Here is an 86,846-nt window from a genome sequence, read left to right as displayed (position 1 = left end):
ATTAGAAACTGGGAACCGATAAAAGACGTTTATCTTAACCCGGAAAAGCCAGCGGTCGTGGACGAGAAAAACAAGGCGGCATAAATCAATCTGAGGCGACAACTACCTTGAAAAACGCCGCTGTAGTAACGACTGAAGAAGGTCACCAGCGCATCGTAGACTTCGCCCTCTTCCCGAGCTAAGTCGAAGTTGTCTTTGAGCTGCGCCTGAATCGCTTTAACCTTCGGTGACTCGTCCGGGTTAAAGCCTGCATCAGCAGCACCCTTTTTGGCTTGTTCCAGCGCCTGCTCTAACTGCGTTTTATCTAAGCTCGCAAACTCGCTAAAGGCTTCTCTGGCGATGTTCGGCAGATCTTGTTCAATGAAGCGGTTAATGGCGTCCTTGCGTGCATGCATGATCCGGTAAAGCCCAAAGTCCAACTCTGGCTGATCGAGCTGAAACATCTCTCGCAGCAGCCCGGCAAACTTGTCGCGACGTTGTGCGGCTTTAAGTTCTTGTGTGTTGTTGCTCATGCTGTGTCCTGTTGTTTCTATTGGTGATGGCAGCCTTGCTATCGCCGTTATTAATATTGGTGGTAAATGTCAGAGCTATGACGCTGAGTCTAAGTTAAACGCATTACGAACCATCGCCTCAGCTTCAGCCACCTCGGCGTCGGTCATCCAACTAAAGTGGCTATGCTGCTTGGTCTTGGATAACTGACCGCCATTCTGGTGTACGACTCTTACAAATAGCTCTAGGCTGTGATCAGGCCAATCGAGAAGCTGATTAAGCGTCTGGCATGCTTGATCGAAGCCAAGTAAAAAATCGATCTCGTGCTGTAAGTCCTGCTCTACTGTTCGCTCAAGAGCTTCATACAAGAACTCGGCTTGCTCAGTCGCATCGAAGTAACGGAAGTACACCGCATCATTGCCCGTAGCTGCTAGCTCTGGTGAATCTGGCGAGTATTGGGTGCGCGCTCGAACTCGTTTAGAAAACGCCTCCAGCACCTCAATGTATTTATCGAGGTTAGCGAGAATGACCGCCGACACCGGCAGCACGATGCCTTTGGGGGTAAACTCCGCGTTCGCCAACACCTCGTGAATCAGGTAGCGGTGGATTCGACCGTTGCCGTCCATAAAGGGGTGAATAAACACAAAGCCAAAAGCGACAGTGGCGGCATAAACAACGGGGTCACACTTTAGTTTCATGGTTTCATGATCAGCAGGCGATAACACCGCGCTTCCAACCTCACCCTGCACCATGTTCAATAGCCGCGCTCGCGCCGCGGTGTCTTGCAAACCAGTCATTAAAGCGGGTACGTCTTCTGGCCGCGGCGGCACGAAATCAACCTGCTGGCGATAACCTAGATCTCTACCTACCCAGTTCTGTTGGTGGCGCCATGTAAACTCGTGAAACCGTGGATCAAGAACCGCCTGTTGTAATTCGACAAGGCGGTCTTCCGTTAATGCCTGACTAGTATCAGCATCTCGCAGCAAGTCTGCAAAGCGCTGCGTTCTATCTGCCGAAGGCTTCTCGCGCTCCACCTCAAAGGAAGACTGAGTTTCCTTCAGATACAAGAATGCCGCTGCTCGCCGCAAGAGATCTTTGTCGTAGCGCTCAAGGGTTTCTCTGGTGCGCTGCCGCAAGTCCTTTTGAACCATGGCGGTCAGGAAGTCGGTTCTACGCACCGTTGGGCAAAAGTCCGGAGTGCCAAGTAGATTGTTCATTACCCGGTAACGTGTGTCTCGCTGGGCAACGCCAGAGCCGAACTGCTGCGCGGTATCTACTACGTCAACATAGCTGGCTTTTGAAGGAACTGGTTGCTCGATCGATAGCTGTTCTCGGCGGAGCCATTCATATAGAAAGCAAGCTCGCCGGGCATAGACAGAATTTGGACTATCACTAATCCAGTGAATAAGTGGCTGTGGATCGACCTGCTCGAATAGCAGCGCGAGTAACTGTAAATTCAAGCCCTCGTAACGCAGGGCGAATTGCAGATGCCCGACCAAACTCTCTTCTGGCTGGTAACGGCCCTCAAAGAGCTGGACATTGTGGGTGCCGAGATCTTGCTCTTTCCGGCCACGCGTAGCACTGTCGATATAGCACTGCTGCCAATGATCGATAACCGGCAGTGCATAGTGCTCAATTAGCCAGCTGTAACCTACAAGCGTTCTCATTGCGTGTGTATGAACCCCACCCTTTTATCTGAAGCGCGTCCGCAGATTCTGAAATATTGCCGCAAAAATATTTATTATCCGATTTTCGTCCGCAAGAAGGCGTCTTGCAATCGTTTTTCAGAAGATCTTCCAAAATGCCGACGAGATTATGCGCGCTGCGCACGTTTTTCGGAAGTCTCGCGCCCCTTATTATTGCTAAACCACCCGCCAGCGAATTCTAAATAGCTGGTGGCTAGAACTCTGCCTGTGCATTTGCTGCTCTAGGGCATCGATTAAGCTGTCCCGGCGGGCTTCGATCTCGTCTTCTGCATCAAAGATCTGCTGACGCTCACGGCGCTGCTGTCGCTCCAATTGTTTGATACTTTCTTGCGCGACCTTTTGCGCCTCAACCGTACTGGCAAGTCGAGCTTGGCGCTTGGTTTCCTTCAGCTTAGCCCGAGTATCCTCTAGCTTGCCCTCAACGCTTAGTAGCTGGTCGGCGGCCCATGCATCAAGCTTGTCACGCTCACGCTGAAAGTACTCACCATTCTCATCAAGTGCGCGACTCAAACTGGCATCGAGCTGACGCTTGGCGGTATCCGCTAAGTAGTCCAGTGTCACTGTAGCGTCAACGCTTTCAAGTTCAGTGCTACTGGCTTCAAGCTGAAAGAGTTGTTCACACAGCTCCTGATCAACAAGAACATGTTCATCTGTAACCGCCGTAAACACGAGGTGCTCTTCACGCTGAAAGCTGTCTAGCTCAAGCTGGTTTAACTCTAGCCAACCAGACTTGCCTACATAACCTTCGAGTGCCGACATTTTTGTTTTATGCTCGCTGAGATGGAAACGCAGCTCTCGTACCGGTGTTACCAACCGGCGACCGGTGTCCAGCACGTACTCGCCAAGAGGATGGCTTAAACGATAAAGGTGGCAATGCTCCGGTACTGGCTTACCCTTCTGGATAAGCGCATAGCTACCACCGGCTACGCTCTTAAGTGGCGGCGCCGGTAATTCAAATCGCAAACGGTCATCGTCAAAGCTCGCCACGTCGACCAGCTGATGTCGAGTTAAGCGCCAGAACAGTCTACCTATCCGATCCAGCTGCTGTTCAGCACGCTGATGCTGCACCTTTAGCAGGTCATGGATTTGACTATCGAAGTGCTCCAACAACTTCTCTTGGGTCTCGTGCATCTTCTGCTGAATGCTAGCTTCGAGTTCCTTTTGCAGGGCATCAAAGGCTTGTTCGATTTCTTCTAAACTACGACAGCTGTTGTAGATACTGGCAATACGCTTTTCAAAGTCTACACCGGACTCAATCCGACCAAGCACTTCGTCCGAGGCTCCGAACAAGCCATCGAATAAATGAAACTTCTCGGTGAGTAATTCGAGCACCCGGCGATCAGCATCATTGCGCTTATTCAAGAAGTTAATGACAACAACATCAAAGCGCTGGCCGTAACGATGACAGCGACCTATGCGCTGTTCTATACGCTGAGGGTTCCATGGCAAGTCGTAGTTGATAACCAAGCTACAGAACTGCAGGTTCACACCTTCGGCCGCGGCCTCCGTTGCAATGAGGATCTCGGCGTCTTCCCTGAAGTAATCAATCAACGCTGTACGGCGGTCAACTGCCGGACTGCCGGTGACTTGATCTGAGTCAGCATTGGCTAATAGCCAGCGCTGGTATATCGCTGTAGATGCCGCATCGTTATTGCTGCCACTAAAGCTAACCGTCTTACTGAGAAAGCCACGAGCTTCAAGATACTGGCGCAGATAGATCTGTGTTCGTCGACTCTCCGTAAAGATGACTGCTTTACGCTCCGCCCCCATCTTACTCATGTGCTCAAAGCCCTGCTCCAAAGCAGAGAGCAAGGCGGCTGATTTGACGTCTTCTGTAATACGAAGGGCTAACTCTAGGTATTGCTCAAGCTCAGCAATTTCACTGCGCAGCTTGTCGAGTACTATAGGCGCTGTCGCAACACCCTCTGGCTCTGCCTCGTATTCAGGCGCGGCATCCCCCACCTCTTCAAACACTTCGTCTTCAAGGTCGTCATCACTGATTAGATCCTCAAGCCAGTTGTCGTCAGCATCTTGCTCCTGCTCTAGCGTTTTCAGGCGCTTAATCATGGTTTCAAGGGTATTGATAATTGCGCTGGTTGAGGACGCAAGTAACTTCCGGACTACGAGAGTCACTAGGTGGCGTTGTTGTCGGGGAACACCGTAGCTTCCCTCACGCTGTAAGTACCCAGAAACCAAGTGATACAGCCGCTGTTCGTCATCTGAAGGCGTAAACGGAATGGTCAAGGCACGGCGTTCGGTATAGCGGATATATTCCAGCACCTGCCGTCGCAAGGTGCGCTTAGTGAACTCTTTGATCCGTTCCCGCAAGCCCTCTATATCTTCACCACCGCGCATGTATTGGCGCCGAAAGCTAGTAGCATCGCCAAAGAGCTGTTCATCTATTACCGTGGATAAACCATACAACTCCATCAGTGAGTTCTGTAGTGGCGTAGCAGTCAGTAGCAATTTGCGTGTGCTGCCAAAGGCCTGTCTCATCGCCTGCCCAGTGCGATGGTTCTCCCGATGAGCATTGCGCAGCTTGTGGGCCTCGTCAAAGACCACCAAATCCCACGGAATAGTGCGTAACTTGTCGGCCATGCGTGTCGCGAAGTTATACGACACTATCGTAACCAGCTGCTGATTGAATGGATCAGCCACGCCCTCCTTGCGCAGCATCTTCCATGTTTTATCATCGAGTACTTGTGACTGAAGATGGAATTTTTCGGATAGCTCATTGGCCCACTGTTTACGGAGCGCCGCCGGGCAAACAACAATAAGACGACGACGGCGTTCAGCCCAGTATTGCGCCAAGACCAACGCGGCCTCAATGGTTTTACCCAAACCAACTTCATCTGCAAGCACCACGCCCTTAACAAGCGGGTTCTGCAATGCGAACAAGGCAGCGTCTATTTGGTGTGGATTTAGATCGACGGAGGCATCAAACAGCGATTGACCAATACGGTCAACAGCATCACCCCGCCGTTGGCGAGTTAGGTCATAGGCGAAGTACTTGGCGTGATAATCCGTTATTTGCATCAACTCATCCTTGGGGCAATCGCATAACATAGTGCCTGAATGGAAATCAGAGCATGGTCACACACTATAGCTAAATAACCGCCACTGACAACTACAGCCACTTCAAGCCATACCCTAGAGGCTGCCAGAAGGACTGTGCACGAGCACACTCTGAGCACACTTAGTAACTAAAACACCCAAAAACCGCCTCATCCACACTCATTGCAACTCATTGAAAATAAAGCTATTCTCACTCGTGCAGATCAACTTAGTCAGGCTGTTAATCATTGGGTCGCTGGTTCGAGCCCAGCAGGCGGAGCCAAATTTAAAAGGGCTTATGCGCAAACATAAGCCCTTTTTTATTGCGAAAAATTCCTTAACTCGCCCCCCAATCAAGCCGCACCCTACAAAGACTGCGCTATACTCATCGGGTGAATTGATTTCTCCAATTACGAGACCTTTTTGATGCTCGCTGTAAAAGTACAGGCCCTCACCTTTTCCATCGGTTGCTGCGCATTACTTGGCAGCAGTGCCCTGCACGCCCAATCTAAAGACTTCAGTAACGCCCACAAAAAAATAGAGCGAGCCATTGAAAGTGCAGCAAATAAGAATCCTGTAGACGCAATGTGGGTTCGACACGATGCTTTGCTAATTGCCGTAAACAAAGACGAAACGAATGCAAAAAGTTATGCGAAAGGTGTTTGTGAGTTTTTAACCCAGAATGGCTTTGCCTTACAGCACACCACCATCGTAATTGCCGACCAAGCCGCGCTGCGCTTGCACAACCGGGTCATGCAACTCGCTGAACGGCGCTGCGACTAAGCACTGCTTTGGTGTGGCCATTTTTAAAACGGCCACACCAAAGGCACAATGACTATTGTCGTGATGCCAACCAAAACTGTGAGCGGTATACCAATTTTAAAGAAATCACTAAAGCGATAATCACCAGGGCCGTAGACCATAAGATTGGTTTGATAGCCAATGGGGGTCGCAAAGCTCGCTGACGCCGCCATCATCAGAGTGACAGCAAAGGGCAGCATACTGACCTCAAGCTGCTGACTTGCGGCCAAGGCGATAGGAAATACAATAACTGCTGCCGCTAAATTCGAAATCACTGCCGAGAACAAGGTCGTCACCACAAAGATAGCAACCAAGGTAGCCATCGGCGAGCCCGCAGCCACGCCAATTATCTCTCCAGCAATAATCGAAGCCGCGCCTGTAGACTCAAGAGAGCCCCCCAGCGCAATAGAGGCAGCTATAACCAGCAAAATTTGCCAATCCACACTTCGACGTGCATCAGCTGCGCGAATACAGCGTGTCGCCACCATCAATCCCGCAGCAAGGAATGCAGCCTTGAGCATCGACAACCACCCCGCCGCAACAACGACCACCATCGCAAGCATGATGACACCTGCGCGCAATCGATGCTCGTGACGCACAGGCCGAGAATTTTCAATTTCGCTCACCAACAGAAAGTCTCGTGAATAACGCTGGTTCGGAACAAAATCCTCATAGGCCTCCAGCAGCAGAGTATCGCCGGGCTCTAACTCAACATCACCTATCCGACCCTTTAATTGTTCGCCATTACGAGAAATGGCGATTATCGCCGCCCCGTAATTGTTCCTGAACTTCATGTCGCGAACCATACGCCCCAAATGGGGAAAGTTCGGTGATATCACCACCTCGGCCAAGCAGCGTGATAAATTATTCGAACCTAATTTAAATGCTTGATCCTCAGCTAAACGCAGGCCATGAAAGTTCTTAAGATCCACCACTGAACGGACATCGCCTGCAAAAATTAAGCGGTCACCTGCCATCAGTATTTCTTTAGGGGATACGACCGTCATTAAGCGCTCATCGCGCACAATCTCGATAAGGAACATCGCCGGCAACTGCCGCAATCCCGCTTCTTCTATGGACTGGCCGATCATTGGACTCGTATCTTCCACCATCATCTCGACAATATATTGCCGAGTATCACCAAAACGCTCCGCCTTTCCTCGATTAGAAGGGAGCAGAAATCGGCTGCTTAAGATCGTAAAGCCGATGACCAAGACAATACAGGGCAAGCCTACCCAGGCCAAATCAAACATGCCTAGCGCCTGCTCAGGTACCGAGTGCAACAGCATGCCGTTAACCACCAAATTGGTGCTGGTGCCGATTAATGTGCAGGTACCACCGACAATGGCTGCGTAACTCAGAGGGATCATCAACTGGGAAACCGGTAAATTATTGCGTTTTGCCCAGTCACGCACTGCGGGAATCATCATCGCCACAACCGGCGTGTTATTGAGAATACTGCTGAAAACAGCTACCGGCGTCATTAAGCGTAACTGAGCGATTCGCGCCGATTTCGGCCGCCCCAACATACTGTGTGAAATCCAGCTCACCACGCCGGTTTCCGAGAGGGCTTGCGCAACAATAAACAGCACGCCTACCGTAACCATACCCTCGTTAGACATACCTGCCAGCGCCTCCTTTGGCGTTAACACGCCAAGTACCAGCAATACCACTACGCCGCCACACAGAATCATATCCGGCGGTCTACGGCTAAAAATCAAAGCCAATAAACAGCCCGCAATAACGGCTAGGGCAATCCACGCATCAACGGTAAACATCATTAAATTACATGTTTCCGTAAAATTGTTGGAAGCGATCTATAAAATTGGCAAGGCTGGTCATTGGCAAATCGTTAATGCCCGCCGCTGCTGCGCGGCCACCACCAGAGGGGAACTGACGGCAAAATTCATCGGCACCACGCTTGTTATTTAGGGGCGCACGGATACTAACCAAGTAATTGCCGTCTTGCTTCTCAGTGAGCACGGCGTGAGCGCGATCAGGACTGTCATTCGCTAGGTCGTTGCTATACACACCACTCACGCGGCGCGCCCAGCGCTCATCCGGCAGTATAAATACCGCTGTAGCGTTGTCGCTGTGGGCGGCTGGCAGCTCACTGGCCGCGCGCATATCGTTCTTATAGCCTTCTTCAAGCTGCGAAAAAGTGTCTTTCGCTTCTGCCATAAAAGCGCGCGGACTGGCGAAAGGCGCGATATTCCGGTAAAGCGCCTCTGGATCAAAGTGCAGGTCTTCGATACTGGCGCCATAGCCGTTGTAATTAAGATAGATCCCCAAGCTCTCAAGCTTCTCTAATTCTGCCGCACTGAGGTTTAGGGGTTTGGCCACAGCTAGCGCGCTATTGCGCAAATTATCACCAAAGGCGCCAACCACCGCCCACTCCGCAAACTGGCCTTTTAAAATACCGTTTACTAGCAAACTGGTGCAGACGTCCGACGCGGTATTAATATGTGCAGTTAAATTGGGGTGCTGGGGAATGTCACCAGCAAAATGATGATCGACATACGTCACCTCGGCGCCAGCCGCTAACGCGGCTTCCAAACCAACACGGTTTTTATCCAGAGACACATCCAACACTGTGAGCTGATCGCCCTCAGCTGCGGTCACTTGATCTAATAAATTAATATCGCGCTTTACGCCGGTAACCAGACGACTCTCTACAGGCTTAGCATTGCGCAATTGCACCAGCGAACACAAACCATCGGCATCACCATTAAACACATCAATATAATTCACATTAACTTCCTTATCGTTAAAACGGCTACTTAACTGAGCTTATGTCACTCAATAGCCCAATGATTGATTAATAATTTTTAGGGCCGCCAAAGGATCTGCACTTCGTGTAACGGGGCGACCTATTACTAAATAGTTACTACCCATGGTCATGGCCTCTAGTGGTGTAGCTACCCGCTGCTGATCACCAAGATCGCTACCCGCAGGGCGTATACCTGGCGTAACCAGCAAAAAGTCATCTGAACTCTGAGCCCGCAGTATTGGGGTTTCCTGCGCGGAGCACACCACACCGTCTAAACCACAATCAGCGGTCAAAGCCGCGAGCCGCGCAACTTGGCTCTGCGCATTACCTGCCACGCCAATCGCAGCCAAATCGTCGCTGTGCATAGAGGTCAAAACGGTGACCGCGATTAACAGCGGCGCATCTTTGCCATAGACCAACAAGGCGCTTTTAGCGGCAGACATCATTTTTGCACCGCCGCTGGCGTGTACATTGACCATCCACACGCCGAGTTCGGCTGCGGCGGCAACTGCAGCTGCCGTGGTATTTGGAATATCATGAAATTTTAAATCGAGAAAAATCTCAAAGCCACGCTGCTGGAGGCTTTTCACAACCTCAGGACCATATAAGGTAAAAAGCTCCTTACCGACCTTGAGGCGGCACTGACTGGGATCCAATTGATCTACCAAAGCATCAAGCTCGGCTCGCACAGCAAAATCTAAAGCGATAATAACGGGGGAAAGCGGTGTTGTTGGCGTCATCGTAGTTGTTTAATCACCCTGGGTGCCTCGAATGGGCGTTATGGTACCCCACTGCTCACAACTGGGACACAACCAGTGCAATTTTCGGCCAGAAAATCCGCATTGCCGACACCGGTAGGATGGCCGTTCAGCGCGTAATTTAAGCACTATGTCATGCACTAATTCCAGTGCAGGCCCCGTCCCAGCTTCAGGCTGATCAAGAACAGTACTCACCAAGCCCAATGTCGGGCGCTGGCGGGTTGCCGTCAACAGATATTGAAGCGCTGAATTAGCGTCACCCTTGGCGCGCATTAATTCCGCTGCCTCAATAAAAAAAGCTGAGCTTTCAGTCATTTTAGCAATTCGCTGTAAAGCATCTAAATAAGCCTCACGCCCACCAAAGCTATCAAAAGCCTCGCGAAACAGCGGCAGCACTTCGGAACTAAAGACCGCCTGCCGATCAACCACGGTATGCAACAAATCTAAGGCGAGCTCCGGCTTGTGCTGTTTAAGCGCAATTGTGGCCGACAGCATATAAGCGCGAACGTTGTCGCGATCATACTGGCGAGCGCTTTGCAGCACAGTATTGGCGTCCTTAAAATTATGCTCGGCCAGAAATTTCTGGGCTTTTTCACAATAGAAATGGCTCAGTGCACACTCTATACGGCGATCACCACGGCCAGCCGGCGCTTTTTTCAGCCAATTGCGGGGCGGTAATCGTCGCAGCGCAACCGCAATAGCCTGCTCCCACTCACGCTCGCTTTGATAGATATGCTGCAAATGCTCAAGGGCGTCACCGCGCAAAACCTCAGATTCGTCGACAACATCTTTTAATAAGCGCTCCGCACGGTCGAGCACCCCTGCGGAGATATAATCTCGGGCCAACTCAAGATGGACCTGATGAAGCTTGCCCCTAGGCAAACTAGGCCGCGACAACAAGTTTTGATGGATGCGGATCGCACCGTCGACCTCACCCTTAGTACGCATCAAATTACCGAGCGCCAAATGGGTGGGCAGGGTTTCTAAATTAACAGGCAGCTCGTTAATAACCGTCATCACCGCAGCATCAGGCTGCTCGCTCAGCAAGTAATTAAGGCCCTTATAGTAGGAACTACTAGCGTCAGCGTCCTTGTTTTCCGTGCGGGGACGATACCAATAGCCAGCTAACCACCCCGCCGACACTGCGACCAGAAAAAGCACAAACTGCAGGAGTTCATTGCTCATTTAAACTCAAACACCCGTGCCGCGACTCTCCACCAAGCCCTTGCTTGGCTTAGCAGCAAGTTGACGACGCAGGCTTAAACGAGACGCTTGCAAGCGCAGAATGGCAATCGATGCGGCAAGTAATCCACATATGCCACCACAGAAGAAGGCAAGAATAATCCAGGTAGACAGGCGCTGCGCCGGCAGCTCAGTCACCAGGACATTAAGCGGCACAAGCACATCGTTTTCTAGGGTAAAAAGCAGCCCCAAGCCCAACACCACGAGCAACAACACAATTACCAATATTGAACTGATTAGACGCATCAAGTTTTATCCACACAAAAAAAAACGATATAGTCAAAGACCATACCGTTTCTTAAAAAATAACGCTAGCAGATACCGCCCCTAAGAGCCTGATTGAATACTCAGATTTACCCGCTCACGCAATTCTTTACCAGGTTTGAAATGAGGAACATATTTACCAGGCAGCTCCACTGTATCACCGGTTTTAGGATTCCTCCCCATGCGGGGCTCCCGATAATGCAGCGAAAAACTACCAAAACCGCGTATTTCAATGCGATCGCCCGTCGCCAAAACCTGAGACATATGCTCAATCATGGTCTTTACCGCCAGCTCTATGTCCTTGTGAGACAACTGGGGCTGGTGCTCTGCGATCAGCTCTATTAACTCGGACTTGGTCATTGCTTGTTCCCGTTGCTACCAACATTCAAGCCTAGCTTAGCATTTTTTTGCATATAAGCCAGATAGTTACGCACACTTATCGAGATAAGTGTGCGTAACAGACGCAGACCTTAGTCTTTGTTTTCCATCTGCGCTTTGATCAAGTCACCAATAGTGGTTGCCGGAGCAGCCGTTTCGGTGTCTTTCTCACGCAGTGACTTAACTGCTTCTTTCTCGTCGTCAACGTCCTTGGCTTTAATAGACAAGGTCATTGCGCGGTTCTTGCGGTCAACACTGATAATCTTAACTTCAACGGTCTCGCCCACTTTCAGGACGTTACGCGCATCTTCAACTTTATCACGGCTGATTTCTGAAGCTTTCAGTACGCCTTCCACTTCTTCGCTCAACACGATGATAGCGGCTTTAGCATCTACTTCTTTAACAACACCATTTACAATGGCGCCTTTGTCATTTTCAGCAACATAGTTAGAGAACGGGTCGTCTTCAAGCTGCTTAATGCCCAAAGAGATACGCTCGCGCTCAGGATCGATAGACAGGATTACCGTCTCGATCTCGTCGCCTTTCTTGAACTTACGCACGGCTTCTTCGCCAGTTTCGTTCCAAGAAATGTCTGACAAGTGAACCAGACCGTCGATGTTGCCGTCTAGACCAATGAAGATACCGAAGTCAGTGATCGACTTGATAGCGCCCTTGATCTTGTCGCCTTTAGTGAACTGGCCACCGAAAGCATCCCATGGGTTCTGCTGGCACTGTTTGATACCAAGAGAAATACGACGACGCTCTTCGTCGATATCCAAGATCATTACTTCTACTTCGTCGCCAACATTAACCACTTTAGAGGGGTGAATGTTTTTGTTGGTCCAATCCATTTCTGAAACGTGAACCAAACCTTCAACGCCTTCTTCGATTTCAGCGAAGCAGCCGTAGTCAGTCAGATTAGTAACCTTGGCTTTAACGCGTGAATTCTCTGGGTAACGGCCTTTGATAGCCACCCATGGATCTTCGCCAAGCTGCTTCAGACCCAATGAAACGCGGTTGCGCTCACGGTCGAATTTAAGAATACGAACGTCAATTTCGTCGCCAACATTCACGATCTCGCTTGGGTGCTTAATACGCTTCCAAGCCATATCGGTGATGTGCAACAGACCGTCAATACCGCCCAGATCTACGAATGCGCCGTAGTCGGTCAAGTTCTTAACGATGCCTTTAACAACCATACCTTCTTGCAGAGATTCGAGCAGCGCTTCGCGCTCTTCGCTGTTTACGCTCTCAAGAACGGCGCGACGAGAAACAACAACGTTGTTGCGTTTCTGGTCCAGTTTAATGACTTTGAATTCGAGTTCTTTGCCTTCGAGGTGCGCAGTATCGCGAACCGGACGAACGTCAACCAAGGAACCGGGCAGGAAGGCACGGATGCTGTTGATGTCGACAGTAAAACCACCTTTAACCTTGCCGTTGATGATACCGATAACGGTTTCTTCAGCTTCATAGGCCGCTTCAAGGGTAGTCCATGCTTCAGCGCGCTTGGCTTTTTCACGTGACAGTTTAGTTTCACCAAAGCCGTCTTCTACAGACTCTAGAGCAACTTGAACTTCGTCGCCGATCGCCAGAATGAACTCACCGCTTTCGCTCAGAAACTGCTCACGAGGAATAACACCCTCAGATTTCAGTCCAGCGTGAACGGTAACCCAATCACTGTCGATATCAATAACAACGCCGGTCACGATTGAACCGGGTTTCATATCAATGGTTTTTAAACTTTCTTCAAATAGATCAGCAAAGCTCTCGCTCATTAGTCATTACCTGAGTATTAATAGTGGCAACGCCACCGTATCGCCGTGTATCCAGCTTACACGGGTCAATTCATATTGCCCCAAAACAACGCCAGCTGGTATTTGCGCTGTTTGCGACGGTTTTTAGCCGACTTTTACAAGCCAAGCAGACGAATCTTGGCTTCTGCCAACACCCGTTCGAACACTTCTTCTATACCTAAACCGCTGCTATCAAGCTGTATCGCGTCTGCTGCGGGCTTTAAGGGAGCCAGTTCGCGCTCAGAATCTCGCTTATCTCGAGCCTGAATCTCCCCTAAAAGGGTCGCGAGATTAACATCATCGCCCTTTGATTTCAACTGCTTGTAGCGCCGCTGCGCGCGTTCCTCAGCGCTGGCGGTTAAAAATATCTTGAGGGGCGCGTCGGTAAACACCACGGTACCCATGTCGCGACCGTCGGCCACCAAGCCCGGTGCCTGCGCAAAATCCCGCTGACGCTGCAATAAAGCGCTGCGCACGGCGCCCAAAACCGCCACTTTCGAAGCTAACAAACCAGTTTTTTCGGTGCGCAGCTCGCCGCTCACATCGTCGCCTTCCAGCAAAACTGAGGTAGGCTCGCCTGATTCACCAGGAACAAACTGCACATCTAAATTTTTCGCCAACTCTGCCACTGCCAGCTCATCGTCCAGCGCTACGCCGTGGCGATCGGCAGCCATACCCGTCAAACGGTACAAGGCGCCGCTGTCTAATAAGTGCCAGCCAAAATGGCGCGCCAAAGTTTGGCACAAGGTACCTTTACCTGAGCCGCTGGGGCCGTCGATAGCGATAACAGGAACCACTAAATCACTCATGAGGCTTTCTCAGCGTCCAGCTGTTGAATTTGCATGCCTAAGCCAGCAGCCAATTCAACGAAATTAGGAAAGGAGGTCGCGACATTATCACAATCCTGTATCCGAATTGTTTCAGTCGCGCGCAGCGAGGCCACCGCAAAGGACATGGCAATACGGTGATCGTGGTGGCTATTAACTGTTGCACCGGTGATTTGACCGCCTTCAATCACAATACCGTCTTCAGTCGGTACAGCCGAAATACCCATGGCCTGCAGACCGTCTGCCATTACCTGAATTCGATCGCTCTCTTTAACCCGTAACTCTTCGGCGCCGGTCAGTACCGTGCGGCCTTCCGCGCAAGCGGCTGCCACAAACAGCACGGGAAATTCATCAATTGCTAAAGGCACCTGATCTTCAGGAATATTGATACCCTTAAGCTTGGCATGGCGAATACGAATATCTGCCACTGGCTCGCCACCCACTTCGCGTTCGTTAAAGACGGTGATATCACCACCCATAGCGCGAAGAATATTGATGACACCAACGCGGGTGGGGTTAATGCCAACGTGTTCAAGGGTTAAATCGGCATTGGGGCAAATACTCGCCGCCACCATAAAGAAGGCCGCCGAAGAGATATCTGCAGGCACATCAATATGCACCGCTGACAAACGACCGCCACCCCCAAGCGTGGCCACGGGGCCTGCGACCTGAACGTCGTAGCCAAAACCACGCAACATGCGCTCGCTGTGATCTCGAGTGGGCGCTGGTTCAGTGGTGCGGGTTTGACCTTCCGCGTACAAGCCAGCCAGCAACACGCAGGATTTGACCTGAGCACTGGCCATAGGCAGCACGTAATCAATACCCTGTAATTTACTACCGCCGCGTAAGGTTAAGGGTGGACGTCCACCTTCACCGGTTTCAACCACCGCGCCCATTGCACGCAGCGGCGCGGCTACCCGCTCCATAGGCCGCTTACTCAGCGATACGTCGCCAGTCATGGTGACATCAAAATTCTGACCCGCCAGCAAACCCGCCAGCAGGCGCATCGAGGTGCCGGAATTACCCACATATAAATCCCCAGCAGGCGCTTTCAATCCATCGCGACCAACGCCGTGAATCACTACCCGGCCATTTTCTGGGCCGTCGATTTGCACACCCATGGCCTGAAAGGCTTTCAGCGTCGACAGCGCATCTTCACCTTCAAGAAAACCATCAACGGTGGTGGTGCCGTCAGCAATGGCGCCGAGCATAATGGAGCGGTGGGAAATAGATTTATCGCCGGGAACACGGGCTGTACCGCGCATCTGACCACCGGGCTGCAATAGGAATTCCACGATTAGAGTCTCTTTAATAAGCTAATTAAGATGAGGGCGATTTCTTTTGCCGACTGAGATACTGCCCTAGAAAGTGTTCGTCACGAGCGCGCTTAGCACGATCAAAGGTCGCGTAAAGACTGTCACCGTCGCCGCTGGCAATGGCCGCGCGCACTTTGTCTAAATGGGCACTGAAATCATCGATACCCTGTAATATCGCGTCCTGATTGGCAAGGGCAATATCGTGCCACATCGTCGGGTCACTCGAGGCAATACGAGTAAAGTCACGGAAGCCACCGGCGGCAAAACGGAAAATATCCGCGGCAGAACCATTCTGAGCGAGGGCATCAACCAGTGTATACGCTAGCACATGAGGCAAATGACTTGTCGCCGCCAGCACCGAATCGTGCTCAGCCACATCCATGCACACTACTTCGGCGCCGCAAGCTTCCCACATGGTCTGTATCAGCGCTGTTGCAGCTTCGGCAGTCGTGGCTAAAGGCGTCAGAATCACACGGTGATCTAAAAACAAATCGGCGGTGGCAGCTTCTACACCACTCTGTTCGGAACCGGCAATGGGGTGACCCATCACAAAATTTGCAGGCACTTCACCAAACACCCGTTCGGCAGCGCGCAGCATATTGCCTTTTACACTGGCAACATCGGTGACAACCATCGACGGCGTCATTAACGGTGCCAGCTCAGCCAGTACTTTTTCAGCAATCAAGGTCGGCGTGGCAATGACCACCACATCGGCATTAGCGACAGCCTCTTTCATATCAAGAGTCCACGCGTCGATCACACCCAGCGCTAAACCTCTTTCTAAGGAGGCTGCGCGGCGTCCCGTGGCAACCACCTCACCTACCTCACCCTGCGCTTTTAGTGCACGAGCCAGTGAGCCACCCATCAGTCCAAGACCGATAATGGCGAGTTTATTGATATAAAACTTAGGCACTCAACACCTTTTCCAGCGCAGCAAGAAAGCGCTGATTTTCGTGTTTAAGGCCAATCGACACCCGCAAGTGTTTGGGCATTTGATACACGCCAACCGGCCGCACAATGACGCCTTCACGTAACAGCGCTTGATAAACCGGCATCGCATCACCAGCCAACTCAATAGCGACAAAATTACCCAACGAGGGAATATAAGCCAGACCTAGCGTATCCAAACCCTGACATAGCTGCTGCATACCGTCGCGATTGACCTGCTGGCTGCGCTGCAAATAATCGTCGTCGTCAAGCACCGCTAGCGCTGCCGCTAAGGCGGGAACACTGACGTTAAAAGGCGCTCGCACACGGTTTAGTAAATCGGCGGTTTCAGGGGTGCTTATACCATAGCCAATACGCAAACCAGCTAGGCCATAGGCCTTAGAAAAAGTGCGAGTAACAATAATATTGGGGTAGGTCTTTAAAAAATCGAGGCCATCCGGAAAGTCATCGGCGCCGGCAAATTCAATATAAGCCTCATCAAGCACCACCATCACATGGTCTGGAACTTTGGCGAGAAACGCTGACAATTCTTTGCGATTTAAGTAATTGCCAGTGGGGTTATTAGGGTTGGCAATAAACACCACACGAGTATCAGCTTCAATTGCCGCCGCCATGGCATCAAGGTCGTGACCCCAGTTTTTCGCAGGCGTTACTATCGCACGGGCACCCACCGCCTGCACGGCGATGGGGTACACAATAAAAGCGTGCTGGGAAAAAACGGCTGAGCAGCCTGGCCCGAGAAACGTGCGCGCAACAAGGTCAAGCACATCATTCGAACCATTGCCGAGAGTAAATTGCAGCTCAGTCACACCTAATTTTGCTGCCAATTTTTTCTTAAGCTCAAAACCGCTGGCATCGGGGTATAAATGCAAATGTTTTAATGCACGCTCAGCTGCGGCCAAAGCCAGTGGCGACGGGCCTAGCGGATTTTCATTACTCGCCAGCTTGACCACATCACTCAGGCCTAGCTCGCGCTGCAATTCCTCAATCGGCTTGCCAGGCTGGTAGGGCTGTAAACCACGCACACCAGCATTGGCCAGCGCAAACACATCGCAACTCACTATTCAGCTACCTTCCGCATTAGGGCTAAGGGCTAAGGTCAAACACATAACTAAAGTGCCGCCTTAGGGTAAGAACCCAAGACTTTAAACATAATGGAGTGCTGCTCAATGGTATTGAGAATATCGATAATTTTGGGGTCTTCGCGATGACCTTCAAATTCGATAAAGAACACATAGGTCCAGGTTTCACTTCGCGAGGGCCGCGTATCAATACGGGTCAGCATCACATCGGCTTTTTGGAATGGCTCAAGCAATTTAAACAAAGCGCCTGGACGATTGCGAGCAGAAACCACCAAGGACGTTTTATCATGGCCGCTTGGCGAAACATTCTCGCGACCAATAATGAGAAAGCGGGTGGTATTGTCGGGCTGATCTTCGATATTACCCGCCAAGCGCTGCAAGCCGTATTGGGTTTCGGCCAAATCCCCAGCAATCGCAGCGACGCCCTCCTCCTCTGCCGCAATTCTCGCGGCTTCGCCATTACTACTCACTGCCGAGCGCTCAACACCTGGAAAATTGGCATCTAACCAGCGCCGACTTTGCGCCAAGGCTTGCTGATGAGCGCAGATCCGTTTGATTTCTTTACCTGCAGTTTTAGCGCTGACCAAAAGATGCAAGCGAATACGCAGCTCAACTTCACCGCAAATTTTCAAAGACGAATTAATAAAAGCATCTAAGGTGTGAGAAACCATTCCCTCGGTAGAGTTCTCTACTGGCACCACACCGTAGTGACACTGCCCAGACTCCACCTTAGCAAACACACCATCAATGGACGCCAGGGGCAGACTGATTACTGCGTGACCAAAGTGCTTCAATGCCGCCGCTTGGGTAAAGGTGCCGCCGGGGCCGAGATAAGCCACTTCCATCGGCTTTTCCAGCGCCAAACACGCCGACATAATTTCGCGAAAGATAAACGCGACAGTGTCGTCAGCCAAGGGGCCCTTATTGGCCGCCTTCACCCGCTCTAAGACCTGAGCCTCACGCTCTGGACGATAAAACAATAATTGCTGGGAGCTATTGCTGTCGCCACTGGACTCAAACTGCTGGGCCGCCGCGAATTCAGCCAACTTAACTTCAGCCACTTGCTGGGCACAGCGGGCGCGTCTATTCAATAACTCGTGTATCTGGGTATCGATACTATCGATATCCTGACGCAGGGTATTGAGATCTACTGGCGACGTTTTGCTTTCACTCATAGTCTTAGCTGTTCTGCTCGGCGAAGGTTTTCATGTAAGCGATTAATGCATCTACTGCTTCTTCTGGTACCGCATTGTAAACACTGGCGCGCATACCACCCACAGAGCGGTGGCCTTTCAAATTCAGCAGTCCCGCTTCTTCAGCACCGGCAAGGAAAGCTTTGTCCAAGCTTGCGTCTGCCAAAACAAAGGGAATATTCATCAGCGAGCGGCTCGCCACTTCAACGGGGTTGCTGTAAAAACCGCTGGCATCAATATAGCTATACAGTTTTTCTGCTTTGCGGCGGTTAAGCACTTCCATCGCTTCCAGCCCACCTTGGGCCTTCAGCCATTTAAATACCAAGCCCGCCAAATACCACGCCAAGGTTGGCGGAGTATTGTACATAGAGTCATTATCGGCAGCCGTCTTGTAATCCATCATCGTTGGCGTCATCGCGTTGGCTTTACCCAACAGATCTTTGCGCACAATAACGATGGTCAAACCGGCAGGGCCGATGTTTTTCTGGGCCCCGGCGTAGATCAAGCCAAATTTATTCACATCCACCGGACGCGACAAAATAGTCGACGACATATCGGCGACTAAGGGCACCTTGCTTTCTGGTGTCCAGAAAAACTCCAAACCGCCAATCGTTTCATTTGGCGTGTAATGCAAATACGCCGCATCTTCGCTCAGCTTCCAGCTATCAAAAGCAGGAATTGTGGTGAAGTTAGTGTCTTCTGAACTGGCGACCACATTCACTTTGGCATAGCGCTTGGCTTCTTTAATAGCCTTTTTAGACCACTCACCAGTATTCACATAGTCAACAACCTTGCCTTCACCCATCAGATTTAAAGGCACGGCAGAAAATTGGCTGCTAGCGCCGCCTTGCAAGAACAGCACGGCGTAGTCGTCGGAAATCCCCATCAACTCGCGCAGATCCGCCTCAGCCTCATTGGCGATACCAACCATCTCATCGGAGCGGTGGCTCATTTCCATCACTGACAAACCGCGCCCTTGCCAATCCAGCATTTGCTCGGCGGCTTCAGTTAATACGGCTTCAGGAATAGAAGCTGGGCCTGCACAAAAATTAAAACGACGTGCCATTTACGTTGCCACTCCAAAGATTAAAAATTAAATAGCGGCAGAGCGTTAAGCCCGCCGCCTTTACTTAGCTAAAAAATTTGCGAATAAACAGCTTACTCGTCAACCGCAGGCGCATCGTCAGCGGCGCTATCATCTGGCTCAGCGGCAATCACATCCGCTTCGCTCGCAACAATTGGCTCGCCGTCTTCATCCAATGGCAATGCTTCGTCCTCTTCGTCTACCCGTTGCACGCCGACCAAATGCTCGTCTTCTTTAAGACGAATAACTCGAACACCTTGGGTATTACGACTCAGAATCGACACTTCATCGGTGCGGGTACGCACCAAGGTGCCCTGATCACTGATCAGCATCAGATCGTCGCCTTCAAAGACTTGCACGGCACCAACCAACGGGCCATTGCGCTCACTCATGGCCATGGCGATAACACCACGGTTACCGCGCCCCTTCGCAGGGAAGTCTTCAACCAAAGTACGCTTACCGTAGCCATTTTCAGACACAGTCAGTACGCAGCCGCCCTCTTGGGGAATAATCATGGCGATAGCGCGCTGACCTTCGTCCATCCGAATACCACGCACACCGCGCGCGGTACGGCCCATGGCGCGCACGTCTTGCTCAGCAAAACGCGCCGCTTTTCCGGCGCTGGTCAATAGCAGAATATCGTTCTCGCCATTGGTGATTGCGGTGCCGATTAGCACATCGCCCTCGTCCAGTTCTATTGCGCGCAAACCGACGCTACGCTGGCGTGAAAAGGCCTCTAGCGGGGTCTTTTTAACAGTACCCAAACCGGTGGCCATAAAGATAAAGTAGCCTTCGGTGTATTCATTCACCGGCAGTATTGAGGTAATTCGCTCGTCTTCACCCAATGGCAATAAATTCACCATTGGTCGGCCCCGGGAGTTGCGGCCTGCGACTGGAATTTGGTAAACCTTCAACCAGTAAACCTTACCAATATTGCTGAAACACAAAATAGTGGTATGAGTGTTCACCACCAACAAATGCTCAACAAAATCTTCGTCTTTAACCGAGGTCGCCGACTTGCCCATGCCACCGCGACGCTGGGCTTGGTAGGTGTCTAAGGGCTGCGACTTGGCGTAACCGCCATTGGAGATAGTCACAACGCGGTCTTCTTCGGGGATTAAGTCTTCGTGATTCAAATCCAAATGCGACGCAACAATCTCACTGCGGCGCTCATCACCATAGTCGGCAACAACCTGCTCAAGCTCACCGCGAATAACCGCAATTAACACATCTGGATTAGCCAAAATATTCAGATATTCAGCAATTTCCAACAAGCGTTCCTGATACTCGCCCAGCAGCTTTTCGTGCTCAAGACCGGTCAGCTTTTGCAGACGCAAATCCAGGATTGCCTGCACCTGAACTGGCGACAGAAAATACTGGCCGTCACGCATGCCGTACATGTCTTCTAGATCATCTGGGCGGCAGGCATTTTCGCCAGCGCGCTCAAGCATTCCAGCAACATCACCCAGCTGCCAAGGCCGAGAAATCAAAGCTTCCTTTGCTTCCTGAGTCGTTGCCGAGGCTTTGATGGTGGTAATAATTTCATCGATATTGGAAATCGCAATCGCGAGACCTTCCAATACATGGCCGCGCTCCCGCGCCTTGCGCAGCAGGTACACTGTACGACGAGTGACCACTTCGCGACGGTGACGAATAAAGTATTCAATAAGCTGTTTTAAATTAAGGATGCGCGGCTGCTTGTCGACTAGCGCAACAATATTAATACCAAACACATTCTGCAGCTGGGTCTGGGCGTAAAGATTATTCAAGACCACTTCGCCGCTTTCGCCGCGTTTCATCTCAATAACCACGCGTAAACCGTCTTTATCAGACTCATCGCGCAGCTCAGAAATGCCTTCTATTTTCTTCTCTTTAACCAGCTCAGCGATTTTCTCAATCAAACGCGCTTTGTTTACCTGATACGGCAGCTCGTGGATAAGAATCGTTTCACGGTGAGTCTTTTCATCGATAATAACTTCGGCGCGGGCGCGGATGTATATACGGCCACGGCCGGTTTTATAAGCTTCGACGATACCTGCGCGGCCGTTAATGATTGCGGCCGTTGGAAAGTCTGGGCCAGGAATATGCTCCATCAACTCTTCAACGGTGATATCGGGGTTATCAAGGGTTGCCAAGCAACCATTAATCACTTCCGTTAAGTTGTGGGGCGGAATATTGGTCGCCATGCCCACCGCAATACCTGATGAGCCGTTAATCAGCAGCGCAGGAATCTTAGTTGGCATTACCTCTGGAATTTGCTCGGTGCCATCGTAGTTAGGCACCCAATCCACGGTCTCCTTGTCGAGATCGGCGAGGATTTCATGGGCAATTTTGCGCATGCGAATTTCGGTGTATCGCATCGCCGCTGCATTATCACCGTCGATCGAACCAAAGTTACCTTGGCCGTCGACCAGCATATAGCGCAGCGAGAAGGGCTGCGCCATCCGAACGATGGTGTCGTAAACAGCAGAATCGCCATGGGGATGGTATTTACCAATAACATCACCAACAACACGGGCCGACTTCTTATAGCCCTTATTCCAGTCGTTATTAAGTTCGCTCATCGCGAACAGCACCCGGCGGTGAACCGGTTTCAAACCATCCCGGACGTCGGGCAGTGCACGACCCACAATTACGCTCATTGCATAATCGAGGTAGGACTGCTTTAGCTCATCCTCAATATTGACCGGCAAAATCTCTTTAGCTATATCAGCCATGAACGGGGTAATTCCTTATTATGGATACTCGCTTCGCAGCATTGGCGCTGAGAAATCGGCCGCATCCGGTATTTAAGCCAGTACTGACGCCATCACCGCAAGCGACGCAACAGCTCGAAGCAGAAAATAAAAGGGCAATGATAGCATAATTCCAACGCTCGTAGACAGTTCAAAATCGCCGCAAATCAATATGCTATCGCCACAAATCAGCCCACAGCCGCGCACTTTGCGGGTATACTTGCGACTTTGCTCAACAGGATCCGGACAGCCCTATGCCCGCCCCCATTATCAATCGCGCCGACACCCTGATTTTTGCCCGCTGGATCATCCCAATTGCCCCCAGCTCAGCCCCCTTGGCCAATTACGCCATTGCCATTAGCAACGGTAAAATTAGCGCCATTCTGCCCGCCGCCGAGGCGCAGTCGATTACCGCCACCAAAACCCTCCAACTCAAACACCACGCGGTAATGCCGGGGCTAATCAATGCCCACGGCCACGCCGCCATGACGTTGTTTCGCGGGATGGCCGACGACAAAGCCCTGCACACCTGGCTTAACGACCACATCTGGCCCGCCGAAGGACAATGGGTAAATGCCGATTTTGTGCGCGACGGCAGCGAGCTGGCCATTGCCGAAATGCTCCGCAGCGGCACCACCACGTTTAGCGATATGTATTTCTTCCCCGAGGCCACCGCCGAGGTGGTCCGCAAGGCGGGCATTCGCGCCCAGCTCAGCTTTCCCATATTCGACTTTCCCTGCGCCTGGGGCAGCGGCCCCGACGACTATCTGCGCAAAGGCTTAGCCCTGCTCGACGAACACAAACACAGCGAACTAATCAATATCGCCTTTGGCCCTCACGCTCCCTATACCGTGGGCGACGATGCCATGCAGCGAATAGTCACACTGGCCGCCGAGCTCGACGCCCCCATTCAAATCCACCTCCATGAAACCCAGCAAGAAGTGGATGACGCAGTAACGCAAACTGGCAAACGACCCATCGCGCGCCTTGCGGAACTTGGCTTACTCGGCCCCAAAACCCAGTGCGTGCACTTAACAGCCCTCAACGACGAGGATATTACCACCCTCGCCAGTCATGGCTGTCACGCAGTGCACTGCCCTGAATCCAATTTAAAATTGGCCAGCGGCTTTTCACCTGTTGAAAAAATGCGCAAGGCGGGCATTAATGTCGCCATTGGCACCGACGGCGCCGCCAGCAATAACGATCTGGATCTATTTGGCGAGATGCGCACCGCTGCCCTACTCGGCAAAGCCGTAGCCGGTGACGCCAGCGCCCTGCCCGACAGCTACGCGCTAGAAATGGCAACGTTGAACGGCGCCAAAGCATTAGGTATCGACCACTTGGTCGGCAGCCTAGAAGTAGGTAAGCAAGCCGACATTATCGCCATTGATCTATCGGCACTAGAACAACAGCCTATATACAGCCCCGTATCGCAAATTGCTTACACTAATATCAGCCACCGAGTTCGCTATAGCTGGATCATGGGCCGCAAGGTGCTGGATAATGGCGAACTGACCACGCTAGACAGCCGGGACATCATTGCCCGTGCCGAGCTCTGGCGCAAAAAAATTAGCGGAGAATAAAATGCAGCAGGCTCAATCAAACAGCGCAGGCAATAATGTCGACCCCGCGGAAATCGCCAAATTTGAAGAACTCGCCCACCGCTGGTGGGACCGCAACAGCGAATTCAAACCCCTGCACGACATCAACCCACTGCGAGTTAACTATATTGACGAGCGCTCACCGCTGGCCGAGCGCAAGGTTGTCGATATCGGCTGCGGCGGCGGCATACTGTCTGAATCCATGGCCCAGCGCGGTGCCACAGTAAAAGGCATCGACATGGGCGAGACGCCCCTCAGCGTTGCCCGCATGCACCAGCTGGAGTCAGGCACCAAGGTTGAGTATTTACAAATTACCGCCGAAGAACTCGCCGAAGCAGAAGCCGGCAGCTACGACGTGGTCACCTGCCTGGAAATGCTGGAGCACGTACCCGACCCATCCTCGGTAATTCGCGCCTGCGCCAAACTCTGCAAACCCGGTGGCGATATTTATTTTTCTACCATCAACCGCAATCCCAAAGCCTTTATGTTCGCCATTGTCGGCGCTGAATATTTATTAAAAATGCTACCCCGTGGCACTCATGACTTCAGCCGCTTTATTCGCCCCGCCGAGCTGGCTAACTGGGTGCGCCAAGCTGACTTGCAACTACAGCATATGACGGGTTTAACCTATAACCCAATACTGCGCACCTACCGCCTGAACGACAACGATGTTGATGTGAATTATATGATTCACGTTAAGAAGCCACTGTAATGTTAAAGGCTGTATTATTTGACCTAGATGGCACCCTGCTTGATACCGCAGTGGATTTTACCGCGGTATTAAACGCCATGCTCAGCGAGCGCGAATTAGCGCCGCAGAGTTATGACAAGGTGCGCAAACGAGTGTCCGATGGTGCCCGCGCGGTGGTCAGCCTCGGCTTTGAACAGCAAGAAGGCGATGCGGGTTTCCAAGCCCTACTTGATGAATTTCTCGACCGCTACTTGGCCCAGCTCGCGGTTAGCACCACGCTCTTCCCCGGCATGAGCGAAGTTTTGACGCACATAGAATCACTCGGCATGAAATGGGGCATCGTCACCAATAAGCCCGCCCGCTTCACTGAGCCACTGCTCGCCGCGATGGGCCTAGACCAGCGCTGCGCCACCGCGATTTGCCCAGACCACGTCACAAATCGCAAGCCGCACCCAGAACCGATCTACTTGGCCTGCAAAGAAATCGACTGCCTGCCCGCGCACACCATTTATGTAGGCGACCACCGCCGCGACATCGACGCCGGCCGCAATGCCAGCATGCGCACCGTGGCCTGCGCTTACGGCTATGTTTCAGCCGGTGACAGCGCCGAAAGCTGGGCCGCAGATTACCTTGTTGCCCAAGCCCTAGATTTAATTCCCTTAATTAACCAACTGCATACGTCTTAATCCGAGGATATTCCGTGCCCTTAAGCCTGCCCAGCGATTTCAACGCCACCCCCGAATGCCTTGCCGGTAAAACTATTCTCGTCACCGGTGCCGGCGACGGTATTGGTCGCGCCGCCGCACTGACTTATGCCAAACACGGCGCCACCGTCATTTTACTGGGCCGCACCGTCGAAAAACTGGAAGCGGTCTACGACGAGATCGAAGCCGCCGGCTACCCGCAAGCGGCTATTTACCCAGTGCATTTGCGCGGCGCGGTGATGAAAGATTACGAAGAACTGGCCAATACCATTGAGCGGGAATTTGGTCGCCTTGACGGCCTGCTTCACAACGCCGGCATACTCGGCCAACGCCGTACTTTGGCACAAACAACGATCGACAGCTGGGACGACGTATTGCACGTCAATATCACCGCAGCCTTTATGATGACCCAAGCCCTACTGCCCATGCTGGCCGCAGCCGACTCTGCCTCCGTCGTGCTAACCTCATCCAGCGTCGGTCGCAAAGGCCGCGCTTTTTGGGGCGCCTACGCGGTATCTAAATTCGCCACCGAAGGTTTTATGCAGGTCTTAGCCGACGAAGAGTTTGAGCTAAACAACACTCGAGTAAACACTATCAACCCCGGCGCCACCCAAACTGTAATGCGCCGCACCGCCTATCCAGGTGAGAACCCACAGGACAATCCACTACCCGAGGCCATTATGCCGCTGTATTTGTATTTAATGAGCGATGCCAGCGCCAAGGTAAACGGCCAGCAGTTTGACGCACAGCCAAAAGACTAAGACATTACAAGGCAAGTCTTTTGGCAAAGCAGTCACAAAAGGATATAAAAAGAGGGAAAACGCGCTGCTAGGTGAAGCGATCACCTTGCAGCGCAGTACAGCTCACTAGTCGCGAAGCAAACCCTGCATCAATTCGATTTGCTGCTGATAGGCTTCGTCGCCCTCGCCCGGAATAACCGGCAGCCCCAAGCGTGCAAATGCACTGACTTCTGTCCAATCAACTTCTGCTAGAGGATGCTCGGTTCCTACATAGGTTTGAAGTCTCGCCACGGTAACGATATCGGCATAATCCGCCACTTTAATGTCACGCTTAAAGTCAGCGCAGCCTTCAGGTACTGCAATCAACTCCTCAGCAAAGCCCCACACCTCTAAAATTCGACGCCCGACCTCTGGACTCAAACTTAATAGCGCCTGATCCAATAACTCGGGATGATCGCGCAAAAAGCCACGACCAACGGCATAAGACAAAATTGGTAGCGCGCCAATCTGATGGATAATACCCGCAAGGGTGGCCAACTCAGGCTTGAGGTGAACCTGGGATTTTGCCAAGGTATTGGATATTGCCGCCACATCGGTACTTTGCACCCAAATACTGCGCATGCGCTGATTCAGCGACTCTTTGGTAGACAGAAAGATTTGCTGCATGGCCAAGGTCGTCACCAAGGTACTGGTATAACCCAAGCCAATCCGACCAATTGCGCCTTTCACATCATTGATCGGCTGCAAGCCGCGGAGTAGAGAGCTATTTGCAACCCGTAAAATCCTTGCCGCAATTGAGCTATCGTTCTCAATAATCGTCGCAAGCATGCCAATATTGACCTCGGGGTCGCTGGCCGCCTCACGAATTTCTAGGGCGACCTCCGGCAGGGTCGGCAGCACCACTGAATCATTTTCGATCGCCTGTAGCAAATCGCTGCGAATCTGCTCTATCAAGGGATTCCTTTCACTCACATCTACACTCACATCAAAGCACTCATCAACAAAGACAACTGAAGATTAGCAGATAATTCGCCTCTGCACGGAATTCTATAAACACTAAATTTAGACCAGCATCGCATCCGCAGCAGCAAGTGCCGCCTGAGCGTCACACTCATAGCCCTGCGCCTGCATCGCGGCGGCCAATGCCGATAGCAGCAAGCGAATATTTTCAGGTTTTGCGCTGTAACCCATCAAGCCGATACGCCAAACCTTACCCGCGAGATCTCCCAAGCCAGCACCAATTTCAAGACTGTGGTTAGCAAGCAAATACTGACGTGTTGTGGCGTCGTCTACACCCGCCGGAATATAGACACTATTGAGCTGCGGCAAACGTTGCTCAGCCGCCACCACGAACTCGACTCCCAAGCTTTCTAGGCCCGCGGCTAAGGCTCGGTGCATAGTCGCATGACGTTGCCAAGCATTCTCCAGCCCCTCTTCCTGCAGCATAACCAGCGACTCATGCAAGCCGTATAAGGCATTGACCGGCGCAGTGTGATGATAAGCGCGCTTGCCGCCCTCACCCCAGTAACCAAGAATCAAATTCATGTCTAAAAACCAGCTCTGCACTGGGTGCTTACGCGCTTTTATCGCCGCTACCGCTGCGGGGCTAAAGGTCACTGGCGACAAACCTGGTGTGCAAGACAAGCACTTTTGGCTGCCGGAGTAGACTGCATCAGCTTGCCACTGATCAACCAGCAACGGCACTCCGCCCATAGAGGTAACTGCATCGACAATGCTCAGGCAGCCGTACTGCTTAGCTAGGCCACACAGCGCCTCTGCATCACTCAATGCACCGGTCGAAGTTTCGGCGTGGACAAAGGCCAGCAGCTTAATATCACTATGTTCTTTTAAGGCCGCTTCTACTGCTGCAGGGTCTACTGCTGTGCCCCAAGCAAAATCTAAACGAATAGCAGTGGCGCCACAGCGAGTAACATTCTCAATCATACGATTGCCGAACACGCCGTTCACACACACCAAAGCTTTATCACCAGGCTCTAGCAAATTAACAAAACACGCCTCCATACCTGCAGACCCAGGCGCAGAAATTGGCAAGGTCAATTCATTGCTAGTTTGGAAGGCGTATTTCAACAACTCTTTGGTTTCATCCATCATGCCAACAAACAAGGGGTCAAGATGCCCCAATGTTGGCCGCCCCAGCGCCTCAAGAATACGTGGGTGTACGTCTGAAGGACCAGGGCCCATCAAGGTGCGAAGTGGAGGATGAAACGAAGAAATAGCCATAAAAAATCTCACTGATCGGCTGCTACGCTGTATACGCAAGCGGCTGTTTTAATTAGAACGACGATGTTGACGGCGATTATACCCCAATAGCACGCAAGGGTAGAGACCGAGTTCACTTGGCACTCTGCTCAGTAAATTGCGATAGCGGCAACCACCACAATTCATTCCGAAAAGCCCGCAATAGGCGGTAATGTTCATATTGCAATTCTTTAGGCTGCTTGCAGCGCAAACTCGCAGCCGCCAAACTCAGCGGCGTAGCACTATCGCCAAATTCCAATAACTGCGTCAATTTCGCATCCCAAATAAAACTGCCGTAATGTCGCCAGTCATCCACCAAATGCCATTCGCTATTACCTGCTGCATTCTGCTCATAAATCAACACCGGCTCGGTAAACGGCCACGGCTCATACAAATAACCCGTCAGCGCAGCTTTTACAGCCGCTATTGCTTGCATGCCACCACCGTCGTTGGCGCCAATATCTGAGACGCAGGCACCGCACTCACATTCTTCACAATCAGCAATTACACCCAAGCGCCGCGGGCATAATTGATGCTCTACCGCCAACTCCGCAATACGGGACTTAGCGTGTTTGCGGTCGCGAAACAGCGCAAGGACCTCGCCGGTTTCCGCTATATTCGCCGGCAGGCCCGACCGCAGACGCAGCTGTACATCGCCGTTTGCGGCGCTAATAAAACGCGCGCAGCAGGCTCTCCCCAAGGCTTTAGCGCGGCGCTGCATCAACGGCTTTTCAAAGCGCAGCGCAGAACTATAATGCAGCCCCACAGACAAATTTCCTGCTAAGGCCTGCCACTCAACTCTATAAATCCGCCGCGCTAGTTTTACAGCTTTGCTGTCTCCGGCGGAGTTTTCAAAGTGCCTGAGCACCTGTGTCTGAAGCGAGCTAGCACTGCCCAAATACAATAACTCTCCTGCCTCGCCCCGCAATCGATAAATACCAGGCAGACAGGGAATCGCGTCCACCTCCTCCTGACTAATCGACGGCGGTAACACCGGTAAGCCAACCAGTAAACCCACTTCAAAATTAAACACCGCCTCCCCTTTGTCGGCGCGGGCGTAATCGAGAAAGGCCTTCATCGCATCCACATCCGCCATGGCGCGGTGATGAACCTCAGAATAAAAGCCTATGCGTTCGCAAATGGCCTCTAAGCCATGACGTGGCCACTCAGGGTAAAGCGTTCGAGCCAGTTTTAAAGTACACAAAACGCGGGGCTGATAGTCGCGACCAACACGCGCAAAATTAGCGCGCAAAAATCCCGCGTCAAAGCGGGCGTTATGGGCCACCAAGATAGCCTCATCCAAATACGACCACAGGGTCTCCTCCACCTGGGAAAAACTCGGCTTACCTCTAACCATACTGCTATGGATACCGGTTAGCCCCTGAATAAAGCTCGGCACCGCGCAGCCGGGATCAAGCAGCGACTGCCATTCGAGTTCACGCTCGCCATCTATTAAGCGAACCGCCGCCTCCATAATCTGATCGTGATCTGCTTGTCCGCCGGTAGTCTCTAGATCGACCAGGGCGAAGCGGTAATTTGCTAGCACTCCACACCCCGCATCGCGAACGCGACGCGCAGCACTGTGAGCAACAAAGTACGGTGGCAAGCCAATCTCATGGTTATCAACCTAAAGTGAATACATTTCAGCAATGATAAACCACCTAACGATATGCTACCCAATTTGTTTTACTTTAAGCCAAATGGTGCCAGCTAAATCAATGAGAAAAGAATTGCAAAGCCTCTGCTATTACAAACCGCAATAACAGAGGCTGAGGAGGATGTTTACTAATCAGTTACAGCTAACTTCAACAGTTTTCGGGTACCAGACTGGCAACACAAAGTTCACAAAGCCACTAGCAAATGCATTTAAAAAGCTAAGTTCAGTCTCTACAGAAGACCAAGTACTAGAGCCGCATTCCTCACTAAGATTAACCGGGTCACTCACCTCTACCAAAGCCAAAATAGCATTGTGATGCCACTGCTCAGTAACAATTTTAGCTTCGTTTGGCGTGCCATTATCAAAGTGTATAGTGGTACAACCAGCGCTTGCTAGCAACAACGCAAAAACAGCAATACGTTTCAAATACATAACCTTTTCTTCCCTATTCACCGAGGATTAATTACACCAAACTTTAACGCTATGTGGAGCGTAAATACCCAAAGTAACAGCACCTAAAAGGCCATCAACAAAGGTTTGCTGAGACTGCATTTGCGCTACATTCTGCTGAGCACAAACAGCTGTAACATCAACGCGATGCTCACCAGCCAAACCCCAAAAGAAAAAATTCTTCCGCTGCTGATAGCTTGGCTCAGAAGAAAGCTTTGCCGAAGAACTGGGATTAATCGTCACCGTAGAACAGGCCCCCAGAGACAGCGCCAGAAACACTGTTGTAAATTGTTTTTTCATGAATATCCTTGTTACAAATCATATTAGACGTAGACGGCGCATTACCGAATGCCAAGCCTGAAAGCCGAAGTAACTGAGAGACATCGCAGACACCAGCCAAAAATACCTAAAAAGATATTCATCGCTGTCATCATGGACTGAAATAAATAGATAAACCGAAAGGAGTATCGCCAATTCCCTAGCATCAACCGCTCACATACCTGTGCCGCGCAAGAATAGCGACAATAGCCTTTACCCCGCAAGCGCTAAATGTGATTTAATACTACTTCGCATGCGTACCAAAGCTAACCAAAATAACGCCAAAAGATGAGTGACCAGCATGAGCAAGCTAATCAAGCCTTTTAAAATAGATATACCACAGACCCAACTCGACGACCTCAAAGCTCGACTGGCCAATACCCGCTGGCCAAACAAAGAGCCGGTCGACGACTGGAGCCAAGGCGCGCCCTTAAACGCAGTACAATCACTTTGCGACTACTGGCAAAACCAGTACGACTGGCGCCGCTGCGAACGCGAAATCAATGCCCACCCCCAGTTCACTACCGAGATCGACGGTCTAGAAATACACTTTTTGCACATTCGCTCGCCGCACGAAAACGCCATGCCCATGATCATGACCCACGGCTGGCCCGGTTCAATACTCGAATTTATGAAGGTTATTGGTCCGCTAACCAACCCCACCGCCCACGGCGGCAAAGCGGAAGACGCCTTTCACTTAGTCATTCCCTCACTGCCCGGCTACGGTTTTTCAGGCAAGCCAAGCTGCACCGGCTGGGGACTAGAGCGTATTGCCAAGGCGTGGATCAGCCTCATGGCCCGCCTAGAATATGCGGAATTTGTTGCCCAGGGCGGTGACTGGGGCTCTGGCGTAACCAGCGCTATAGGCCATATACACCCGCCACAATGCCTAGCGATCCACATCAACATGGCACTAGCACAACCCTCAGAAGAGGACTTAGCCTCCCTTAGCGAACGCGATCAAAAAGCATTGGCAGATATTCAATACTATTTCGACTCCGACTCTGGCTACGCCATGATTCAAAAGTCACGGCCACAATCAGTCGGCTATGGTTTAGCCGACTCCCCCGCAGCACAAGCGGCGTGGATATACGAAAAATTCCATCGTTGGACCGACAATAACGGCCGCCCAGAAGACGCACTCACGACCGATCAAATGCTCGACGACATCAGCATCTACTGGCTAACTAACAGCGGCGCCTCATCAGCCCGCTTATACTGGGAAAGTTTCGAAAGCATTTTTGCCGAGCCAATGACCATGCCCTGCGGCATCACAATTTTCCCAAAAGAGCTGTTCCGCCCTGCACGCAAATGGGCCGAGCGCATTCACCAAAATCTAATCCACTGGAACGAAGTAGAAAAAGGCGGACACTTTGCCGCTTTTGAACAACCCGAAATTTTTGTTAATGAGGTACGAAGCTGCTTTGCGAAAATTAGGTAGTTGATAGTACAGGGTTTGTGAAAAGCCCTGTACTTAATTCCGGCTCTAACTAGAAGATCAAATTCATTTTTAGAGCCTCGGTAACTCGTCGACCGTAGCCCCGCTCCACATCCATTCCAACACCTCTTCAGCGGGAACGCATTTCATAGATACCAAGGCTGGCAGAGTCTCTTGCCTATGCTGTGCGGCCAGTCCTTACTGAGCGACAAGCCCCTTAAGCGCCTCCTTTTTTCTAAGCTGCCTGTGCGGCAGTGAACAATTTGAGGAGTGCAAGTGTCTTACTCAACAGTTTCTAAGCTGCCTGTGCGGCAGTGAACAGTGTAGTTTGACACTTGCAAGCACGGCTATATTTCTAAGCTGCCTGTGCGGCAGTGAACCTTTTGCGGGGCGGGCAGACATTTCAATGCGTTTTCTAAGCTGCCTGTGCGGCAGTGAACCCCTCATCTTCGACAAACCAACATCCACACTATTTCTAAGCTGCCTGTGCGGCAGTGAACCGTCACAATCACAATCGGCAACAACGCCGCATTTTCTAAGCTGCCTGTGCGGCAGTGAACTTCTAGGGCGGTGCCGGCCAGCATTTTTAATTTTTCTAAGCTGCCTGTGCGGCAGTGAACCATGAGCGTGATGTTGCTTAGTCCATTTTAGATTTCTAAGCTGCCTGTGCGGCAGTGAACAATGCGTGCGCTCTCTTTGGTGCTGTGGCCTAGTTTCTAAGCTGCCTGTGCGGCAGTGAACCACTGGTGTGGCTGTTAATGCGGTTGTTCGGTTTTCTAAGCTGCCTGTGCGGCAGTGAACAGCCCAGCGAATCCGCGTGATCTCCTCTTGGCTTTCTAAGCTGCCTGTGCGGCAGTGAACGACCACCCATGGCACTCACTGTCATTTCTACTTTTCTAAGCTGCCTGTGCGGCAGTGAACGCATTTTTAATTCGCCGCGGTTATTGCGCTGCTTTCTAAGCTGCCTGTGCGGCAGTGAACGTGCACCCAAGAACCTGCGCCCCTTTCAGAAATTTCTAAGCTGCCTGTGCGGCAGTGAACTCCCAAAAGCTTGCAGCGGTTACCGAGGCAATTTTCTAAGCTGCCTGTGCGGCAGTGAACATCAATAGCCGGAACGCCAGCAGCGCCGCAGTTTTCTAAGCTGCCTGTGCGGCAGTGAACCTGATATTTATATGTTTTTGGTCGGAACGGCATTTCTAAGCTGCCTGTGCGGCAGTGAACCGCAGCCTTGTCAGCCGACACAACCAGTTCGCTTTCTAAGCTGCCTGTGCGGCAGTGAACGACGCCTAACAGACCTAAGCCGCGAAGAGTACTTTCTAAGCTGCCTGTGCGGCAGTGAACACAAGATTTTCGAGACTACCGCAAACCATAGTTTTCTAAGCTGCCTGTGCGGCAGTGAACAAGAACGAATATTGGTTGTGCGTTCCGGTTATTTTCTAAGCTGCCTGTGCGGCAGTGAACGCTAACTGCTGTCTGTTTTTTTGTGCGTAAGTTTTCTAAGCTGCCTGTGCGGCAGTGAACCCGCACTGTTGTGAATCCGCACCCAATCATCATTTCTAAGCTGCCTGTGCGGCAGTGAACCTCGCCTGCGAATGTACTCACCACCTCAGTGCTTTCTAAGCTGCCTGTGCGGCAGTGAACTGTTCTACGATACTCAATTTGGCATAGTTGTTTTTCTAAGCTGCCTGTGCGGCAGTGAACATCGCGGCAATGCTGTATCAGCACGATTTCGATTTCTAAGCTGCCTGTGCGGCAGTGAACATGGATGACGAAATGCTGCACGTCGCTGAGACTTTCTAAGCTGCCTGTGCGGCAGTGAACCTTTATGTATGTATTATCGCTGTCGCACTTTGTTTCTAAGCTGCCTGTGCGGCAGTGAACGATCCCAACCAACATCCCTAATAGTGCTGTCTTTTCTAAGCTGCCTGTGCGGCAGTGAACTTATGAGCGTGTTTGAACTTGAATTTGAAACATTTCTAAGCTGCCTGTGCGGCAGTGAACGCCTGGCACTATCTCCTCGCGACGGCTGAACATTTCTAAGCTGCCTGTGCGGCAGTGAACCTTACATCAAGCTGGCGCTCTGCGCTTTCTTTTTTCTAAGCTGCCTGTGCGGCAGTGAACGGGGCGCTATACGAACTGTGCCTAGACCCGCTTTTCTAAGCTGCCTGTGCGGCAGTGAACCGAAGTCGATTACGAATACCCGCGCGGCCTGTTTTCTAAGCTGCCTGTGCGGCAGTGAACCTCCCCTGGGTATCCCCTGTGGATAGACAAGTTTTCTAAGCTGCCTGTGCGGCAGTGAACGCAGCGGCGGTGTAGTCGCCCTGGGCTTTTAGTTTCTAAGCTGCCTGTGCGGCAGTGAACGCTTAACTGGTGGCGCAATAGCGTTTGTGCAATTTCTAAGCTGCCTGTGCGGCAGTGAACTGTTCGATTTGCGGCTATTGCCCGAGCTATCATTTCTAAGCTGCCTGTGCGGCAGTGAACGGGCGGCAGTTGGATTACTGGTGCGACTTACTTTTCTAAGCTGCCTGTGCGGCAGTGAACAATTCCAGAGTTTGTCTAAGATTTTATCCATCTTTCTAAGCTGCCTGTGCGGCAGTGAACAGTTGCTGTCTTTGCCGCCATGGCCAACCTTGTTTCTAAGCTGCCTGTGCGGCAGTGAACTCTAGCTCTAAATCCCAATACATGGTTAGTGTTTTCTAAGCTGCCTGTGCGGCAGTGAACGGCGCAAAACAAGTGGTCGTTTAAATCTAATATTTCTAAGCTGCCTGTGCGGCAGTGAACATCTTCTGGCAATCCTTGGTGTCGTTGTTTTATTTCTAAGCTGCCTGTGCGGCAGTGAACGCGAAGGCGAACAAAGCGGCAGCAATAGCCAATTTCTAAGCTGCCTGTGCGGCAGTGAACTCGGTCTATACCGGCCTTTGTGATATTTCTGATTTCTAAGCTGCCTGTGCGGCAGTGAACAACGTCTTCCATCATTGTCACGCCATCGAGCGTTTCTAAGCTGCCTGTGCGGCAGTGAACTGAATTTTACAGCACAAAAAAATAGCTGCAACAGGTACTTAGGTAAGTTTGCGTGCAAATACCCTAGCATTTCACCTAAACTACAACTAGTTGAATTTTATAGATTTTTAAAGAGCGGAAAAAATTTTGGTATTTACTCAGTTAAATAGTCCATCAATAGACCATCTGCCCATTGAGGAAGTGGCTATTGTATAGCTGTAACTAGACCGTCACCAAGCACGGCAATTTGCTTGAATGGGTTATCTGAACGAGAGTTGTCGAGCAAGTAAATACCATCGCATAAGGGCAACACTTGTCTGATGTTTTTCAAGGTACGCGGAATCCATTCGCGAACTTTGTTTCTGGAACAGAATGTCCACCTTCTTCCGCACCTGATATACGCTACCAGAGGAGTTGTAGCAGATTGCTACAACTCCTCTTACTCGTATCAAAACCAAGGGACTGTGGCAGTTTTGGAAATGCCGTAGCCATTAAATACCCCTTCTATTGGCTGCCCAGCCATACGCCTATTTAAAAAAAGTAGAAAATTTTCGCCGGTACTAGCACTTTTTAAGCTGACATGTGGTAAATGAAGTGGTTGCTTCATCTTGTCTAATGCAGCGACTTCTAACTCGCTTGTCCAAGTACCTCTTTGCAAATGCCGTTTCTTTAAACGCTCAAAACGGCTTTTCCCTTTGGCGTGTACTCGTGTGAAAAAGACGTGTTTTGTGACCGACAAAGGTATTACATTTACTTGTGTAATTAGCCCATAATCTTTAACAGCAGCCATATCACTTAGCTGCTGAAAAATTTGCTCTACATCACTTTTAACACCAAGCACCCGAATAATTCCGCCTAAGGTTCTTTGCTGCCCGTAGGCGGGAAACGACAAGCCAATTCGTCCACAGTATTGCGGCAGCACCCTATGCAGTTTTTGCATCAAATGTGCAATAACTGCTGATTGCAGAATTTCAGCATTGGGTAGTGCTTTAATATCGAAATAGCTATCCATGCTCTACTCCTTGCCACTTGCACCAAATACGCCACCACGAATTAAGACAGCCATCACGTAATGCTGGTTAGCAATATCAGGTTTTTCACCTTTTAATACCCATTTATCGAACAGGCTGTAAAAATCCAGCTTTTGTTTTGGTTGTCTAAAAGCAGTGCCCAAAGTGGTTACTGCGCCATAAGGTTCAATTGCAATGGGAAATTGAGCGTCTTCGCTGTACCACATATCTATGGTACGAATGGCATTGCTAATTTTTTGAGAATGCATGCCTGCCTGCTTGCTCACTTCGTTATTAACATAAAGCACCTTACTTTTGGTACTACCTGTATCAAGAATCAATTCTTGTGATGGAAACACCTCTTGTCCATAACCTACCATTGCCTCGCCTTTCACATACAACAAAACGAACAACTCGCCTTTCAAGCCCTGCTCAATCAATTCGGCCAACTGGTTAAGTTCAGTTGATTCCGTAGAAAAATCATTAAGTGAAAATACTTTGGCGTCATCAAAGATAATTGTGTGCTTGGTATCAGCCACAGTGCATTCAACCGTAACTTTTACTGATTCTGATCCTAAGCGGTTGCGCCATAACCAGCGAGCATTGGCCATATTCATAGCGTAATGTTTTGCTAGGGTTGATACGCCTTGTTCTTGTAAATAACCTTTTACCACTTGCTCTAAAGCAACTTTATAAGCTGGATCGTTACATACACTAGGGCTTCCGGTGAATGGTAATACCTTGCAACTCCATTTAACCACCAAGGTATCCTTGCCCACCTCTAGGGAAGCAACATCTACGCGTTGCAAATTGGCCTTTTCAATTTCAGCATCAAGTTTTACGGGGTCGCTGGCTATCGCATTTTTTAAACGGTTAGAAATTGTACCGCGCACCGATTTTTCTTTAACCGTTACAGGTGTAGGTAAAGCCCCATCACCTGCACTGTCACGCTGCCAAAAGAAAGCGTCTGAAATATCCAAGTTACGTTCAAAAGCCAACACGCTAGCAGTTTTTAAATCACTCATAAATTTCTTCCTTAAAGTTTATCGTTGGTTTGTGTTACTAAATAAAGATTGTTTTGTGGTTGGCTATAACGCCAAAAGCAGGCACTTAAATCATTCAAGCGATAGGGAAACACCCACTTACCCAAGCTATAAACACACTCAACATATTGGCTGGGGTATTCTGGGTTGCGGCTATTGGCAAGCTGGCTCGGTGCAATTAATGGTGCAATGCCCTGAAAACCTATGGGAATAGGCACTAGCCAACCACGCCCTGTTTTTACACTGGTCGCTCGCCACTCGGTTTCTTTTTGCTCTGTGTCAGGCGGAATATGATGCATGGTTTCAACATCAATCAAAGCATCCAAGGCTGTTGCTTGTGGCTGATTTTTCCGTATTTCCTCCGTAATTTCAGCAAGATCATTTTGTGCATCCATCAATACAAAAGCAGGCAATAAAGCGCGTTGTAAGTCTCTACTGGTAGATTCAAACCATTTAATAGACCGCATATTGAACACGCTGCCACCGGCTATACGCTGCTGCATAATTAGCTGCTTAATCGTTTGTTCAAACTCATCGGCGCTTTCTCTTAAAGCCTTGTGGGCTTGGCGGTCAATATTGACTTCAATAACCAAGCTGACCGTTAAATTAACCTTACCTTCTTCAACAATAGCTGCTGTCTTGCCGTCCTTTTTAATCGGGTTTCGGGTTTGGTTAAAGGTGTAATCCGCGTAGCTATGGGGGCGATATTGCTGAACACTGCATTGATGCGAAGCAATCAACACACCACCTAAACTAATGCCGTTTTCTGCTGGGAGCCTTCTACCCAGCGCGTGTATTGCACCAACAAAACCTGTAATAGCCGGAAAGCCATACGTCAGTGGGCTAGAGATTGTATTTGCAGCCTGTATCTCTAGGCGATCTAACAATAAGTAGCTGGTATGCGTCATATAAATACTCCTTGCCCTGCACGTTGGCTGGCTTTTATAGCGTCACGCATTTCTCGTACCCATTCGGTGTATTCGGCATCGGCAAATTCATATTTCTTACTGGGGAATTTTCGTTTTAAAATATCGTTTAGCCAAAGTGAAAAATTTTGTTCAATGGTTCTAGCCCAATCCTCGCTCTCTCTGCGCTCAGCAAAAACCTCCTCTCCCTCTATGTCGGCTCGCTGTGGGTCTAGCCAATATTTTTCGGCCATATCAAGCTGATAGTCCTTACTCCAGCCCGCGACATATTGGCGCTGAACTTTGTCGGCCAAAACTAAAATTTCGGCCAAAATAACATCTATTGCTTCCTTGCGCTGATCTCGCCATTCCACGGTATTTTTAACCGATCTCACAACAATAAAAAGCTGCTGCAAACCTAAGTAACACTGATAACGCAGGCTGTTGTTAAAAATGGTGGCCTGGTTTTTACTCAAGCTAAATTCACGCTGCGGTTTTAGCTCTGGTGGCAATGAGGGTAGCAAATAGCTCCGCCCACCCTGCCCACTGGTTAACTGGCTTATATTTTGGGGTTTTGTGCCCCCAAGTTTCTTTACTGCTAAATCACTAATAGACACATAAGCAGCCTGTTCTGCCGTTTTCTTTTTGCGATTGTCTCGCGCTTCTTTATTGGCTTCGCTATAGCGAATATCATTCAACTTTTGGAATACCGCATGGGTTAGCGCCGAAGGATGGAGAGGTACCAAGGTGGTATATTCATTCGTTTGCGCTGCATTTTCAGTGCTGGGCCAAAGTAATTGCTTATTGCGCTCATCTGTTGAGGGTTGGCTTTGCTCATTACTCAAGGCCGCTTTAAATTTAGCTTGGTATGCCTTTGAGTTTTCTGGCGTAGTTGAAAATGCACCCGCTAAAGCGGCGTGATTTTGCAAAATTAAATCACGTAAAGTAAGGCCTGATTTTTCATCGACAAGCACATTGAAAAATGACGCCAAGGGTAAAGATGCAGCATTACCATTGGCATCTAGCGCTAAGCTGCCTAGAGTTTGAGACCCAATCAACCCTATAGGCAATTCACGCTCATCACGAAAATTAACATTATCGCCTTTAGAATCAGGATGAACGCCCTTGGCGATATGCGTACCAAAATTTAGCTCCGCTGCCATTTTGTTAGCAGCGTTAGCCATCCAATTGTCCAGCGCATACTTTTGCCGTAACTTTGAGATAGCCTCCTTAACATCCTGAATCGCATCAATGTCATTGTCTTTTTCAGCTTTATCCAGCCGCTTTAGCTCTGGCTCCAGCTTTTTATTCTGTTGGGTCTGCAAGAATTCAGCGATAGCGTCCCTAACTTGATTTGAGCTTATTCCACTCATATACACTCCTCGTTAACATTAAGCTGAAAGTAGAACATCCTTATCCAGCAATATCTCTATTCAATAATCATTTAAATCATCGCCTTTTAACCATTCATCTCTATTTTCCAAACGCACCGTTCTATTTAATCCGCGCCACATAAGCTAATTCCCCGCCCAAAATCCAAGCAAAGGATGAAACGCCCACCCTTTCGCCTTTTCGTCTAAACACACGGTGGCATAACGCAGCGCCACTGGCTTTAACTCGTCTTCGCCCAGTTGTTGGGCTAATGCGTTTAACGCACCACCTAATGACTCACCCAGCCACGGCTTTACCACCGTACTGCATGGCTGAATATCAGTAAATCGAAGCCAGCTGTTCACTGTGGCCGCATCACTACCACTAGCCCATGCCAATTCAGACGCATAAAAACTAAAGCCACTTTCAGCGTTATCATCAGGCAAGCACACGTAGTCATCTTGCTTTTGTGCCTGCTCTCTAAAGGGGCTAATACGCTGTAAATGTACGCAGGCTTGGCTGGCACTGTCTGGCTGCCAATAGGCGTTTACCACGTTTCGTTTGGGGTTGGTGAACAGGCTGGCCATTACCGCGTGCTCTAAATCGGCCAATTGCGTTTTGGGTTGTAGCTCATTGGGTTTGGTTATTCTTGAAATGGCCGTTATGGGCCGCAATTGCTCTTCACTAATCAGCTTTTCCACGTTATGGGTGCTTAGTAAAAACGGCGTTTTGGCCTCTTCAAAACCTGGCCGCGTGAACACAGCGTCACCTACGCCTAGATTATTTCCTAACTTTAAGGCGGCAATATTGGCGGCCATTATTTTTATGTTTGGTGTTTGCGCTTGCTTTTCTGGCCGATGCCGCCAAACCCGACCTGCCAATTGAATAATTGAGCGCATTGATGATGGCTCAACAATTGCCCAATCGTAGTCGTGGTCTCTACCCACTTCGGCTACCGGTGTGGCTAGCACGATAAAAACATGGTGTTTTTGGGGGCTGGTATTTACCGCCAATGGTCAAACAAGTTGGCGGCGTTTGATCTATCAAGAATGCGGTCTAGCTTTGTTTCCAGGCTATTTCTTAATACTAATAGTTGCCTTGCGTGGTAACAGCATAAATGGACTTCGGTATCTTCAAGTGTTTCTGAAAACTGATACAGCTCCTGCGCTATTCGCACCATGGGGGCAATATTTGCGCAGCGAATTAAACCAACACTGGCCGTTTTTTCTGTGCTTTTATCTATGTTGTGGTACTGGTGGTGTAGATTGTTAGCCTCTGCCAATAGCAGCTCCGCCAATGCACCAAAATTTATTCTGTCGTTTTCTTCAACTGGCGGCGGCAAGTTAATTGGCAGTATTTCGCCTATTCGGCGTGGCGGCTCTTTCGCTAATTTGGCCGCTCGTTTTGTTACGAACTCGCCTTGCTGGGCTATAAATTGATCTGCCTGAGAGCACTCTGAATGGCTTTGGCCATTTTCGTCAAACCATGCACAAACCACCTTAGATTTGACCAAGCCTGTTTGTGCATTCCAAATGTCGCGCCCTGCTTGATAAGCTGCAAATAATCCGGCGGTTAAATCTGGCGTTAAGGTGGCGGACGACAATAAAACACGACTGCCAAACATACCCGCCAAATGGACTAAGCGCGACAGGGCTGGTAGGTCTGATTGCCCAAAGTCGTCTGGCTCGTCCAAGATTAAATCACTGCTTAGTAAGCGTAAAATTGGGGCAATATGTTTTCCGCCACGGATGTTTTCGCTGGCATTTATTATGTGATCTATGGTGCAACTAACGACGGGGGCGAACAATAAATCGCGTGCTTTTGGGTTTTCTATCACTGTGCCCAATATTGAGCTATCAATGCCGCTGTCGCCAAATTTTACGGTTTCATCCACTAATTCTGCCAGTGATTCACTACCCACGCTTGCAAACTCATCGGCATCTTCATCAGCAGATTGATTATTTAATTCAAATAATTTTCGGCTTGCGGCACTGCCTACCAAAATTGCAAGGTTGCTTTCGTCTAAATCTAATCTTTTGCGCAGCGCCAAGCCTGTTTGTAGTGTTAACACTCTTAGGCCCAAGGCGATGGTAAAACGTGTGCCTCGCTTAGGGTCTGCCAAGGCGTGCATGATGCGGGCGTTTGCCAAGGTTTTACCGCAGCCGGTTGATGCCATATTGACACCAAAAAACCCTTGTTTTTGGGTGGTTGCTTGCAGCTTTGTGGCGAGATCAAACGAACGATTTTGCCACTGAAAGCGTGACGCACTGGTACGCTGGTTAAACGCCTTGGCTTTTAATTTATCTATGGGCGGTAAATGTAAAGCAAGCTGGGGCAACATCCTCGCAAACTGAGCAGAGAACCGCGCCACGCCTAAAAGATGCTGATCTAAGGCCTGTTTCGGCAGACCGGTCTTTCTATCGGTATTCGCCAGCAACTCATCTTTTAGCGCTTTATCACCTTTTACTTGCTGGCTTTGCTCTAGGCTCAGGCTTGAAAAGTTATGGTCGCCTATCATTAAACATAAGCGGGCCAAGTGCATAATGAACGGCTCGCTAATCGGCTTTTCAGCTAACTGAATCAACGGTGCATGGTTTAATGCTTTATTCGCCCAACGGGCTAGGGCGGTTTGCCACACATTGCTGTTTACTATAGGCGCTTTAAGCTGCCAAAAATCGGCATTATCTGAGCGACCTTCAATGCTTTTAGGATTTTTAACCCAGTAGTCAACGGCTTTTAACTGCTCATAAAAGTCTGTAATTGTGTTGTCGAGCAAAAAGGTATTCGCTCTAAGAGCTTTACGGTTTTCTGGGCTAAAGTAATTTTCGTCGTAAAACGGCAAGCGATGATGGGTCACAATTAGCCAGCCCAGTAATTTCGCTAACGGTGGCGCAGATTCAAGCCTTGGCTTTTCCTTTTCTTCGCCTAATGAGCTGAGCCAGTCTGGTGTGCCTGCTATATAGCTAGAAAAGTTCACCAACCTTTTAAGCCATGCTTCATCATCGCCACAACCGTTAATCATTGCCAAAAATATATGTAATGAAATCCATTCGTGCCGATAAGGGTCGCCTTTATTTACACCGAACTTTGCATGAAGCTTCTTCTGAAAACCTACTGTGGCTTTACCAAGGTCATGTAGCAAAGCGGCCAAAGCAGCAAGAACTTGAATACTGTAGGCATGGTGCCATTGATTCTCCCAATCGGAGTGTAATAAATCATTTACAGTGCTATTTACCGGCACTCGCCCCAATTCATTAAATTTTGTCCTATTCCCAACCACCCAAATCAGCTCACTCCTTGCCCTATTCCGAATCCAATGGCAACTCACCGCCGTATTCTTTGTTGCCGTTTTGCGCAGTAACTTCTTAACCGCCAGCAAACCCTCTTGGGTGATCACGGTTTGCCATGTGTTGTCGCCAATACGGTCGGCAAAGGCATCTAAGACCCGCCTGCTGCGGGCAATGGCCTTTTTATCGCATTGGGAAACAAAGGTGACCATCATTTAGCAGTATCCCCGCCAACTGGCGTCGTCATTACTTTGGACATAAAATAAGATTTCTTTTGATATCTGCGGAGTGACGCCATGCGTATTACGCCCAATATCGATGATGCCTTGTATATCAAAGCAGCGAGGTTAAACCGTATTGAAGATAAATCGGCATTACTTAATGAAGGCCTTACCGCCTTGATTGGCGGGGAAAGTGCCCGTAGCTTGGCCGTTTCAGGCAGTTCTGAGCCTGACTTGCAGCCTATTCCTTGTCGCCAAACTGACCTCGCAAAGTAATGGCTCTGCTTTTGAGCTGATTGATTGTTAATCACTGATTAGCCCCTTTCAAAGCCGCACTTTTTACTTGTTCAAACATAAAATCCAAGGCCTTGTGCTGGGTAAAGGCTTGCAGGCATTGTTGACGAAATTCTTGTTCGGTGGCCTTTTCTTTGGCGCAGATAAAGGCCCACGGCAGAATAATGGCGTCTTTGATTAGATCGGCAATATCAAACACCAAGGCGCCGCGGCGGGTTTTACCGTGCATAACGGCAAAACCGTGGGGAATACCGAGCACCCAAAGCGTTGTGGCCGCTAGGCCGTAAGCGAGATAGTTGCCGTGATTGAGAAAGGCGTTGGCGGTGTCTACGGCTTCGCGCTCACGCACGAAGTCGCCGTATTGACTGCGATTGGCGGCTATTTTGTAGAGCTGCTTGGTGAGTTGTGCTTCGGTTTGTAGTAGTTCGCTGACTTTGGCGGCTTTTTCGGTTTTGCTAAGGAAGATTTCAAGGGCCTGCGCGATGTCTGCGTCGTTGGCATTAAAACCTTCTAATTTTAGGTCTTTGTCTCGGGCCCAAACACTCTGCAAAAATTCGATTCTGGCCCTTTGCAATTGACGGGCAACCAGTAAGCGCTTGGCGTCATCGAACCAGAATTGCATCCATCCCTGAATATATTCGGTGGGACGATATTCGCTTTGCGGGCTTAGCCATTCAATTTCCGTGGCCATTAACAGCGGTGTGTCGCCACCGCCACAAAACCCTACCATTACTCCAGCCTGCGCTAACATGCGCATTGCTGCTTGGGTGAGCGAGGTGCCTGTACCCAGCAACAGACAGGTAGTATTGGCGATGGGGATATTCCAATACTGGTTTTCGTTTTTGGCTTCGGTTAAATACAGCACGCGACCGTCTTTTTGCATGACGCGGCATTTTTCTAGGTAGTAAATATTCGCCCGTTTGGAATGCAGTATCGCTTTTAGGTCAGTGAGCTGTTCCATTCCCTCTCCTACGCACATCATCCCTGTTAAATTATGATCTATTCGCTGCTGCGCATGCCCGCTATTTCACAACTAGATCACACCTTAGCACCCTTACCGGTCAAAACCTGTCCTGGCGATATATCCAGTGCTTTTGATCGCCAGTTATAAGCCTAAAAATTGCGCGCACTCCCGTCACGAATCACTTATACAACTGAATGGCTTGTTTAAGCCGATTATGTACTGCTTGGCGAAGTTCGCTTGGTTGCTCAACTGTAACGTCGGGGCCGTAGCGCAGAATATCTTGAATAAGTTCTCGCTCATCACTGTATGGCAGGCTTAACAGGTAATCACGCCCATCCCATTTTCCTATTTGTTCTGGGTGCCATTGTTGCATGGCAATTTCGTGGGCGAGCGCCGGTCCAAAGCGTAATGTTGCGGTGTATTTGCCTGCGCCAGAAAAAATGCCGTAGCCTTTGGTAAAGTGCGCCGTTAGTTGTTCGCCTGTTATTGGCAATGCGCTGTTATCGAGAATATTGAGCTTTTCTATTCTGGCTAAAGAGAAGGTACGCAGGTCATTACGAAGATGGCACCACGCGTCGAGGTACCAGTTTTCGCGGTAATACACCAAGGTTTGCGGGCTTATCTCGCGCTGGGACGCTTGTTGCTGGTAGTTGCGGTAGTTAATAATCAAACGTCGTTTTTTTAATACGGCCTCACACACTTGGGCAAACATTTGACTAGCAAGGTAACGGTTACTCAGCGGTAGCACCTTAATGTGTTGATCAAACGCGCTGCGTTCAATACCCCGCGAGGCCAATAATTTGGTAATAGACTGCTCGATAACAGATAGCTCTTGATTTAGCAGGCCGTTGCCAAAACTGTTTAGTAGTTGTAAAAGCAGGGCCAGCGATTGCAGCTCGGCACTGGTTAGCCACAAGCCGGGCAGTTCGTAATGGCCTAGCGCTTGTGGCGCGTATGCCCAGCCTTTTGCTTCGGGGATGTATTCTATGGGGGCGTCTAAGTAATCGCGCATATTGTCGATAGCGCGCTTTACGGTTTTTTCTGAACACTCTAGCAATATGGCAAGCCGAGCAATTGGTATTGGTTTGCGATGCTGACTAAACTGCCGATGCAGAAGCTGAAAACGATCGAATTTATCCAAAAACGATGCCCATCCATGAGTCGCTTACTTTGGGTGATAAGGCTAGCCACCTGTGCACATAAAATACACCGCGAAGGTACTGTAGGTGATCTAAACGTATCTGTTATTGGTATATAGTATTACCTTAACGGGGTTTGAGTATATCCCTACACCACGACTAGACCAATTCACCTAAGGTGATTGTATGCACGCCACAAAACGCCGGTTTAGCGCACTACTGTTGCTTGTCGGATTACTCGGCATTAACCACGGCGCACTCGCTTGGCAATGCCCTCAGAACCTAAAACAATCCCTCCCTACACTTGAAGCGGGAAGCCTCAATCTTTGCGATACCGTACTCAGTGCCAAAGCAGTGTTGGTGGTCAATACGGCGAGCATGTGCGGATTTACGCCGCAATTCGAGGGCCTAGAAAAGCTATACAAGGAATTTAAAAATCAGGGCCTAATCGTACTCGGCGTACCCACGGCCGACTTCGGCGGCCAGGAGTATGACAATGCTGAAAAAACAGCCAAGGTTTGCCACGCTAATTATGGCGTGAGCTTCCCGATGTTTCGCAAAGCCTGTATTCGCTGCGACCAGCCAGACCCCTTACTCCGTTTGGTAGCCGAGGCCAGCGACACCATGCCAAAGTGGAATTTCTATAAATACGTTTTCGACCCAAATACAGGAACAGCGCGCGGCTTTAATTCAAGAACCAAGCCGGAGGATGCCGCTTTGCGCAAAGCAATAACGGATCTCTTAGCTCTCCCGTGAACCAGGCCCTCAAATACTGCTACCTTGTGTTCGCAGTGCTGCTCGCTAGCACAATCGCTGCTTGCACCGACAACAGCCCGCTAGCGACACAATGGCAAGACTACCAAAGCCGACTAGCGCGGGTACTGCAACGCCAAGCCGAACCGCACCGCGACATTGCCTTTCCGCACATGCCCAAGCCCAGAGAACTGCCCCTTGAGTTTAGCGACAGTGGTATCGATTTACTGGACTTTTTACGAATGCGGCGCTGTGCGCTGCGCGACACCATTGCCCAACGCAATAGTATTCTCGGCCGCCACGGCGATGCCGCCGCCCGTCTCATTTTTGATTTGCGCTTTATAAGCCAAGCCGCCACGTGCCAGAAAATACTGGAGGACGACGGTTTAATTGCGCTAGCAGCACAATTGAAAACCGCAACGCAAACAAAACAGCGGGAGTTACCTGCACGTATTTTTGCTGCAAGTTTGACTGGGCCGGAGTTTCGGCAGTTTTGGCAGATGCCCGTTGATTTAAATGTTTATCCACTCAAGGGCAAAGACCCCAGCCTTGCCGCGCTGGCTCGCTGGCGGCAATGGCAAACTGAGTGGCTCAGCGAGCCCCAGGTAACGGCTGCTTGGTCGTCGATAGAGTGGCAGCAATTTAGCGACACACTGCTAAATACCTTAGGCGAAATTCGTTTGGGTGCAGGTGGCAGTATGCTCGCCGCGCAGCAGCTTAATGTAAACGGATTAATTGGCGCCAGCAGTATTATTGCCCAGCGTGTTAATGGCCGGCCGCTCTGCCTTAAGCCGCAGCCGATTCCCGCGGCGGAGCATTTTCGCGGTGCTTTAAGCAGCGTATTTATTAGCCAGCTACAAGCCCAAGCCAGCAGAATTAATCAACACCAATTTGCGGTAATGGCGGTGATAGGCAGCATTGAACATGATGTGCTCGCCGCCATGACAAAAAATAACTTAGCGATTCCATCTGCCTTTATTGAATGGCAAACCCAGCGCGACAGTTTACTCTTCGTCACAACTGAAGCTCAGCGCCACCATGTAACGCTGGCTAGCGCCTTGCTTAGCCAGTGTGGCCTATCGCCAGGGAATTAATCTCTGTAGTGGCGGCGCATTAACGCCGACGTTTTTCCATGCGGCGTAAAAATACTTCCATGACCGAATCGTATAGGCCGTCACCAAGAAATAGGTCTTCTACACCGGAGTCGATACTGGGGTTATCGTTAACTTCAATAATCACTACGCGGTTGTCAGACTGCTTTACATCCACACCATAAAAACCATCGCCAATTAATTTGCAGGCTTTTACGGCAACATCAATCACCTTTTTGGGGGCCTCGTATGTCGGCATGGTGTCGAAGCCGCCCGACTGGCTTTTACTGCTGCTGTGTTTATAAATTTGCCAGTGATTGCGCACCATATAATACCGGCAGGCAAACAGCGGTTTGCCGTCGAGTACACCAATGCGCCAATCGTAGTCGGTGTACATAAATTCTTGAGCCAGCAGTAAAGCGGATTTGTCGAGTAGACGTTTGCTCTCACTCACCAAGCTGTCCCAGTCCTCAACCTTAACCACACCCCGCGAAAACGCCCCGTCGGGTACTTTAAGCACAATCGGGTAGCCCAGCGTATCGGCAATACGGTGTAACTCTTCGGTGTTATCGCGCCGCAAAATTTCTGTGCGCGGCGTTGGCACTTTGTGGCTCTTGAGTAAGTCGGCCAAGTAAATTTTATTGGTGCAGCGCAAGATGGAGGTTGGATCGTCCATCACCACCAAGCCCTCTGCCGCCGCCTTTTTGGCAAAGCGGTAGGTGTGGTGATCTACCGAAGTGGTTTCGCGAATAAACAAGCCATCGTATTCCGGTAGGCGCAAGTAATCCTTCTTGGTAATTAGCTCGGCAGAAATCCCCAAATTTGCCGCCGCCTTGGTAAATTTGCGCAGTGCGCCTTTGTCGCTGGGCGGCAGTTTTTCTTCGGGGTCAACCAAAATCGCCAAATCGTAGCGGAAGGTTTTTCTGGCCTTGGGCTTGCGCCACATTTTGCTGCTAAAGCGCTCAAAGGTCGAGGCAAAGGCCTCTTGTTCACTGCCGGCTTTCAAGGATTTTAAGGCTACCAAGTGCAGCTTCTTAATCTGCCAACGAGTCTTATTAAATTCGAGGGTAATCTCAATCAACGGCGACGGAAAACGCTCAAAAACCGCTTTCGCAATTGCCGCGTACTCGGGCTCTAGGCATTCGCCAAACCAACTCCGAAAGCTAATGCTATCGCCCAGCTTGGCCGCAGGTAATTTAGCTAACAGCGGCTCCACACCTTCCAGCAAAATATCTGAGAGTGACTTGCGCGCCAGTTCACTCAAGGTGTTTACCGAGGGCAGTACATTATGACTGCGAGCCTCGGCAAGCAGTGAGCAGTAATAGCCCGTGCCCAAATAGCGGTAGCTACGCGCCAAGTTGATTACCCGCACCCGCTCGCCGCTGCTCTGACCAACGCGCTCTAAGTAGTCGTCGAAGGTGATGACATCCTGGCTAGGGTAATAGGGCGACCAATCCTTTAGATCGTCAACAACAACAAAAAAACGTGACATTAGCCATCTCTCAATAGGGCAAACGATGAGCCGCATTCTGCGACCAATTTTTGCTATTAACAATATGCCGTTAAAGAATCTAGCGGGTAAATATTACGCAGAATAAACTCACCGCCAACTGAACTTTGACGCCAGCCCGCACCACCATTTAAGGTCTTATTATCGCTGTGATTTTGATTGGCTTTTGGCGCGCCAGCGCCCACAATTCACCAGAGTAAGATCACCCTAAATAGGTTGTTGTAATGAGTTCTATCCGCGCGGCCACCGAGGGCGATTTAAACGCCCTGGAAGCTTTGGAAAACCGCTGCTTTAGCGGCGACAAATTGTCGCGCCGCAGTTTTAAAAGCCTAATCAAGCCCGGCGCCCACTCGGTATCGGTAATCTTAGTGAACGACCACATTGCCGGTTATAGCATAGTACTTTTTCGCACCGGCACCAGCTTAGCTAGGCTTTACTCGATTGCCCTCGACCCCGATTTTCGGGGCCGTGGCTTGGCGCAAGCGCTGTTGGCCGACGCCGAGCACCAAGCCCGCACTCGCCACTGTTTGTTTGTTCGCCTAGAGGTGCGCAACGACAATCCCGCGGCCATCGCCCTTTATAAAAAGCTCGACTACCACGTTTTTGATGACATCGACGACTACTACGAAGACGGCTGCACCGCCCTGCGCTTTGAGAAACGCCTACACCCAGAAACCAGCCCAATCGTCGGCAAGGCGCCGGCCTACTACCGGCAAACCACCGAATTTAGCTGTGGGCCAGCGGCGTTGATGATGGCCATGGCCAATATCAATACCGACTACGCAATGACTCGCCGCGAGGAATTGCAGCTCTGGCGCGAGGCCACCACCATATTTATGACCACCGGCCACGGCGGCTGCTCGCCCCACGGTTTAGCCCTGTCTGCGCTGCGCCGCGGCTTTGGCGTAAATCTGTATATCAACCGCAGCGGCACCCCGTTCATCGACAGTGTGCGCAGCACGGAAAAACGCGAGGTTATTGAACTGGTTCATCAAGACTTTACCGAGCAATTAAGTCACTTTCCGGCCAACATCGAAATTAACCCTTTGGGCCCCAATCAATTCCGTGAGATTCTGGAGCGACACGACAATGTGCTCGCCCTAATCAGCACTTGGGCACTCAACCGCAATCGCGCGCCCCACTGGGTGTATGTGAGTAAAACCGACGAACATTTTGTGTATATCAGCGACCCCGACACCAACGACAGCCGCTGGCAGAGCGAAACCGATTTTATGCACGTGCCCATTAGTATTGAGGCGTTTACCGCCATGGCTAGCTTTGGCCGCAACCGTCTGCGCTGCCTTATCGCCATTCACCCCGCTAGCACGGAGTAACCCTGCCTATGCCTAGCCCAGCACTAAGCAACGCCGATCGCCACTACTGCGAATCCCTTAAGCAACTTTCTGAGTCCCTCGTTGCAATACAGAAGCCCATATTGATCCTCGATGCGATTAAATGGCCCCAAGGAATTGAAACCCAATTCTTTGCCGACAAGGCGAATAAACTGCCGGCGGTCGATCGCAATTACTATTTACAAAACCCCCTCAACTTTGACCCCACCAGTAAAATTGGCGAACTTAAAGCCCTGCGCAGCCAAGTTCACAAGCAGCTGGGCAAGGGCGACCCACTTGGCAAAATTTTAGTGGAGACCATTGAACAGTATTTGATCGTTATTGATCTGGTAGAAAATCGCGGCCGGCCACGCTTTTTAGAAGCCAGTCGCGAGCTTTACGGCTCGGCCCGCGACCATTTGCGCGGCGATAATTTAACCCTTATTGAAATGGGGCAGCGGCTCTGCCATATTTTTTCGCTCCCAGCCGCCAAACATCTCGCTGCTGCTTACCCCAAAAACCTCAGCGCAGAAGAAGCCGTAAAACAATTAGAGCAGCGCCTTGCGCCCTATTTTTCCGATAGTGCTTTTTCGGTTAAGGAAACCGACGGCATTGTGTCTGACGCCGCCGCGGGAGGTGACTGCATTAAGGTCAATACCCACTCCTCGTTTTCCAGCCTCGATTTACAGGTGCTCGAAGTTCACGAGGGCTGGGTGCATGTGGGCACCACGCTCAACGGCCGCAATCAACCTTGGGCTACTTGGTTGAGCGTCGGTTCACCACGCATAACTGCCCTGCAGGAAGGTTTGGCAGTTTTAATTGAAACCCTGACCTTTAGCTCCTTCCCCGCCCGTGCGCGGCGTATTAGCGACCGTGTGGTGGCGATTGATATGGCCGAAAACGGCGCCGATTTTCTTGAAGTCTACCGGCACTTTGTGAGCCAAGGACTGAGCCAGCACGACAGCTATAAAATTGCCCAGCGGGTATTCCGCGGCGGTATGGTCGAAGGCGGCAGCTGTTTTACCAAGGACTTGTCGTATGTGAAAGGTTTTGTGGAGACCGTGAATTTTATTCGCAGCGCGATCTTGTCGGATAAACCCGAAATGCTGCCGATGCTGTTTGTGGGTAAGGTGGCCTTAGATGATGTGCCGGTGCTTCACCACTACCAGCAAGCCGGCTTTATCGAGGCGCCCCGCTACCTGCCACCCATGTTTCGCGACCTTAATGGCTTATATGTGTGGTTTGGTTTTTCCAGTGGCATGTCGCTGCTGGATTTGGCGCGAATCCAAGAGCATTTCAAATCCTTGTTTGAGCAAACTATTGATGTTCACTCGCACTTAAAATAAATAGCGCTGATGAAAATATTTTTCTTAGTCGCCAACAAGGCCTAAGTTTGCCGATTTAAACCGCCACTGCTGACGAGATAAAGCACAACAACTGCGCAGTAGCGCGCAGCATTTGTGCAAAAAAATTCATTTTTAGCAATAAAAAAGGCCTTAAATCGGTGCGTTGCAATTATTAAAAAACACCGATTAAGGCCTGTAATTTATCGAGTAAGATTAGCCGCCGTAGGGTTCTACGGTCTGGTTTGCCTTATACGATGAGGTGGTTTGTCCGCCGTAAACCGGTGACTCAGTAGTAACGTATTGATCAACCGACGGCTTAACCTCAATTTTACCGTTAACATCTTTATGGACACTGCAACGGTAGCTGTAGGTACCCGCTTGGTCAAACTTCAGGCTGTAGGTATTACCTAACCACGGGCTAGTCCAAATACGCGAACCCATTGCCCCATCAAAGGTAATGTCGTGGGAGATTTCGTCGTAGTTAACCCAAGTAACTTCGGTGCCCACTGGCACCACCAGCTGAGCAGGCTTGGCGTGGAATGTAGAGATATACACCTTGGTGGGCTTGGCTGGCGATAATACTAAGGTGCCAACCAATTCCAGCTCTACTCGGCGATTCAAGGCTCGGCCGTCTGCAGTGGCATTGTCTGCTATAGGTTGCGTAAAACCATAGCCTTTAGGCACCAGTTGGGCCGGATTAACACCCGCCGAAACCAAATAGAATTTGGCGGAATTTGCGCGATTCTGCGACAAATTCATATTGTAATCAAAGGACGCGTTATTATCGGTATGGCCCTCAATCGCGACTTTTATCGTCGGATTCTCCTTCAGCTCCTTCGCAACTTGATCGAGAAAGCTCATCGAGGACGGCCTCAATTTCGCCGAGTCGTTATCAAAATGCACTTCCCGCAATATAAGCGAATCACCTGCCTTGCAGCCATCTAACTCAAGTGGCATACCCGGCGCAGGTGAGCGACAAGTACCTCCTTCTGCACCTACCAATGGTGACATAGCTAGCATTACTACTGATAAAGCTATCCCTATTCGTATATTTTTCATGTAACCCCCGTTACGTGATGACACCAACATCACCGACGTTTAATTCGCCAGTTAAGTCGGTTTAATCGCTTAAACAATCCAGATGGATCATCGCTAAATTGGCATTCCGTGCCAGCACCGGCAGACGGTCCGCGAATAAGACACAGCAAAATATGCGCCGCTTTTCACAAAATTAGGATTTTGTATCGTGGCGAGTATGTTTTGTGCCCAAAGGAGGATTAACAAAGAAGGTAAAACAGGGCCCCTAGGGCGGGAGATTTTAAGTAAAGATGGGTGCGTTAAGCGCAGCCATCTTTACTTAATAAAGTACAGCCGAAAAATCAGCCGTAAACGCACAAGTAGGCAGTGTTTACCGCTACCTGTAAATCAAAGTGGCTATTAGCTGGTACATCAAAGCTCTGACCATCGGCAAAGGTCTGCCATTCAGTCTGGCCTGGCAGCAATACCGTCAAGGCGCCACTAATAACGTCCATGCGTTCGGCCGCTTCAGTGCCAAAGCGATATTCACCCGGCGCCATTACTCCCACAGAAGCTGGCTTGCTGGCAGTGGCAAAGCCCAGCGACTGGACGTTGTTGTCAAAGTAACTATTATGCTTAATCATGATGGCCCCCAAGGCGTAAAAAACCGCGCAATGATACGCGGCTATGCCACTACACGCCAGCTTGAACTGGATCAGCCTCCAAGCGCTTGGTTTTAGCTGAAGCCTGATGGTCACGGCCAATGTACATATACATCGCAGGCACCACAAACAAGGTAAACAAGGTGCCGATGGTCATGCCTGAGCTAATCACCATGCCCAGCGAGAAACGCGAGGCTGCGCCAGGACCGGTAGCCATTAGCAATGGCAGCATTGCCACCACTAGCGCCGCAGTCGTCATCAGAATCGGCCGCAAACGGATTGAACTGGCTTCTTCAATAGCCTCGCGCTTAGACAAACCCTCTTCCTGCATGCGATTGGCAAAATCCACAATCAATATACCGTGTTTAGAAATAACCCCAATCAAGGTGACTAAGCCTACTTGGGTGTATATATTCAAACTCATGCCCGAAAAATTGGTTAGCTGCATACCATTAGTCATCGCAAAAATATTCAAGGTTAGCAATGCCCCACAGATCGACATCGGCACCGTCACCAGAATAATCAAGGGGTCGCGAAAGGATTCAAACTGCGCCGCCAAAACCAAGTAAATAATAACCAGAGCAAAACCAAAGGTTGCTACCAGTGCAGAGCCCTCTTGTTTAAACTGCCGCGACGAACCCGCGTAGTCTATTTGAAAGCCCGCCGGCATCTCTTCACGTGCTATCTCTTCAAGCAGTGCCAGTGCCTCACCTTGGGAAATATCCGGGCGCGGTACCGCAACAATGGTATTAGACGTCAACTGTTGTGCGTGAGGAATAAAACGAGGTACCACCCGCTCGCGCATGGTCACGACGGTAGACAGCGGAATTAAATCACCACTGCCAGTGCGGGTGTAAAACCCAGCAAGCTGACCCGGGTTGAGCCTCGACTCTCGCTCTACCTGAGCAATAACCTTGTATGCTCGGCCCTGAAATGCAAATTTATTAACCTCGCCACCAGCCATCATGGCCGCGAGGTCGGCACTTAAGGCATTCATATCAATACCTAATAACGCTGCTTTTTCCCGATTAATATCTAACACCGTTTCAGGCCTATCGATATTTAAATCTGGTGCCACGAAAAAGAAGCGATTGCTCTGCATAGCGCGCCCAACAACCGCATTGCCCACGTCGGCCATAGTTTGTGGATCGGCAATGGACTTAAGCACAAACTCAACAGGGTAACCCTGCCCTGGAGTAGGTAAAGCAGGGGGTTGGAATATCGCCGTGCGCACACCGGGTGAAGCGCTTACCTTGGCATTCACTTCATTAGCGATCTGCGTCATTGTCTGGTCACGTTCTTCCCAGGGTTTGGCAATCATACCGAAAAAGCCGGTGTTGGTGCCGCCACCCTCGTTGCTACTAAATGCAAATAGATGGCCTACATTTTCATGGCCCAAAGCAATCTTTTGGTTTGCCATAAAATACTGGGACAAATACTCTTTCGATGAATAGCCGTCTGCTTCGTTTAACGCACCGGCAAATCCAAAGTCCTCGGCAGGTGCAAGTTCTGCTGGGCTTGCTACAAACAAAAAATAACATGACAACAAAACAATAAGACCGAACACGCCAATAACATGACGTTGATCTAAAGCGCCATGTAAGCGAGTCCGATAAGCACCGCGCAAACGATCAAATTTTTCGTCTAGGTAATTGGCGAGACGCCCCCCCTTTCCCGAATCATTGTGAGAGGGTTTTAATATTTTGGCACACATCATTGGCGTTAGGGTTAGTGCAATCACCCCTGAGATTAATACCGCACCAGCCAAGGTAAATGCGAATTCAGTAAATAACTTACCGGTAATCCCTGTCAAAAAGCCAATTGGAGCGTAAACCGCGACAAGGGTAATTGTCATCGAGATAACTGGGCCGACCAGTTCCCTAGCGCCCATAATAGAGGCTTTGTGCGGTTCAATACCTTCTTCAATATGCCGATGGATATTTTCTAAGACAATAATCGCATCATCGACCACCATGCCTATCGCTAACACCATAGCTAATAGCGTCAACAAATTAATGGAAAAACCTAATGAATACATCAAGAACAGCGCGCCAACCAATGACAGAGGTACTGTCACAGCAGGTATCAGGGAGCTGCGCATAGAGCCCAAAAACAAGAAAATAACCACTACCACAATAATAACGGCTTCGACTAAGGTCGTTTGCACATCATTAATCGCACTGCGAACATAGGCCGTAGCGTCGTAGCTCAAATCACCATGTAGGCCTTCGGGCAAGGCTTTAAAAATAGCGGGCAGGTGTTCGCGCACCTCGGCCATTACATCGAGTAAATTAGCATTTGAGCGCACGGTTAAGCCTATAAACACACTGGGCTTGGTATCCCAATAAGCACTGGTGTCATAACTCTCTGCACCCAAGGTAACTGTGGCGACATCTTCCAATCTCACCAAACTATCGCCATCAGAGCGCAGCACCAGTTTACGAAACTCGTCTACATGATGCAGATCAGTACCCGCAGTCAATCCGACTTTAATGTAGTTACCATTGGTCTGGCCTACGGCGGAAAGCACATTTTGCTTACGAATTTCGGCCACCACCTCGCTGGCACTAAAATTAAATGCCACTAGCTTTTCAGGATCTAGCCAAACCCGCATCGCATAGTTTTTTGCGCCAAGCACGCTGACCTTTTCAATACCCGCTATAGCAGATATTTCCGGCTCAATCACCCGCACAATATAATCCGTTATCTGGCTGTCATTGAGCACATCGGAATAGAAAGAAATGTACATTGCCGCGGTGCTATTACCATCGGCTAGCTGTATAACGGGATCTTCTGAACCCTCAGGCAACTGATTGCGAAGCTTTGACACCTTGGCCGAAATTTCGGTCAGCGCCTCATTAGGATCTTTATCTAAGCGCAGGTTAGCCGTAATAATTGCGCTACCCTGAACTGACTTAGAGGTTAAAAAATCGATACCGTCGGCCGAGGCGATTTCACGCTCTAAGGGCGTTGTAACAAAGCCCTCAACCAAGGCAGGTTCTGCGCCAGGATAAGCCACCATAACGGAAACCTGGGCGTTCTGGAGCTCCGGATATTCACGAACCGTCAAATCCATACCGGCACGCATACCCAATAACAAAATAATCAGGCTGACCACTACCGCCAGAACCGGTCGTTTTATAAATATATCAGTGAAATTCATTGTTGCTCTCAGCTCGATTTTCAGCTTATCGCCAGTAATCCGTTACACCAGCAACGCTGGCGATCTAATACCCGTCAACCGACCCCTCAACCCGCCGGTGGCTGGGGCTGTATTTCCGGTCGTGGCGCGTTGCTATTATCAATAACGACTGGCTGTTTGTTCCGTAATTTAAGCAAACCCGTGGTTGCCACCTCAGTGCCTTCATCCAGACCAGAAGTAACCGCAATAAAATCACCACGCGCCTCACCCAAAGTAACAAAGCGCTGAAGCACTTCTAATTCGACTCCCTTCGCTTCCGTTCCTGGCGCCGCGTCCTCAGACTCAGCCTTGGCTTTTTGCTGCACTACAAACACCGAGTCGCCATAGGAAGTGTAATTTACCGCCGAGCGTGGGATCACCACCACCTCATTCTTACCAGGTAAAGTGATCGCCACGGTGGCAAATAAGCCTGGTTTTAACTGCTGACTAGGATTTGCTAAACGCGCTCGCAAATCAAAATTGCGGGTTTGGGGGTTAACTCGTGGCTCAATAGCCAGAATTTCTCCTTGGAACGTTTGATCGGGATAGGCATCGACCTCAACCGACACAACAAGCCCCGGCGCTAGCACCGACAAATAATGTTCAGGCAGCGAGAAATCGACATTAATGGGGTCTAATTTTTGCAGCGTAACAATGGCAGCGCCCATACCCAGATACTGACCAACATTCACCCGTTTTATACCGAGTTTACCGTCAAAGGGAGCTGTGACTGACTTCTGAGCTAAGCGACCTTTCTGCGCCTCAACAGCCGCGAGGGCCACATGGGTTTCGGCTTCTGCGGTATCCAACTCCGCCTTGGATATCGACTTACCTTTATAGAGTTGCTCTTTACGCGTGCGATTCAACTCAGCCAGTTCGGCTTGAGCCTGCAAACGTTTAAGCTCACCCTGCTCACTCGCCGCCGACAAGGTCAGTAGTAAATCGCCACGCTTAACGGTGTCGCCTGATTCAAAATGAATGGCACTTACCACGCCGTCAACCTCAGCAGTAAGATCAGCACCGTTCACTGCCACTAGACTACCTACGGCCTTTAGGCGGTTAGGCCACTGCATTACTTCTGCGGCAGCACTGGCTACAGTCACTGCTGGTGGCGGCATTGAGTTAAGGTAATCGTTCATCGCCTTATTGCCGAACCACTTCATACCAAACACGCCGCCAAATACCACCGCGCTTAGTACAAGCATGATCACCATCCGCCTACTCATATCACTTCCCTATTCGGTTCAACCACTATTTAGAACAACATCAAATATTTTTACCACTCACACACTAAGTAGCTGCATATAAGCAAAGCCGAAAAAGTAGCACTGTCTGCTGCAAAGGTCGAGTTCCGGTGCGCAACATTACGTTAGCGTAATCGTTATAGACCAGTAACTTAGCCCAGAAAATTAGAATGGTACTTTCAAATCGTAACTTCGCCCAACAGCTTTCAGCGAGCAGTTACAACACTTCATTGAAACTCCTTTGCAAGCAGTGATCAAAGCAAGTCTTTCAAATACGCGTCATCCACCTCAGGCTCTGGCGGCTCAGGGTATTCTCCACCCAAAGTTTCCCAGCTGCGCAGTTGGTATACGTAGGTCAGAATCTGCGCCACCGCCAAATACAGGCCACCGGGGATTTCAGCATCAAGGTCGGTACTCGCAAAGACTGCGCGAGCTAAACGCGGGGATTCAACTATGGGTACATCGTGCTCGTTGGCCAGCTCGCGGATTTTAGCGGCGATATTGTCGGCACCTTTTGCCAATAGCATGGGTGCCGCCATACGCGCTTCGTCATACTTTAAGGCAACAGCAAAGTGGGTGGGGTTGGTGATAATAACGTCGGCGGTGGGCACTTTTTCCATCATCCGGTTATTGGCAGCCGCTTGCTGCATTTCACGCAGCTTGGCTTTTACCTCTGGCCTGCCGTCCGATTCCTTGTGTTCATCCCGCACTTCTTGGCGGGTCATGCGCAATTCTTTGTGGTAATTCCACAACTGCCAAGGCACGTCGATGGCGGCGATTGCCAGCAGCGGCAAGCTCACCACAAAGAAAAACCACACAAGCAGTGAGGCACTGTTTTTAATAGCTTCTTTCGGCTCTTGTAAACCCAAGCCGAGAATATCGCCCGCCAGACCCGACAACAGAAATACCGCCGCCGCGCCAATAAAAACCATTTTCATAAGTGCCTTGGCTAACTCGCCCAAACTGCGCAGGGAAAACAGCTTCGCAACGCCCTTAATCGGGTCCATCCGCTCAGGCTTAACACTTAAATTAAAGGTCCAACCGCCCAAAATAGTTGACGAAAACACCACTGCAATAATCGCTAATAGCATTAGCGGCCAGATTGTCAGTAAACCGCGAACTAGGGTTTCATAGAGCCGCCCCGCAATCTCCCGTTCATCAGCCGCAATTAAAAAACTCGGCGACAAGCTGCTCTCTAGCAAGTTTTGCAATGCCGCCGCTAATTGCCCGCCCGTAAATAGCAAAATAGCTGCGCCAGACAAAGTCACCATCATGGTAGTGAGCTCTTTCGAGCGCGGCACTTGGCCCTTTTTACGAGAGTCAGCGAGTTTTTTCTCGGATGCGTCTTCTGTGCGTTCTTGACCGTCTTCGTTCTCAGCCATGGCTCACATCCCAAGAAATTGCTCAGCGGCCACAAAAGCAGCGCCGAGACCAGAAGACAATAAAGGCAATAAATTGGGCAGCAGGCGATCAACCACCATAAAGCCAATTAACATCGCGATAGGGAAACCCACTGCAAACAAGTTCAAGGTCGGTGCGGCGCGGCTGACCACACCCATTGCAAGCTGCACTACTAATAAGGCAACCACCGCGGGGATCGCCACTCGAATTGCGCCGGTAAACAGTTCCGCGCCGCGCATAATCACCACCCCAATCTGGTCACCCGACAAAGCACTGCCGCCTACTGGCCAGTACTCAAAGCTCCTAGCCAGCAAGCTTAAAAAGTCGATATGACCGTTCATAGCCACAAATAACAGCATGGTGAATATTAATAAGAACTGGGACAAGACCGGCACTTGTACCCCCCGCTGGGGATCGACCATCATCGCAAAGCCAAGCCCCATGCCCATCGCAATTAATTGGCCGGCCAAAATTATGGCATCAAAAACCAGCTGAATAATAAAACCAATACACAGGCCAATGAGGAATTCATTGGCGATCAGCAGTACAGTTTCAATACCCAATAAATTCATGGGGGGACTAGCGGGCAAAATAGGCAGGAGCACCGCGGTAATAAATATCGCCAGTAAAAGTCGGGCGCGGGGGGGAATGTAAGCAGCACTGAATAGTGGCGCGGTCATCATCGCGCCGCCAATTCGCACAAACGGCAGCCACGCACTGGCTAGCAAGACGCTGAGCTGGTCCGCCGTTAAACTCATCACCTTAGGGTCACCCCACGAGGCCAGGGATCATTTCAAACAGCTGGGTGGTGTAGTCTATCAAATGGCGCAACATCCACGGGCCAGTGAGACCAAGCACCAAGACCAGTACCACCAGCTTTGGAATAAAGCTCAAGGTCATGTCTTGAATCTGGGTGGCCGCCTGAAACATACCTATCATCAAACCCGCCGCCAGCGCCGACAGCAACAAGGGCGCAGCTAACAGCACGGTAACGTTCATGGCCTGACGGCCAAGTTCAATTACAGTATCGGCATTCATGTGTAAAAACTCGCGGCCAGTGAGCCCATTACCAAGCTCCAACCGTCAACTAAAACAAACAGCATGATCTTAAAGGGCAGCGAAATCATCATCGGCGACAACATCATCATACCCATCGACATCAGCACACTGGCAACCACCAGGTCGATAACCACAAAGGGAATAAACAATAAAAAGCCTATTTGAAAGGCGGTTTTGAGCTCACTGGTTAAAAACGAGGCCATTAAAATAGTAAACGGCACATCTTCCGGTTTATCGAAAGCATCTTGGCCGGAAATTTCAGCAAAGCGCGCAATGTCCTCTTCGCGGGTTTGGCGCAGCATAAAGCTTCGAAACGGCTGAAAACCTTTTTCAAGTGCTTGCTCAAAGGGTAGCTCTTCGGCGATATACGGCTTAATTGCATCGTTGTAGGCAATTTCAGCCACCGGCTGCATAATAAACATGGTTAGAAACAAGGCCAAGCTTAGCAGTATTTGGTTAGATGGCGTCTGCCCTGTGCCCAATGCCTGACGCAAAATAGACAGCACAATCATAATGCGGGTAAACGCAGTCATACCCAGTAGCAGCGCGGGCAATAAGGTTAGCGCGGTCATCACCGCCAGCAATTGCAGCGACACCGTGTATTCCTGGCCGCCCCCCGCTGCGGGCAGTGATGTTACTGCGGGCAAGGACAACTGCGCGGCATTGGCCAGCATCGGCAAACAGCAAGCGATAAGAAATAGTAGTTTGCGCAAGCCCCTCATGGCGGACCTCCGGCATCATTTCTTGGCGTATTGGTCTTCGCCGAAGACTGAGTGGGCAAGCGCGCCAATAATTTAGCAAAGGGTGAATTCTGGGCCGCAGAGGCATCGCTATTCTGGGATGAAGGTGACGACCAAGTATGCAGGGTATTAATTGCGCTGGCAGTGCAGCCAAGTAATAGCTTGTCGTCACCAACCTGCACTACCAATAATTTTTCTTTCATGCTCAGCGGAATTTGCCCCACCACCGCCACGCCGGTGTGATTGGGACCAGCAACTAAGCGACTTTTCCGCAACAGCCACATTAGCACCACTATGCAGAGCACCACCAGCAACAAACTGCCGAGCATACCGCTAACATCAAGCTGCGCTAAACTGGGTGCCGCAGGCGCTGCCGCGCTGGATTTATCGCCAAGCTTCGCGCTCGCCGCCACTAAGGGCTTGGCGACTTCTGCCACATCCTCGGCCCAAACTGGCAACGCCGCGGCAACACTGACAAACCCGTAACACCACCTTGCCAGATAGCACATCATCCCCGGCGCTCACGCTCGTCTTGGCCAACAACCTCGGTGAGCATAATGCCGAACTTATCTTTAACAACCACAATTTCACCGCGTGCAACAAGGGTATCGTTGACCAATACATCAAGGGGCGTACCTGCCGCGCGATCTAACTCAATAATGGCACCCTGACTCAGTTCGCGTAAATCGCGGATACTCATTTTGGTCCGACCAACTTCTACCGCGACATTAACGCTAACATCCATGATCATATCGAGGCTCATATCATTACTCATGCGGCCACTCCTCGAGCTGGTGTCGGCGGCTGGTTTTGTTGGCTGAGCGCTAGTGTGTTCATTTAATTCCTTAATTTCCGCGGCGGTAACCGCCTCATGTTGACTGGCGGCACCCGCCGCTGGCTGTTGATCATTCACGTCGTCAGACATATCCCCTCCTCAGCGCTGCGGTCGTTTTTTTGGCACTGGGCCCTCAAGCTTGACCGCTAAATTGCCCTGATGACTGCCGAAACGGCCTCGCATAAAGGGCTTGCCATCGACCTCTAAAATCAATTCTTCTGGTGAGGGAATGTCGATGATATCCCCCACTTTAAATTTGGCCACTTTTTTCAAACTGAGCTTGGTATGCGCTAACACGGCTACCATCTCTATTGGGGCAGACTCCAAACCATCTAGCAGGCGGTCGCGCCAATCATCGCTAGAGGGCTTTGCTTTACTCTTTGCTGGATCGCCAATACTGTCGCGCACTGCATCAATCGCACTCCACGGTACTATCGACCACAAGCCGCCACTAAATTCGCCAATATTCACCGTAAAGCGCGTGGCGACCAATGAATCGGCTTCGCTAATAGTGTCGAGCATACGGGGATCATTGTATTGCACTGCAATACTGGGCGCAGTTTTCATAACCGACTTCCACGCGCCGGCAATGTCGGGCAACAACGCGGTACTGAGCATTTCCATAAAACTAAATTCAGATACCGACAAGGTCTCGCGATCGCCCTGCTGACTGGCGCCAGAGCCACCAAAATAACGGTCAACCAACTGAAAAACCAAATCAGATTCAAACGCCAAAAATAGGTTGGCATTCATCGGCAGCCCCTGCACCACCGACAAACTGCACGGTGCCGAAAGAGTATTCAGCATCTCCTCAAACTTCATTACCGTGATTTTATCGGTTTGTACCGAACTCACTGCGGCAACAAACTCCTGCATGCGATCCTTGGTTGCACCTGCAAACTGCGACTGAATAAGCGACAGCGCCGGTATTAGGCGCTGCACAGCATAATCTTGGCGGGCAAGATTGTACTTACCCTTACCCGGCGCGTTGTCGTCCTCACCCGCCATTAAGGCTTCGAGTTCTTCTGGATCGAGTACGTCACTCACTGGCTCAACCTCACTGCACGACAAACTTGGTGAAATACACCGCGTCAACACCGCCTTTACCAGATTCAGCGATTAAAACGCCATTAATCACCGCCATCGCCTCTTCCTGTATTTTCATACGCTGCTCAACCGTAGCAATTGCCTCGCGATCCAGTTTACTAAGAAACAACAGCAAGTCGTTGCGAATACGCGGTTCATATTGCTCAACCCGGCTAAAGGTATCGTCACGGCGCGACATCAACTCGATCTCGATCATTAAAAAGCGCATGCCGCGTTCATTCTGTAAATTCACCACAAACGATGGCGACAGACTGTAGTACTCAGGGGCCTTCATTGCTGGGCTAGCCACGGCCATCATTTCACCTTCGGCTTCGGTTGGCATCGGCGCAGGCGCCGAACTTTTCATAAAAAACCACGTTCCGCCAACTGCGGCTAACAGCAATACCAGCACACCCACAATCAGGATAATCTTAGATTTCATAATCTGTTTCCAACATTCCGCATACAGAGACAACATAGCTATTATTAGGGCAAAAGCAAGGCTTATGCCAATGAAAATTGTACTTAAAAATCAAACAGTTAATATAGCTAAATATGCCTACGACAAAACTTTGGCTGTTATTTGTCAGAAAACAGCCGCTACACCGAGTCAGCGTGAACACCACGTAGCAAGAATAAACACAAAAGTTACTGCTATAATCCTGCCTGAATTCATCATCGAGATACAATTATGACCGTTGCCTCAGCACGACACATACTGGTTAAAACCGAACAAGAAGCGAAAGATCTTAAAGCAAAAATTGCTAAGGGCGGCGATTTTGGCGAGCTGGCTAAAAAGCACTCAGATTGCCCATCTGGCAAACAGGGCGGCGACCTCGGCGAGTTTCGTCCAGGCCAAATGGTAAAAGCCTTTGACGACGTGGTCTTTAAAGAAGCCGTTTTAGAAGTACATGGGCCAGTAAAAACTCAGTTTGGCTACCACTTGATTCAGACTATTTACCGCAACTAAGCCGTATTTAGTCAGTAAAAATCAAAAAGCCCCGACGGCTGTGTGCCGGCGGGGCTTTTTGATTTAGCGCTAGAGCAAATGAGCAGCGTTTATTCCGCGACTATCTCAATAAGCACCTCACCCGGTGTTACGCGATCGCCTTTCTTAACAAAGATATCAACGATCTTACCGGCAATCGGCGCTTGCACCTCGGCTTCCATTTTCATCGCTTCGGTTACCAATACAGGCTGACCCAGCTTAACCACGTCACCTACCGCTACCAGCACCTCTACAATATTGCCTGGCATATTGGTCGTTACGTGGCCTGGCTTGTTGGCCGATTTACGCCCCCCACTGCCCTCGGCTTTGTATTCGTTAAGGGCTTCGAACACCACTTCTTCGGGCATGCCATCCAAGGTCATATAAATATGGCGTTTGCCGGTGCCTTTGATGCCAACACCGGTAATAGCCACTTGATAGCTTTCGCCGTGAACATCAATAACAAACTCAGTTGGCGCGCCGCCATCGGTAACCGGCCGCGTACTCGCGCTGCCAATAGGCTCTAACACTTCCGGAGTGAGAGTACCCGCTTCGCGCTCTGATAAAAACGCACGACCCAAATCTGGGAACATAGCAAAGGTCAGCACGTCTTCTTCTGACTTGGCCAGGTCGCCAATATCAGCGCGCAGCTTGTTTAGCTCTGGCGGCAAAAGATCCGCTGGACGCACATCAATCACGTCCTCATTACCTATTGCCAGCGCCCGTAGGTTTTTGTCTACCGGCGCAGGTGCTGCGCCATAGTGGCCCTGCAAATAGCGTTTAACCTCGTTAGTAATGGTGGTGTAGCGCTTATCCGCTAGAATATTCATAACCGCTTGGGTGCCAACAATTTGCGAGGTGGGCGTTACCAGTGGCGGATAACCTAGGTCTTTGCGCACCGCCGGTATCTCTGCAAACACGTCGCCAATGCGGTGTAAGGCGCCCTGCTCTTTTAGCTGATTCGCCAAGTTCGACATCATTCCGCCGGGCACTTGGTTGATCTGCACGCTAACGTCTTCGCGGGTAAACTCGCTCTCAAACTGATGGTATTTTTTGCGCACATCCCACAGCTGGGTGGCAATGTTTTGCAGCGCGGGTAGGTCTAATCCGCTGTCGCGGTCGGTGCCTTTCAGCGCCGCCACCATGGTTTCGGTTGCAGGGTGACTGGTGCCATTCGCAAAAGCCGACATTGCGGTGTCGATAATATCGATACCCGCCTCTATCGCCTTGAGCTGGCACAGCCCAGCCAAACCAGAGGTCATATGGGAGTGCAGCGCTAGCGGTACACTGACTTCGCTTTTAAGCGCCGCGACCAGTTCTGAGGTCGCGCTCGGGGTAAGTAAACCCGCCATGTCTTTAATGGCAATGGAGTCCACACCCATATTCACAAGGTCTCGCGCTTGCTGCACAAATTTGGCCGTGGTGTGAACGGGACTGGTGGTGTAACAGAGAGTGCCCTGGGCGTGTTTGCCGGATTTTTTAACCGCGGCAACCGCCGTTTCTAAATTGCGCACATCATTCATGGCGTCAAAAACGCGGAAGATATCCATGCCGTTATCGGCCGACTTTTGGATGAAGGCCTCGACCACATCGTCGGCATAATGGCGATAACCCAGCAGGTTCTGGCCCCGCACCAGCATTTGCAATTTAGTGTTAGGCAGCGCTTCGCGCAGCTTGCGCAATCGCTCCCAGGGATCTTCTTTTAAGAAGCGCACGCAGGCGTCAAAAGTGGCGCCGCCCCACACTTCCAGCGACCAAAAACCGATGGCATCCAACTCGGCGCAAACCGGTAACATGTCTTCTGTGCGCATTCGCGTGGCGATTAGCGATTGGTGGCCATCGCGCAGGGCAACATCGGTGATTAGAACGGGTTTAGCTTGGCTCATGATCAATATCCTTTGCGTTATAGGCCAGCGTGGGCGGCAATTGCAGCGGCCACGGCGAGGGCAATATCTTCGGGGCGGGTTTTATCCGAGTACTGGGTCAGTTCGGGATGGCTTTCAACAAAACTGGTATCAAAATTCCCAGCGCGAAAATCCGGGTGTTTTAAAATTTGCTGATAGTAAGCCGCCGTGGTTTTCACGCCCTGCAGGCGCATATCGTTTAGCGCCCGCGCGCCGCGATTTAAAACCTCTTCCCAGGTTAGTCCCCACACTATCAACTTTAAGCACATTGAGTCGAAATACGGCGGAATGGTGTAGCCAGTATAAATAGCGGTATCTACCCGCACCCCAGGGCCGCCTGGCGCATAGTAGCGGCTGATTTTGCCAAAGCTGGGCAAGAAATCATTTTTAGGGTCTTCAGCATTAATCCGAAATTGCAGTGCATAGCCGCGGTAGGAAATATCCTCTTGGCGGTAACCCAAGGGCAAGCCAGAGGCGATGCGAATTTGCTCGCGCACCACATCCACCCCCGTAATTTGCTCGGTAATGGTGTGCTCTACCTGCACCCGCGTATTCATTTCCATGAAATAGATTTGGTTGTCGGCCAAGAGAAACTCGACTGTACCGGCGTTTTCATAGCCCACCGCCTCGGCGGCGCGAACCGACATATCGCCAATATACGCGCGCTGCTCTGGGGTTAACTGTGGCGACGGCGCAATTTCGATCAGTTTTTGATTACGGCGCTGAATCGAGCAATCCCGCTCAAATAGGTGAATCACATTACCGTGGCTGTCGGCCAGTATCTGCGCCTCGATATGGCGGGGATTAACAATGCATTTTTCCATGAACACATCGGCGCGACCGAAGGCCTTCGTCGCTTCCGACACCACCCGATCGTACTGGCGGCGTAAATCGGCCTCGCTGTCGCAGCGGCGAATACCACGGCCACCGCCACCCGAGGTTGCCTTAAGCATAATGGGGTAACCGATGGTTTTGGCGAAGTTCACCGCCTCCTCTACATCGGCCAAATTGCCGTCGGTACCCGGTGTTACCGGCACCCCTGCGGCGGTCATTGCGCGGCGCGCCTCAGTTTTATCGCCCATACGGCGAATAACCTCGGCACTGGGACCTATAAAGGTAATGCCACGCTCGGCGCAAACCTCGGCCAGTTCAGCGTTTTCAGACAAAAAACCATAGCCAGGATGCAGGCCATCGCAGCCGGTCTCCACCGCCAACGCAACTAACTTGCGGGGGTTTAAATAGCCCTCAAGAGGGTCGGCGCCCACGTTATACGCTTCATCAGCACGTTTTACGTGCAGCGAAAAACGATCTGGCTCGGTATAGATCGCCGCCGAGCGAATGCCCATTTCGGCACAGGCCCGAACGATACGCACCGCAATTTCACCGCGGTTGGCGATCAGGATTTTTTTCAACATAGCTGAACTCCCTATGGGCAAGAATTACCCCTAACCTAGCCTTACTATTAGCCAATAGCCATTAAAAGCAATTTCATTACTGCGTAAACCCGCGTGCAAACGTGGCGCAGCAATAATGACATGCAGCCACCGTACCGAAAAAAGCGATGAATAAAAAATTAATATTTGTATTGATAAGTATTAGCAATTACTTATAGTAAGGGAATCGACCGCCCAGGAACGAGTATGGAAGTCAGCTTTTTAAATCGTTTAACCTTGCGCCAACTGGACGTTTTCTTGGCAGTTTGCCAGCACCGCAGCTACTCCAAGGCCGCTCAGCAGCTAGCGCTAACCCAACCGGCGGTGAGTTCACAAATCCGCAGCTTGGAAGAAGTCGTTGGCCAAGCGCTGTTTGACTATCTTGGTAAACAGCTATTCTTGACCAACGCCGGTGAACTCATGCTCCGCGCGGCCCGCGAACTCAAACAGCGCTTAGTGCACCTCGAAATTGAGTTAACCGAGCTGCATGGGCGATTGCAGGGCAGCCTCAACATTGCCATCGAGTCCAGCGCCGAGTACTTGCTCCCACCCCTTATTCACAACTTTTGCGAACAGCACCCCGACGTTGATATTAGCCTGCACGTTGTTAACCACCAGCGCTTGCTGGAACGCCTGCACGACAATCTTGACGATCTCGCCATCATGACCCAAGTGCCCGACAGCCGAAGTTTAAGCTACACCCCCTTTGCCGAGCACCAACTGCTGGTGGTGGCAAACGCCTCGCACCCGCTGAGCCAACGGCAAGATATAAGCTTAATCGAACTTTTAAGCTACCCAGCCCTGCTTCGCGAAGCGGGCTCCGGCACCCGACAAATTTTTGAGAGCTTCTGCCGCCAGCACAGCTGCCTCATTCAGCGCCACCGCCAAATGGGCAGCAACCAAGCCATCAAAACCGCCCTAGCCAGCGGTGAGCATTTTGCTATTTTGCCCAAGGCGATGGTCAGCAACGACATCGCCGCTGGTCGCCTAGCTGCAATTGCCGTTGTCGGCTTTCCTATTTTGCGATCATGGTGCACCGTGTACCCCAAGGCCAAACACCTCAACCCCTTAACAAAGGCTTTTCACGACTTTCTTCATCAGCCCAGTACGGTTAGCAAGCCAATCTAAAAAAGGTGTACAAGGTAAGCGCGCTGACTGATTATTTAAGCCCGCAAGCCGCATTCGTTTATCAACCTCAGGAAATCACCATGAGTAATATGTTAATCAGCAATATTGAAATTATTCCTGGCAAAAGAGTCAGCCAACACCTTGGCCTCGTCCTCGGCAGCACCGTGCGCGCCAAACACGCGGGCAAAGATATTATGGCGGGGCTAAAAAACATTTTTGGCGGCGAGCTCGGCGGTTATACCGAACTGTTATCTGAAGCCCGCCAAGAGGCCACCGACCGCATGACCGAACAAGCCAAGGCCATTGGCGCCAATGCGGTTATCAATGTGCGCTACTCCACCTCGTCTATCACCGCTGGCGCCTCCGAAATTTTGGCCTACGGCACGGCGGTTTTCCTCGAGGAAAAATAATGGAAGCCCTCATTAAAATAGGTATATTCGCGCTACTGCTCGGCCTTGGCTTTTTCTTTGGCCGCCGCGCCGAAGCCAAGCACTATAAGAGCATCCTCAGCCGCGAAGATGCGCTGCGCAGCCTTGTGGTATCTACCGACCGCTTTCCGCCGCCAGAGTATATGAACCACCACGCGGGACTGGTTAGCGGTAACGTGGTGATCTCGGTGGATTATTTCAAACAAGTTTCCGCGGGATTGCGCGGCCTTGTCGGTGGTCGTATTCGCGCCTACGAAACCCTGCTCGATCGCGCTCGCCGCGAAGCTTTATTGCGCATGCAAGAACAGGCACACGCAGCTGGCGCCGAAGCCATTATTAACACCAAATTAGAAACTAGCCGGATTTCCGGCAACGGCAATAAGGGCATCGGCTCGGTTGAAGTACTCGCCTATGGAACAGCTTTAATTCCCACTCATAAAAATTTGGGCTAAACAAATCGTGGCCTTCGCAAAACAAAACCCCAAAATTCCGGAGGGCATAAATGCCTCTAGCGAGAACCCCCTAAAGGAATTTTCAATTCTGCTCGGCGGGGTACTCCTCGTCATTACTGCCGTCGTGGCCTTGCTGCTGTTATTTTCTCACCAGCTGGCACCGCTAATTCCCTTTCGCTACGAACAACAGCTGGTCAGTAAATTTGGGCAACTAAGGAGCAATACGGAGAACCGCGAACAAAACATGTTAAGTGCCGAAGCGGCGCTCCAAGAACTTGGCAATCAGCTCGCCAACAAATCGCAGTTAGCACCCGACATCAAACTGCACTTCCATCTTATCGATGAAGCTGATGTGCCCAACGCGTTTGCCACCCTCGGCGGCCATATTTTTGTTACCACCGGCTTGTTGCGCGAAGTGTCTTCAGAGAATGCGCTGGCCATGGTGCTAGCCCATGAAATTGCCCACATCAAATTTCGTCACCCCGCCCAATCCATCAGTGGCGGCTTACTAGTGCAGTTATTTTTAAGCGTGGTAACTGGGCAAAACGCGGTAGTGCTGCAAGGCACCGTTCAGCAAGCAGGCATTATGACCGTGCTCGGCTTTAGCCGAAAAATGGAAAGCGCCGCCGACCGTGCAGCCCTCGACACCTTAGAACAGCACTATGGCCACTTAGCTGGCTCAGAGGCCTTCTTTGAAAAGATATTAGCCCAGCACCGTCAAGCCAGTTGGCAGGCGATTTTTGCCAGCCACCCCGATATGCAGCAACGTATTGAACAGATTAAGAACCGGACTCAAAAGTCTAAAACAGCAGCCACTAAGGCACTAGACCCAAGGCTCAGCTACGAAAATTTATAAACTCGCGGCAACAAGAGATCGCTTCCTTGTGATATAGCCCAAGAAAGCCAGCCCCAGCAACCAAACAACCGAAATACTGAGCGCCGTTTTTAACACCCCTTCCCACTGATAATTGAACAGAATCCAGCCCGCAGAAAACGCTGCAAGCGCCTGCGCGCTAATCACGCTAAATTCATTCACGGCTTGAGCTTTAAAGCGTTCATCCCCTTCGTAGGTCTCAGGGAGTAAAGCGGTGGCGGTCATAAATAATAGATTCCAGCCAAGGCCAAGCAGTACCAGCGCCCACCAGTAATGCATTACCTCCTGCCCACTAAAGGCCACCGCAATCACCGCCAAATAGCAGCTCAAACCAGCAACTATTAGACTCAATCGCAGGCCCTTTTTAAGTAATTTCCCGGTAAGCAGTGAAGGCAAAAACATCGCAACAATATGCGACTGAATAACAATCGTTGCGTGATTAAAGCTATGGCCGCTCATCTCAACCATGCTGAGTGGTGTTGCGGTCATCACCAGCGACATAACCGCATAACCTGTGGCCGCCGTGCCCGCCGCCAAAATAAAGCTAGGCTGCTTAATAATACTCAGCAGTGAGCGCTCAGCCGACACATTTTCGAGCTCAGCCACGCCCCGCTCTTCATAAATACACATAATAACGAAGGCAATTACCAGCAAGATTGCCAACAACAAAAACGACCCTGCATAGCCCTGCGGCGAGGCGATAAGGTCGCGCCCCAAGGCCCCAAATTGCGGACCAATAAAACCGCCCAGCAAACTGGCCAATAGCGCTAAGGTCAGGCCGTCTGCCTGTTGTTTTGGATTCTGCGCGTTTTCAATAATGATAAAGCGGCCCTGCTGGGTAAACGCAAGATTAAAGCCAAAGCAGAGGGTGGCAAAAATAAACAATAAAAAATTCGCCTGCACCGTTGCTAGCAGCGCACAAAGCGCCCCACAAAAGGCAATAAAGATACTGAGCAGAAAGCCCTTCTTGCGGCCAACTTTACGCATAATCATGGCAGCCGGAACCGTAGACACCGCCGTAGCAATAATAAAGCTCGCCATTGGCAAAGTTGCCAGTGAGGCGCTCGGCGCCAAACTGCTACCCAGCAAACCGCTAACCAACACCATTAACGACGAAGTCGCCATACACAGGGAGCTAACAATCGCCATTAAGTAAATATTTTTGGGTAGCTCAAACATGCCGCACGCCTTGATCGAAACCTTTATGAGGAAATGAATAATATCGGCGATAAGCCCGTCCGTCTCTGGGTTTATTAGGATTATTTACCCATTAGCGCTATCGCTTGCCCCACCGCACCCGTATTCCCAATAGCCGTCATTCTGCACTTGATTCAGAATCCAACACATCGGCAAAAAGCCCGCTCACCTCACCAACTGAACCCCTCCGCCCCAAACCTGTCTGAATGCAGGTCCTATCGCGCAAGGGAATGGAATGCATCAGTTACAAAAACATCTGCTCGCCACCAGTTTAGCCCTTATGGGCTTAGCATCGTTGGCCACCTATAGCCTAGTGGCAAGCGCTGAACCCAACAGCAAAGCGCAAAAAATCAGCACGCCCAAACACCGTTACAGCGACGCCCATCTACATATTGTTGATTTTTTCCAAGAGGGTGAGCCGCTTTCTAAACTGATTACCGCCATGGACAAGGGCAAGATTGACCACGCGATGATTAGCGGTATTCCGCTGATGAAAAAATGGCATGAAGACGAGCCTAAGCGGCCCCGCTACTACGCTGGTGATGACGCAGGGATGTATTGGTTTAGCGCCACAGACAGCTACGTTGCAGAGGCCTACCGCAAACTTCCTAAACAAGATCGCGAGCGCCTACATCCCTTTTTATGCGGTTTTAATCCCACCGACAAGAATGCCGATAAGCACCTGCGCCAAATGCTAGAGACCTACCCCGATGTTTGGCAGGGCATTGGCGAGGTATTAACCCGCCACGATGACTTAACCGCCCTAACCCAAGACGATACGCCCCGCGCCAATAACGAGGCCATGTATCGAGTTTATCGCGTGGCGGCGGAGTTTAAGCTGCCGGTGTTGCTGCACAGCAACATCACCTCGAAGCGCGAGCGCAATCCGCTGTATGTTGGCGAAATTGAAGACGCCTTGGCCGCCCACCCCGATGTGAATTTTATCTGGGCCCACGCAGGCACCAGCGCCACATTACACCGCTACCAAGACAAGCTCGATTTTTTATTACCCGCGCTGAGCAAGCTACTTGCCGCCCACGACAATTTATATATCGATCTGTCATGGGCAGTGCTCACGCCCTATTTACTCGACAAGAACCAAGAGGCAGCCGACGGCTGGGTGGCCTTAATCAATAAATACCCCAAGCGCTTTATGATTGGCTCCGACGGCTTGGGTAGCTACGACAAAATCGCCGCGAACCTAGACGAATATGCACCGTTTTTAGACGCGTTAAACAAAGAAGCCGCCCAAGGCGTAGCGCGGGATAATTTTATCGCCCTGCTACCCAAAAAATCGGTTCGCAAAATCTTGGCTAGCGCTCGCCAATATACAGATTCACTTTAGAGAATACGCCAGATTCAAATAGGGCCTATCCCTGAGCGGCTTCGACATAACCAGCACTAATATCACCAAATAAAATATTGTTACTTTTCATAATCTTACAGCGACTCGATAGATTATATGAAATTTTAGATAATCAGCGCTTGCTAGTTATCTAAAATTTTATATACTCCAAGAGTAATCCAATATTCGAGGTGCACTATGGCACTCAAATTCTACGACAGCCCATTTCATGTAAACCATGACAATGAAGTCGCCAGCAAAATGGCGATGAAAATGGATTTATCCATCATGTTATCTCGCTTAATCAAAGAGCAAGGCTGGACTCAGCAAGAGGCTGCTAACAAGTTAAACATCAAGCAATCTAGGGTGTCCGATTTGATCAATGCGAAAATTGAGAAATTCACCATTGATGCAATGTTTGATCTCTTAGATGCATTAGGTTTTAAAGCTCAGATGTCGATGCCAACATTAGATGAGGCATCCATCGCTATCTCCAGAAACCAAGCTGCTTAAGCCGATCTTAATTCAGCTTTCAAATCTTTTAAGCGTTGCTCAGCTAGCTTCATTGCTTTGCGGTCAACGCCATTTGTTGTTTTGGTAAACGAGTGTAGGACGATAACGGTCTCTAAATACTTTGCTATATAAACGCATCTGAACGCGGGGCTGCCATTGATTTTAAGTTCTACAACCCCCGCGCCAATAGCACTTAGGTGTTCAATCGCTAACTCCGGAGCTTGGTCATACTGAATCCGACGCAAGTCTTTTCCAAATTCATCTTGAATATCGTGAGGTAAATCTTTGTACTCACGTTCTGCAGCTTCGTTTACGAAGGCGAATTTCTTCACGATTCATCCCTTGAATAAATAAACGAGCATCCTGCTCAATCGCAAGTATAAATTATAATTAGCTAACGCCCGCCAAGATACAGATTCACTTTAGAAAACTCGTCAGATTCCGCCAAATCCGGCACGGTGGTGGCGCGTTGATATGCCAACCAGTTGTAACCCTCAAACTGAAAATTCCGTACCCGCGAATCGGCAATAAGCACTTGGGGCGCCCGCGCTAGAAATGCCGGCAATAGCGGAAAATTGCTTTTATCGTATAAAACATCGGCCACCAAGATCAGATCGTATTGCTCACTGCTCGCAAAGAAATCCTCGCGGTATTCAAGCTCCACGCCATTTAAGTCGGCATTCGCGCGACTGGCCAAAATGGCATCGGGGTCGAGGTCGCAGGCAATCACCGAGGCCGCGCCCGCCAGTTTGGCGGCGATACCCGCCACTCCCGAGCCACTACCAAAATCCAATATGTGCTTGCCCTGCACAAGGTGGGGGTTATCAAATATATAACGCGCCAGCACTTGGCCGCTGGCCCAGCAAAACACCCAATAGGCCGGGTAATTCATAATGCGCTGGGTTTGCTCGGGGCTCAGGTCTTGCTGGGGATAGTCGGCACTGAGCAGCCACAACTTCATCTCTGGCACCTCGGGCAAAGTAGTGCTCGCCAGCAGCGCATTGGGGATGTATTCCTGTAATCGTAGCGCGAGGATCTCGCAATCTGTCGCCGAAGATGCTTGCCGCAAAGCGCATTTCCTTCTATGTTAGAGCTGTGTGTGATGGCGATATTTTAGCGGAGTGTGCTATGAGTGGCCTACCAATAAAGCAATTAGTTCACGATGTTCTGCTGCAGGTTTACGAGGCGGATCAACAGCAACTTATTTACTGTCAGGACTGCCAGCGGCCAGTCACCGCCGAGAATTATCGGGTACAGGTACAAGGCGAACACCAACATCATTTTGTCAATCCCGACGGCGTGGTATTTGAGCTAAGCTGCTTTCAGGCTGCGCCGGGCTTGATTATTGCCGGTAAAGCCACCGACCACTATTGCTGGTTTCAGGGCTTTGAATGGCAGTACGCCCACTGCGAGTACTGCACCACCCAGCTGGGCTGGTATTACGAGAACGCCTTGAGCGAATCCTTTTTTGCCTTGATCTCTGGCTATTTACGCGCCGGAAAATAGCCAGCGTTTTCCGGTATACTGGCCGCCAATTCTTTGCAACCAGCCAGTCTAATGAGCGCCAGCCCAGAAAACCCCAATACCGATTTTATTGTGCCCTATTGCGACGAGCCTATCGGCTATTTGCATTGCGACGATGACCTGCTCATTGTTAACAAGCCCGCTGGCCTGCTGTCGGTGCCGGGCCGCCACCCCGACAATAAAGATTGCTTAATTAGCCGCGTTGCCGAGGTCTACCCCGACGCCACGATTGTTCACCGCCTAGATATGTCCACCTCGGGCCTAATGATTATTGCGCTACATAAAGACAGCCACCGCGCCCTGAGCCGCTTATTCCAAGACCGGAAAATCGAAAAAGAATACCAAGCCGTAGTCTACGGCGAGCTTGCCAGTATTGAGGGTTTTATCGACTTACCGATGGCCTGCGACTGGCCCAATCGCCCCCGCCAAGAACTGAATTTTGATTACGGCAAAAAAGCCCAAACCCATTACCTGCGCCAAGGCGTTACCGACGACGGCCACAGCCAAATACTGCTAACGCCAATTACCGGCCGCTCCCACCAATTGCGGGTACACACCGCCAGCATTGGCCACCCTATTTTAGGATGCGAGTTTTATGCCCACCCTGCCGCCAAGGCCGCCGCAGATCGGCTGTTACTGCACGCCTCGCGCCTGCGCTTTACGCACCCCTACACTGGCGAAATACTGGATATTCAGCACAGTGCCGATTTTTTTGATTCGAGCAAACAATGAGCATTTTGGCGTGCTTATGGCAAAAATCAGGCAGGACACTTTATGGCATGGCAGCTTTTCCAGCGCAAACACTGGCAGGTGCTGGTAAAAAGCGGACAGCCGGAATACCAAAATCATATATAAGGTGGTATCCAGATAATTGGGGTGCACGGAAACGTGGGGGCATCCTAATCTCAAGGCATTAAACAAATATGAGGGATTGCCTGCCATGCGTTTAAAGCAGTCTGAATGCGTCAATAAGAGATATTAAGGGGTTTTAGAATGCAAGAAAGTAGGCATTCAACGCTCTGTTTGGAAAATCTATGCCTTACAAACAGCCATGCTATTTAGCAAAGACTACTCCCGCCCAAACGGTATATGTATACTAAATAGCTATCGGTCTAATTTAAAAGGACTTTTTTATGAGAATATCATTTTTTGCATTCGCCTTATTATTCATTTCAGGATGTACGCCTCCGTATATAAACTCCTTTGAAATCGGTGTAGATATAGCGCAGGGCAGAACAGATAAACTAAAAGAATTTAACAGTAATTCTTTTGTCAGGAACGCGCAATCCCCTGATCGTGAACCCTATGAAGTGACTAATGCTACTGAAAGTGCTGTTCTTCACAATAACATTGAGGCTATTCACTATTTAATATCAATAGACGCCATTCATCCCGTCTCTGCGCAATACCAGGATGATAAAAATAACACTCATTATTCTCCCGTAAACGTGCCTGCTGCAGAGTATGCCTGTGGCGTGGGTAGCTTTGAAATCATGGCCCTGCTTCAAGAGCATGACCAAACTCAAACAGTCAATTATACGAACTGCCTTCACTACATATTGTATTCGCAGAATATACGCTTTATCAAAAAGGCTAGCCCTGATGAATTGAATTCACGGATTGAGAAGGTTATTTCGCTTGGTGGCGATATCAATAAAGCTCCAGAGTATGGCCAACCCTTGCAAGCATATTTATTTGACGACCTGAATGAGCAGAACCTTTCGCACCGCGAATTTATTAGTCGCCTTGAATTACTTGAAAAGAACGGTTTGGAGGTCGATACCACATTCTCCTACGCTATTGGCAAAGAAACATTGCTAGGACGTCTGTCTTATTTTGAAGATGAAAATAGTACAGCTGAATTAGCAAAAACGCTTGTTAAGCTTGGCGCTGATGTTAATAAAGTGGTAAACAGATCGATTATAATAGGTTTCGCTGAGCAACCTGGCTCTGAATACAAGTACCAAAATCGTGATGTTACCGCACTGCATATGGCTAGGTTTTACGACCGAAATAAACTTGCTGAAACACTAATTGCACTCGGTGCAGATGATGATATTAAAGATGATCGCGGCTATACCAGCAAGGATTACGCAGGTGTTTATGCTAAAGTTGAAGCGGCACGCAAACCAACCAACAACACGCCAGCACAACAAGAAGATGAAGACTCCATCTTTGGTAATGCAATTAATATCCTAGGAATTGGTAGCGCCATACTAGGCTACTAATTCCTGATGACATTCCCCCTCACCTAATGCAAGTGGGTTTACGCGGATTTATGATAAATTAAGATATCGGGTGCATTACACTTTTCAGCAGGTATTTTTTAGGTATTGTACTCGAATCTTGAGTTAGTCATAGCGAACTTCCCAGGATTCACTAGACACTTTCCAGCGTGGAATTACCTACATATGTGTCTGCTAATGTGACGCTGAAGCCATACATGCCGATGATTTGCAGGGGAGCTTCCTGGCTTGATGAGACGGCTAATCTCTAGCCAACCTACGCAGCATGCCCTCGACGATGCGATGCATGTTTTATGAGACTCTCTGCAGGAATTGAAAAAGTTTCATGTAAGCCTTCTATCATTCTGAGCGTCAGTGGGCGTTTACGCGCCAAAATTTCATAGACCCGATTTTTGCGACCAATCACTGGGACAAGGTCCTCCACTGTGAGGCCTTGCTGTTCCATACGAAATTTAATAGCTTCCACTGGATCAGGAAAATCTATTGGGTAGTGTTCTCGTTCATATGCTTCAACAAGCGTCACAAGAACATCCAGCCGATCACCTTCTGGGGTGTCCGCTTCCGCCACCATTAACAACTCAATTTCTTTAAGCGTTGCTTGATAGTCTGTCGGGGTTTTAATTGGACGAATTTCCATGGGTCACCTCAGATTGTCTGTGCATCAATTTCGTCATACTGTTTATGTGTACCAACAAAACGAATGTAAACCACTTTATATGGATAGTTGATCCAAACGACCAGTCGATACTTGTTGCCGGCAATGTTGAACACAACTCTTCCATCTTTGAGAATACTGGCGCTTGAAAATTTGGCTTTTACCTCATTCGGGGACGACCAATCCGCCTTTAATGTCTCTCTATACCAAGCCATTCCGGGCTCGATTGAATCCCCGTAAGCCGGAGAGATCGCCCAAAAGGCCTTCAAAGTTGAGAGAGCAATAATACGCATGAATATATACTAGTCCCATTTTGGGATCAACGCAATAGACGCTACGCTTGGGCGTGTATGTCCGCTAATGTGACTTTATCAACCGTCATCTGGATAAAAAAATCGCCTAAAATGAAGACTCAAGGCGTATATCCAAGTTTTGGCCAATATATGTTCCACATGCTTGGCCAGTTTATGGGTGAACCAACAAATTCCACTTGGCGTAATCCGCCAACAATGCAGGCTAAACCTTGACTCCCCACCCCCAGCGCGTATCCTTGGCGCCGATGTTTCAGGTGCTTGTGTCGCATAATGACTGCGCGCAGCTTAAACGGGAAACAGGTGCGCTGCGTTCAATTCTTAAACCAGCAATGCCTGTACTGCCCCCGCAACGGTAAACAGAGAACACTATTCCGTCAGGCCAGTGAGGTGCTGACAGCCACTGCGTAAACCGTGGGAAGGCGAATAGTTGCTATAAATAGCACTGCGTAATTCATACGCACTCTGTGAGTCCGGAGACCGGCCCGAAACCCAAGAATAGAACGTGGCGGGGTGTCACACCAGATTCGCTTTTTGGCGCATAGCCATAGCTAAAACCATAGTCTGCCAAGCCCCCTGCCCGCGTTTTATTCCCACCTTGTTCAATAGCCGTATGCGGGCGAGCTACGGCGGGGAAATGCTATGTCTGGCCGTATTCAAAATCTAGCCCGAAATCTATTTGCCTTACTACTGCTGCTTAACGCCGCCAGTGCTATGGCAATGAATATTACCGCGATTGTTTCAGACCGCTCGGCACCTACCCTAATAGCGGGCGCTCACCAGCTGTTAGAGCAACGCGAAGATTTAAGTATTCAAATTCGCACCGTTCAGCAAATAAGCAAGCTAAGCGACGAGGAGCTACAAGCTCTTATCAGCCGCAGCGACCGGCTTTTATTAGTGGCTATATTTGGCGAAGACGTGCCGCGTTTATTGGCCATGAATTACCCCACCCAGCAGCTGCGCACGGTATTGCACAGCGACCGCGCGCTCATGCCCCTGCAACGCGATCGACACGGTGAGATATTTAGTCAGGGCCTGCCAGAGGATATTCTCGGTGACAAAGCTGGCGTGCAAACCGCAGCAGCGCTAACCGAAAGCCAAAAGCAATCACCCGGCTACGCCGACTGGTTGCAAGCCCGCGCCTATTGGCTAAACCGCTCGGTGAACAATGCCGCCAGCCTCTTGCAAATGCTGGCCAACAGCAGCGCAGAATATCCCCGCCTAGAAGAAGTCGCGCCCCTGCGCTTTGCCCTGCACCACGGCGCTGGCGCCGACTGGCTCAGTGCCGCCGAGTTAAATGCTCAACTCAAGCCCGCGCAGCGCACCGTGTGGATTATCGACCACGACACCGCCGACTTAAGCGGCGACTGGGCCTTGCACCAGCAGCTTTGCGCAGCGCAAACATGGCAGTGTGTTTCGGTGTTGGCGGCTTGGGGCGAGGCCAGTGTCGCGGCGTTAGAAACCATTCAAACCGCCATGCGTGGGCCGCTTAAAAATAGCCCTGCGGCCATTATTGCCCTGCAAGATTTTGTGATTGGCGGCGGCGAGGGTCGCGAAGCGGTAACCGCGATTTTAGAAGAACTCAAGTTGCCAATATTAAAAGGCATTCGCATCAGCGAGTGGTCTAGCGCCCAGTGGCAGCTCTCTGCCGAGGGTATTCCCCGCGACTCAGTACACTACCGCGTCGCCATGCCCGAGCTCCAAGGCGTGTCGCAACCCCAAGTGTTAGCGCTAGCCGCCACCGCCAAAATCGACCCGTTCACCGGCGCCAGCGTTTACCGCAGCGAACCCCTCGCCGGTGAAATACAGCGCCAAACACGGCGGTTAGCCCGCTGGTTAAACCTGCAAGAAAAACCCAATGCCGACAAGCGCATTGCCGTGGTGTATTACAACCACCCCCCGGGCCGCCACAATATTGGCGCCGACAATCTCAATGTGCCAGAGAGCCTACTCGAGATACTCCGCGCCCTGCGCACGGCGGGCTATCACACTGGTGAGCTGCCCACCGATGCTGAAGCACTACTCGACCTACTCCAAGCCAAAGGCGTGAATTTACCCGAAGACGCCGCAGCGCTAGCAGCCATGTCTGGGCAAATTAATTCCGTCTCTAGCCACGCCTACCAACAGTGGTTTAACACCCTGCCCCCAGCGGTACGCGCAGAAATGGTCAACGGCCCGCTCGGGGAATTACAGCAAAGTTTACAGACCCAATTGGCCGCGCTGGCCGAACTCAGCTCGGTTACCGAGCGCCAAGATCAGTTAGCGCTAATTCGCGCCCGCATGGAAAACACCCTCACGGATTTACACCACGCCTTAGATGGTGTGCGCCACACCGGCCGCAGCCGCGCATTAGATTTACTCGCCCAGCTGGGCGGCGAATATCAGAATTTATTAGCACAGGCGGCCAGCGGCCAAAACCTAGACTGGCAAGCCAGCCAAGAACTCAACCGCGCCTTAATCGACATGGGTATTGAAGGTATTCGCGGCTGGGGCAAAGCGCCCGGCAAGGTGATGGTGTGGGACAACAAGGTGCTGATTCCCGGCGTGCAGTTTGGCAATGTTTTTCTTGGCCCCCAGCCACCGCGGGGCTGGGAGTTAAACGAAGAACTGCTGCACGCCAATATGTCCTTTCCACCACCACACCAATATTTGGCTTTTTACCACTATTTGCAGGACGTGTTTAAAGCCGACGCCCTTGTTCACCTTGGTCGTCACTCTACCTATGAATTTTTGCCCAAACGCAGCGTGGGGCTTTCATCCAGTGACTACCCCAGTATTGCGGCTGGCGATTTACCGGGTATCTATCCCTATATTGTCGATGGCGTTGGTGAGGGCATTCAGGCCAAGCGCCGGGGCTTGGCGGTGATGGTCGATCATCTCACGCCGCCACTTGCCGCCACCGAGCTATACGACAAACTGCTGGAACTGCGGCAGCTAATTGAAAGCGCAGAAGCCGCCAGCGATGGCAGCACCAAAGCCCGCGCCATAGAAACCCTTCGCCGCAAGGTGGATGAGTTCAATTTACGCGACGAGCTTATCGCCAGCATGGACGAAGAACTGCAAGTGCGCGGCGTCGGTTTTGACGAAATTGACGACGATTTCTTACTCCACGAAATTGGCCACTACCTCACCAAGCTCCAAGAGCAATTCATGCCCTTGGGCCTCCACGTGTTTGGCCACGACTGGCAGCCCAAGGCCATCGACACCATGCTCAATTCCATGCTGCAGGGCGAAGCCGCCGATAGCAGCAAGCGCAGCGACTGGCTGAATAAACTCAGCGCCTCACCCGCCGCTGAAATGCGCGCCCTGCTCAACGGCCTTAACGGCCAGTTTGTGGCGCCCGGCAAAGGCAATGATCCCATTCGCACCCCAGAGGCCCTGCCCACCGGCCGCAATTTTTACGCGCTGGACGGCAGCCTTTTACCCACCCGCGTTGGGGTTGAGGTAGGCACAGCACTGGCCGCCAAAGTACTGGCTGGCGAGTCTGGGGTCGCCCTTGCCAATACCGATATCGCCAATAATAAGCAGGGCATTATTTTATGGGCCTCCGACGCTGTGCGCGACGAGGGCGCGATGATTGCCTTTGGCATGAAGCTGCTCGGCGTGCGACCCATTTGGAATAGTCGCGGCATCATTAAAGGCTTAGAACGCCTACCCCTTGGCCCTGACCAGCCCCGCCGTTTCGATGTGGTCTTTACCACCTCGGGCTTGTTCCGCGATCTCTACGGCCAGCATTTACTACTGCTCGACAAAGCAGGATTACTCGCACTGGATGCCAGCAGCGACTTAATTCGTCGCGACTATCCTGCCCTGAGTTTGGCCCTACAAGCAGCGCTGGCACCCTTAGACCAAACCAAAGAAGGCGGCAGTGAACCGCTGGACAAAAACCAAGTCGCCAATAACTGGGTGAACGAGGCGCGGGAATTACTCGCCGCCAGCCCCGCAATCTCGGCCGCCGACCTAGGCCGTCAAGCCAGTGTGCGGGTATTTGGTATTGCGCCAGGCGCTTACGGCGCAGGGGTTAACCGCATGATTGAACGCAGTGGCTCGTGGCAGGACCGCAGTGAATTGGCCGAGGTTTTTGTTAAGCGTATGGGCCACGCCTACGGAGTGGGTTTACAGGGCGAATCTGCGCAAACCTTATTCCGTCGACAGCTCACTGGGGTGTCGCAAACCTATCTGGGCCGCGCCAGCCATCTTTACGGTTTAATCGACAATAACGACGCCTTCGACTACCTCGGCGGTTTTAATTTGGCGGTGGAAACCGTGAGCGGCAACGTCCCCGCCAGCGCGGTGATCAACCACGCCGACAATCGCAATTTGCACATCGACGCCCTGCCCGAGGCCCTATTGTCGGAATTGCGTGGCCGCTTCTTTAATCCTCAGTGGATTAAGCCCCTTATGGCCGAGGGCTATTCCGGCGCCCGCACCATGGGCAGCGAATTTATTGAATACCTCTGGGGCTGGCAGGTGACTAGCCCAGACATTATCAATGACCGCGTGTGGGAAGAAGTAAAAGCCATTTATGTGGACGATGCCCTACAGCTCGGGTTGGCGGAATTTTTGGCCCAAGACAATAACCGCTATGTGCAGAGCAATATTCTGGCGGTGATGCTGGTCGCCATCGACAAAGGTTTTTGGCAAGCCGACGCCGCCACGGTTAAAAAATTGGCCGAGCAATTTAGCGACAATATTATTGAGCACGGCAATCCAGGCAGCGGCCACACCCACGCCAATCACCCCATGTATGCGCTGGTAAAAAAGCAGCTCAGCGCAGAGCGCGCCAAAGAGCTTGAAGCGGTGCTGGCCAAGAGCCGAGTTACGCCGGAAGCGCCAAGCACTATGTCGCCCAGCCATATTCAGGAAGTGCAGCTAGACGCGAATACTACAGCGCAAATTAGCCAGCAGGCGACCGCGTCTAAGCAGGAGTCAGAAGCAGCGTCAGCTGAACAACAAACATCAGCCAGCGCCATTAGTCCCTATCTGCCCTGGCTATTCGGGGCTGGGATATTACTGCTAATCAGCGGTCTGTGGCGCGGTCGTCAGCCTAAATTCTAAATGGAGTTCACTATGGTTACTGGATTGTCTCAAGGGCTTATGCACCAGATCACTTCGCTGCTCTTAGAGCCGGTGATTTGGGCTTTATTATTTTTTGTCGCACTGGCCATTTACGAGGTGGGTATTTGTATTGGCGAGCGCTGGGGCGGTATTCGCAAACTCCGCGACCTTGGTAACCGCGATGCATTGGTGCTCGCCGGTAAACGCCGTATTGAGCGCGCCGACTTTATTACCCGCCTCGCGCCCATGCTGGGTTTGATGGGTACGTTAATCCCCCTCGGCCCAGGCCTAGCGGCGCTTGGCGAAGGTGAGCTGCGCATTCTCACCACCGCCATGACCGTGGCCTTCGACACCACCGTGATTGGCCTGCTCGCGGGCATGATCGGCTTTGTGCTCGCCCGTCTGCGCCGCCGCTGGTACGACCAAGCTCTGCACCAGCTTGCCGCCTTGAAAACTACGCAACATGGATAAGTGGCGCGACAGTGAGTTTCTCGACAATAACGACGACCCCCTCGGCCCCATGGCCAATCTGGTCGATATTATTTTGGTGTTTGCCTGCGGCTTAATTGCCGCCTTGGTATCGATGAGCCCCGACCTACAGCAACATTTTAAGGCCGAGCCACAACAGCAGGATATTTCCCTAGGCAAAGAACTGCCCAGTGTGCCAACGACTGTTCAGCAACAAATTCAAAATGGTGACGGCTACGAGGCGCTGGGGCAGGTCTATCGCGACCCCAAAACCGGAAAATTGATCTTGATTGGTGGCTAAGTCCACACATCCCAGCGGCCTATTGCCACTCAAATAGGCTGCTCAATAGAAGCTGTATTATTTGCCTTGATTAAAGAATGATTCGCCCCAATAATTCGCTGACTGCAGACACTGTATTTAAACACCATGCCCACCCCATCACTTAGTACAAAACTAGACAAGCGCGCGGCACCGCCAATGCTTGCCTGGCTTTTTGCACTTATTGGGATGCTCGCCACTGGCGTTAACTTACAAGCCGCGACGCTGGATACCGACAAAAATTTTAATAAGCATGACACGGCTCAGGTTTTCGTTTTTTCCAATGGCAGCAATGCCGCGCTTGTATCTGGGCGTGATGACAATGATCATCGCTTTCATACACCAAGCGCGAATGTTTTTACTACTAGCCAACTAAATTGGCGCTTTATTGGCCTTGTAAAATCAGCGGCTAACTGGGCTCCCGCCCTACAAGCGCTAGTTCATCTACGACCGCCGCTGCGCGCACCCCCGTTTAAATAATCCTCCTTAATTTTTGTACTTCAATTTTTATTTCATTAATTTGAAAGGATTATTCATGCGATTCTTTAATACACGGGCGGTAATTTATTTACTGCTCATACTGCTTGGTTTGAGCAGCGCGGCTCCTAACTTTTTAAATGCCAAGGCGCAGGAAAACTTACCAGCGTGGTTTACGCACAACACTTTAAAACTGGGCTTAGACTTGCAGGGCGGTTCACACCTGCTTATGAGCGCTGATACCACCCCACTCATTAACGGCGCGGTAGAGCGCGCTGCGGAGCAGCTATTGGCGCAGCTGCGCGAGAACAAGATCGCCTATGCAAAGCCACAGACCGACGGCACACGCTGGCAGCTAAGCTTGCGCAATGCTGCAAACTTAGAAAAAGCCAAGGCACTGGCCACTGAGCATAATAGGACCCCTGCCGGCTTAAGAATGTTTAAAGTCGCTGGCCACGAAAACACCCTGAGCATCACACTAACGGAAGAATATATTGCGCAAATCAGAAAAGACGCCCTAGACCGCAGCCTAGAAGTGGTTCGACGGCGGCTCAATGAAACCGGCTTGGTTGAGCCAAGTATTAGCAAGCAAGGCGACGATGGCGTGCTGATTCAAATGCCAGGTGTTAGCGACCCCGCTTATATTCGCCAACTATTGGGCACAACGGCGCAAATGTCTTTTCACTGGGTAGCGCGCCCGCAAAGCACATTGCCGACAATGACGGTGCTAAGCAGTAAAGACCAGCAAACCTATACCTTAGAAAAACAAGTCGCCATGAAAGGCGAGCATATTAGCGACGCGAGTTTGGGCTTTCACCAAAATACCGGCGAGCCAGTAGTCACCTTTGCACTCGACAATGTCGGCGCCAAACTCTTTGGCGACATGACCCGCAAAAATATTGGTAGAGCACTGGCAATCGTCCTAGATAATGAGGTGATTACGGCACCGGTAATACAAGGTGTTATTGGCAGCGGTCGCGGTGAAATAACGGGCAATTTTACATCCAGTGAAGCGAGCGATCTTGCCCTGCTTCTCCGCGCAGGCGCTTTACCCGCGCCTTTGGCGGTTGTTGAGGAGCGCACAGTTGGCCCAGACCTTGGCAGCGATGCCATTCAAATGGGCTTGGTTACCGGCGTGTTTGGTGCCGCTTTGGTCTTACTATTTATGACGGTCATCTACCGAGGCTGGGGCTTAATTGCCTGCTCGAGCCTGACCATTAATATTGGCCTGATCTTCGGCATATTAAGCCTGCTAAACGCCACGCTCACCCTGCCAGGCATTGCCGGTATTATTCTAACCATCGGCATGGCCGTTGATGCGAACATTCTAATTAACGAGCGCATCCGCGAAGAATCGGCGCGCGGCAAGCGCGCAATGGCCGCCATCAACGCCGGTTTTGATAAAGCCTATGCAACGATTATCGACGCCAATGTCACCACACTTATCGCGGTTAGCCTGTTATTTATGTTCGGCAATGGCCCTGTTCGCGGTTTTGCAGTGACAATTGCCATTGGCCTAGTCACATCGATGTTTACCTCTATTGCCGTGACTCGCGTATTGATTAAATGGCATATACCCAAGCGCCAAAGAGATGTGCTGTCTTTCTCTGGCTTTGCCATGCTGGACCGGCTTAGCAAGCGCAATACAAACTTCCTCGGCGGGCGGTTTATGGGCTTGGCGCTGTCTGCGATACTGTCGCTGGGCTCGGTCGCGTTATTTTTTGGGGAGGGCCTAAATTATGGCGTCGACTTCACCGGCGGAACCTTGGTGAATGTGAAAACTGAGCAACTCTCGGTGCAGGGTTTGCGCAGCAATCTGCTGGCCCACGACTTTGATCGGGCAAGCATTCAGGAGTTTGGTGACGACAAGCAGTTTCTGGTTCGGCTACCCGCGCATAGCGGCGACAAGCAATTAAGCGCCAACGAAATTGACTCACTGAAAGCCGCCATCCTCAGCGAAGACCCTGCGGCAACCTTTCCCCGCGTGGATATGGTTGGCCCCAAAATCAGCGGCGGCTTTGCCGACGCCTCCATACTTGCCGTGTTATTGGCCGCCGCTGGCATGCTCATGTATTTGTGGATTCGATACGAGTCGCATTTCGCCACCGCGGCCATCGCCACCATTGGTTTAGACATCACCAAAACCATTGGCTTTTTTGCCTTAACTGGGCTGGAATTCAACTTAACTGCTGTCGCGGCGCTGCTCGCGCTTATTGGCTATTCCATTAACGACAAAGTGGTTGTGTTTGACCGCGTGCGCGAGGGCCTGCGCGCAGATCCTAATGCGCCGCTGCTACGTGTTCTAAACGAAAGTATCTCCTCAACATTGACGCGCACACTCTTTACATCGGCAACCACTATATTGGCGATACTGCCAATGGCCGTGGCCGGCGGCGATGCAGTGTCGAGCTTTGCCAAGCCCATGCTATTCGGCATTATTGTTGGCACAAGCTCGTCAATCTTCATTGCCTCGCCGATCTTGTATTTTCTTGGCATGTGGCGCGAGCAAAAAGGCCTGAAACAACTCAGGCCTAGCGCCGAGGAAGTGAGAGAATCCTTAGCGCTTATGCCTTAAAGTGGATTAAGTCACACGGACGACGTCCGTGTGACTGTTTGCCTGCATTATGGCTTTTAACTACATACGTCACGACAAAGATTCATCAACTTAACCGTAGTTCATTCATAGGTAGTACAAAAACATGACACTTGCGCTAATGGCCATTCTTGGTGGATTCGTG

General features: G+C 50.7%; 78 protein-coding genes, 1 CRISPR repeat array and 1 riboswitch (1 of these 80 only partly in view). Of the genes, 27 read left to right on the top strand and 51 right to left on the bottom strand.

Annotated elements, in window-relative coordinates; translation table 11 throughout:
• Positions 1-29 precede the first annotated feature (29 nt).
• The 3 genes from AB4876_RS14055 to AB4876_RS14045 all read right to left on the bottom strand — a co-directional run bounded on the left by AB4876_RS14055 (position 30) and on the right by AB4876_RS14045 (position 5,231).
• A complete protein-coding gene (locus tag AB4876_RS14055; protein ID WP_368382412.1) occupies positions 30-512 on the bottom strand; it encodes a hypothetical protein in 483 nt (160 codons plus the stop codon).
• A 75-nt stretch (positions 513-587) separates the two neighbouring features.
• Complete coding sequence (locus AB4876_RS14050; protein ID WP_368382411.1) at positions 588-2,156, bottom strand: Fic family protein; 1,569 nt, start codon at positions 2,154-2,156, stop codon at positions 588-590.
• A gap of 195 nt (positions 2,157-2,351) precedes the next feature.
• On the bottom strand, positions 2,352-5,231 hold the full coding sequence (locus AB4876_RS14045) for an SNF2-related protein (protein WP_368382410.1): 2,880 nt from the start codon (positions 5,229-5,231) through the stop codon (positions 2,352-2,354).
• A 444-nt stretch (positions 5,232-5,675) separates the two neighbouring features.
• On the opposite strand from AB4876_RS14045, the gene AB4876_RS14040 reads away from it, so the two are divergent.
• Entirely contained in the window at positions 5,676-6,032 is a 357-nt protein-coding gene (locus AB4876_RS14040; RefSeq protein WP_368382409.1) for a hypothetical protein, read from the top strand.
• A gap of 23 nt (positions 6,033-6,055) precedes the next feature.
• Here AB4876_RS14040 and AB4876_RS14035 read toward each other — a convergent pair whose 3' ends face one another.
• From AB4876_RS14035 to gyrA, 14 genes are all read right to left on the bottom strand, one after another.
• On the bottom strand, positions 6,056-7,831 hold the full coding sequence (locus tag AB4876_RS14035; protein ID WP_368382408.1) for an SLC13 family permease: 1,776 nt from the start codon (positions 7,829-7,831) through the stop codon (positions 6,056-6,058).
• Positions 7,832-7,835: 4 nt separating this feature from the next.
• Positions 7,836-8,801, bottom strand: a complete 966-nt coding sequence (locus AB4876_RS14030; RefSeq protein WP_368382407.1) for a DHH family phosphoesterase — start codon at positions 8,799-8,801, stop codon at positions 7,836-7,838.
• A 48-nt stretch (positions 8,802-8,849) separates the two neighbouring features.
• Complete coding sequence (pyrF, locus tag AB4876_RS14025) at positions 8,850-9,560, bottom strand: orotidine-5'-phosphate decarboxylase (protein WP_368382406.1); 711 nt, start codon at positions 9,558-9,560, stop codon at positions 8,850-8,852.
• 9 nt (positions 9,561-9,569) lie between these two features.
• A complete protein-coding gene (locus tag AB4876_RS14020) occupies positions 9,570-10,763 on the bottom strand; it encodes a tetratricopeptide repeat protein (RefSeq protein WP_368382405.1) in 1,194 nt (397 codons plus the stop codon).
• A 6-nt stretch (positions 10,764-10,769) separates the two neighbouring features.
• Positions 10,770-11,066, bottom strand: coding sequence for a LapA family protein (locus AB4876_RS14015; protein ID WP_368382404.1), 297 nt, complete (start codon positions 11,064-11,066; stop codon positions 10,770-10,772).
• 81 nt (positions 11,067-11,147) lie between these two features.
• On the bottom strand, positions 11,148-11,444 hold the full coding sequence (gene ihfB, locus AB4876_RS14010; RefSeq protein WP_301029012.1) for an integration host factor subunit beta: 297 nt from the start codon (positions 11,442-11,444) through the stop codon (positions 11,148-11,150).
• 110 nt (positions 11,445-11,554) lie between these two features.
• Positions 11,555-13,237, bottom strand: a complete 1,683-nt coding sequence (gene rpsA / locus AB4876_RS14005; RefSeq protein ID WP_368382403.1) for a 30S ribosomal protein S1 — start codon at positions 13,235-13,237, stop codon at positions 11,555-11,557.
• Between the two features lie 134 nt (positions 13,238-13,371).
• Entirely contained in the window at positions 13,372-14,064 is a 693-nt protein-coding gene (gene cmk, locus AB4876_RS14000; protein ID WP_368382402.1) for a (d)CMP kinase, read from the bottom strand.
• Positions 14,061-15,377, bottom strand: a complete 1,317-nt coding sequence (aroA, locus tag AB4876_RS13995) for a 3-phosphoshikimate 1-carboxyvinyltransferase (RefSeq protein WP_368382401.1) — start codon at positions 15,375-15,377, stop codon at positions 14,061-14,063. Before aroA ends, cmk begins: the two co-directional genes overlap by 4 nt.
• A 25-nt stretch (positions 15,378-15,402) precedes the next feature.
• On the bottom strand, positions 15,403-16,311 hold the full coding sequence (locus AB4876_RS13990; RefSeq protein WP_368382400.1) for a prephenate dehydrogenase/arogenate dehydrogenase family protein: 909 nt from the start codon (positions 16,309-16,311) through the stop codon (positions 15,403-15,405).
• On the bottom strand, positions 16,304-17,407 hold the full coding sequence (gene hisC / locus AB4876_RS13985; RefSeq protein ID WP_368382399.1) for a histidinol-phosphate transaminase: 1,104 nt from the start codon (positions 17,405-17,407) through the stop codon (positions 16,304-16,306). The genes AB4876_RS13990 and hisC overlap by 8 nt, the downstream gene beginning before the upstream one ends.
• A gap of 50 nt (positions 17,408-17,457) precedes the next feature.
• Positions 17,458-18,603, bottom strand: a complete 1,146-nt coding sequence (pheA, locus tag AB4876_RS13980; protein WP_368382398.1) for a prephenate dehydratase — start codon at positions 18,601-18,603, stop codon at positions 17,458-17,460.
• Positions 18,604-18,607: 4 nt separating this feature from the next.
• Positions 18,608-19,687, bottom strand: a complete 1,080-nt coding sequence (gene serC, locus AB4876_RS13975; protein ID WP_368382397.1) for a 3-phosphoserine/phosphohydroxythreonine transaminase — start codon at positions 19,685-19,687, stop codon at positions 18,608-18,610.
• 92 nt (positions 19,688-19,779) lie between these two features.
• Positions 19,780-22,422: a DNA gyrase subunit A gene (gene gyrA, locus AB4876_RS13970; RefSeq protein ID WP_368382396.1), complete on the bottom strand. Its 2,643-nt coding sequence runs from the start codon at positions 22,420-22,422 to the stop codon at positions 19,780-19,782.
• A gap of 272 nt (positions 22,423-22,694) precedes the next feature.
• Here gyrA and AB4876_RS13965 point away from each other — a divergent pair, with 272 nt between their 5' ends.
• Genes AB4876_RS13965 through AB4876_RS13950 form a run of 4 tightly spaced genes read left to right on the top strand, consistent with a single transcriptional unit; the run spans position 22,695 to position 26,197 of the window.
• Positions 22,695-24,023, top strand: a complete 1,329-nt coding sequence (locus tag AB4876_RS13965) for a TRZ/ATZ family hydrolase (protein WP_368382395.1) — start codon at positions 22,695-22,697, stop codon at positions 24,021-24,023.
• A gap of 1 nt (position 24,024) precedes the next feature.
• On the top strand, positions 24,025-24,753 hold the full coding sequence (ubiG, locus tag AB4876_RS13960; RefSeq protein WP_368382394.1) for a bifunctional 2-polyprenyl-6-hydroxyphenol methylase/3-demethylubiquinol 3-O-methyltransferase UbiG: 729 nt from the start codon (positions 24,025-24,027) through the stop codon (positions 24,751-24,753).
• Positions 24,753-25,418 (top strand): HAD-IA family hydrolase, encoded by a 666-nt coding sequence (locus AB4876_RS13955; RefSeq protein ID WP_368382393.1) that lies wholly within the window; start codon positions 24,753-24,755, stop codon positions 25,416-25,418. The genes ubiG and AB4876_RS13955 overlap by 1 nt, the downstream gene beginning before the upstream one ends.
• Before the next feature lie 14 nt (positions 25,419-25,432).
• On the top strand, positions 25,433-26,197 hold the full coding sequence (locus tag AB4876_RS13950; protein WP_368382392.1) for a YciK family oxidoreductase: 765 nt from the start codon (positions 25,433-25,435) through the stop codon (positions 26,195-26,197).
• 105 nt (positions 26,198-26,302) lie between these two features.
• Here AB4876_RS13950 and AB4876_RS13945 read toward each other — a convergent pair whose 3' ends face one another.
• From AB4876_RS13945 to AB4876_RS13925, 5 genes are all read right to left on the bottom strand, one after another.
• Positions 26,303-27,148: an HDOD domain-containing protein gene (locus AB4876_RS13945; RefSeq protein ID WP_368382391.1), complete on the bottom strand. Its 846-nt coding sequence runs from the start codon at positions 27,146-27,148 to the stop codon at positions 26,303-26,305.
• Positions 27,149-27,238: 90 nt separating this feature from the next.
• On the bottom strand, positions 27,239-28,417 hold the full coding sequence (locus tag AB4876_RS13940) for a pyridoxal-phosphate-dependent aminotransferase family protein (RefSeq protein WP_368382390.1): 1,179 nt from the start codon (positions 28,415-28,417) through the stop codon (positions 27,239-27,241).
• A gap of 112 nt (positions 28,418-28,529) precedes the next feature.
• The gene (locus AB4876_RS13935; RefSeq protein ID WP_368382389.1) at positions 28,530-30,041 is read right to left on the bottom strand and encodes an exonuclease domain-containing protein; all 1,512 of its coding nucleotides are present in this window, start codon (positions 30,039-30,041) and stop codon (positions 28,530-28,532) included.
• A gap of 183 nt (positions 30,042-30,224) precedes the next feature.
• A complete protein-coding gene (locus AB4876_RS13930) occupies positions 30,225-30,524 on the bottom strand; it encodes a Bor/Iss family lipoprotein (protein WP_368382388.1) in 300 nt (99 codons plus the stop codon).
• A gap of 27 nt (positions 30,525-30,551) precedes the next feature.
• Positions 30,552-30,842 carry a Bor family protein gene (locus AB4876_RS13925; protein WP_368382387.1) on the bottom strand — a complete coding sequence of 97 codons (291 nt, stop codon included), beginning with the start codon at positions 30,840-30,842 and terminating at the stop codon, positions 30,552-30,554.
• A gap of 319 nt (positions 30,843-31,161) precedes the next feature.
• Here AB4876_RS13925 and AB4876_RS13920 point away from each other — a divergent pair, with 319 nt between their 5' ends.
• Entirely contained in the window at positions 31,162-32,301 is a 1,140-nt protein-coding gene (locus AB4876_RS13920) for an epoxide hydrolase family protein (RefSeq protein WP_368382386.1), read from the top strand.
• A gap of 229 nt (positions 32,302-32,530) precedes the next feature.
• Positions 32,531-35,319: a CRISPR direct-repeat array (repeat unit 28 nt; unit sequence TTTCTAAGCTGCCTGTGCGGCAGTGAAC).
• Positions 35,320-35,746: 427 nt separating this feature from the next.
• Here AB4876_RS13920 and cas6f read toward each other — a convergent pair.
• From cas6f to cas3f, 6 genes are all read right to left on the bottom strand, one after another.
• Positions 35,747-36,310 carry a type I-F CRISPR-associated endoribonuclease Cas6/Csy4 gene (gene cas6f, locus AB4876_RS13915; protein WP_368382385.1) on the bottom strand — a complete coding sequence of 188 codons (564 nt, stop codon included), beginning with the start codon at positions 36,308-36,310 and terminating at the stop codon, positions 35,747-35,749.
• Between the two features lie 3 nt (positions 36,311-36,313).
• Positions 36,314-37,333 (bottom strand): type I-F CRISPR-associated protein Csy3, encoded by a 1,020-nt coding sequence (gene csy3, locus AB4876_RS13910; protein WP_368382384.1) that lies wholly within the window; start codon positions 37,331-37,333, stop codon positions 36,314-36,316.
• Positions 37,334-37,344: 11 nt separating this feature from the next.
• Positions 37,345-38,259 carry a type I-F CRISPR-associated protein Csy2 gene (csy2, locus tag AB4876_RS13905; RefSeq protein ID WP_368382383.1) on the bottom strand — a complete coding sequence of 305 codons (915 nt, stop codon included), beginning with the start codon at positions 38,257-38,259 and terminating at the stop codon, positions 37,345-37,347.
• Positions 38,256-39,629: a type I-F CRISPR-associated protein Csy1 gene (gene csy1 / locus AB4876_RS13900; protein WP_368382382.1), complete on the bottom strand. Its 1,374-nt coding sequence runs from the start codon at positions 39,627-39,629 to the stop codon at positions 38,256-38,258. Before csy1 ends, csy2 begins: the two co-directional genes overlap by 4 nt.
• A 144-nt stretch (positions 39,630-39,773) precedes the next feature.
• Complete coding sequence (locus tag AB4876_RS13895; protein ID WP_368382381.1) at positions 39,774-40,640, bottom strand: hypothetical protein; 867 nt, start codon at positions 40,638-40,640, stop codon at positions 39,774-39,776.
• Positions 40,631-43,129, bottom strand: coding sequence for a type I-F CRISPR-associated helicase Cas3f (gene cas3f / locus AB4876_RS13890; protein WP_368382380.1), 2,499 nt, complete (start codon positions 43,127-43,129; stop codon positions 40,631-40,633). The genes AB4876_RS13895 and cas3f overlap by 10 nt, the downstream gene beginning before the upstream one ends.
• Before the next feature lie 81 nt (positions 43,130-43,210).
• Here cas3f and AB4876_RS13885 point away from each other — a divergent pair, with 81 nt between their 5' ends.
• Entirely contained in the window at positions 43,211-43,411 is a 201-nt protein-coding gene (locus tag AB4876_RS13885; RefSeq protein WP_368382379.1) for a type II toxin-antitoxin system VapB family antitoxin, read from the top strand.
• Positions 43,412-43,442: 31 nt separating this feature from the next.
• Here the strand turns inward: AB4876_RS13885 and cas1f are convergent, their stop codons facing one another.
• A complete protein-coding gene (cas1f, locus tag AB4876_RS13880) occupies positions 43,443-44,390 on the bottom strand; it encodes a type I-F CRISPR-associated endonuclease Cas1f (protein ID WP_368382378.1) in 948 nt (315 codons plus the stop codon).
• A 181-nt stretch (positions 44,391-44,571) separates the two neighbouring features.
• Positions 44,572-45,534 (bottom strand): helix-turn-helix transcriptional regulator, encoded by a 963-nt coding sequence (locus AB4876_RS13875; protein WP_368382377.1) that lies wholly within the window; start codon positions 45,532-45,534, stop codon positions 44,572-44,574.
• A 184-nt stretch (positions 45,535-45,718) separates the two neighbouring features.
• Here AB4876_RS13875 and AB4876_RS13870 point away from each other — a divergent pair, with 184 nt between their 5' ends.
• Both AB4876_RS13870 and AB4876_RS13865 read left to right on the top strand, forming a co-directional pair.
• Positions 45,719-46,288, top strand: coding sequence for a glutathione peroxidase (locus AB4876_RS13870; RefSeq protein ID WP_368382376.1), 570 nt, complete (start codon positions 45,719-45,721; stop codon positions 46,286-46,288).
• Complete coding sequence (locus AB4876_RS13865; protein WP_368382375.1) at positions 46,285-47,379, top strand: DUF3080 family protein; 1,095 nt, start codon at positions 46,285-46,287, stop codon at positions 47,377-47,379. The genes AB4876_RS13870 and AB4876_RS13865 overlap by 4 nt, the downstream gene beginning before the upstream one ends.
• A gap of 19 nt (positions 47,380-47,398) precedes the next feature.
• Here AB4876_RS13865 and AB4876_RS13860 read toward each other — a convergent pair whose 3' ends face one another.
• Complete coding sequence (locus AB4876_RS13860) at positions 47,399-48,868, bottom strand: RimK family ATP-grasp domain-containing protein (protein ID WP_368382374.1); 1,470 nt, start codon at positions 48,866-48,868, stop codon at positions 47,399-47,401.
• A gap of 242 nt (positions 48,869-49,110) precedes the next feature.
• Between AB4876_RS13860 and AB4876_RS13855 the strand changes: the two genes are divergently transcribed.
• Together AB4876_RS13855 and AB4876_RS13850 are read left to right on the top strand one after the other, a co-directional pair.
• On the top strand, positions 49,111-50,220 hold the full coding sequence (locus tag AB4876_RS13855) for a GNAT family N-acetyltransferase/peptidase C39 family protein (RefSeq protein ID WP_368382373.1): 1,110 nt from the start codon (positions 49,111-49,113) through the stop codon (positions 50,218-50,220).
• 8 nt (positions 50,221-50,228) lie between these two features.
• On the top strand, positions 50,229-51,563 hold the full coding sequence (locus tag AB4876_RS13850) for a flavohemoglobin expression-modulating QEGLA motif protein (protein WP_368382372.1): 1,335 nt from the start codon (positions 50,229-50,231) through the stop codon (positions 51,561-51,563).
• A 213-nt stretch (positions 51,564-51,776) separates the two neighbouring features.
• Here the strand turns inward: AB4876_RS13850 and AB4876_RS13845 are convergent, their stop codons facing one another.
• From AB4876_RS13845 to AB4876_RS13790, 12 genes are all read right to left on the bottom strand, one after another.
• Positions 51,777-52,574, bottom strand: coding sequence for an OmpA family protein (locus AB4876_RS13845; protein ID WP_368382371.1), 798 nt, complete (start codon positions 52,572-52,574; stop codon positions 51,777-51,779).
• Positions 52,575-52,942: 368 nt separating this feature from the next.
• On the bottom strand, positions 52,943-53,224 hold the full coding sequence (ppnP, locus tag AB4876_RS13840; protein WP_301028967.1) for a pyrimidine/purine nucleoside phosphorylase: 282 nt from the start codon (positions 53,222-53,224) through the stop codon (positions 52,943-52,945).
• A gap of 49 nt (positions 53,225-53,273) precedes the next feature.
• Positions 53,274-56,405, bottom strand: a complete 3,132-nt coding sequence (locus AB4876_RS13835; protein WP_368382370.1) for an efflux RND transporter permease subunit — start codon at positions 56,403-56,405, stop codon at positions 53,274-53,276.
• An 86-nt stretch (positions 56,406-56,491) separates the two neighbouring features.
• The gene (locus AB4876_RS13830; protein ID WP_368382369.1) at positions 56,492-57,649 is read right to left on the bottom strand and encodes an efflux RND transporter periplasmic adaptor subunit; all 1,158 of its coding nucleotides are present in this window, start codon (positions 57,647-57,649) and stop codon (positions 56,492-56,494) included.
• 272 nt (positions 57,650-57,921) lie between these two features.
• Complete coding sequence (flhB, locus tag AB4876_RS13825; protein ID WP_368382368.1) at positions 57,922-59,049, bottom strand: flagellar biosynthesis protein FlhB; 1,128 nt, start codon at positions 59,047-59,049, stop codon at positions 57,922-57,924.
• Between the two features lie 3 nt (positions 59,050-59,052).
• Entirely contained in the window at positions 59,053-59,826 is a 774-nt protein-coding gene (gene fliR, locus AB4876_RS13820) for a flagellar biosynthetic protein FliR (protein ID WP_368382367.1), read from the bottom strand.
• 10 nt (positions 59,827-59,836) lie between these two features.
• Positions 59,837-60,106, bottom strand: a complete 270-nt coding sequence (gene fliQ / locus AB4876_RS13815) for a flagellar biosynthesis protein FliQ (protein WP_368382366.1) — start codon at positions 60,104-60,106, stop codon at positions 59,837-59,839.
• On the bottom strand, positions 60,103-60,849 hold the full coding sequence (gene fliP, locus AB4876_RS13810; protein WP_301028959.1) for a flagellar type III secretion system pore protein FliP: 747 nt from the start codon (positions 60,847-60,849) through the stop codon (positions 60,103-60,105). The genes fliQ and fliP overlap by 4 nt, the downstream gene beginning before the upstream one ends.
• Positions 60,846-61,379, bottom strand: coding sequence for a flagellar biosynthetic protein FliO (gene fliO, locus AB4876_RS13805; protein WP_368382365.1), 534 nt, complete (start codon positions 61,377-61,379; stop codon positions 60,846-60,848). Before fliO ends, fliP begins: the two co-directional genes overlap by 4 nt.
• On the bottom strand, positions 61,376-61,792 hold the full coding sequence (gene fliN, locus AB4876_RS13800; RefSeq protein WP_368382364.1) for a flagellar motor switch protein FliN: 417 nt from the start codon (positions 61,790-61,792) through the stop codon (positions 61,376-61,378). Before fliN ends, fliO begins: the two co-directional genes overlap by 4 nt.
• 9 nt (positions 61,793-61,801) lie before the next feature.
• Complete coding sequence (locus tag AB4876_RS13795; protein ID WP_368382363.1) at positions 61,802-62,749, bottom strand: flagellar motor switch protein FliM; 948 nt, start codon at positions 62,747-62,749, stop codon at positions 61,802-61,804.
• Positions 62,750-62,759: 10 nt separating this feature from the next.
• The gene (locus AB4876_RS13790) at positions 62,760-63,230 is read right to left on the bottom strand and encodes a flagellar basal body-associated FliL family protein (protein WP_368382362.1); all 471 of its coding nucleotides are present in this window, start codon (positions 63,228-63,230) and stop codon (positions 62,760-62,762) included.
• A gap of 70 nt (positions 63,231-63,300) precedes the next feature.
• Between AB4876_RS13790 and AB4876_RS13785 the strand changes: the two genes are divergently transcribed.
• Both AB4876_RS13785 and ppiC read left to right on the top strand, forming a co-directional pair.
• Positions 63,301-63,483 (top strand): hypothetical protein, encoded by a 183-nt coding sequence (locus tag AB4876_RS13785; RefSeq protein ID WP_301028951.1) that lies wholly within the window; start codon positions 63,301-63,303, stop codon positions 63,481-63,483.
• The gene (gene ppiC, locus AB4876_RS13780; RefSeq protein WP_366943153.1) at positions 63,480-63,758 is read left to right on the top strand and encodes a peptidylprolyl isomerase PpiC; all 279 of its coding nucleotides are present in this window, start codon (positions 63,480-63,482) and stop codon (positions 63,756-63,758) included. Before AB4876_RS13785 ends, ppiC begins: the two co-directional genes overlap by 4 nt.
• Positions 63,759-63,847: 89 nt before the next feature.
• Here the strand turns inward: ppiC and oadA are convergent, their stop codons facing one another.
• A complete protein-coding gene (gene oadA, locus AB4876_RS13775; protein ID WP_368382361.1) occupies positions 63,848-65,662 on the bottom strand; it encodes a sodium-extruding oxaloacetate decarboxylase subunit alpha in 1,815 nt (604 codons plus the stop codon).
• 17 nt (positions 65,663-65,679) lie between these two features.
• Positions 65,680-67,095 carry an acetyl-CoA carboxylase biotin carboxylase subunit gene (locus AB4876_RS13770; RefSeq protein ID WP_368382360.1) on the bottom strand — a complete coding sequence of 472 codons (1,416 nt, stop codon included), beginning with the start codon at positions 67,093-67,095 and terminating at the stop codon, positions 65,680-65,682.
• Between the two features lie 225 nt (positions 67,096-67,320).
• Between AB4876_RS13770 and AB4876_RS13765 the strand changes: the two genes are divergently transcribed.
• The 4 genes from AB4876_RS13765 to AB4876_RS13750 all read left to right on the top strand — a co-directional run bounded on the left by AB4876_RS13765 (position 67,321) and on the right by AB4876_RS13750 (position 69,977).
• Positions 67,321-68,241, top strand: a complete 921-nt coding sequence (locus AB4876_RS13765) for a LysR family transcriptional regulator (RefSeq protein WP_368382359.1) — start codon at positions 67,321-67,323, stop codon at positions 68,239-68,241.
• Positions 68,242-68,321: 80 nt separating this feature from the next.
• Complete coding sequence (locus AB4876_RS13760) at positions 68,322-68,651, top strand: YbjQ family protein (protein ID WP_368382358.1); 330 nt, start codon at positions 68,322-68,324, stop codon at positions 68,649-68,651.
• Entirely contained in the window at positions 68,651-69,121 is a 471-nt protein-coding gene (locus AB4876_RS13755; protein WP_368382357.1) for a YbjQ family protein, read from the top strand. Before AB4876_RS13760 ends, AB4876_RS13755 begins: the two co-directional genes overlap by 1 nt.
• A gap of 7 nt (positions 69,122-69,128) precedes the next feature.
• Positions 69,129-69,977: a M48 family metallopeptidase gene (locus tag AB4876_RS13750; RefSeq protein WP_368382356.1), complete on the top strand. Its 849-nt coding sequence runs from the start codon at positions 69,129-69,131 to the stop codon at positions 69,975-69,977.
• On the opposite strand, the gene AB4876_RS13745 is transcribed toward AB4876_RS13750, so the two are convergent.
• A complete protein-coding gene (locus AB4876_RS13745; protein ID WP_368382355.1) occupies positions 69,972-71,174 on the bottom strand; it encodes an MFS transporter in 1,203 nt (400 codons plus the stop codon). The genes AB4876_RS13750 and AB4876_RS13745 overlap by 6 nt on opposite strands.
• Positions 71,175-71,427: 253 nt before the next feature.
• Here AB4876_RS13745 and AB4876_RS13740 point away from each other — a divergent pair, with 253 nt between their 5' ends.
• Together AB4876_RS13740 and AB4876_RS13735 are read left to right on the top strand one after the other, a co-directional pair.
• Complete coding sequence (locus AB4876_RS13740) at positions 71,428-72,537, top strand: amidohydrolase family protein (protein WP_368382354.1); 1,110 nt, start codon at positions 71,428-71,430, stop codon at positions 72,535-72,537.
• A 198-nt stretch (positions 72,538-72,735) separates the two neighbouring features.
• The gene (locus AB4876_RS13735; protein ID WP_368382353.1) at positions 72,736-73,050 is read left to right on the top strand and encodes a helix-turn-helix domain-containing protein; all 315 of its coding nucleotides are present in this window, start codon (positions 72,736-72,738) and stop codon (positions 73,048-73,050) included.
• Here the strand turns inward: AB4876_RS13735 and AB4876_RS13730 are convergent.
• Complete coding sequence (locus AB4876_RS13730; RefSeq protein ID WP_368382352.1) at positions 73,047-73,382, bottom strand: type II toxin-antitoxin system RelE/ParE family toxin; 336 nt, start codon at positions 73,380-73,382, stop codon at positions 73,047-73,049. The two genes, AB4876_RS13735 and AB4876_RS13730, sit on opposite strands and share 4 nt — an antisense overlap.
• A 62-nt stretch (positions 73,383-73,444) precedes the next feature.
• Complete coding sequence (locus AB4876_RS13725; protein WP_368382351.1) at positions 73,445-74,119, bottom strand: class I SAM-dependent methyltransferase; 675 nt, start codon at positions 74,117-74,119, stop codon at positions 73,445-73,447.
• Between the two features lie 59 nt (positions 74,120-74,178).
• Between AB4876_RS13725 and AB4876_RS13720 the strand changes: the two genes are divergently transcribed.
• The 3 genes from AB4876_RS13720 (at position 74,179) to AB4876_RS13710 (ending at position 76,802) form a co-directional block, all read left to right on the top strand.
• Positions 74,179-74,556, top strand: a complete 378-nt coding sequence (locus tag AB4876_RS13720) for a cereblon family protein (RefSeq protein WP_008249149.1) — start codon at positions 74,179-74,181, stop codon at positions 74,554-74,556.
• A 51-nt stretch (positions 74,557-74,607) separates the two neighbouring features.
• Positions 74,608-75,306, top strand: coding sequence for a pseudouridine synthase (locus AB4876_RS13715; RefSeq protein ID WP_368382350.1), 699 nt, complete (start codon positions 74,608-74,610; stop codon positions 75,304-75,306).
• Between the two features lie 401 nt (positions 75,307-75,707).
• Positions 75,708-76,802 (top strand): hypothetical protein, encoded by a 1,095-nt coding sequence (locus AB4876_RS13710; RefSeq protein WP_368382349.1) that lies wholly within the window; start codon positions 75,708-75,710, stop codon positions 76,800-76,802.
• A 274-nt stretch (positions 76,803-77,076) separates the two neighbouring features.
• Here the strand turns inward: AB4876_RS13710 and AB4876_RS13705 are convergent, their stop codons facing one another.
• Both AB4876_RS13705 and AB4876_RS13700 read right to left on the bottom strand, forming a co-directional pair.
• Entirely contained in the window at positions 77,077-77,457 is a 381-nt protein-coding gene (locus AB4876_RS13705) for a helix-turn-helix domain-containing protein (protein ID WP_184460830.1), read from the bottom strand.
• Between the two features lie 8 nt (positions 77,458-77,465).
• Positions 77,466-77,768, bottom strand: coding sequence for a type II toxin-antitoxin system HigB family toxin (locus tag AB4876_RS13700; RefSeq protein ID WP_184460831.1), 303 nt, complete (start codon positions 77,766-77,768; stop codon positions 77,466-77,468).
• A 256-nt stretch (positions 77,769-78,024) separates the two neighbouring features.
• Positions 78,025-78,289, top strand: a riboswitch (cobalamin riboswitch).
• Positions 78,290-78,428: 139 nt separating this feature from the next.
• Between AB4876_RS13700 and AB4876_RS13695 the strand changes: the two genes are divergently transcribed.
• The 3 genes from AB4876_RS13695 to AB4876_RS13685 are packed head-to-tail and all read left to right on the top strand — an operon-like array spanning position 78,429 to position 83,613.
• The gene (locus AB4876_RS13695; protein ID WP_368382348.1) at positions 78,429-82,844 is read left to right on the top strand and encodes a cobaltochelatase subunit CobN; all 4,416 of its coding nucleotides are present in this window, start codon (positions 78,429-78,431) and stop codon (positions 82,842-82,844) included.
• A 12-nt stretch (positions 82,845-82,856) separates the two neighbouring features.
• Positions 82,857-83,315, top strand: a complete 459-nt coding sequence (locus AB4876_RS13690; RefSeq protein ID WP_368382347.1) for a MotA/TolQ/ExbB proton channel family protein — start codon at positions 82,857-82,859, stop codon at positions 83,313-83,315.
• Positions 83,308-83,613 (top strand): DUF2149 domain-containing protein, encoded by a 306-nt coding sequence (locus AB4876_RS13685; RefSeq protein WP_301026594.1) that lies wholly within the window; start codon positions 83,308-83,310, stop codon positions 83,611-83,613. Before AB4876_RS13690 ends, AB4876_RS13685 begins: the two co-directional genes overlap by 8 nt.
• Positions 83,614-83,841: 228 nt before the next feature.
• Here AB4876_RS13685 and AB4876_RS13680 read toward each other — a convergent pair whose 3' ends face one another.
• On the bottom strand, positions 83,842-83,970 hold the full coding sequence (locus AB4876_RS13680) for a hypothetical protein (RefSeq protein ID WP_368382346.1): 129 nt from the start codon (positions 83,968-83,970) through the stop codon (positions 83,842-83,844).
• A gap of 196 nt (positions 83,971-84,166) precedes the next feature.
• On the opposite strand from AB4876_RS13680, the gene secD reads away from it, so the two are divergent.
• Together secD and AB4876_RS13670 are read left to right on the top strand one after the other, a co-directional pair.
• Entirely contained in the window at positions 84,167-86,683 is a 2,517-nt protein-coding gene (gene secD, locus AB4876_RS13675) for a protein translocase subunit SecD (RefSeq protein ID WP_368382345.1), read from the top strand.
• 124 nt (positions 86,684-86,807) lie between these two features.
• Positions 86,808-86,846, top strand: partial view of a calcium/sodium antiporter gene (locus tag AB4876_RS13670; RefSeq protein ID WP_368382344.1) — the beginning only. 933 nt of this gene lie beyond the right edge of the window; only the first 39 of its 972 coding nucleotides appear in the window; its start codon is at positions 86,808-86,810; its stop codon lies off the right edge, out of view.

It is taken from the genome of Zhongshania guokunii, from assembly GCF_040892635.1.
GTDB classification, from domain to species: domain Bacteria; phylum Pseudomonadota; class Gammaproteobacteria; order Pseudomonadales; family Spongiibacteraceae; genus Spongiibacter; species Spongiibacter guokunii.
This window is presented reverse-complemented; position numbering and strand designations above follow the sequence as displayed.

What these genes read in the sequence shown, in the direction of transcription:
- fliQ (WP_368382366.1), bottom strand. Translation starts at nt 60,106, where the DNA reads ATGAATGCCGATACTGTAATTGAACTTGGCCGTCAGGCCATGAACGTT.
- AB4876_RS14015 (WP_368382404.1), bottom strand. Translation starts at nt 11,066, where the DNA reads ATGCGTCTAATCAGTTCAATATTGGTAATTGTGTTGTTGCTCGTGGTG.
- AB4876_RS14035 (WP_368382408.1), bottom strand. Translation starts at nt 7,831, where the DNA reads ATGATGTTTACCGTTGATGCGTGGATTGCCCTAGCCGTTATTGCGGGC.
- fliR (WP_368382367.1), bottom strand. Translation starts at nt 59,826, where the DNA reads ATGAGTTTAACGGCGGACCAGCTCAGCGTCTTGCTAGCCAGTGCGTGG.
- AB4876_RS13720 (WP_008249149.1), top strand. Translation starts at nt 74,179, where the DNA reads ATGAGTGGCCTACCAATAAAGCAATTAGTTCACGATGTTCTGCTGCAG.
- AB4876_RS13715 (WP_368382350.1), top strand. Translation starts at nt 74,608, where the DNA reads ATGAGCGCCAGCCCAGAAAACCCCAATACCGATTTTATTGTGCCCTAT.
- AB4876_RS13965 (WP_368382395.1), top strand. Translation starts at nt 22,695, where the DNA reads ATGCCCGCCCCCATTATCAATCGCGCCGACACCCTGATTTTTGCCCGC.
- AB4876_RS13940 (WP_368382390.1), bottom strand. Translation starts at nt 28,417, where the DNA reads ATGGCTATTTCTTCGTTTCATCCTCCACTTCGCACCTTGATGGGCCCT.
- AB4876_RS13765 (WP_368382359.1), top strand. Translation starts at nt 67,321, where the DNA reads ATGGAAGTCAGCTTTTTAAATCGTTTAACCTTGCGCCAACTGGACGTT.
- oadA (WP_368382361.1), bottom strand. Translation starts at nt 65,662, where the DNA reads ATGAGCCAAGCTAAACCCGTTCTAATCACCGATGTTGCCCTGCGCGAT.
- AB4876_RS14045 (WP_368382410.1), bottom strand. Translation starts at nt 5,231, where the DNA reads ATGCAAATAACGGATTATCACGCCAAGTACTTCGCCTATGACCTAACT.
- cmk (WP_368382402.1), bottom strand. Translation starts at nt 14,064, where the DNA reads ATGAGTGATTTAGTGGTTCCTGTTATCGCTATCGACGGCCCCAGCGGC.
- flhB (WP_368382368.1), bottom strand. Translation starts at nt 59,049, where the DNA reads ATGGCTGAGAACGAAGACGGTCAAGAACGCACAGAAGACGCATCCGAG.
- AB4876_RS13835 (WP_368382370.1), bottom strand. Translation starts at nt 56,405, where the DNA reads ATGAATTTCACTGATATATTTATAAAACGACCGGTTCTGGCGGTAGTG.
- AB4876_RS13755 (WP_368382357.1), top strand. Translation starts at nt 68,651, where the DNA reads ATGGAAGCCCTCATTAAAATAGGTATATTCGCGCTACTGCTCGGCCTT.
- AB4876_RS13925 (WP_368382387.1), bottom strand. Translation starts at nt 30,842, where the DNA reads ATGAAAAAACAATTTACAACAGTGTTTCTGGCGCTGTCTCTGGGGGCC.
- AB4876_RS13710 (WP_368382349.1), top strand. Translation starts at nt 75,708, where the DNA reads ATGAGAATATCATTTTTTGCATTCGCCTTATTATTCATTTCAGGATGT.
- AB4876_RS14055 (WP_368382412.1), bottom strand. Translation starts at nt 512, where the DNA reads ATGAGCAACAACACACAAGAACTTAAAGCCGCACAACGTCGCGACAAG.
- fliN (WP_368382364.1), bottom strand. Translation starts at nt 61,792, where the DNA reads ATGTCTGACGACGTGAATGATCAACAGCCAGCGGCGGGTGCCGCCAGT.
- AB4876_RS13955 (WP_368382393.1), top strand. Translation starts at nt 24,753, where the DNA reads ATGTTAAAGGCTGTATTATTTGACCTAGATGGCACCCTGCTTGATACC.
- AB4876_RS13830 (WP_368382369.1), bottom strand. Translation starts at nt 57,649, where the DNA reads ATGAGTAGGCGGATGGTGATCATGCTTGTACTAAGCGCGGTGGTATTT.
- csy3 (WP_368382384.1), bottom strand. Translation starts at nt 37,333, where the DNA reads ATGAGTGATTTAAAAACTGCTAGCGTGTTGGCTTTTGAACGTAACTTG.
- AB4876_RS13760 (WP_368382358.1), top strand. Translation starts at nt 68,322, where the DNA reads ATGAGTAATATGTTAATCAGCAATATTGAAATTATTCCTGGCAAAAGA.
- AB4876_RS13850 (WP_368382372.1), top strand. Translation starts at nt 50,229, where the DNA reads ATGCCTAGCCCAGCACTAAGCAACGCCGATCGCCACTACTGCGAATCC.
- AB4876_RS13770 (WP_368382360.1), bottom strand. Translation starts at nt 67,095, where the DNA reads ATGTTGAAAAAAATCCTGATCGCCAACCGCGGTGAAATTGCGGTGCGT.
- pyrF (WP_368382406.1), bottom strand. Translation starts at nt 9,560, where the DNA reads ATGACGCCAACAACACCGCTTTCCCCCGTTATTATCGCTTTAGATTTT.
- ppnP (WP_301028967.1), bottom strand. Translation starts at nt 53,224, where the DNA reads ATGATTAAGCATAATAGTTACTTTGACAACAACGTCCAGTCGCTGGGC.
- cas1f (WP_368382378.1), bottom strand. Translation starts at nt 44,390, where the DNA reads ATGGAACAGCTCACTGACCTAAAAGCGATACTGCATTCCAAACGGGCG.
- cas6f (WP_368382385.1), bottom strand. Translation starts at nt 36,310, where the DNA reads ATGGATAGCTATTTCGATATTAAAGCACTACCCAATGCTGAAATTCTG.
- AB4876_RS14020 (WP_368382405.1), bottom strand. Translation starts at nt 10,763, where the DNA reads ATGAGCAATGAACTCCTGCAGTTTGTGCTTTTTCTGGTCGCAGTGTCG.
- fliP (WP_301028959.1), bottom strand. Translation starts at nt 60,849, where the DNA reads ATGAGGGGCTTGCGCAAACTACTATTTCTTATCGCTTGCTGTTTGCCG.
- AB4876_RS13920 (WP_368382386.1), top strand. Translation starts at nt 31,162, where the DNA reads ATGAGCAAGCTAATCAAGCCTTTTAAAATAGATATACCACAGACCCAA.
- gyrA (WP_368382396.1), bottom strand. Translation starts at nt 22,422, where the DNA reads ATGGCTGATATAGCTAAAGAGATTTTGCCGGTCAATATTGAGGATGAG.
- fliO (WP_368382365.1), bottom strand. Translation starts at nt 61,379, where the DNA reads ATGATGTGCTATCTGGCAAGGTGGTGTTACGGGTTTGTCAGTGTTGCC.
- rpsA (WP_368382403.1), bottom strand. Translation starts at nt 13,237, where the DNA reads ATGAGCGAGAGCTTTGCTGATCTATTTGAAGAAAGTTTAAAAACCATT.
- AB4876_RS13745 (WP_368382355.1), bottom strand. Translation starts at nt 71,174, where the DNA reads ATGTTTGAGCTACCCAAAAATATTTACTTAATGGCGATTGTTAGCTCC.
- csy2 (WP_368382383.1), bottom strand. Translation starts at nt 38,259, where the DNA reads ATGACGCATACCAGCTACTTATTGTTAGATCGCCTAGAGATACAGGCT.
- AB4876_RS13885 (WP_368382379.1), top strand. Translation starts at nt 43,211, where the DNA reads ATGCGTATTACGCCCAATATCGATGATGCCTTGTATATCAAAGCAGCG.
- AB4876_RS13680 (WP_368382346.1), bottom strand. Translation starts at nt 83,970, where the DNA reads ATGAAAGCGATGATCATTGTCATCACGCCCAGATACAAGCGCGGCATT.
- ihfB (WP_301029012.1), bottom strand. Translation starts at nt 11,444, where the DNA reads ATGACCAAGTCCGAGTTAATAGAGCTGATCGCAGAGCACCAGCCCCAG.
- ubiG (WP_368382394.1), top strand. Translation starts at nt 24,025, where the DNA reads ATGCAGCAGGCTCAATCAAACAGCGCAGGCAATAATGTCGACCCCGCG.
- AB4876_RS13735 (WP_368382353.1), top strand. Translation starts at nt 72,736, where the DNA reads ATGGCACTCAAATTCTACGACAGCCCATTTCATGTAAACCATGACAAT.
- AB4876_RS13790 (WP_368382362.1), bottom strand. Translation starts at nt 63,230, where the DNA reads ATGAAATCTAAGATTATCCTGATTGTGGGTGTGCTGGTATTGCTGTTA.
- ppiC (WP_366943153.1), top strand. Translation starts at nt 63,480, where the DNA reads ATGACCGTTGCCTCAGCACGACACATACTGGTTAAAACCGAACAAGAA.
- AB4876_RS14050 (WP_368382411.1), bottom strand. Translation starts at nt 2,156, where the DNA reads ATGAGAACGCTTGTAGGTTACAGCTGGCTAATTGAGCACTATGCACTG.
- AB4876_RS13785 (WP_301028951.1), top strand. Translation starts at nt 63,301, where the DNA reads ATGAAAATTGTACTTAAAAATCAAACAGTTAATATAGCTAAATATGCC.
- cas3f (WP_368382380.1), bottom strand. Translation starts at nt 43,129, where the DNA reads ATGATGGTCACCTTTGTTTCCCAATGCGATAAAAAGGCCATTGCCCGC.
- AB4876_RS13855 (WP_368382373.1), top strand. Translation starts at nt 49,111, where the DNA reads ATGAGTTCTATCCGCGCGGCCACCGAGGGCGATTTAAACGCCCTGGAA.
- AB4876_RS13870 (WP_368382376.1), top strand. Translation starts at nt 45,719, where the DNA reads ATGCACGCCACAAAACGCCGGTTTAGCGCACTACTGTTGCTTGTCGGA.
- AB4876_RS13740 (WP_368382354.1), top strand. Translation starts at nt 71,428, where the DNA reads ATGCATCAGTTACAAAAACATCTGCTCGCCACCAGTTTAGCCCTTATG.
- AB4876_RS14040 (WP_368382409.1), top strand. Translation starts at nt 5,676, where the DNA reads ATGCTCGCTGTAAAAGTACAGGCCCTCACCTTTTCCATCGGTTGCTGC.
- AB4876_RS13705 (WP_184460830.1), bottom strand. Translation starts at nt 77,457, where the DNA reads ATGGAAATTCGTCCAATTAAAACCCCGACAGACTATCAAGCAACGCTT.
- AB4876_RS13695 (WP_368382348.1), top strand. Translation starts at nt 78,429, where the DNA reads ATGTCTGGCCGTATTCAAAATCTAGCCCGAAATCTATTTGCCTTACTA.
- serC (WP_368382397.1), bottom strand. Translation starts at nt 19,687, where the DNA reads ATGGCACGTCGTTTTAATTTTTGTGCAGGCCCAGCTTCTATTCCTGAA.
- pheA (WP_368382398.1), bottom strand. Translation starts at nt 18,603, where the DNA reads ATGAGTGAAAGCAAAACGTCGCCAGTAGATCTCAATACCCTGCGTCAG.
- AB4876_RS13690 (WP_368382347.1), top strand. Translation starts at nt 82,857, where the DNA reads ATGGTTACTGGATTGTCTCAAGGGCTTATGCACCAGATCACTTCGCTG.
- AB4876_RS13860 (WP_368382374.1), bottom strand. Translation starts at nt 48,868, where the DNA reads ATGTCACGTTTTTTTGTTGTTGTTGACGATCTAAAGGATTGGTCGCCC.
- AB4876_RS13685 (WP_301026594.1), top strand. Translation starts at nt 83,308, where the DNA reads ATGGATAAGTGGCGCGACAGTGAGTTTCTCGACAATAACGACGACCCC.
- AB4876_RS13845 (WP_368382371.1), bottom strand. Translation starts at nt 52,574, where the DNA reads ATGTCACCATTGGTAGGTGCAGAAGGAGGTACTTGTCGCTCACCTGCG.
- AB4876_RS13700 (WP_184460831.1), bottom strand. Translation starts at nt 77,768, where the DNA reads ATGCGTATTATTGCTCTCTCAACTTTGAAGGCCTTTTGGGCGATCTCT.
- csy1 (WP_368382382.1), bottom strand. Translation starts at nt 39,629, where the DNA reads ATGAGTGGAATAAGCTCAAATCAAGTTAGGGACGCTATCGCTGAATTC.
- AB4876_RS13930 (WP_368382388.1), bottom strand. Translation starts at nt 30,524, where the DNA reads ATGTATTTGAAACGTATTGCTGTTTTTGCGTTGTTGCTAGCAAGCGCT.
- secD (WP_368382345.1), top strand. Translation starts at nt 84,167, where the DNA reads ATGCGATTCTTTAATACACGGGCGGTAATTTATTTACTGCTCATACTG.